This is a genomic window from Pontibacillus litoralis JSM 072002 (assembly GCF_000775615.1).
GTDB classification, from domain to species: domain Bacteria; phylum Bacillota; class Bacilli; order Bacillales; family BH030062; genus Pontibacillus; species Pontibacillus litoralis.
Window position 1 is genome coordinate 1 of the sequence record NZ_AVPG01000004.1, and the last position, 115,343, is coordinate 115,343.

The 115,343-nt window shown below is 38.2% G+C and carries 130 protein-coding genes, 1 other RNA gene and 1 pseudogene (1 of these 132 running past the window's edge); 21 read left to right on the forward strand and 111 right to left on the reverse strand.

Annotated features, from left to right (window positions below; all coding sequences use genetic code 11):
- The first annotated feature begins 174 nt into the window (after window positions 1-174).
- Complete coding sequence (locus N784_RS04335; RefSeq protein WP_269745321.1) at window positions 175-432, forward strand: transcriptional regulator SplA domain-containing protein; 258 nt, start codon at window positions 175-177, stop codon at window positions 430-432.
- 79 nt (window positions 433-511) lie between these two features.
- On the opposite strand, the gene N784_RS04340 is transcribed toward N784_RS04335, so the two are convergent.
- Window positions 512-1,231: a YwiC-like family protein gene (locus N784_RS04340; RefSeq protein WP_036832788.1), complete on the reverse strand. Its 720-nt coding sequence runs from the start codon at window positions 1,229-1,231 to the stop codon at window positions 512-514.
- A gap of 201 nt (window positions 1,232-1,432) precedes the next feature.
- On the opposite strand from N784_RS04340, the gene yfkAB reads away from it, so the two are divergent.
- The gene (gene yfkAB / locus N784_RS04345; protein WP_036832791.1) at window positions 1,433-2,560 is read left to right on the forward strand and encodes a radical SAM/CxCxxxxC motif protein YfkAB; all 1,128 of its coding nucleotides are present in this window, start codon (window positions 1,433-1,435) and stop codon (window positions 2,558-2,560) included.
- 48 nt (window positions 2,561-2,608) lie between these two features.
- On the opposite strand, the gene N784_RS04350 is transcribed toward yfkAB, so the two are convergent.
- From N784_RS04350 to N784_RS04395, 10 genes are all read right to left on the reverse strand, one after another.
- Window positions 2,609-2,818 carry a hypothetical protein gene (locus tag N784_RS04350; protein ID WP_036832794.1) on the reverse strand — a complete coding sequence of 70 codons (210 nt, stop codon included), beginning with the start codon at window positions 2,816-2,818 and terminating at the stop codon, window positions 2,609-2,611.
- A gap of 252 nt (window positions 2,819-3,070) precedes the next feature.
- Window positions 3,071-3,274, reverse strand: a complete 204-nt coding sequence (locus tag N784_RS04355) for a DUF6501 family protein (RefSeq protein WP_036832797.1) — start codon at window positions 3,272-3,274, stop codon at window positions 3,071-3,073.
- A 60-nt stretch (window positions 3,275-3,334) separates the two neighbouring features.
- Window positions 3,335-3,946 (reverse strand): alpha/beta hydrolase, encoded by a 612-nt coding sequence (locus N784_RS04360; protein WP_036832800.1) that lies wholly within the window; start codon window positions 3,944-3,946, stop codon window positions 3,335-3,337.
- A 67-nt stretch (window positions 3,947-4,013) separates the two neighbouring features.
- A complete protein-coding gene (locus tag N784_RS04365; protein WP_052127124.1) occupies window positions 4,014-5,045 on the reverse strand; it encodes an AbrB family transcriptional regulator in 1,032 nt (343 codons plus the stop codon).
- A 357-nt stretch (window positions 5,046-5,402) separates the two neighbouring features.
- On the reverse strand, window positions 5,403-6,365 hold the full coding sequence (gene msrB / locus N784_RS04370; RefSeq protein ID WP_036832803.1) for a peptide-methionine (R)-S-oxide reductase MsrB: 963 nt from the start codon (window positions 6,363-6,365) through the stop codon (window positions 5,403-5,405).
- A 98-nt stretch (window positions 6,366-6,463) separates the two neighbouring features.
- Window positions 6,464-7,063: a VrrA/YqfQ family protein gene (vrrA, locus tag N784_RS15915; protein ID WP_084600130.1), complete on the reverse strand. Its 600-nt coding sequence runs from the start codon at window positions 7,061-7,063 to the stop codon at window positions 6,464-6,466.
- 87 nt (window positions 7,064-7,150) lie between these two features.
- Complete coding sequence (gene ung, locus N784_RS04380) at window positions 7,151-7,822, reverse strand: uracil-DNA glycosylase (RefSeq protein ID WP_036832806.1); 672 nt, start codon at window positions 7,820-7,822, stop codon at window positions 7,151-7,153.
- Window positions 7,823-8,135: 313 nt separating this feature from the next.
- A complete protein-coding gene (locus N784_RS04385; protein WP_036832808.1) occupies window positions 8,136-8,384 on the reverse strand; it encodes a DUF2584 family protein in 249 nt (82 codons plus the stop codon).
- A gap of 84 nt (window positions 8,385-8,468) precedes the next feature.
- Window positions 8,469-11,585, reverse strand: coding sequence for an AAA family ATPase (locus N784_RS04390; protein WP_036832810.1), 3,117 nt, complete (start codon window positions 11,583-11,585; stop codon window positions 8,469-8,471).
- 1 nt (window position 11,586) lies between these two features.
- Complete coding sequence (locus tag N784_RS04395; protein ID WP_036832811.1) at window positions 11,587-12,738, reverse strand: exonuclease SbcCD subunit D; 1,152 nt, start codon at window positions 12,736-12,738, stop codon at window positions 11,587-11,589.
- A gap of 467 nt (window positions 12,739-13,205) precedes the next feature.
- Between N784_RS04395 and N784_RS04400 the strand changes: the two genes are divergently transcribed.
- Window positions 13,206-13,532, forward strand: a complete 327-nt coding sequence (locus tag N784_RS04400) for a YolD-like family protein (protein WP_036832812.1) — start codon at window positions 13,206-13,208, stop codon at window positions 13,530-13,532.
- A gap of 57 nt (window positions 13,533-13,589) precedes the next feature.
- Here N784_RS04400 and N784_RS04405 read toward each other — a convergent pair whose 3' ends face one another.
- The 9 genes from N784_RS04405 to N784_RS04445 all read right to left on the reverse strand — a co-directional run bounded on the left by N784_RS04405 (window position 13,590) and on the right by N784_RS04445 (window position 20,053).
- On the reverse strand, window positions 13,590-13,808 hold the full coding sequence (locus N784_RS04405) for a YozE family protein (protein ID WP_036833009.1): 219 nt from the start codon (window positions 13,806-13,808) through the stop codon (window positions 13,590-13,592).
- Between the two features lie 43 nt (window positions 13,809-13,851).
- Window positions 13,852-14,610 (reverse strand): twin-arginine translocase subunit TatC, encoded by a 759-nt coding sequence (tatC, locus tag N784_RS04410; protein WP_036832814.1) that lies wholly within the window; start codon window positions 14,608-14,610, stop codon window positions 13,852-13,854.
- Between the two features lie 130 nt (window positions 14,611-14,740).
- Window positions 14,741-14,941: a twin-arginine translocase TatA/TatE family subunit gene (locus N784_RS04415; protein WP_036832817.1), complete on the reverse strand. Its 201-nt coding sequence runs from the start codon at window positions 14,939-14,941 to the stop codon at window positions 14,741-14,743.
- Between the two features lie 35 nt (window positions 14,942-14,976).
- Window positions 14,977-15,192, reverse strand: coding sequence for a twin-arginine translocase TatA/TatE family subunit (gene tatA / locus N784_RS04420; RefSeq protein WP_036832820.1), 216 nt, complete (start codon window positions 15,190-15,192; stop codon window positions 14,977-14,979).
- Between the two features lie 106 nt (window positions 15,193-15,298).
- Entirely contained in the window at window positions 15,299-15,877 is a 579-nt protein-coding gene (gene mobA / locus N784_RS04425) for a molybdenum cofactor guanylyltransferase (RefSeq protein WP_036832823.1), read from the reverse strand.
- 15 nt (window positions 15,878-15,892) lie between these two features.
- Window positions 15,893-16,381 (reverse strand): dihydrofolate reductase, encoded by a 489-nt coding sequence (locus N784_RS04430; protein WP_036832825.1) that lies wholly within the window; start codon window positions 16,379-16,381, stop codon window positions 15,893-15,895.
- 11 nt (window positions 16,382-16,392) lie between these two features.
- A complete protein-coding gene (locus N784_RS04435; protein WP_036832828.1) occupies window positions 16,393-17,355 on the reverse strand; it encodes a thymidylate synthase in 963 nt (320 codons plus the stop codon).
- Between the two features lie 47 nt (window positions 17,356-17,402).
- Window positions 17,403-18,266 (reverse strand): DUF72 domain-containing protein, encoded by an 864-nt coding sequence (locus N784_RS04440; RefSeq protein WP_036832831.1) that lies wholly within the window; start codon window positions 18,264-18,266, stop codon window positions 17,403-17,405.
- 116 nt (window positions 18,267-18,382) lie between these two features.
- On the reverse strand, window positions 18,383-20,053 hold the full coding sequence (locus tag N784_RS04445; RefSeq protein ID WP_036832834.1) for a formate--tetrahydrofolate ligase: 1,671 nt from the start codon (window positions 20,051-20,053) through the stop codon (window positions 18,383-18,385).
- Between the two features lie 326 nt (window positions 20,054-20,379).
- Here N784_RS04445 and N784_RS04450 point away from each other — a divergent pair, with 326 nt between their 5' ends.
- The 3 genes from N784_RS04450 (at window position 20,380) to N784_RS04460 (ending at window position 21,871) form a co-directional block, all read left to right on the forward strand.
- Window positions 20,380-20,580: a cold-shock protein gene (locus tag N784_RS04450; protein ID WP_036832837.1), complete on the forward strand. Its 201-nt coding sequence runs from the start codon at window positions 20,380-20,382 to the stop codon at window positions 20,578-20,580.
- A gap of 200 nt (window positions 20,581-20,780) precedes the next feature.
- Entirely contained in the window at window positions 20,781-21,452 is a 672-nt protein-coding gene (locus N784_RS04455) for a queuosine precursor transporter (protein ID WP_036832840.1), read from the forward strand.
- A gap of 23 nt (window positions 21,453-21,475) precedes the next feature.
- Window positions 21,476-21,871 (forward strand): ribonuclease HI family protein, encoded by a 396-nt coding sequence (locus N784_RS04460; RefSeq protein ID WP_036832842.1) that lies wholly within the window; start codon window positions 21,476-21,478, stop codon window positions 21,869-21,871.
- Window positions 21,872-21,888: 17 nt separating this feature from the next.
- On the opposite strand, the gene N784_RS04465 is transcribed toward N784_RS04460, so the two are convergent.
- From N784_RS04465 to N784_RS04485, 5 genes are all read right to left on the reverse strand, one after another.
- Window positions 21,889-22,182, reverse strand: a complete 294-nt coding sequence (locus tag N784_RS04465; RefSeq protein ID WP_036832844.1) for a DUF6123 family protein — start codon at window positions 22,180-22,182, stop codon at window positions 21,889-21,891.
- An 18-nt stretch (window positions 22,183-22,200) separates the two neighbouring features.
- Window positions 22,201-23,043 (reverse strand): sulfurtransferase, encoded by an 843-nt coding sequence (locus N784_RS04470; protein WP_036832846.1) that lies wholly within the window; start codon window positions 23,041-23,043, stop codon window positions 22,201-22,203.
- Window positions 23,044-23,144: 101 nt separating this feature from the next.
- A complete protein-coding gene (locus tag N784_RS04475; RefSeq protein ID WP_036832848.1) occupies window positions 23,145-23,351 on the reverse strand; it encodes a hypothetical protein in 207 nt (68 codons plus the stop codon).
- A gap of 59 nt (window positions 23,352-23,410) precedes the next feature.
- Window positions 23,411-23,923, reverse strand: a complete 513-nt coding sequence (locus tag N784_RS04480) for an isoprenylcysteine carboxyl methyltransferase family protein (RefSeq protein WP_036832849.1) — start codon at window positions 23,921-23,923, stop codon at window positions 23,411-23,413.
- 2 nt (window positions 23,924-23,925) lie between these two features.
- Window positions 23,926-25,008, reverse strand: coding sequence for a type III polyketide synthase (locus N784_RS04485; RefSeq protein ID WP_036832850.1), 1,083 nt, complete (start codon window positions 25,006-25,008; stop codon window positions 23,926-23,928).
- A gap of 293 nt (window positions 25,009-25,301) precedes the next feature.
- Here N784_RS04485 and N784_RS16545 point away from each other — a divergent pair, with 293 nt between their 5' ends.
- From N784_RS16545 to N784_RS04495, 3 genes are read left to right on the forward strand one after another with little or no spacing between them, the layout of a single operon-like run.
- Window positions 25,302-25,451 (forward strand): cytochrome c oxidase subunit 2A, encoded by a 150-nt coding sequence (locus N784_RS16545; RefSeq protein WP_156965170.1) that lies wholly within the window; start codon window positions 25,302-25,304, stop codon window positions 25,449-25,451.
- Window positions 25,452-25,484: 33 nt separating this feature from the next.
- Entirely contained in the window at window positions 25,485-25,994 is a 510-nt protein-coding gene (locus N784_RS04490) for a cytochrome c oxidase subunit II (RefSeq protein WP_036832851.1), read from the forward strand.
- Window positions 25,991-27,646 (forward strand): b(o/a)3-type cytochrome-c oxidase subunit 1, encoded by a 1,656-nt coding sequence (locus N784_RS04495; protein ID WP_036832852.1) that lies wholly within the window; start codon window positions 25,991-25,993, stop codon window positions 27,644-27,646. Before N784_RS04490 ends, N784_RS04495 begins: the two co-directional genes overlap by 4 nt.
- Window positions 27,647-27,690: 44 nt before the next feature.
- Here N784_RS04495 and N784_RS04500 read toward each other — a convergent pair whose 3' ends face one another.
- The 4 genes from N784_RS04500 to N784_RS04515 form a co-directional block, all read right to left on the reverse strand.
- On the reverse strand, window positions 27,691-29,202 hold the full coding sequence (locus N784_RS04500; RefSeq protein ID WP_036832853.1) for a carboxypeptidase M32: 1,512 nt from the start codon (window positions 29,200-29,202) through the stop codon (window positions 27,691-27,693).
- Between the two features lie 90 nt (window positions 29,203-29,292).
- Entirely contained in the window at window positions 29,293-29,727 is a 435-nt protein-coding gene (locus N784_RS04505; protein WP_036832854.1) for a universal stress protein, read from the reverse strand.
- A 115-nt stretch (window positions 29,728-29,842) separates the two neighbouring features.
- Entirely contained in the window at window positions 29,843-31,531 is a 1,689-nt protein-coding gene (locus N784_RS04510; RefSeq protein ID WP_036832855.1) for a M20/M25/M40 family metallo-hydrolase, read from the reverse strand.
- A gap of 24 nt (window positions 31,532-31,555) precedes the next feature.
- Entirely contained in the window at window positions 31,556-32,944 is a 1,389-nt protein-coding gene (locus tag N784_RS04515) for an alanine/glycine:cation symporter family protein (RefSeq protein WP_036832856.1), read from the reverse strand.
- Between the two features lie 298 nt (window positions 32,945-33,242).
- Between N784_RS04515 and N784_RS04520 the strand changes: the two genes are divergently transcribed.
- Complete coding sequence (locus N784_RS04520; RefSeq protein ID WP_036832858.1) at window positions 33,243-34,007, forward strand: IclR family transcriptional regulator; 765 nt, start codon at window positions 33,243-33,245, stop codon at window positions 34,005-34,007.
- 51 nt (window positions 34,008-34,058) lie between these two features.
- On the opposite strand, the gene N784_RS04525 is transcribed toward N784_RS04520, so the two are convergent.
- From N784_RS04525 to N784_RS04545, 6 genes are all read right to left on the reverse strand, one after another.
- The gene (locus tag N784_RS04525) at window positions 34,059-35,192 is read right to left on the reverse strand and encodes a THUMP domain-containing class I SAM-dependent RNA methyltransferase (protein WP_036832859.1); all 1,134 of its coding nucleotides are present in this window, start codon (window positions 35,190-35,192) and stop codon (window positions 34,059-34,061) included.
- A gap of 182 nt (window positions 35,193-35,374) precedes the next feature.
- Window positions 35,375-35,757: RNase P RNA component class B (gene rnpB / locus N784_RS16195), an RNA gene on the reverse strand.
- A gap of 89 nt (window positions 35,758-35,846) precedes the next feature.
- Window positions 35,847-36,149 carry a cell division regulator GpsB gene (gpsB, locus tag N784_RS04530; protein WP_036832861.1) on the reverse strand — a complete coding sequence of 101 codons (303 nt, stop codon included), beginning with the start codon at window positions 36,147-36,149 and terminating at the stop codon, window positions 35,847-35,849.
- Window positions 36,150-36,209: 60 nt separating this feature from the next.
- A complete protein-coding gene (locus tag N784_RS04535; protein WP_036832862.1) occupies window positions 36,210-36,773 on the reverse strand; it encodes an SLOG family protein in 564 nt (187 codons plus the stop codon).
- A 57-nt stretch (window positions 36,774-36,830) separates the two neighbouring features.
- Window positions 36,831-37,199: a CotD family spore coat protein gene (locus N784_RS04540; RefSeq protein ID WP_052127127.1), complete on the reverse strand. Its 369-nt coding sequence runs from the start codon at window positions 37,197-37,199 to the stop codon at window positions 36,831-36,833.
- A 134-nt stretch (window positions 37,200-37,333) separates the two neighbouring features.
- Window positions 37,334-37,735 (reverse strand): cytidine deaminase, encoded by a 402-nt coding sequence (locus tag N784_RS04545; RefSeq protein WP_036832863.1) that lies wholly within the window; start codon window positions 37,733-37,735, stop codon window positions 37,334-37,336.
- Between the two features lie 165 nt (window positions 37,736-37,900).
- Here N784_RS04545 and N784_RS04550 point away from each other — a divergent pair, with 165 nt between their 5' ends.
- Window positions 37,901-40,951 (forward strand): efflux RND transporter permease subunit, encoded by a 3,051-nt coding sequence (locus N784_RS04550; protein ID WP_036832865.1) that lies wholly within the window; start codon window positions 37,901-37,903, stop codon window positions 40,949-40,951.
- A 43-nt stretch (window positions 40,952-40,994) separates the two neighbouring features.
- Here the strand turns inward: N784_RS04550 and N784_RS04555 are convergent, their stop codons facing one another.
- On the reverse strand, window positions 40,995-41,321 hold the full coding sequence (locus N784_RS04555) for a YbjQ family protein (RefSeq protein ID WP_036832866.1): 327 nt from the start codon (window positions 41,319-41,321) through the stop codon (window positions 40,995-40,997).
- On the reverse strand, window positions 41,302-41,496 hold the full coding sequence (locus tag N784_RS04560; protein ID WP_036832868.1) for a hypothetical protein: 195 nt from the start codon (window positions 41,494-41,496) through the stop codon (window positions 41,302-41,304). Before N784_RS04560 ends, N784_RS04555 begins: the two co-directional genes overlap by 20 nt.
- Before the next feature lie 128 nt (window positions 41,497-41,624).
- Here N784_RS04560 and N784_RS16550 point away from each other — a divergent pair, with 128 nt between their 5' ends.
- Window positions 41,625-41,765, forward strand: a complete 141-nt coding sequence (locus N784_RS16550) for a hypothetical protein (RefSeq protein ID WP_156965171.1) — start codon at window positions 41,625-41,627, stop codon at window positions 41,763-41,765.
- A gap of 50 nt (window positions 41,766-41,815) precedes the next feature.
- Here the strand turns inward: N784_RS16550 and N784_RS04565 are convergent, their stop codons facing one another.
- Both N784_RS04565 and N784_RS04570 read right to left on the reverse strand, forming a co-directional pair.
- The gene (locus N784_RS04565; protein ID WP_036832869.1) at window positions 41,816-42,175 is read right to left on the reverse strand and encodes a DUF1798 family protein; all 360 of its coding nucleotides are present in this window, start codon (window positions 42,173-42,175) and stop codon (window positions 41,816-41,818) included.
- 56 nt (window positions 42,176-42,231) lie between these two features.
- Window positions 42,232-42,543 (reverse strand): hypothetical protein, encoded by a 312-nt coding sequence (locus N784_RS04570; RefSeq protein ID WP_036832870.1) that lies wholly within the window; start codon window positions 42,541-42,543, stop codon window positions 42,232-42,234.
- A gap of 180 nt (window positions 42,544-42,723) precedes the next feature.
- Between N784_RS04570 and N784_RS17055 the strand changes: the two genes are divergently transcribed.
- Window positions 42,724-42,849 (forward strand): hypothetical protein, encoded by a 126-nt coding sequence (locus tag N784_RS17055; RefSeq protein ID WP_269745322.1) that lies wholly within the window; start codon window positions 42,724-42,726, stop codon window positions 42,847-42,849.
- Window positions 42,850-42,911: 62 nt separating this feature from the next.
- Here N784_RS17055 and N784_RS04575 read toward each other — a convergent pair whose 3' ends face one another.
- Window positions 42,912-43,871 carry a DUF2515 family protein gene (locus N784_RS04575; protein WP_036832872.1) on the reverse strand — a complete coding sequence of 320 codons (960 nt, stop codon included), beginning with the start codon at window positions 43,869-43,871 and terminating at the stop codon, window positions 42,912-42,914.
- A gap of 119 nt (window positions 43,872-43,990) precedes the next feature.
- Between N784_RS04575 and recU the strand changes: the two genes are divergently transcribed.
- Both recU and N784_RS04585 read left to right on the forward strand, forming a co-directional pair.
- On the forward strand, window positions 43,991-44,581 hold the full coding sequence (recU, locus tag N784_RS04580; RefSeq protein ID WP_036832873.1) for a Holliday junction resolvase RecU: 591 nt from the start codon (window positions 43,991-43,993) through the stop codon (window positions 44,579-44,581).
- Window positions 44,582-44,600: 19 nt separating this feature from the next.
- Window positions 44,601-47,285 (forward strand): penicillin-binding protein 1A, encoded by a 2,685-nt coding sequence (locus N784_RS04585; RefSeq protein ID WP_036832875.1) that lies wholly within the window; start codon window positions 44,601-44,603, stop codon window positions 47,283-47,285.
- Window positions 47,286-47,351: 66 nt separating this feature from the next.
- On the opposite strand, the gene N784_RS04590 is transcribed toward N784_RS04585, so the two are convergent.
- The 17 genes from N784_RS04590 to dapB all read right to left on the reverse strand — a co-directional run bounded on the left by N784_RS04590 (window position 47,352) and on the right by dapB (window position 63,162).
- Window positions 47,352-47,693, reverse strand: a complete 342-nt coding sequence (locus N784_RS04590; RefSeq protein WP_036832877.1) for a YpoC family protein — start codon at window positions 47,691-47,693, stop codon at window positions 47,352-47,354.
- Complete coding sequence (gene nth, locus N784_RS04595; protein WP_036832879.1) at window positions 47,683-48,357, reverse strand: endonuclease III; 675 nt, start codon at window positions 48,355-48,357, stop codon at window positions 47,683-47,685. Before nth ends, N784_RS04590 begins: the two co-directional genes overlap by 11 nt.
- An 18-nt stretch (window positions 48,358-48,375) precedes the next feature.
- Entirely contained in the window at window positions 48,376-49,077 is a 702-nt protein-coding gene (locus N784_RS04600) for a DnaD domain-containing protein (protein WP_036832881.1), read from the reverse strand.
- A gap of 141 nt (window positions 49,078-49,218) precedes the next feature.
- Entirely contained in the window at window positions 49,219-50,511 is a 1,293-nt protein-coding gene (gene asnS / locus N784_RS04605; protein ID WP_036833013.1) for an asparagine--tRNA ligase, read from the reverse strand.
- Between the two features lie 26 nt (window positions 50,512-50,537).
- Window positions 50,538-51,722 carry a pyridoxal phosphate-dependent aminotransferase gene (locus tag N784_RS04610; protein ID WP_036832882.1) on the reverse strand — a complete coding sequence of 395 codons (1,185 nt, stop codon included), beginning with the start codon at window positions 51,720-51,722 and terminating at the stop codon, window positions 50,538-50,540.
- A 130-nt stretch (window positions 51,723-51,852) separates the two neighbouring features.
- A complete protein-coding gene (locus tag N784_RS04615; RefSeq protein ID WP_036832883.1) occupies window positions 51,853-52,377 on the reverse strand; it encodes a cell wall elongation regulator TseB-like domain-containing protein in 525 nt (174 codons plus the stop codon).
- Entirely contained in the window at window positions 52,340-52,510 is a 171-nt protein-coding gene (locus N784_RS16200; protein WP_084600132.1) for a YpmA family protein, read from the reverse strand. The genes N784_RS04615 and N784_RS16200 overlap by 38 nt, the downstream gene beginning before the upstream one ends.
- A gap of 251 nt (window positions 52,511-52,761) precedes the next feature.
- Window positions 52,762-53,586 (reverse strand): ComEC/Rec2 family competence protein, encoded by an 825-nt coding sequence (locus tag N784_RS04620; RefSeq protein ID WP_036832884.1) that lies wholly within the window; start codon window positions 53,584-53,586, stop codon window positions 52,762-52,764.
- Window positions 53,587-53,628: 42 nt separating this feature from the next.
- Window positions 53,629-56,445, reverse strand: a complete 2,817-nt coding sequence (gene dinG, locus N784_RS04625) for an ATP-dependent DNA helicase DinG (protein ID WP_036832885.1) — start codon at window positions 56,443-56,445, stop codon at window positions 53,629-53,631.
- A 67-nt stretch (window positions 56,446-56,512) separates the two neighbouring features.
- Window positions 56,513-56,896 (reverse strand): aspartate 1-decarboxylase, encoded by a 384-nt coding sequence (gene panD, locus N784_RS04630; RefSeq protein ID WP_036832886.1) that lies wholly within the window; start codon window positions 56,894-56,896, stop codon window positions 56,513-56,515.
- A 15-nt stretch (window positions 56,897-56,911) separates the two neighbouring features.
- On the reverse strand, window positions 56,912-57,784 hold the full coding sequence (gene panC / locus N784_RS04635; protein ID WP_036832887.1) for a pantoate--beta-alanine ligase: 873 nt from the start codon (window positions 57,782-57,784) through the stop codon (window positions 56,912-56,914).
- Entirely contained in the window at window positions 57,771-58,622 is an 852-nt protein-coding gene (gene panB, locus N784_RS04640; protein ID WP_036832889.1) for a 3-methyl-2-oxobutanoate hydroxymethyltransferase, read from the reverse strand. The genes panC and panB overlap by 14 nt, the downstream gene beginning before the upstream one ends.
- Window positions 58,622-59,611 (reverse strand): biotin--[acetyl-CoA-carboxylase] ligase, encoded by a 990-nt coding sequence (locus N784_RS04645; protein ID WP_036832891.1) that lies wholly within the window; start codon window positions 59,609-59,611, stop codon window positions 58,622-58,624. The genes panB and N784_RS04645 overlap by 1 nt, the downstream gene beginning before the upstream one ends.
- Complete coding sequence (locus N784_RS04650; protein ID WP_036832893.1) at window positions 59,584-60,786, reverse strand: CCA tRNA nucleotidyltransferase; 1,203 nt, start codon at window positions 60,784-60,786, stop codon at window positions 59,584-59,586. Before N784_RS04650 ends, N784_RS04645 begins: the two co-directional genes overlap by 28 nt.
- Before the next feature lie 5 nt (window positions 60,787-60,791).
- On the reverse strand, window positions 60,792-61,928 hold the full coding sequence (bshA, locus tag N784_RS04655; RefSeq protein WP_036832895.1) for an N-acetyl-alpha-D-glucosaminyl L-malate synthase BshA: 1,137 nt from the start codon (window positions 61,926-61,928) through the stop codon (window positions 60,792-60,794).
- A complete protein-coding gene (locus N784_RS04660; RefSeq protein WP_036832897.1) occupies window positions 61,925-62,347 on the reverse strand; it encodes a methylglyoxal synthase in 423 nt (140 codons plus the stop codon). Before N784_RS04660 ends, bshA begins: the two co-directional genes overlap by 4 nt.
- Window positions 62,348-62,361: 14 nt before the next feature.
- A complete protein-coding gene (dapB, locus tag N784_RS04665; protein WP_036832898.1) occupies window positions 62,362-63,162 on the reverse strand; it encodes a 4-hydroxy-tetrahydrodipicolinate reductase in 801 nt (266 codons plus the stop codon).
- A gap of 351 nt (window positions 63,163-63,513) precedes the next feature.
- On the opposite strand from dapB, the gene N784_RS04670 reads away from it, so the two are divergent.
- Window positions 63,514-64,380, forward strand: coding sequence for a YitT family protein (locus tag N784_RS04670; RefSeq protein ID WP_156965173.1), 867 nt, complete (start codon window positions 63,514-63,516; stop codon window positions 64,378-64,380).
- Between the two features lie 87 nt (window positions 64,381-64,467).
- Here the strand turns inward: N784_RS04670 and N784_RS04675 are convergent, their stop codons facing one another.
- From N784_RS04675 to N784_RS17295, 32 genes are all read right to left on the reverse strand, one after another.
- Window positions 64,468-65,157, reverse strand: coding sequence for a zinc metallopeptidase (locus tag N784_RS04675; RefSeq protein ID WP_036832899.1), 690 nt, complete (start codon window positions 65,155-65,157; stop codon window positions 64,468-64,470).
- Between the two features lie 72 nt (window positions 65,158-65,229).
- On the reverse strand, window positions 65,230-66,015 hold the full coding sequence (locus N784_RS04680) for a sporulation protein YpjB (RefSeq protein ID WP_036832900.1): 786 nt from the start codon (window positions 66,013-66,015) through the stop codon (window positions 65,230-65,232).
- A gap of 70 nt (window positions 66,016-66,085) precedes the next feature.
- On the reverse strand, window positions 66,086-66,673 hold the full coding sequence (gene lhaT, locus N784_RS04685) for a lipoprotein heptaprenylglyceryl N-acetyltransferase LhaT (RefSeq protein WP_036832901.1): 588 nt from the start codon (window positions 66,671-66,673) through the stop codon (window positions 66,086-66,088).
- A 69-nt stretch (window positions 66,674-66,742) separates the two neighbouring features.
- A complete protein-coding gene (locus N784_RS04690) occupies window positions 66,743-67,519 on the reverse strand; it encodes a menaquinol-cytochrome c reductase cytochrome b/c subunit (RefSeq protein ID WP_036832902.1) in 777 nt (258 codons plus the stop codon).
- A gap of 47 nt (window positions 67,520-67,566) precedes the next feature.
- Window positions 67,567-68,241, reverse strand: a complete 675-nt coding sequence (qcrB, locus tag N784_RS04695) for a menaquinol-cytochrome c reductase cytochrome b subunit (RefSeq protein WP_036832904.1) — start codon at window positions 68,239-68,241, stop codon at window positions 67,567-67,569.
- A 3-nt stretch (window positions 68,242-68,244) separates the two neighbouring features.
- Complete coding sequence (locus N784_RS04700; protein WP_036832906.1) at window positions 68,245-68,754, reverse strand: QcrA and Rieske domain-containing protein; 510 nt, start codon at window positions 68,752-68,754, stop codon at window positions 68,245-68,247.
- 139 nt (window positions 68,755-68,893) lie between these two features.
- A complete protein-coding gene (locus tag N784_RS04705) occupies window positions 68,894-69,361 on the reverse strand; it encodes a DUF2487 family protein (RefSeq protein ID WP_036832908.1) in 468 nt (155 codons plus the stop codon).
- 112 nt (window positions 69,362-69,473) lie between these two features.
- Window positions 69,474-70,031, reverse strand: coding sequence for a ReoY family proteolytic degradation factor (locus N784_RS04710; protein ID WP_036832909.1), 558 nt, complete (start codon window positions 70,029-70,031; stop codon window positions 69,474-69,476).
- A 34-nt stretch (window positions 70,032-70,065) separates the two neighbouring features.
- Window positions 70,066-71,328: a tetratricopeptide repeat protein gene (locus N784_RS04715; protein ID WP_036832911.1), complete on the reverse strand. Its 1,263-nt coding sequence runs from the start codon at window positions 71,326-71,328 to the stop codon at window positions 70,066-70,068.
- A 19-nt stretch (window positions 71,329-71,347) separates the two neighbouring features.
- The gene (locus N784_RS04720; RefSeq protein ID WP_036832912.1) at window positions 71,348-72,220 is read right to left on the reverse strand and encodes a hypothetical protein; all 873 of its coding nucleotides are present in this window, start codon (window positions 72,218-72,220) and stop codon (window positions 71,348-71,350) included.
- Between the two features lie 74 nt (window positions 72,221-72,294).
- Window positions 72,295-73,587, reverse strand: a complete 1,293-nt coding sequence (aroA, locus tag N784_RS04725) for a 3-phosphoshikimate 1-carboxyvinyltransferase (RefSeq protein ID WP_156965174.1) — start codon at window positions 73,585-73,587, stop codon at window positions 72,295-72,297.
- A gap of 15 nt (window positions 73,588-73,602) precedes the next feature.
- Window positions 73,603-74,706 carry a prephenate dehydrogenase gene (locus N784_RS04730; protein WP_036832914.1) on the reverse strand — a complete coding sequence of 368 codons (1,104 nt, stop codon included), beginning with the start codon at window positions 74,704-74,706 and terminating at the stop codon, window positions 73,603-73,605.
- On the reverse strand, window positions 74,706-75,803 hold the full coding sequence (gene hisC, locus N784_RS04735; protein WP_036832917.1) for a histidinol-phosphate transaminase: 1,098 nt from the start codon (window positions 75,801-75,803) through the stop codon (window positions 74,706-74,708). Before hisC ends, N784_RS04730 begins: the two co-directional genes overlap by 1 nt.
- A gap of 14 nt (window positions 75,804-75,817) precedes the next feature.
- Window positions 75,818-76,183, reverse strand: a complete 366-nt coding sequence (aroH, locus tag N784_RS04740) for a chorismate mutase (RefSeq protein ID WP_036832919.1) — start codon at window positions 76,181-76,183, stop codon at window positions 75,818-75,820.
- The gene (gene aroB / locus N784_RS04745; protein WP_036832921.1) at window positions 76,180-77,262 is read right to left on the reverse strand and encodes a 3-dehydroquinate synthase; all 1,083 of its coding nucleotides are present in this window, start codon (window positions 77,260-77,262) and stop codon (window positions 76,180-76,182) included. The genes aroH and aroB overlap by 4 nt, the downstream gene beginning before the upstream one ends.
- Window positions 77,262-78,428 carry a chorismate synthase gene (gene aroC, locus N784_RS04750; protein WP_036832923.1) on the reverse strand — a complete coding sequence of 389 codons (1,167 nt, stop codon included), beginning with the start codon at window positions 78,426-78,428 and terminating at the stop codon, window positions 77,262-77,264. Before aroC ends, aroB begins: the two co-directional genes overlap by 1 nt.
- Before the next feature lie 119 nt (window positions 78,429-78,547).
- Window positions 78,548-79,339 carry a CheR family methyltransferase gene (locus N784_RS04755; RefSeq protein WP_036832925.1) on the reverse strand — a complete coding sequence of 264 codons (792 nt, stop codon included), beginning with the start codon at window positions 79,337-79,339 and terminating at the stop codon, window positions 78,548-78,550.
- A gap of 147 nt (window positions 79,340-79,486) precedes the next feature.
- On the reverse strand, window positions 79,487-79,933 hold the full coding sequence (ndk, locus tag N784_RS04760) for a nucleoside-diphosphate kinase (RefSeq protein ID WP_036832927.1): 447 nt from the start codon (window positions 79,931-79,933) through the stop codon (window positions 79,487-79,489).
- Window positions 79,934-80,025: 92 nt separating this feature from the next.
- Complete coding sequence (hepT, locus tag N784_RS04765; protein ID WP_036832929.1) at window positions 80,026-80,997, reverse strand: heptaprenyl diphosphate synthase component II; 972 nt, start codon at window positions 80,995-80,997, stop codon at window positions 80,026-80,028.
- Between the two features lie 33 nt (window positions 80,998-81,030).
- Window positions 81,031-81,744 carry a demethylmenaquinone methyltransferase gene (locus N784_RS04770; protein WP_036832930.1) on the reverse strand — a complete coding sequence of 238 codons (714 nt, stop codon included), beginning with the start codon at window positions 81,742-81,744 and terminating at the stop codon, window positions 81,031-81,033.
- 3 nt (window positions 81,745-81,747) lie between these two features.
- Window positions 81,748-82,551: a heptaprenyl diphosphate synthase component 1 gene (locus N784_RS04775; protein WP_052127129.1), complete on the reverse strand. Its 804-nt coding sequence runs from the start codon at window positions 82,549-82,551 to the stop codon at window positions 81,748-81,750.
- A gap of 161 nt (window positions 82,552-82,712) precedes the next feature.
- Window positions 82,713-82,943, reverse strand: a complete 231-nt coding sequence (gene mtrB / locus N784_RS04780) for a trp RNA-binding attenuation protein MtrB (RefSeq protein ID WP_036832931.1) — start codon at window positions 82,941-82,943, stop codon at window positions 82,713-82,715.
- A 147-nt stretch (window positions 82,944-83,090) separates the two neighbouring features.
- Window positions 83,091-83,363, reverse strand: coding sequence for an HU family DNA-binding protein (locus N784_RS04785; RefSeq protein WP_036832932.1), 273 nt, complete (start codon window positions 83,361-83,363; stop codon window positions 83,091-83,093).
- A 461-nt stretch (window positions 83,364-83,824) separates the two neighbouring features.
- Window positions 83,825-85,303: a stage IV sporulation protein A gene (gene spoIVA / locus N784_RS04790; RefSeq protein WP_036832933.1), complete on the reverse strand. Its 1,479-nt coding sequence runs from the start codon at window positions 85,301-85,303 to the stop codon at window positions 83,825-83,827.
- 170 nt (window positions 85,304-85,473) lie between these two features.
- Window positions 85,474-86,211, reverse strand: coding sequence for a hypothetical protein (locus N784_RS04795; RefSeq protein WP_036832934.1), 738 nt, complete (start codon window positions 86,209-86,211; stop codon window positions 85,474-85,476).
- 21 nt (window positions 86,212-86,232) lie between these two features.
- Window positions 86,233-86,430, reverse strand: coding sequence for a DUF2768 domain-containing protein (locus N784_RS04800; protein WP_036833019.1), 198 nt, complete (start codon window positions 86,428-86,430; stop codon window positions 86,233-86,235).
- 284 nt (window positions 86,431-86,714) lie between these two features.
- Window positions 86,715-86,969: a stage VI sporulation protein F gene (locus tag N784_RS04805; RefSeq protein ID WP_036832935.1), complete on the reverse strand. Its 255-nt coding sequence runs from the start codon at window positions 86,967-86,969 to the stop codon at window positions 86,715-86,717.
- Window positions 86,970-87,056: 87 nt separating this feature from the next.
- Window positions 87,057-88,088 carry an NAD(P)H-dependent glycerol-3-phosphate dehydrogenase gene (locus tag N784_RS04810; RefSeq protein ID WP_036832936.1) on the reverse strand — a complete coding sequence of 344 codons (1,032 nt, stop codon included), beginning with the start codon at window positions 88,086-88,088 and terminating at the stop codon, window positions 87,057-87,059.
- Between the two features lie 12 nt (window positions 88,089-88,100).
- A complete protein-coding gene (gene der, locus N784_RS04815) occupies window positions 88,101-89,411 on the reverse strand; it encodes a ribosome biogenesis GTPase Der (protein WP_036832938.1) in 1,311 nt (436 codons plus the stop codon).
- A 170-nt stretch (window positions 89,412-89,581) separates the two neighbouring features.
- The gene (locus tag N784_RS04820; RefSeq protein ID WP_036832939.1) at window positions 89,582-89,767 is read right to left on the reverse strand and encodes a capping complex subunit for YIEGIA; all 186 of its coding nucleotides are present in this window, start codon (window positions 89,765-89,767) and stop codon (window positions 89,582-89,584) included.
- Window positions 89,764-90,660, reverse strand: a complete 897-nt coding sequence (locus N784_RS04825) for a YIEGIA family protein (RefSeq protein WP_036832941.1) — start codon at window positions 90,658-90,660, stop codon at window positions 89,764-89,766. Before N784_RS04825 ends, N784_RS04820 begins: the two co-directional genes overlap by 4 nt.
- Window positions 90,657-91,259, reverse strand: a complete 603-nt coding sequence (locus N784_RS17295) for a YphA family membrane protein (RefSeq protein ID WP_036832943.1) — start codon at window positions 91,257-91,259, stop codon at window positions 90,657-90,659. Before N784_RS17295 ends, N784_RS04825 begins: the two co-directional genes overlap by 4 nt.
- Before the next feature lie 115 nt (window positions 91,260-91,374).
- Between N784_RS17295 and N784_RS16205 the strand changes: the two genes are divergently transcribed.
- Complete coding sequence (locus N784_RS16205) at window positions 91,375-91,497, forward strand: YpzI family protein (protein ID WP_084600134.1); 123 nt, start codon at window positions 91,375-91,377, stop codon at window positions 91,495-91,497.
- A 56-nt stretch (window positions 91,498-91,553) separates the two neighbouring features.
- Here N784_RS16205 and fni read toward each other — a convergent pair whose 3' ends face one another.
- The 9 genes from fni to prsW form a co-directional block, all read right to left on the reverse strand.
- Window positions 91,554-92,576: a type 2 isopentenyl-diphosphate Delta-isomerase gene (gene fni, locus N784_RS04835; RefSeq protein WP_036832945.1), complete on the reverse strand. Its 1,023-nt coding sequence runs from the start codon at window positions 92,574-92,576 to the stop codon at window positions 91,554-91,556.
- 16 nt (window positions 92,577-92,592) lie between these two features.
- On the reverse strand, window positions 92,593-93,729 hold the full coding sequence (gene rpsA / locus N784_RS04840; RefSeq protein WP_036832947.1) for a 30S ribosomal protein S1: 1,137 nt from the start codon (window positions 93,727-93,729) through the stop codon (window positions 92,593-92,595).
- Between the two features lie 99 nt (window positions 93,730-93,828).
- Entirely contained in the window at window positions 93,829-94,416 is a 588-nt protein-coding gene (locus N784_RS04845; RefSeq protein WP_036832950.1) for a lysophospholipid acyltransferase family protein, read from the reverse strand.
- A gap of 3 nt (window positions 94,417-94,419) precedes the next feature.
- A complete protein-coding gene (gene cmk, locus N784_RS04850) occupies window positions 94,420-95,103 on the reverse strand; it encodes a (d)CMP kinase (RefSeq protein WP_036833020.1) in 684 nt (227 codons plus the stop codon).
- Between the two features lie 170 nt (window positions 95,104-95,273).
- Complete coding sequence (locus N784_RS04855; protein WP_036832951.1) at window positions 95,274-95,474, reverse strand: DUF5359 family protein; 201 nt, start codon at window positions 95,472-95,474, stop codon at window positions 95,274-95,276.
- 57 nt (window positions 95,475-95,531) lie between these two features.
- A complete protein-coding gene (locus N784_RS04860; protein WP_036832953.1) occupies window positions 95,532-96,194 on the reverse strand; it encodes a flagellar brake protein in 663 nt (220 codons plus the stop codon).
- A gap of 85 nt (window positions 96,195-96,279) precedes the next feature.
- The gene (ypeB, locus tag N784_RS04865; RefSeq protein WP_036832955.1) at window positions 96,280-97,620 is read right to left on the reverse strand and encodes a germination protein YpeB; all 1,341 of its coding nucleotides are present in this window, start codon (window positions 97,618-97,620) and stop codon (window positions 96,280-96,282) included.
- Window positions 97,621-97,637: 17 nt separating this feature from the next.
- Window positions 97,638-98,438, reverse strand: a complete 801-nt coding sequence (gene sleB / locus N784_RS04870; RefSeq protein WP_232305974.1) for a spore cortex-lytic enzyme — start codon at window positions 98,436-98,438, stop codon at window positions 97,638-97,640.
- A 157-nt stretch (window positions 98,439-98,595) separates the two neighbouring features.
- Window positions 98,596-99,294 carry a glutamic-type intramembrane protease PrsW gene (gene prsW, locus N784_RS04875; RefSeq protein WP_036832957.1) on the reverse strand — a complete coding sequence of 233 codons (699 nt, stop codon included), beginning with the start codon at window positions 99,292-99,294 and terminating at the stop codon, window positions 98,596-98,598.
- Between the two features lie 89 nt (window positions 99,295-99,383).
- On the opposite strand from prsW, the gene N784_RS04880 reads away from it, so the two are divergent.
- Complete coding sequence (locus N784_RS04880; protein ID WP_036832958.1) at window positions 99,384-100,355, forward strand: asparaginase; 972 nt, start codon at window positions 99,384-99,386, stop codon at window positions 100,353-100,355.
- A 54-nt stretch (window positions 100,356-100,409) separates the two neighbouring features.
- Here the strand turns inward: N784_RS04880 and N784_RS04885 are convergent, their stop codons facing one another.
- From N784_RS04885 to N784_RS04905, 5 genes are all read right to left on the reverse strand, one after another.
- Entirely contained in the window at window positions 100,410-101,384 is a 975-nt protein-coding gene (locus N784_RS04885; RefSeq protein WP_036832959.1) for a YpdA family putative bacillithiol disulfide reductase, read from the reverse strand.
- 111 nt (window positions 101,385-101,495) lie between these two features.
- The gene (locus N784_RS04890) at window positions 101,496-102,767 is read right to left on the reverse strand and encodes a Glu/Leu/Phe/Val family dehydrogenase (RefSeq protein ID WP_036832960.1); all 1,272 of its coding nucleotides are present in this window, start codon (window positions 102,765-102,767) and stop codon (window positions 101,496-101,498) included.
- A 433-nt stretch (window positions 102,768-103,200) separates the two neighbouring features.
- Window positions 103,201-103,785 carry a genetic competence negative regulator gene (locus tag N784_RS04895; protein WP_036832962.1) on the reverse strand — a complete coding sequence of 195 codons (585 nt, stop codon included), beginning with the start codon at window positions 103,783-103,785 and terminating at the stop codon, window positions 103,201-103,203.
- Window positions 103,786-103,899: 114 nt separating this feature from the next.
- Window positions 103,900-104,790 (reverse strand): MerR family transcriptional regulator, encoded by an 891-nt coding sequence (locus tag N784_RS04900; protein WP_052127130.1) that lies wholly within the window; start codon window positions 104,788-104,790, stop codon window positions 103,900-103,902.
- A 142-nt stretch (window positions 104,791-104,932) separates the two neighbouring features.
- Window positions 104,933-105,565, reverse strand: a complete 633-nt coding sequence (locus N784_RS04905) for a CBS domain-containing protein (protein WP_036832965.1) — start codon at window positions 105,563-105,565, stop codon at window positions 104,933-104,935.
- 162 nt (window positions 105,566-105,727) lie between these two features.
- Between N784_RS04905 and N784_RS04910 the strand changes: the two genes are divergently transcribed.
- From N784_RS04910 to N784_RS04920, 3 genes and pseudogenes are all read left to right on the forward strand, one after another.
- Entirely contained in the window at window positions 105,728-105,949 is a 222-nt protein-coding gene (locus N784_RS04910) for a spore coat associated protein CotJA (protein WP_036832966.1), read from the forward strand.
- Window positions 105,942-106,205 (forward strand): spore coat protein CotJB, encoded by a 264-nt coding sequence (locus N784_RS04915; RefSeq protein WP_036832968.1) that lies wholly within the window; start codon window positions 105,942-105,944, stop codon window positions 106,203-106,205. Before N784_RS04910 ends, N784_RS04915 begins: the two co-directional genes overlap by 8 nt.
- A gap of 23 nt (window positions 106,206-106,228) precedes the next feature.
- Window positions 106,229-106,603, forward strand: a pseudogene (locus N784_RS04920) (manganese catalase family protein); the annotation flags it as partial.
- Between the two features lie 92 nt (window positions 106,604-106,695).
- On the opposite strand, the gene N784_RS04925 reads toward N784_RS04920, so the two are convergent.
- The 8 genes from N784_RS04925 to N784_RS15925 form a co-directional block, all read right to left on the reverse strand.
- Window positions 106,696-107,028 (reverse strand): YolD-like family protein, encoded by a 333-nt coding sequence (locus N784_RS04925; protein ID WP_036832969.1) that lies wholly within the window; start codon window positions 107,026-107,028, stop codon window positions 106,696-106,698.
- 163 nt (window positions 107,029-107,191) lie between these two features.
- Window positions 107,192-107,686: a hypothetical protein gene (locus N784_RS04930; RefSeq protein WP_198134396.1), complete on the reverse strand. Its 495-nt coding sequence runs from the start codon at window positions 107,684-107,686 to the stop codon at window positions 107,192-107,194.
- Between the two features lie 204 nt (window positions 107,687-107,890).
- The gene (locus N784_RS04935; protein ID WP_036832973.1) at window positions 107,891-108,919 is read right to left on the reverse strand and encodes a Kiwa anti-phage protein KwaB-like domain-containing protein; all 1,029 of its coding nucleotides are present in this window, start codon (window positions 108,917-108,919) and stop codon (window positions 107,891-107,893) included.
- Window positions 108,920-109,090: 171 nt separating this feature from the next.
- On the reverse strand, window positions 109,091-110,161 hold the full coding sequence (locus tag N784_RS16560) for an N-acetylmuramoyl-L-alanine amidase family protein (RefSeq protein ID WP_052127131.1): 1,071 nt from the start codon (window positions 110,159-110,161) through the stop codon (window positions 109,091-109,093).
- Window positions 110,162-110,443, reverse strand: coding sequence for a phage holin (locus N784_RS04945; protein WP_036832974.1), 282 nt, complete (start codon window positions 110,441-110,443; stop codon window positions 110,162-110,164). It lies immediately after the preceding gene.
- 15 nt (window positions 110,444-110,458) lie between these two features.
- Window positions 110,459-110,734, reverse strand: coding sequence for a hemolysin XhlA family protein (locus tag N784_RS04950; RefSeq protein WP_052127132.1), 276 nt, complete (start codon window positions 110,732-110,734; stop codon window positions 110,459-110,461).
- 49 nt (window positions 110,735-110,783) lie between these two features.
- On the reverse strand, window positions 110,784-111,302 hold the full coding sequence (locus tag N784_RS04955; protein WP_456299395.1) for a DUF4376 domain-containing protein: 519 nt from the start codon (window positions 111,300-111,302) through the stop codon (window positions 110,784-110,786).
- Between the two features lie 19 nt (window positions 111,303-111,321).
- A protein-coding gene (locus N784_RS15925) for a phage tail spike protein (RefSeq protein ID WP_052127133.1) crosses the window boundary here: on the reverse strand, window positions 111,322-115,343 show its 3' portion. Its footprint extends 853 nt past the window's final position; 4,022 of the gene's 4,875 nt are visible here — the last part of the coding sequence; its start codon lies off the right edge, out of view; its stop codon occupies window positions 111,322-111,324.

Below are 115,343 nucleotides of genomic sequence, written 5' to 3' on the forward strand. Positions count from 1 at the left end.
CGTAAAGTATTTCTTCTGTCCTTTTCATCGCATTATTTTTAAATTACATTAACTATATTACATACACCATTTTAATGTCAATACTTGTATAATCAAAATGCTAATCCCTTCATTTTTGTTTAGCATTTCTTATTCAAGACACACTAAGGGAAACATCTACAAGGAGGTAACATAATGGACGATATGATGGATCCAAAAGAAGTGCAGCAAGGGGATGATGTATATATTATATATCGTAATCCCCACACCCCAACAGTTGCCAACATTAAACAAGCGGAAATTGTACAACATCCGCATCAACCAAATGATGTAGCATTATTTTTACATGAAACCTTCCACGTCATCGAAGAAAATGATGCATTATTTACATCTCAAGAAGCAGCTGAACGGGCCTATCAACAGCTGTTTCCCAATCAACCACTAGATGGGTAACTACACATAGGGGCATGGACAATCTATATCCTGTCCCTGTTTATGTTTCTATAAATCGTACTCTTTTCTGTTCGAAGTGTTAAAACAATAGCAAACACAATACGAAAAATACGCACGCATTCACAATTTCAGTTATGCCAATATGAATTGGTTTTAATCTTCTTTTTCTCGTTGTAAACCAATCCTTTAGTACATTAGGAACGTATGCAAGCGACATGGTCATACTAGTAATAAAAATAGGGGGAATAAGTAGCAAACCGTGAAATACATGCGAAAACCACTTAAACTTTTTATTTTTCCATTCTCGGATTAGCGACTTTACATAAAAGGCACTACCCATGAAATAAAGGATAAGATAGAGACTTAAGTTAACCATCTCACTAGTAAAAGATTTGGTTCCGAGAAAATAAGTTGCAGCTCCACCTAAAGAAAAAAGTACGATCCCACTAAAATCATTCCATAAAGAACGTTCGTTTTTCTCCAAAATAAAATAAACATTCACACCTATTAAGGGCGGTAAACACAAACTGAAATAAACGATTCTCGGTTGTATTAAAATAACAGGTATTAAAAAGATAAGACCGAAAGCTAGGTAAGTGATAAACCATTTCATCATTTCCTTACGTTTACGTTCCATCCTGATGGCGTTATACATTGGAGTTGCCGATAAAAATAAAAAGAACCAGCCAACAATAAATAACACATGGACAAACGAAGGAGATGAAAGAAAGGTACCTAACAAAACTGGCAATAAGAACATAGCCCATGTGCCATGTTCTCGAGGTAGTACGAGCTTCATGTGACATTCTCCTCACTAATCATCCTATTTTGCATACATACTCATTATAACTGGATTGTTTCCAAAAAGGGTGTCAACCATCCTACTTTTTAAGACAGTATTCATAAATTATCCTAACTCACCTAGTTCTTTTTTTTCTTCATACGTGATAGAATGGTAGCTGTTGTATCAATAGAATTTCAATTAGAAAGGGAGTTTCATATGTCACAAAACATGAAGCTTCAAGCGATTACGCCAGCAAACGATCCGTGGGAAGCGTACATGGATATCGAAGAGCATGGCTCATTAACACTATCCAACGTCGAATTTACGACGACTCATTTATGTAATATGCGATGTGATCATTGCGCCGTAGGATACACATTAACGAATAAGGACCCTGATGCCCTTCCTTTTTCTTTATTAAAAGAAAGGCTTGATGAAATCCCTCATTTACGTGCTTTGAGTATAACAGGCGGAGAACCGATGATGTCAATGAAATCTGTGAGGGAATATGTCGTTCCGTTACTAAAATACGCGCACGAACGCGGTGTAAAAACACAGATTAACTCGAACTTAACATTGCCGTATGAGCGTTATCTAGACATTATCCCTTACCTTGATGTATTGCACATATCTCATAATTGGGGAACGCTAGATGAATTTATGCATACGGGCTTTGCTCGAATGGAACGAAAGCCACCAGAACAAGTAAGAGCCAAGTACTTTGATCGCATGGTGGAAAACGCACAAAAACTAGCAGCGGAAGGGGTTATGGTATCAGCAGAAACGATGTTAAATCGCCGGACATTACCCTATTTAGAATCCATCCATGATCACATTGTGGAAATGGGCTGTACACGTCACGAAGTACACCCAATGTACCCTGCAGATTTCGCTAGTGACCTTGACATCCTTTCATTAGATGAAATGAAACAAGCGATCACTAGGTTGCTAAACCACAGAAATAAAGAGATGTGGATGTTGTTTGGTACGTTACCATTTTATCCTTGTAGTTCAGATCAAGACTCTTTACATTTACAACAACGATTGTATGCAGAGCCAAATGTATCGGTAAGAAATGACCCTGATGGACGTTCTCGTTTAAATGTTAACATCTTTAGTGGAGAAATTATCGTTACTGATTTCGGTGATGAACCGAATTTAGGCAATATCCAAACCAATTCCTTACAAGAGGCGTATGATCGTTGGCAAGAAACGAATATCGCAAAATCGTTAAATTGTCATTGCCCTGCCGTTCACTGTTTAGGGCCTAACGTACTCGTAAAAAACTCCTATTACAAAGGCGTTGATTTCCAAAGTCGATCAGCCAAGATTAGTAAGTCCTAACCATGAAATCATCCAAGTCTTTCAGTCAGGCTTGGGTGATTTTATGGTTTATTTTTTGCATGTAAACGAATAGGAATTAGTCAAACTATCATGTATTTCTAACATGATTTCTCCGTCATGCTCGTAACATTGCGTAATTAACAAATTAATTTCCTTCGTATGAAAGTAGCTCGTTGTAAGGTAGACGAATTCTATTGCTATGATAAGAACTAAAAAGACAATTAATCCGACAACACCTTCTTTCCTTCTCCATTTCATATCGCGCCTTCTCCCCTCTCAATCGGTTAGTCGTGTTAGGTTAAACATCCGCCCTTTCTACATACGATAGAAAGGGGTTTTTGTTTCACATTTTAGAGAAAAGCACAGTACGCCCTTTAACAACAAGGGCACTATAGGACATAAAGTAACCCGAGAGCATCATTGTCATATCTGAAACAGAAGAACCACAAGTCAAGATTTTATCATTTACTAAACTAAAAAATCTGCCAGCAAGCGCTGACAGACTATCTCTTACACTTCTTTAAAGTATTCCTTTAAAAAGCCACCTATTTGTCCTGTATTATCTATGATGAATATAAACTCATCCGTCTCATTTTTCACATCATATACTTTACCTGGTGTTAATACGTTATGAACAACGAATTTCTTTGCATCCGCATGCACACATTCTACTTGTTTCATTGTCTCTACTTCATGCCAATTTTTATGGATCATTTTGCGGCCTCCTATCGATTGATTACGCGCATTCCATTATAGCATGTCGTAACGATATTATCATATAGCTTTTATATGTTGATTGTACCATTCTTTCGCCGCATCTACTTCTTGATTCGTTAATCGATGACCATTTCGTTCCCAATAGGTTGTAACGTCTGCCCCTTGTGATGTAAGCATGGACGTCAGTTCCTTCGTTTCCGTTGGCAAACAAATCGGATCATTCTCCCCTGCACCTATAAACACTCTTAGTTGAGACATATTTGGCATTTGTAGCCCTCGAATCGGAACCATAGGGTGAAATAATACCGCAGCTTTAAATACAGATTCATAGTGAAATAGTAAACTTCCCGCCATGTTCGCCCCATTGGAATAGCCAACAGCAATCACGTTATTTCGATCAAACGCATACTGCTCAGCTGCTTGATCAAGAAATGCAGCTAATTCTTTCGTACGTAAGTTTAAATCTTCTTCATCAAACACCCCTTCACGAAGTCGCTTAAAAAATCGCGCCATGCCGTTTTCAAGCACATTTCCTCTTACACTTAACACTGAAGCTTGTTCATCTATTGTCTGCGCTATCGGCAGCAAATCTCGCTCATCTCCACCTGTACCGTGTAACAACAACAATATAGGTGCATTCTTATCCCCTTTTATAAACAAATGTTGCACGTACTCACCTCATTCGTAATTATCTTGAATTCAAGATAATTGTAACGTACATAAGTTCACACGTCAATTAATGGATTTTACGAGCTCGATTTAAAAGCATTTTCAATAAAAACGGGACAAGAGTAACGACCAATAATAAACGGATCATTTGCAAAGAACCAACCATAGTCGGATCTGCACCTACACTTTGCGCTACTAAAGCCATCTCTACTAATCCTCCTGGGACGATACTTAAAAAAGAAGTTGGAATGTCTACATCTGTGACGATATGAAATACATAGCTTAACAGAAAAGCAACGAACAGTAACCACATCGTTAAAACGAAATAAACAGCGCATACTTTCATGGAAGTCAAAATGTCTTTCCACATAATAGTATGACCTAAATAAACCCCTAGTATGACTTGCGCTACTATCGTAATGGAAGTAGGAATCGTAAACACTGGCACACCAGCTGTTTTTAACACAGCAACAAAAAGCATTGGTATCATTACATAACTTGCTGGTATGCGTTCACGCAATAATTGAGCCAAGGCGTAAGCAATCAGCAAACAAATGATTGTCCAATCTTCTCCTTGTTCCATTGAAGATTGATACACCTGATCCACAGAAGCTCCATTTAACCAATGTGTAGCGATAAACGGAACAACAAATAGCAAAGTGATCAAACGAATGGTATGTAAAATGGAAACCATGGCCGTATTGCTTTGCAGCGAGTCACTAAGAGCGGTCGCAGCTGATAAACCACCAGGAATGCTGCCAATTAAAGACACATCTGGTGTTAACCCCATTCTTTTTCCAATGATGTAACCGTTCCATAGACTGATAGCAATAAGCAAGATTGTTAAAGCAATATAAGGTAGGACATACGAGGACATATTCGCAAATGTATCCTCTGTGAAGTAGGAACCTATTTGAATACCAAGAAGGGCAAAGCTAATATTTTTCAAACGAGTGGAAGATCTCGTACTCGCATGTGCTAGTGTTTTATAAAGCAATAGAGCGGTAACCGCACCTAAAATCCACGGCAAAGGCAGGTTTAAGGTAGCAAACAACATGCCACCTACAGTCCCAATGCCATACGTTATTATAAGTTTCATTACCTTGTACCTCCTCTTCCAAACAAAAAAAGTTCATTTGGTTCATTTAATTGTCTCATTGCGCTTATATTTCACGATTTGAATAGTAGGAAATTCCAATCATCATGACGTTGTTCTTGGAGGAGGTAAAATGAATGTACTATTGGATAGTAATGATGTGTTAAACCATATTTTATTTCGTACATTTTCCTTGTTATTCATATGTAGTACTTTGAAAAGTTATTTATTATGCTTCAATTAATCCACCTGCGTGGGAACTCCTTCTTCTCATAGTTTATATTGATAAAACACATTACTTTAAGGAGTGGGCTAACTACAAGTATCATAATAGCTTATTAGCCCACCGTTCCTTTTTCATTATTGAAATATATATCGTAAGTAACCATATCCTTCTTCTTCTAATCGATCGATTGGAATAAATCGAAGTGCGGCGGAATTAATGCAATAACGTAATCCCCCCTCCTCTTTAGGTCCATCTTCGAATACATGCCCTAAGTGGGAATCGCCTTCTTTACTACGCACTTCTGTTCGAATCATACCGTGAGAACGATCACTATATTCTTCTACGTAATAATGATCGATAGGACGAGTAAAGCTTGGCCAACCACACCCAGCATCGTATTTATCTTTGGAGCTAAATAGCGGCTCACCTGAAACAATATCGACGTAAATTCCTTCCCCAGTATGATGATAAAATTCGTTTTGAAACGGGGGTTCTGTACCATTTTGTTGCGTTACATGATATTGCATCTTTGTTAACGTACGTTGTAGCTCTTGTTCATTTTGATTTTTCTTCCAATACTTATCGATAAAATCTTTGCGTCCAGATCCTTTTTTATAAAGGTTGTAATGAAATGATTGTTTTCTATAATAATCTTGGTGCTTCTCTTCAGCCTCATAAAACGTTTTCGCTGGGACAATTTTCGTTACAATTGATTTATCAAATCTTCCGCTTTCTTCTAATTGTTGCTTTGATTTTTCTGCCTCGATACGTTGAGACTCATTATGGTAAAAGATTGCTGTTGTATAGGATTCACCTCGGTCAGCAAATTGTCCACCTACATCAGTTGGGTCAATTTGCTGCCAAAAAACGTCTAGCAACCGTTCATATGAAAACACGGTTGGATCGAATGTAATCTGCACCGCTTCTACATGGCCTGTTTGTTTCGACACAACTTCTTCGTAAGTCGGATTTTCTTGATGCCCACCAGTGTAGCCAGCGACAACTTTTTCTATCCCTGGCCTTTGATCAAATGGTTCTACCATACACCAAAAACATCCACCTGCAAATGTTGCCTGTTCTAATTTTTCATTTACCACATTGCATTCCTCCTAAAAACGTGTATGTTTATTGTTTCTTTTTTGCCATTTTAAATCAAGTATATTGCTTTTTCCATTCATAAAAAAACCCCAACCACTTATATATATAAGCGTGGTTGGGATCTTCCAGAGTGTTGTTTCGTTGATGTTGTGTGCGGTTTAGTCACATCACTGGCTTCTATCACTTTAGCCTTACTACTAGAATCCTTCTTTTGCATAGGCGACTTACTTTTTGTTTGCTCTTTTGTACCTTCTTCCTTTTTTGTACCTTCTTCATCAGGTTCATTCATTAGTTTCATTAACTTGAACATCGTTGGAGCATTTTTAATCATTGGGCCGTATTGTTGTACCATTGGGGCTGCTGTTTGAGCTAATTTTAATCCTTGTTGTACGTTGTTTAACATCCCCGTCAGGCCACCTCCAGCACTAGTTGTTCCAGACATCAAACCTGAGGTTGCATTTGCCATTGGACCCATATTCCCTATTGTAGATCCACCACCAAATAAACGGGACAACAAACCGCCAGACCTTGCACCTTGCACGGAAGTTGGCATCGCTTGCTGAAAAGGAAACCCATTGGTCTGGGCAAACGGTGACATTCTCATCGGCTGTTGCATCCCGCTATTAAAACGAAACGGGGCTTCACTTGGCTGAAAACGTTGATTCGAAAACCTTGGCATACCTTTTGGAGGCATCATTACCCCACCTTCCTCTACACATCACTAATAATAATGTACGAATAATGATGCATAGCGGTGTGGGCAAATGACTCAAGCGTTGCACATTTAGTTAGGTAATTGCCAATTAATTGGTGTATAGCCCTGTGCACGCAAGAAATCATTGGCTTTTGAAAAATGCTGACAACCAAAAAAACCACGATAAGCAGATAATGGACTTGGATGCGGCGCGGTTAATACGCAGTGCTTGGATGAATCAATGTCTTTTCCTTTTTGTTGAGCTGGTCGTCCCCACAGTAGAAACACCATTGGCTCCTGCCGTTTATTTAATTGCTCAATAAGATAGTCGGTAAAACGTTCCCACCCTATTCCTTTGTGCGAATGCGCTCGTTTCTCTTGCACCGTCAGTACTGTATTTAATAACAACACGCCTTGCTTTGCCCAAGCATGTAAATGACCATGATTCGGCATTTCAAAACCGACATCTGTTTGCAATTCTTTGTACATATTCTTTAAAGAAGGAGGTATTGGTACCCCTTCTTGGACAGAAAAGCTAAATCCATGAGCTTGATTCGGTCCATGATAAGGATCTTGCCCTAATAAAACTACTTTCGTTTCAGCATACGATGTCGCGTTCAAAGCATTTAATATATCCGACTGAGCTGGATAAATTGTTTGCTCAGCATATTCACGCTCTAACGTTTGTTGTAACTCTTTGAAATAGGCTTTATGAAATTCTGGTTGCACGATTTCCTTCCAATCATTATGTATATGAAACATGCGGATCCCCTTTCTAACAAAAAAACAGATGCAAAATTCACATCTGTTTCATAGTCTAGCAATATATGATAGAACTATCAATCCGTTGTTAAATCTCCCGCAATAATAAGAGCGATTGTCGCACTCATAATAATTCCTAACACCATCATTGATAACATGTTCATCCCTCTTTCTCCATGTGGTATTATTTCTTAATTTCATTATAAAGGAATACCAACATAGACAGAGGAAATAACTATGGCAATTTGATGAAAATAACGCAATCATTTCCCGGGCAACCGCAGTTTTCTACATAAATACAGATAGAATGTCGCTAATTGACGCTATGCAGTGAAATGAGTTCATAAACAATGACAGTTTTTTGGTTCGACCAAGTTAATTCGACGATTTTTGCTATACCTGTTTGTTCGGATTCCTTCATTCGTTTCATCTCTATAGACTGATCAACCGGAAATAACGTGTATCCAGGAAGTTCTAATGTAAATAGATTATCCTTTTCTCCAACACGTTGTTCCTTTCCTTCTGTAATGACTACCCATTGCATAATAAGTGGCATTGACATGTATTCTCCCCTCCATCTCTTTCCTTCATCGTACTGTACAACTAGCTTGTTCGCAACTCTGATGTTGATATTTATTTACAACAATCAACCAAATGTAAATGCACACGTAGATCCTTGTGGAGAAGGGGTTATTTCCAATTTCGCCTGGATTTCCTGTTTTAACTGCGGAACATGGGAAATAATCCCTAGCAAACGATTTCCTTCCTGTAAATCCTTTAAACAGCTGATTGCTTGTTCTAAAGACTTTTCATCTAATGTGCCAAAGCCTTCATCAATAAACAACGTGTCTAATTGAATGCCTCCCGCTTGCGCTTGAACAACATCTGACATACCGAGTGCCAAACTTAAAGATGCTTTAAAGCCTTCCCCACCTGACAATGTTTTGACAGAGCGCTTTTGACCTGTATAATGATCTAACACTTCTAAATCAAGTCCACTCTGCGCTCCTCCTTTTGCACGTTCATGACTACGCTGTAATTGATAGCGATGTTCAGTCATTTGATCTAATCGCATATTCGCTTGAATGATAATTTCATCCAAAAATGCGGACAATACATAGCGTTCAAAGGATAATTTATGGGCATTATCTCCTTTTGCTAATTGAGCTAATTCCCCTACATAATAATACGTTTCCTCTAACGTTTCTCTTTCAGCTATTAAGTCTTGTAAACGCACTAAAATACGTTGATGCTCTTGAATTCGCATGGATAGTTGTTGTTGCTGTTCCGTTATTTGCTCGATTTGTTGTTCTAATTGCTTTAGCCTTGTTTCCTGTTCGGTTACATCAGGGCGTTGTTCGTTACGCAGTTGCTCCGATAATTTCTCATACGTTGTTTTTACTGTTTGTAGATTCGTATAAAAATGCTCGATTTCCTTTTTGAATTGATTGATCGTATCCTCTGGTAATAAAGCTGTTTTGTAGGCTTCAGTCGTTTCAAAACCAGCTTGTTTGCACGCATTGACAAACGCATGAACCGCTTTTGTTTCTTTTTCCTTTGTTTCCTGTACATATGCTGTTTGCTGATTCACTTCTACTTCTAGCTTTTGTGTTTGTTGTCGCTGTTCTTCATACTGTTCGTTTAGCTGCTCCACCCTAGCGATCCACTTTTTATAACGTACTTCCTCTCGTTCAATTTTTTCGGTTAACGTTTCGACATCTTGAGCACTATCTGCTAGCTCTGACTGAATATGGTTACATTTCGTTTCCGTTGCAACATAGTGATGATGCACCTTTTGAAGCTTTTGTTGTTCAAGTGTTGCTTGTTCTTCAATCTTCTTCAACGCTTGTTGCATCTGTTCTACTTGCTTTGCTTGTTGCTCCATTTTCTTTATATCGTTATTCAATTGAATGGTTTGTACACGTAATTGCTCTTTTAATTGTTGAACAGACACTAAATCTTTATTTTCTAAAGAAGTTGTTTCCGTTAACATACTCAGCGATTTATCCAGCCCTTCTTGTAATTGATCCACATATTGGCGCTGGGATTGACCACTAGACTTAACATCGATGAACTTGTTTTCTTGAAGCTTTAATTGTTGTTCAGCTTGGTTTAATTGCTCTTTGGCAGCTTGGATGGCATCTTCTGATACAAATAATTCGGTATGTTTTGCTTTACTAGGATGCTCTAGAGAACCACATACAGGACAGGATTCTCCTGCATGCAGTTGACTAGCTAACTGGACAGCTTGCTGTTGTTTTTGTTCTTGCTCTAATTTGTTAACTTTAAGTTGCGTGCGTTCTACTTGTTGCTTTTGCTGTTCATATGCTTCGGCAACGTGCTGGTAACTCACACGCATACTTGCAAGCTTTTGCTTTTCTTCGTTCCATCTCGACCATTGTTCTATCACTTTTTGAACGTCTTTTTCCTTCGATTCACAATCATAGTATTGCTTATGTAATTGTTGCGAATCCGATGTCGCCTTGGATAATTGTTGGATTTCTTCTTGATAACGGGCACGTTGTTGCACTAACGCATCTACATGTTGTTGTTGCTGTTCTTTCTGCTTTCCGAGTTGTTCCCTATCTCTTTGCAATTGCTGAAAATCGCTAAGCTTCTGTAAATCTTCTTTACTACGAGTAATCCATTGCTTCATCTGTTCGCGCTTTTCTTTCTGTTTCACCTCTTCATCATAGTCTTTTTTTATCGTCGTATACCTATCCGTTGCTTTCGTGTAATCCGTTTGCTTACGTTGAAGCCGCTCGGATTGCATTTGCATTTCTTGCTTCATACGAATAGCGTTTTCTTCATATGGACGTACGTTCCTCGCTTGTTCCGCCAAAAGCAGTACGGATTTCTTCTTTGCCATTTCCTTTTCTTGCTGCTGTAATGAGTGCAGCAATTGCTGTTTTTCGTGTAACTCTTTAAACCGATCTTGCAATTGTTTTTGCTGATACCACTTCTCTAATTCTTTCTTATGAGTTTCACGTTTATGTTGAACAGACTGTTTCACTTCCTTTAAACGATTCTGCTCATTCATAACTTGTTCCTTTAGCTGTTCGAATACCTTTTTACTCGTTGTTACTTGTTCTTTTTGCTCTTCAGACCAGTCTAACTTCTCTATTTCAACCGCTTCGGCATAGTCCAATTGCTTCAACTGCTCTACCAATTGTTTTGCCTTATCATTCAATTTTCCCGTTACATGGTCGTATATGTAGGTACGGAAAATACGCTGTAATATTTGTTCTCTCTCTTTACTATTTTCTGAAATAAGCTTACGAAATTCACCTTGAGGAATCATAATCATCTTGCGAAACTGTTCATAATCCAAATGTAAAATACTTTCAATCGTCTCATTGACATCTTTCACCTTTGAAGCGAGTAATTCTGCATGTTCCCCTGATACTTTGTATAACTCCACTTTAGGTGGTTGTTCTGTAAACCCGTCTCCACGAGCTTTCTTTTTTAATTGCTTTGGGGCACGTATTACTTCATATTGATGTTCTTTTACAGCGAACCGAAAGCGTACTTCTGTTAATTGACCTTCTTCTGCAAAATGACTCCTTAACGTGTCATGCTCTCGATCATTCCCACTCGCTCTACCGTACAAAGCGTACACAATCGCATCAAACACACTCGTTTTTCCTGCTCCAGTTGGTCCGGTAATAAGAAAAATAGTTTCATAGCCTAATTGAGTAAAATCAATGAATTGCTTCTCTTTATATGGGCCAAAAGCTTGCAACGTTAATGAAATAGCGCGCATATTATTGATTCCTTTCTTCTTGAATTAATTCATGAATTACTTGGTCAACGTACGATTTTCGGGTTTCGTCTAATTCCACACCTTTAACAGCTTCATAAAACGATCGAAACAAATCCAAATGAGACATTTGCTTTCGATCTTGTAATTTTTGTAGCTGTTGCTGTTTATACTCTCCTAAAAATCCAACTCGTTCTAAGCTCAACACATTCGGAAATACTTTTCGTAGTTTGCCCATAGGATCCAATAACTGCCCTTCATCTAACAGACGTATATGTAAATAATCCTCCATTCCTTCTTCTTCCGTTTCTAATAATTCCTTTAAATAACCTTCTTTCACTCGCATGTCTCGCTTAGGAATAAGCTGTTTCTTTTCTATGCTTTCTACACCATTCTTATCTAAATGAATCAAACAAACACCTTTATGATGATTAGCCTCCGAAAAGGAATACTTCAGAAGAGAACCCGCATAACGTATGTGATCATGTTTGACTTTCTGTGGTTGATGTAAGTGCCCGAGAGCAACGTAATCAAAACCAGCGAATAACTCCGCATCAATGTATGGAGTTCCACCTATCATTGACAAACGTTCTTCTGAATCACAATCCATTCCACCAGCTAAAAACGCATGCGCTACTAGTATATGTCGGGCGCTTTTATCCATTGTTTGATTAATTCGATGGATGACTGCCTCCATCGCTTCTTGATGCGATTGAATGGATTCATCAGCAAGAGCGATTCTGGCATCCGCAGGTTCCATATAAGGAATTAAATAAAAATGAACGGCTCCAAATTCATCTTGTAATGTTACTGGCTTCCAAGCATCTTGCAAGTGAGTTTGTAAATAAAATTGCTGTCTGCGAAACATTTCACTTCCAAAGTTCAAACGATCAGGGCTATCATGATTCCCACTAATTGCTAATACAGGTATGTTTAAATCATAAATAATACTCGTTAACGTTTGATTGAATAACTCGACAGCTTCTTTCGGTGGCACAGCTCGATCGTATAAGTCACCCGCAATGATGATGGCATCCGGACTTTCTTGCTTGATCAATTGCTTCATTTGCTCTAATATGTATTGCTGATCTTCTGTCATATGTAATTGGTGTACAAGCTTTCCTAAATGCCAATCAGCTGTATGCATGAGCTTCATTTTTTATCGCCTCCATCAAATTTCTTTATAAATACGCACTTATTCACATATGTCGTTCAATATACGTTTGAGCGGGGTGCTGTTACGTGTTTTGATTCTTTACATTTGAATATTTATATAAACTATATCTATACGAATCTTATCAAAAAACGGACATAAGAGCCAATCAATGTGTATTTCAAGACCTCTGCACTGCTAGAATATTGTCTAACGTAAAAGTTCTCTTTTGTTTACGTAAGTAACAATAGGCGTATACGCATAAATTATCCCATGAGTACACTTTAATATTCGCTTCGTAAACGCCCTAGAACCTGCCACATACATGATTTCAATTCGTTGATGTTGTTCTCATGTACTTGTATTCATTCCATATCGCCTCCTAACAACATTATACACGAACATTTGTTCTTTTTCTATTGAATTAAGAACGAATGTTCGTGTATAATAACAAGCAAGGAGGTGTTATCATGTCGCTGAAAGATCGCGGTACTATAAAATGGACATCTTTAATGCTACCAGAGCACGTTTCAATGCTACGAAATATATGGGAAGAAGAACAACAACACCCTCTCCCATCATTTGATGAACAAAAATTAGCAGAAATGAATCACACCATAATGTCAGCGTACCACCAACAGCAGTCCGTTACCTTCATATCGTGCCAAAATGGTAATCCACGCCAATACACTGGAATCATTACACAATTAGACGAGAAACAATCAACGATTCGATTACGCACCATTCATCAGGAATATATAACCATTCCATTGCACACAATTACACAGATCAACTAAATATAAAGAAAGAGCATCGACCTATATAAAATAGATGGATGCTCTTTCTACCCTTCATCATTCTCTTTCCTGTTCATACTGTTCCCATACATAATCGAAAGTCCGAAGAGCGGAAGCAAACGGTGAATGCTCTTCTAAATAACGGCTAATTTCCTCATACGAATCAGAATACTTCGGAAAATCATGCTCTTGGAACATCCATTCAGCAAGTTGGCTTTGCTCATCAGCCTCTATCTTTCCTCTATAGGACATCATAAATTGATAAAATGACTTCACTTTAACGAACCCTCCGGTACACATTGTTTCTTCCAAAGCTCATCTATTTACCTTCTTCCGACTGATAAAATTGTTCCATCTTTTTATCCCTTTTACGTTGCACAATAACAGAACAAGTGATGGCAATTTCGTAAAGAATAATTAAAGGAGCTGCTACAACGAGCTGTAGAATGAAATCTGGTGGAGAAATCATCGTTCCAATAATCACCAAAATGAAGTAGGCATACTTTCTCGATTTCTTAAGAAAATTCGGATGAACGATACCTAAACTCGTTAAAAACATAACGAACACAGGTATTTCAAAAAACACAGCAAATGGTAACGTTACACGGATTAGAAAACGGAAATACTTCTCAACCGTGAACATCGTTTCAAACATACCTTCTCCTAAATTAACGAGAAAATGAAAAATAAGCGGCTCAATTAAAAAATAACCGAAAGCCAATCCCCCAATAAAGAGGAAAAACATAGCTGGTATGTAACTCAATGTAACTTTTTGTTCTTTAGATGAAAGCGCTGGTTTAACAAATAACCATATTTGCAGCGTCATAACAGGAAGTGTTCCAATGATACCGACGAAAGTCGCTAAAGTGATGTAAATCCATAAAATATCAAAAGGTCCTAATACCGTTAATTCATACCCAACGTTACTTACAAAATAATTATAGATTTCTTCTACAAACACAAATCCAAGAATAAAGAAGAGAACAAAAGCAGCAATGGTCCAAATAATTCGGGAACGCAGCTCTTCTAAATGTTCTGTAACTTGCATTTCTTGATCATTGTTCTGCTCTTTGGACATACTCCCACCCCCTCTAACCAAATGAAGATGATATTCAATATGTATGACGACATTCTATGAAGAAACAGCACATAAGTGAAAAGAAAGAAGATGCAAGAATGAATCTCTTACATCTTCCTACCAAATAGGATTATGCGTTTTTGTTCTGTTCTTTCGTATGATCTAGTTTACGGTCATCTGCATTAGAACCATTATCTGTCGTTGCTTTTTTAAACTCTTTTAACGAAGACCCGAAAGCTTTTCCTATTTCCGGCAACTTTGAAGGGCCGAAAATAACAAGCGCGATGACTAAAATAAGAATCAACCCTGGCATGCCAATATTAGGTATCATACGTATCACTCCAATTGTTTCATTCATCTTACATTTTATGATTTAGTTGTATAATTTTGATTTGTAACGATTTCTTTCGCTTCTTTCACTTCATCTGTTACATCACTTGTTAATTCACGAGTTGAACGTTTAAATTCCTTTAATGTTTGACCTGTAGCTTTTCCAAGTTCAGGCAATTTACTCGGCCCAAAAATAATTAGCGCAATAGCAAGGATTAAAATTAATCCTGGAATCCCCATCGTCGATAACATATGTTCACCCACCCTTCGTCCAAGGATTGTGTTTGTACGTAACATTTCAAGCTTTCTTAATTGATTGTAAGCCTTTTATCACTGTTTGTCTATGGGAGAAGCAAAATCAATTCGACGTTTTTTTCCATTTTTCAAATTGCTCTGGCGTATTGAGATTAATGAAATGTTCCTCAACAAATGGTATAGCATGTATGTGATCAACAGGAACATACAACGTCGACACTTTTTGTAATAAATCCTTCATTCTTAACTTTTCACGCTTTAATAGAGCAAGGATTGTTGAATAACAAGAGCAATGATACATTCCGCTTAATGGATGAATCCGTCCTTGAAACGTTGGCACGACAGCTTGAAAGCTACTCGATCTTTTTTGCAATTCATCATATACCTCACGTTTTATAAAAGGAGTATCACAAGCGGAAACGATCATCCATTCCTCCTCAGAATGAAAGAAGCCACTTTCTAATGCTGCCAATGGTCCGAAGCCTAGAAACCGATCCGTAATTATTGGATAGTCTAACCATGAATAGCATTCAGGCTCATTGGTAGCGATACATATATTTTTTGTTACAAGCTCTAGTTCCTTCACAACCCTTTGAATCATCGGAATGCCATCGATAGACAGTAGTGCTTTATTTTCTCCCATCCGCCTTGATGCGCCACCAGCTAACAATAAAGCTTGCATATCATCACGCCTTCTTTACTTTTTATCGTATTGACAAAAGTAATAATCATACGGATTTTTGTCATTTTTTAATCCTTGTTCTTTTTTCGTTAACGTCCATTCTTTCTCATTAAAGGAAGGAAAATACGTATCCCCTGTAAAGCTCTCATCAATAAGCGTAATATACATGCGGTCTGCATAAGGTAACATTTGCTTAAACAAATGACTACCACCAATGACAAACCACTCTATATGAGGTTCCTCCTTATTCCACTTATGAATTTGTTCCACATCATGTATGACCGTACAGCCTTCTGCTTCATAATCTGGATTTGTCGTCACGATTACATTATGTCGATTTGGCAAGGCACCATTCATCGATTCAAACGTTTTACGTCCCATTATAATCGTGTTTCCTGTTGTCTTTTGTTTAAAGAACTTCAGATCTTCTGACAAGCGCCAAGGTAAGTCATTATCTTTACCAATCACGCGATTTTGGTCCATCGCTACAATAAAAGAAATCATCGTCTTCCTCCTTATACAGCAACTGGCGCTTTAATCGCCGGGTGTGGCTCGTAACCTTCTAGTTGAATATCATCCATATTCGCTTCAAAAACGGAGGGAATATTTGTGTTTAATCGCAAGGTCGGTAATTCAGCTGGCGTACGAGATAACTGCGTTTTGATTTGCTCTATATGATTACAATAAATGTGTGCATCTCCGAGCGTATGAATAAACTCCCCTACTTCTAGTCCACATTCTTGCGCAATTAAATGAGTCAACAACGCATAACTTGCAATGTTAAATGGCACACCTAGAAAAATATCACCACTTCGTTGATATAATTGACAGCTTAACTTGCCATCTGCAACATAAAACTGAAAGAAGGCATGACAAGGTGGTAGTGCCGCACGTTCAGGGCTAATATCTTCTGGATTCCAAGCCGATACAATTAACCGTCTTGAATTCGGATGATGTTTAATTTGTTCAATCACAGCTTTCACTTGATCAATCGTTTCACCACGGGAAGTCGTCCAGTGACGCCATTGCTTTCCATACACATTCCCTAAATCACCATATTTACGGGCAAATGCATCATCTTGCAAAATGCGCTCTTTAAACTTACTCATTTCCGATTGATACATTTCTTTAAAATCGGGATCCTGTTCACTACGACGGCCAAAATCTGTCATATCAGGACCTGTGTATTCTTTACTTTGCACCCAGTTACGGAATGGCCATTCATTCCAAATGTTATTGTTATGTTCGAGTAAATAACGAATATTCGTATCTCCTTTTAAGAACCACAACAATTCACTTTTAATTAAGGAAAATGGGACTCTTTTTGTCGTTAATAAAGGAAATCCTTGTTGTAAATCAAACCTCATTTGGTAACCAAACACAGAAATTGTTCCAGTTCCTGTTCGATCTCCTTTTTGCATGCCATTCTCCCATACATGCTTACATAAATTAAGATACGCTTGTTCATTTTGACTCATGTTTTTCACTCCTGCGTTGCATCATTTACTTTGTTTATTATACACGTTTATATTGTATCGAATAAATCCATTTGCTTTGAATTAAGACCTTGATAAGACAAGCCTAACATCTCCATCAACATTTTAGCATTGGGAGCTGCATCGCCGCCAGAATTGTTGTTGAATAAAACCGTAATATGCTTCGTTTCTTCTTTCAGTTTCTCAATGGACCTTTTCCATTCCCGTAATTCTTCTTCATTATACCGGTACAAAAATCGATGTTTACGCCATTCCCAATCCTCTCGACCGTTTTTATTCCAGCCGAACGTGTTACGACCGTGAAAGCGAATTAACGTTTGCTTTTCACTTGTTGGCTCTATAATCGCCGGTACACTACCTTCCCCGGCTTGCGGTTCATCACAAATAGTATGAATCCATTGATTATCTTTCATGAATTGCAACGTTTGTTCCTTGTATGGATCTTCAAACCACGTACGGTTGCGAAATTCTAACGCTAGTGGTAAATCGCCCATTAGTTGACGAATGACTTTAAGCTTTTGCACATTTTCTTTTCGTACGTCAAACCATGGCGGGAACTGAAATAAAATGGCATTTAGTTTACCAGCCTCTAGTACAGGTTGAATCGATTGTATGTATGCGTGAAACATTTGCATTACTTCATCTTTCGTCATTTTATCCCGCGTATGTCCGGTCATCTTTTGGAATGCTTTAATGACAAAAGAAAACTCTTCTGGTGTTTGCTTCACCCATTTAGCAAAATTTCGTTCAGATTGAATTGCATAAAAGCTACTATCAACTTCTACAACAGGGAAATGAGCTGCATATTCCGCGAGTTTGTCTTGCGGGTTGATTCGATCAGGATAAAGACTGGCATGATCGCCCCATCCAGTTACACCTATGAGTACACTCAAACGAATAGCCCTCCTTTCCTTAGTAATCATACAATAGGGACAAACTATTTGTCATGGTTTGTCCCTATACGTCGTTATTCAATTGGAGTTGCTACTAAGTATAAAATAGATTCAATTTAAAACAAACCGACAGCATTTCCGTTTTCATCTACATCCATTTTCAATGCTGCTGGTTGCTTCGGTAAACCTGGCATCGTCATTACATCTCCCGTTAAGGCAACAATGAAACCGGCTCCTATGGAAGGACTAAATTCTCGTATGGTAATCGTAAAGTTCTCTGGTCGACCAAGTAAAGTAGGGTTATCCGATAAGGAGTATTGCGTTTTCGCCATACAAATCGGTAGCTTATCCCATCCATTGGCAGCAAATTGCCTCATCTGCTCTTTTGCTTTCGCAGAGTACTCTACACGTTCAGCGCCATATACGTTCGTGGCAATGGCGGCAATCTTATCTTCCATGGAGTCTTGCAAATCATACATGTGTTTAAAATGCTTCTCTTGAGTTTCAATGGTAGAAACTACTTCCTCGGCAAGCTGGATTCCACCTTCTCCACCTTTTGCAAAGACTTCTGTCAAGGCAACAGTTGCCCCTTGCTGTTGACACCACTTTTCGATCAACGCAATCTCTGCCTCTGTATCGGTTGGGAAACGATTGATTGCAATAACATATGGCAGTCCATAGGCTTCAATCGTTTCCATATGCTTTTGTAAGTTACTCATCCCTGCTTGAAGGGCATCAAGATTTTCGGTTTCAAGCGCTTCTTTCGCCACACCTCCATGCATTTTTAATGCTCGTATCGTTGCAACAAGTACAACTGCATCTGGTTCAAATTCTCCTGCACGCGTTTTAATATCTAAGAATTTCTCCGCTCCAAGATCCGCTCCAAATCCTGCTTCTGTAATGACGTAGTCACCTAGTTTAGCCGCTAGTTTCGTTGCGATTACACTGTTACAGCCGTGCGCAATGTTTGCAAACGGACCGCCATGAATAATAGCAGGGGTATGTTCAATGGTTTGCACAACATTTGGCTTAATTGCTTCTTTTAGTAAAAGCGTTAAAGCACCTTCCATACCTAAATCTTTAACGGTTAACGGTTGGTCATTATATGTATAGCCAAAAACAATTCGACTAAGACGCTTCTTTAAATCATCCATATCTTTCGCTAGACAAAGAATTGCCATAATCTCTGAGGCAACCGTAATCATGAAACCATCTTCCCGAGGTACTCCTTTTTTCGGACCGCCTAAACCGACAATCACTTCACGTAAAGCACGATCATTTAAATCTACAACTCTTTTCCAACCTACTTTTCGTGGATCAATGTGTAGCGCATTCCCTTGGAAAATATGATTATCAATAAACGCAGATAACGCATTGTTAGCTGCAGTAATGGCGTGAATATCCCCTGTGAAGTGCAAATTAATATCTTCCATCGGTAATACTTGAGAATACCCTCCACCTGCCGCGCCGCCTTTAATTCCCATACTCGGCCCTAATGATGGTTCTCTTAATGCAATAACTGTTTTTTTATTCAGCTTATTCATTGCTTGTCCTAATCCAACTGTTACGGTTGATTTACCTTCTCCCGCTGGTGTTGGATTAATCGACGTGACAAGTACAATTTTTCCTGACTTTCGATCGTTAAGCTTCTCTAACAGCTGATCAGACAATTTTGCTTTATAATGACCGTATGGCTCCCAATCTTCTTTCGTAATAGGGAAATCTTCCATAATTTCTGCAATTGGCTTCATAGTCGCTTGCTGAGCAATTTCAATATCACACTTCATATACGAAAACCCCTTCCTTTATTGTAAGATAGCTTTATTTTATCAAATACTGAGGCAAAAATATATTTTACTTCATTATCTCCCCCATACTACCACAAAAAAAGAAGCATATCGCTTGAATTTTCACTAAATGACCATTGACGAAAAAGGAAAAATAAGCTATATTATGTGTAAGCAAAGAGGATGCATGGATTCATGAAAGACAATGTAACTTCTATAGAAGTACAGGATTTTATGTTCCTGCATTTCTATAGAAGTTATTTTTTATGACTTCTTTCTTTGTCATTAACACGTATTGACGTGAAGTTTTAGGAGGATATTTACACATGCAAAACGGTACAGTAAAATGGTTTAACGCAGAAAAAGGTTACGGATTCATTCAAATAGAAGAAGGAAACGATGTATTCGTACACTTCTCTGCTATCCAAGAAGAAGGTTTCAAAACTTTAGAAGAAGGTCAAAGCGTTTCATTTGAAATCGTAGAAGGCGACCGCGGACCACAAGCAGCAAACGTTGTAAAAAACTAATTACACAAATGAATGTACGGGACATATCGTTCCGAACAAACTGAACGTATAGCAAAGCTCAGCACGTGCATCAAATGTGCTGGGCTTTTTTTCGTTTGTATTGGTTGCATCATGAACAAAAACAACGTATAATAGGCAATCGTTATGCTACATCGCAGTTCGTAATATCCTGCGTCATCAAAACTATGGAGGTTATATTTATGACAAATGAAATACTTTGGATCATTTTTGCCATCGTCAACTTTTCGATGGTCACTTTTATTTATCGCACGTTTGGCAAGCAAGGCTTGTTCGTCTGGATTGGTATGTCAACCGTGATTGCCAACATCCAAGTGACGAAAACAATTGAAATGTTTGGCTTAACGGCAACACTCGGCAATATCATTTACGGGACAGCCTTTTTAGCAACGGACATTTTAAATGAAAAATACGGGAAAGAAGATGCGAAACGAGCAGTATGGTTAGGCTTTTTTACGTTAATCAGTATGACAGTAATGATGAAAATAGCCTTACTATTTACACCAGCACCAGATGATTTCGCTCATGACGCACTAGCGACATTATTTGACGTAATGCCTCGAGTAGCACTTGGTAGTTTACTAGCCTATCTTGTAAGTCAATACTTTGATGTATGGATTTATGCGAAATTAAAAGAAAAATTCCCCCAAGACAAATGGCTTTGGGTTCGAAATAACGGGAGTACGATGATTAGTCAACTATTGGATTCACTCGTTTTCTGCTTAGTAGCATTCTACGGTGAGTTCCCAGCCAATGTTTGGTTAGAAGTTTTTATGACGACATATATTATTAAGTTTCTTGTTGCTGCACTCGACACGCCGTTCTTATATGTGGCGAAGAAATTCCATCAATAATAAAACGATAAGGATTGAGGTTCATGATAGAAGTATATGTGGACGGGGCTTCTCAAGGCGATCCAGGCCCAAGTGGTGCGGGCATTTATATTAAACATCCTAATGAGCAAATCGAACAATCCATTATGCTTGAAGAGATGTCCAATCACGAAGCAGAGTTTCACGCATTGATCCATGCCTTACAACTATGTCAACAACGATTTCCAAATGAAATCCTGAGTGTACGTTCTGATTCAAAGCTTGTTGTCGATAGTGTGGAAAAACAGTTCACGAAAAATTCACGCTATCAACATTTATTACGAAAGTCTGAATCATTAATCGCTTCCTTTCCTTACGTATTTATTAAATGGATTCCTAGCAAGCAAAATAAACGGGCAGATCAATTAGCTAGACAAGCCATCCATCCAAAAAATAAGTAGCGATGCGACGATATTTCTTAACGTTGCATCGCTTTTTTTCTAGGTATCCCTTTTTTCTGTAACAATTGATTAGCACTTCGACTAGTACGAGGCCGTTGTTCAGATAAGTATTCCAACACAGCAATAAAGAAACTCCCATCAAAGGTCAATTGAGCTTGCAATGTTGCCCTTACGGCAGAGATAACTAACCAATCCTCACTGTTTGTATAATTTTTGCCGAAATAAATAAAATGAATATCCTTATCACTTAACTTAAATCCTTTTGTCCATAAATCTTCAATGTAATATGCTAATGGTTGATGGCCTTTCATGATGTACACCCTTTATGATCATTTATACTTTGGCAACACAGCGATTGCATTTTGATCATCGGAAATCCAATCACTAAAGCTACCAACATATACTTTCACATACTTAAAACCTAACTCTTTTAAGGCAACAGCAACTGGCATTGCTGTGACACCTGATCCACAGTAAACGATGTGTGTTCCATTTTCATTTAAATGAGTGAAACGTGATCGAAGTTGTTGTATCGACTTCCAATTCCCTTCTTCATTAATTAAAGTATTCCAGGGAATATTAACAGCGGAAGGAATATGCCCGGCTTTCGAATCAACTGGCTCCGACCAACCGGCATATCGTTCATAGCTTCGAGCATCCATTAACGTTACGTTTTCATTTTCGATACTTTGCTTTATCTCCTCTTGACTAGCCACCCACTCTTGTTGCACGTCTTGCTTATAAGTGACGGGCGAACGGGATGCTATTGCTGAAGAAACGGGCAGTTGCTGTTGTCGCCAAGCTTCATAGCCACCGTCTAGTATATATACTTGTTGATGACCTAACACTTTAAGAAGCCAAAAGCACCTTGAAGCAACAGGACATTGAGCATCATCATAGACAACTAAAACACTTTGATCCGACACACCTTTTTGCTCTAACGTATGGACTAGTGAACTAAGATTTGGCATTGGATGTCTGCCTCCGGATTCCTCTACTTCTCCACTTAAGTCTTTTTCTAAATCAAGATATATTGCTCCAGGTAAATGGGCTTCTTTATACTTTTCATAACCTGCATAAGCATCATCCAATTGAAACCGACAATCTACAAAGGTCACGTGTTTCTCTGCTTGTAGTGCCACAACTTCTTCTGCTGATAGAATAAAGCGCATACACATCCTCCTCTATGTACCATTCCCTCTCATTATACGACTAGCATCGCAATGGATTCAATTGAAGGTGCTTATGTTCATAGAAAAAACCAGGCATACAATTACCTGGTTGCGATAAGTTCTTTATATTGTTGTTGCTTTTGCTTAGCTGAATACGCTTTATTCCCACGTAAAAATTGAACGACTTGCATAGCTCGCTTATCTTGTAATTTGGCTAAAATACCGACCATTAACACACTATACAAACTTACAGTAAGTATGATAAGAAAAACCATCCAATCCCTCATTTCATTGATAATGATTTTCATTTTCTTCCTCAAGTATAGCAAATGAATGAGGCAAATGCAATGAGAAATATTATCATCAATTAGGAACGTTCTTCATACACATTCCCTATCGCTTGTTCTTCTATCGGGATACGGATATACATTAATAACAAATGAAGAAATGGAAACAACAAAGCTGTCCAATAAGCTTGAAACAATAAAGGGATTACAACAAACTCCACTGCCACAATGACATAATTCGGATGTTTCATAAAACGATAAGGTCCACGAACAACCCGCTCACCACCTGGCATGACAATGATTTTCGTATTCCAGTACTTCCCTAACGATGCTAAACACCATATTCGAAATGCTTGGGTCATAATGAACAAAACGAATAGCCACTGACTCGAGAAACTCCATTGCAAAGATGCAAAAGGAGCTTCTACTAAAATAGCGAGAAAAAATAACGAATGCACGACAATAAACCAACGATAATGCTCTCTACCTACTTCATATGCCCCTCGATCTTTCATCCACTGTTCATTTCGTCTCGCAACACCTATTTCGACAATGCGTTGGACAATTATTAGCACCCATAAAACGTAAAACATAATTACGCCCACTCCAAATGAAGCAGTTCTGAGCTAAACCCTGGACCTAACGCAGCTAGCATACTTTTCGTTCCAACTGGATGGTTTTCTTCCATGTACTTTTTTAATACATGCAAAACAGTTGCCGACGACATATTTCCATGTTCTCGCAAAACGTCATAGGAGCAGCGTAACGCAGTACTTGAACAATGTAGAGTGGATGCATACGCTTCCAGCACTTTTTTTCCGCCAGGATGCGCAACGAAAAAAGGCATTTCCTTCGTATTTAGTTTGTACTTTTGCTCAAAGCATTGGACATGTTCTTTCCAAAACGTTTCTACTATGTGTGGAATACTTTTAGCAAAAACAACTTGAAAACCTTCATCAATAGTATTCCAGCCCATCACGTCTAAAGAATCTTGTAATAATTTGGAACTTGTTGCTGTTATGGTAGGTGCAGGTTTCTTTACCATAGAGCGTATATTAGAATTACTTCCTATCACAAGTGCTGCTGCAATTCCATCTCCGAACAAGGCTGTGCCGATTATATTGCTCTTGCGATGATCATCCTTTAAAAAAGTTAAACTGCACAACTCCACACATACAATTAGTACATTTTCGTTTGGATAGGATTGTACATAGTCATAAGCTCGTGCGAAGGCTGCACCTCCACCCGCACACCCTAACCCCCACACTGGTAGGCGCTTCACATCATCCCGGAATGGCCGTTCATTCATAAAGCGAGCATCCATTGTTGGAGTGGCGATTCCTGTACTAGAAATGTATATCACCATATCCACCTCATCATACGGAATAGCACTCGCTAACATCGAATCGTTATGCAAACATTGATCGATTGCCTTTAGCCCATGCTCAGCTGCTTTCTGCTCGTAAATCGTATTTCTTTCATGAAACCCATGTGGTTCCGTATACCATTGTATCGGCATGACAAACTGCCTCTTATGAACAGCAGCATGATCAAAAACAGGAAGTAATCTTGATATATCCCTTGATTTTGAAAACAACGATTCAATAAACGGACGGGCCTCGCTTTGTAACAATTCATTTTCCGGCAAGCTATACCCAATGGAAGCAATCATCGACATAACCATACACCCCTTTTTTCATTAGCTTTTGTTTTTTTCAGTCTCATTATGCATCTGTTAAATTGCTATTTATGTAATCAAATATCCTAACGTATGGTTTGTCACAAATCGTTCTTTTTTTTCCCTTTTGAAATTCATTTACAAACGGATGTAAAGCTAGGTTTTATGCGATTTATATCCATTTGTGAAATGTATGTGAAATGTTCGTTAAATGAATATCTATTGGAGAAAATTCATGTATCATATAAATGTAGGAGTAAAAAGGAAATTCAAAAGAAAGGAGTGATGGATAAATGGCTAAACCAACGCTACAAGATCCGAAAGTAGAGACCACTTCAAAAGAAGCTCCTTTTCTAAAAGGAACATTTATCGCGGTACTATTTATTGGGGCATTTCTTATCGTTTCATGGGTTGGAGTTTGGGGACTCTTTTTGAACCGATAAGACTAAATATTGCGAAAAAGGAGCGAGAAGCTAATGCACATGCACAAATATGAAAAAATATGGATGTTCTTCGGTGGAGGTTCGTTACTAGTTTTCCTTATCGTACTCGGAGTAGGAGCCTTTTTGCAAGGAACACAACCTCCTAGCTGCTTAACAACCATTAATCCAGAAAATGTGGAAGCCCATGAATCATTTAAACAAGAAAACTTAGGCGTTCAGCAGATAGATGAGAACAACTACGTCGTCAATGTTGTTGCATCTGCTTTTAATTATGACTTCGGTACAGATGAAGATGGGAATCCACAACGCAACTTAAAAATCCCAGCCGGATCAACAGTTCTCTTTCAAGGGACAACAAAAGATGTTATTCACGGTTTCCAAGTAGCAGGTACGAACGCAAACATGATGTTAGAACCTGGTTACATTAACTCCGTAGAAGTCACCTTAAATAACCCTGGTACGTATACAGTTATTTGTAATGAATATTGTGGTACAGGACATCACTTGATGACTGCTACTGTGGAGGTGTATGAAGAATCATGACCGTAGAAATGAAGTTATCTCGAAAAGAAGCCAAATTATCAATGGCTCACATGTGGGTTGCTTTTATCTCATTACTGATTGGTGGGTTAATGGGATTATTGCAAACATTAGTCCGAACCGGAAAAGTAACATTACCATTTGGCATTGATTATTATCAAGTCTTAACCGTTCATGGTGTTATTCTAGCTTTAGTACTCACAACCTTTTTTATCATTGGATTTCAAACGACACTTATGAGTAAAACGGTAGGCATGACAGATCGCCAACGAAAACTAGGATGGCTAGCATTTTGGGTTATGACCATTGGAACTATTATTACAGCTATCATGATTTTACTAGGAGAAGCAAGTGTATTATACACATTTTACGCACCTTTAGCTGCACATCCTTTGTTTTATATCGGATTAACATTAGTCATTGTCGGTACTTGGATTGTTTGTTTCGTTAACTTTCACCAACTTTATAAATGGAAAAAGCAACATCCAGGGGAAAAATCTCCACTACTTGCATTTATGGTCGTTATCAATATGTTAATATGGTTCGTCGCAACACTTGGTGTAGCGGCAACTGTCCTATTGCAATTTATTCCGTGGTCAATGGGAATAGTGGATGACATTGACATTTTATTAAGTAGAACGTTGTTTTGGTACTTTGGTCACCCGCTTGTTTATTTTTGGTTACTACCTGCTTACATGGCTTGGTATGCAATCATCCCAAAAATTCTCGGGGGCAAATTGTTTAGTGATGGCTTAGCTAGACTTTCGTTTATTTTATTCTTGTTATTCTCTATTCCAGTAGGGTTCCACCACCAATTATTAGAACCAGGAATTGATCCATTATGGAAATACATTCAAGTCGTCTTAACATTTGCTGTTGTTATTCCATCTTTATTAACGGCTTTTTCCATGTTTGCTGTGTTTGAATCAACAGGAAGAGCAAAAGGATTTAATAGTTTGTTCGGTTGGTTTAAAGCGTTGCCATGGAAAGACGTTCGTTTTCTAGCACCTATGGTTGGAATGATTGCCTTTATCCCAGGAGGTGCTGGTGGCTTAATTAACGCATCAAACCAATTAAACCAAGTGGTTCACAATACCATTTGGGTTACAGGACACTTTCATATCACAGTCGCTACAACTGTCATGTTAACGTTCTTCGGTATTTCTTATTGGTTAATTCCTGTATTAACAGGTCGTAAATTAGATGCAAAAACAAACCGATTAGGAATCATTCAAACGATTGTATGGACTGTCGGTATGATCTTTATGTCTGGTTCTATGCACATCGCTGGTTTACTTGGAGCTCCAAGACGTTCCTCCTTCTCAGAATACGGTGGAACAGAACAAGCGACTGAATGGATTGGTTACCAATTTGCCCAAGCAATTGGCGGTACGATTTTATTTATCGGTATTCTGCTCATGATTTACACATTCCTGTATATGACATTCTTCGCTCCTAAAGGGGAAGAAGAATTTCCAATTGCAGAAGAAGAAGAAGAAGCTTCCCCAACACCGGCAATCTTTGAAAACTGGAAACTATGGATCGGTGTCATGGCTGTCCTTATATTATTTGCATACACTATTCCTTTAATCGACATTATTGAGAACGCACCACCGGGATCATCCCCATTCAAATGGCCAATTGGCAGAGGTTAAAATAAAGCAGAACGTAGCAAATGCTCTACGTTCTGCTTTATTTTCTATGAACCTTTTATTTGATACAAATCTTCATACTTACGCTTTAAGTATTGAATTAAGTAATTCGGATTCAATGCTTCTCCTGTCGCATCCATTAACAATTGCAACGGCTTTTTCTTCTTCCCGTGCTGATGTATATGTTCTGTTAACCATTGACGGATAGCCGTAAAGTCACCATTCTGAATCATATCATCAACATCGATTTGACGAGTCATCGCTTCATATAGCTGTGCTGCGTACATATATCCTAACGCATAGGAAGGAAAATAACCAAACGCTCCACCAGCCCAATGTACATCCTGTAATATACCTACCTTGTTTGATGTCGGGCGAATACCTAAATATTGTTCCATTTTATCATTCCAAAGTTGTGGCAAATCTTTCACTTCAATTTCATTATTTATTAACGCCTTCTCTAGTTCATACCGAACCATAATATGCAAACAATACGTTAATTCATCCGCTTCAATTCGAATAAAAGAAGGCTTTACTTCATTTATTGCACTGTAAAAGCTAGTAAAGTCTACATGCTTGAATGTGTCTGGTGCATAAGATTGAAACAATGGATAATGGTGTTTCCAGAACGCTTCACTACGAGCAACAAAGTTTTCCCAAAATAACGATTGTGATTCGTGAATTCCCATAGAAGTACCCCCTGCTAACGGGGTGTAGGCTAAATCCTTGGCAATATTTTGTTCATATAACGCATGTCCACCTTCATGAATTGTCCCAAAAGTAGCAACGCGGAAGTCCTTTTCATTATAATTATTCGTAATACGTACATCCCCACTATTTAGTTCAATCGCAAATGGGTGCACCGTTTCATCTAGTCTTCCCGCGTCAAAATCATAGCCCATTCTCTTTAATATTTCTATGCTAAAAGCTTTTTGTTGTTCATTAGGAAAATCCACTTGTAATAACGAAGCATCAGGCTGTACAGATGATTGTGTCACTTGATGCAACAACTCCGTTAAAGCAATCCGTACTTTCGAAAATACGTCATCTAATACGTTGACAGTCATGCCTGGCTCATATTGGTCCAATAAGGCATTATACGGGTGATCTTCATATCCCCAATAATTAGCAAACTTCTTATTATACGCAACCATTTTCTCTAAATAAGGCAAAAATAATTCAAAATCATTCGTTTCTTTCGCTTTTTCCCATGCCGCTTCTGACTGCGATTGAAGCACAACATACTCTTTGTATTCCTCTGGTGGTATTTTAACAAATTGATTATAATTTTTTTCACATTGTTCGACGCTTTTTTGAATTAGTTCGTTCTTTGATTCATCTTTTAATTGATTAATATACAATTTCATCTGGTCAGATGTATACCATTCATGTACGGTTTGCGACAACGTAGCAATTACTCCCGAACGTCCTTCGACTCCTTTCGAAGGAGCACCTGTCCGTAAATCCCAATACATTAAGTTAATCGCTTCTTCATATTGAGCAATCCGTTTCGTATAGTCCATAAACTGTTGCTCGCATTCATTCCACTGCGTTACCATCAATTGACCCCCATTTCCTTATTCATTATACAAATAATCTGAACTTACAGAAATAATACCGCTCCCTTTTTTATAGGAGAGCGGATTCATTTATTGTTCTTTCACAATCATAACAGGGCAATGAGCCTGGTGGAGAACTCCATTAGATACACTGCCGAGAACTTGACCTTTAATAGGCCCTTGTCCACGTGAACCTACAAAAATATAATGAGCATCTAACTCTTGTGCAACATTACAAATTTCCCGGCTCGCATAACCAATACGAGCAACCGTATCAAATTCTATCCTGTTATCTTTTAAAAGCTCTATCGCTGGTTTTAACGCTTCCATCGCCATCTGTTCCTGATACTCTCGAATATCCTCACGCTTTACAAACAGTTGCATATGTAATGGTTCTATCGACGGCTGCACATGAACGATAACGACTTTCTTGTTACTGCAAGATGCCAAATAAATCGCTTCCTTCAACGCAAGCATAGCGTGTGAAGACCCATCTATTGCAACAATAATCGGTTTCGTCTCCATCTTCGTCCACCTCCTTATTAACGTCTACTTCCAATTCTACTGTATAGAAGTGTATAAAAGATAGACGAAACCAACATTATTTCAAACTTAACTTCTCCTCTCTGTTAAGTGCCCTTTACACGAGAGGCGCGTTATCATACGCGTGTTTATGATATTTAGACAATACATGAGTTGTAGTCTTACGAATTAGTAATGGCAACGTGTTGAAGGAATATGGCTTGTACACTCTTTCTGTCCACTTATGTCCGTCCTTTCCATACACGCCCATATTAACAGATGGAATGTTCAATTCTCTAATTGTTGCAAATGGTAATGGATATAGCTCATCCCACTTAGGGAAGTTATTAATTAGTGCTCCTAGTTCTTCTTCTGTTTCATGAATGGATAGAAAACTACCATCAGCGAGATAAGGAAAGAACTTCTTAAGCGAAAACAGCTCGCCCGTCTCCTCCTGCACTTCACTTAATACATGTTCAATGCTACTTTGCAACTGTTGGTCTCTTTCATTGTCCGTTAAATAATTATGAGGTAAATAAGGAGCTGCAAAAAATAATATTACGCGCGGTTTCTTTTCTGGATCAGCTTGCTGAAGAGCGTCTACAAGCTTAAAGGACAACTCCCGCAACTCTTTCTTGTCCTCTCCGTTCATGACTTGTTGCAAGATCATGTCCGTATTAATACCTTTCTGTTGCAATTGTTCCACGTATTCTTCGTACGTCACAACGTCTACTTCCCATGATAGATCACGGGATGGCAGTCCTGTTACTAACAAGGAATGTTGAAATTGAGCTTGTAAATACTCTGTCACCTCAGAACAAGCTTGTTGCACTTGCTCCTTTAACTGCTTCATCACTTGTTCAGGTGAAGCTTCATAAATGAAATAGTTAAAATACAAGCGGCTGCTCGTAGCTGTTTGTACCGTGTAAGACTGCTTATTATCTCTTTGATACAAACACGTTGGCGGTAACACCATTTCTCCAGGTATAAATTCCGTCAGCTGAAAATTGTTGTGCAGTTTTTCTGTTATTTTGGCCGCCACTAAGTTAGGGTCGATGCCTGAAAGCGTGTCGCCAACATGTACTTCTTTACCATAAATATAAAAGCAAGGTAATAGTTTTCCAGCGGCACCAGTATAAATATAACGGTGCTCATCTCCATCATATAACGGAGTAATAAAATCATCATTAATGGCAAGGACGTAATCTAATCCGTGCTGCTCCTTTAAGCGCTTTAACTCAGAAAGGGCATGAATAATTCCTTTATGCTCTCCTTCTTCGTCTCCATTAAATAGTAATAACACATTTCCTTGTAATTGATCGCGATGTTGAGAAAAATGCAACATATTTGCTAAATGCACCGCAGCTCCACTTTTCATATCAACAGAACCTCTTCCGAACAACCAGTCTCCTGAAAGAGCATCTTGGCGTACATCTTCATTTAATATATAGTCGGCAAAAAAAACTTTTAAATCATCTGGTGAGAACGCTTTCTCTTGCATTAAACCGAAATCCTCAATTCCTACTGTATCTATGTGAGAATGGTAGATAACGGTTTGAGTTGATGCACCATCCCCCTCGATAAAAGCAAATAAATTTTTCCTGCCAATGGCATCATCCTGTATCGATTGAATCCATACATGGTCTGGATTTTGGACGAAATAAGGGAAACTAGACACAATTCGATGTATCTCCTCAATAATTTCCCCTTCCCCTGCTGTACCATTAATACTGTTGATTGAAATGAAATGTCTTGTTAATTGTTCAATTTGCGCTTCCAATGGCAATGATTGTAATTGTTGAAACATTATTTTCACCTCGACTAATAGAAATTATAAAGCTTGATTGGTTTGATGTTGTTTTTGCTTTTTCGACTGATGTACTTGATTAAAATACTCATCGGTCGTCGTTTTCACCTTTTTACTTAAGCATAAAACAGCAATGATATTCGGTATAACAACACAAGCAAGCATCAAGTCTAGGAATATCCAAATAGACTTTAATCCTCCGATTGCGCCAATAAAAATAGCAATAATATATACAATACGCATAACTTTAGAAAACTTAGTTCCAAATAAAAATTCTGCTTGCTTTTCCCCGTAGTACACAATAACGATAACCGTTGTAATAGAAAAGAAAAATAAAATAATTGAAATGATAGAATTAGAAAGCGTAACACCAAATACAGGTGCTAATGACGATGCCACCATAGATGAAGCATCCTCAGCAGAGGTTTGCATCCATTCCCCTGACGTTAACACAACAAGTGCTGTAATTGTACAAACAACAAGTGTATCCACGATGACTTCAAAAATTCCCCAAAACCCTTGTTTAGCTGGATGATCATTTTTTGCTGCTGAATGAGCAATAGGCGCCGTTCCCATCCCTGCTTCATTGGAATAAATACCTCGCGCCAGTCCCCAGCGAATCGCGGCTGCAACACCTGCGCCAGCAAAACCACCGGCAGCTGAAATAGGTTGAAATGCATGGCTAAAAATCATCATAAAGGCAACTGGAATTTCAGAGGCATTGATAAATAACACGGCACATGCTGCAATTAAATAAACAACTACCATAGATGGGATGAGCTTTTCAGAAACTTTTCCTATCGTTTGAATACCTCCTAAGGTTACTAAACCAACCACTAGCATAATTAAAAGGCCAGTACCGGCAACAGGTATCCCGAATGAACTCTCTATCATGGTAGAGATAGAATTAGCTTGCACCATCGTACTTGCAACGATTTCGATCATTAAGGCGAACGCAAAGAAAGAAGCTACCTTTTTCCACCCTAATCCATTTCGTATGTAGTACATTGGACCGCCTACCCAGTCTCCTTCTTCATTTTTTTGGCGGTACTGATTCCCTAATAACACTTCTGCATATTTCGTAGCCATGCCAATAAATGCTACAGCCCACATCCAGAATATCGCACCAGGCCCACCTAAGGCAATGGCAACAGGAACACCTACTATATTCGCGGCTCCCATTGTAGAAGCTAATGCAGATGTCGTTGCTTGAAACGGTGTGACAGTACCTGGAGCATTGCTTTTCTTAAACATTTTTCCTACGGTTTGGCCCATAATATGAGGAAAGTATTTAAACTGAAAAAAGCGTAACCGAATCGTTAAAAATATACCTCCCCCTAGTAATAATACCATCATAGGAATTCCCCAAATAAATGACGTTACATTTGCCACAATAGTTGATATAGTTTCCATATTTCCCCCCATACGCCGTTCTCAAATACACCACATGTAAGCCCTTTCATTTTTTCTTAATGAAGTTTTCGGACCATTAACACATATTTGCGACGTTATCTATTTTTCCGCATTACGGAATTTGTTTCGTAATACGAAATATCTATATCTAAATTAAAAAACATTCTTATTATTGTGTCAATATGTTATTTTCAAAAAAATAAGAATAGAGAATATTTACAAACACTTATTGCAATAGTACAATAGTTTCTAATACTTTATTATATACACATGTCTAGTTCGATAAGGAGAGAATGTTATGGTGCAGTCCATCGACCGTGCAATGCAGATCATTCATATTATTTCTCAAGATGATCATAAAAATGGTTGGCCTATTTCTGACATTGCCAAAGAAGCTGATTTACCTATTAGTACAGTCCATCGATTAATAACTGCTTTAATGAAAAACGGCATGATTATGCGCAGCCCCCATACGAAACGATATAGTCTCGGATACATTTGGATGGAAATAGGCTTATCTCTTTTAGAGAAGATGGATGTACGTGATGTTTCGCGACCAATTATGGAAAAGTTGGCGCAAGATGTTGAAGAAACCGTTTACTTCAACTTACCTAACGGCGGATACTCTATTATTATCGAACGAATGGACAGTCCTCGTAGCGTGAAAGTTATCGATAGTCTTGGCGAACGGATACCATTACATATAGGAGCAGCGAATAAAACGATTTTAGCCAATATCCCCACTAGCGAAGCGCAAAAAGTTATGGAGCAATTCGATTTATCAGCGAATCAGATCCAGCAGTTGCTTACTGACCTTCAAGAGATTAAGCAAACTGGCTACGCTTTAAGTTTTGGCGAGAAAACAGCTGGCACTGCTTCTGTTGGGGCGCCTATATTCGGTTTTCATAACAATATCATTGCTGCTATCAGTATTGAATTATTGAATTATGAACTAACAAATGAACAAATAGCTTATTATATTGAACAAGTTACCGCTGCCGGTAAGCAAATTTCTCAACAGCTAGGAGCTCGATTCGCTCAAAACGTATATAATATTGAATAAAACCAGGATCCCTCTGCTTTTTCTCAGAAAGACCCTGGTCTATGCGTATTGTTATTCAAATTTACCAAAGTATTGATAGTAATCGGTTTTAATAAATCCATTGAATAGTTTGCGACGCTTGCTCGCTTCTTTGCCGTATAATTTCTCGAAGCTCTCATTTGACGTTATAATGTAAACACTCCAGGATGGATGTTCTTTCATAATGGCTCCAAAATCGCGGTACATTTGTTCCACTTGGTCTTTATCTCCTAAACGTTCTCCATACGGCGGATTTCCTACAATATATCCATTAGGCTGCTTGAATGTTAAGTCTCTTACGTTCATTTGTTTCCATTGAATTAACTCACCTAAACCTGCCTCCGTTGCATTTGCTTTGGCCATGTCTACTAGTTTATGGTCGAGATCGGAACCACTAATGTTTAACGGTTGATCATAGTTAGCTAAATCCTCCGCTTCATTAAGGGCATCTTCCCAAAGTTTATAAGGAATAATATCCCACGCTTCAGAAGCGAACTCGCGATTAAAGCCTGGTGCAATATTTTGGCCAATCATTGCCGCTTCAATTGGAATTGTTCCAGAACCACAAAATGGATCTAAAAATGGATAATCTGGTTTCCAGTTCGTTAGCTGCACGAGAGCTGCTGCCATTGTTTCTTTCAACGGTGCTTCCCCTTGATTTAAACGATATCCACGCTTATGCAAACCTACCCCGCTTGTATCGAGTGTTAGCATGGCATGATCTTTATGAATGGCTATTTCTACTCGATGCATTGGACCAGATTCTTCAAGACGCGTTGCAAGTCCATGCTTGTTCTTCATCCGCTCTACAATAGCTTTTTTGACGATGGCTTGGCAATCTGGCACAGAATATAGCGTGGACTTAACGGATTTACCAATAACAGGAATAGCACCATCTTCAGGGATATATTGCTCCCAAGGCAATGCTTTCGTCTGTTCGAATAACGAGTCAAACGTTTTTGCTTCAAATTCTCCTACTAGTACTTTGACACGATCGGCAGTCCTTAACCATAAATTACTTCTCGGAATAGCCGATACTTCCGCTTCATATCGCACTCGACCATTTTCTACTATTACATCTTCATAACCTAACTGCTTTACTTCCTTCGCAACAACAGATTCTAAACCCATAGCACTTGTAGCTATTAATGTCAATGTCTTTGGCATTTCTTTGTACTCCTTTATTGTTTACTTCCTTTACTATGTATAGTTTAACCGATTGAATCATGACGAAACATTTTTGTCGTTCATTTCGGGCCACCTACAATCTATTCATTAAAAAACCCTTTCCTAGCTTAACAAAAAGCTGAAGAAAGGGTCAGATGCTCATAAGTTAGACCAAATAAATGCTTGGTAAGCCATGTTCTGTACCTTTGTACTGCAAATGGTGGTCAACCTCGTACTCCAGTGGTAATCATCTATCTACAAGTAACCTCTTGTCTCTTCCTATTGGTTGAATTCCCTCAGAAAAGTGCCCCTACCTAATTTTGGGTTGCTCGCTCGCGGGGTTTACCTCGTTCCACTTCTACCGTTTCCAGTAGAACTACGTCACTGTGGCACTTTCAAGGTCATTTGATCCTATTCATCAAGAACGTAGATCAATTCCCTGCCGTTAGCCATGTATGCTACCTTGACTTATGGTTTCATCAAGCACGAACACTACAAGCATCTCAGCTTGTGCGAGCATGGACTTTCCTCTGTATGAACATGCATACAGCGATTACCTCAGCATTTATGTTTTCACTTATTTCATGTCGAATCAATGACGTATAATATCATAACATGATTCCATCGTGATTGCACTAAGTAAATATTGGAAAGTTATGAATCGGCATACTTCTTACCAAAAACAGCTTTCTCTAAATTAGAGAGTCGTTGTAACACGTCATAATTCATCGGTCCAGTTGGAGCTGCAGTTCGAGTTCTGCCGTTGTTGCTCGTTTGTTTTTTTACCTTTTCTATTTCTTGATTTAGTCGATCAATTTCTTGATAAAATACTTCGTAATCTTGAATAATCATGTCTAAAAATTGGTCTACTTCTTCTTGATTATAGCCACGAATACCTGTTTTAAATTCTTTATCTAAAATTTCTTGACTTCCAACTTGAATACGGTCTAGTCCCATTTTCTCACCTCAAACAAATACACTTAACTTAATTCTTGCAGAAGATGCTTTGTATGTCAATTAGTTTTCCCAATAAGCTGGATTTTCCATCCTCATTTCCTCCATTGTTTCTTGAATATCAAATGGTGTAATATACACGATTTCGTATGAATGGGATTGCTGGTACGCCTTCGCTTTGTGAACAAAATACTTAGGGCTGCCACCTGTTTCTTCATCGTAAAGGATTATACAGCCGTCACTTTTTTCAATAAGCCATTGATCTTTCCTTTGAAATTGATGTGGTCCTTCATACGCTTTATTATGAAGGACTTGAGCAAAATTAGCACGCTCAAATAAACGGTGGTATTGATGTTGTTGGGGTTCTGGCCATCTTCTTTCTTGATGTAGAAAAGGAGGGATAAATGCAAACTTAATATCATATTCCTCTTGCAATTCAAGTAATATTTCCCCTGTCCACATTTCTACTCCCATTTGCCCTGATAGTAAAATCCACTCTAGCCCTTCTTCTATTAAGGAAATCAGCCGTCGCTTAATCGTTTGCTTTACATATTGTATATTACGATCATCAGCTTTGAAGATCCCTAATTCCATCGGTTTATAACCCGTTACTGTTACTACTTTCATTATTTATCCCTTCCTAGTTATGTATAAAGAGCTGGACAAAACCAGCTCTTTTATGCATCAATCTCGGTAGCAGCCACATCCTGGTTTGTTCATGCCCATTGGACCTGTCATATTACCATAGCCTGGACTCATAGCACCTGCTACTTGATTTCCAGGACCTTGCATCCCAGGACCCATGCCCATCGGATAACCAGGTCCCATGTTTACACTTTGTTGCGTTTGTTGGAATACATTTGATTCAGTGTGAGGAAAATAGTTTTTGTTCACTGTATTTAAGTGATTTACATTTGTCGTATGCGTAGGATATACGTTATTTACCTCTTGTTGATAAAATTGATGCTTTACGCACTGCTTCGTAGGATGAACATGTGTTTGTGCAGGACAAGCCATTGGTTGATGGCAAGGATGACACATTTTTTTATGCATACTTTCGATCTCCTTCCTTATTAAGATAGGTTCATTAATAACCTATGTAAAAAGAGAAGGACATGTACTAGTGCATTAACCTATTTTGTTGTTGTTAACCTTATTCTACAAGCCTAATACGTAACTAGCATTCACTAGTCATTTGTTAAATCTTCTGGTGAAAAGGAGTATGGAAGCAGTTGTTCCAAAGTAAGTGATTTAACTTCTCCTTGTAAATTGGCCACATGAATCTTTGTTTTAGGTGTAAAGAATTCACTCATTACTTGTCGACAAGACCCACAAGGAGGTACAGGCCTTTTTGTGTCAGCCACAACCGCAATGCTAGTAAATGATGTTTCCCCAGCTGATACGGCTTTAAAAATGGCTACTCGTTCTGCGCAACACGTTGTCGGGTATGCGGCATTTTCGATATTACACCCGGTGTAGATGTGGTTCAACTCCGTTAAAACGGCAGCTCCAACAGGAAATTGCGAATAAGGAACATACGCTTTTTCTCTTACGTCCTTTGCATGTTGTATTAATTGTTGTTTATTCACCTTTTCAACACCAGCCTTTATAAATTACATGGAGTATTAATATTAAATTTCCATTCTTCTTTATCATACAACATAGTTGCATGTGTATGAAAGTTAACATAAAGTAAGTTAAGAACAGAATTAAAAGGGTATTATAAATGTATTATTGCAAATAGGAGGGTGAAAATGAATATTATTCTAAAATACCGGAAAATGGTGTGGATATTCATTATTTTACTTGTATTCACGGGAATTTTTACATACTTTCAATTACCAAAACGAGAAATACCCGAAATAAATGTGAATATGGCACAAATATCCACTGTTTATCCAGGTGCAACTCCAAATGAAGTGGAGCGTACTATCACAAATCCATATGAACAACAGCTCATGAATGTGGATGGGATTGCAGATGTAGAGTCGGCGTCTACAACAGGATTTTCCACTATCACCTTAACGTTAGAGGACGATGCTAGCCGAGAAGACGTCTTTGCAAATGTACGACAATCCGTAACAGATGTCGCTCGTCGTTTTCCTAATGGGGTGCAGCAATCAACTGTCCAAACGGATTTCCGAATGTCTGCGGTTGCTTCCTATCATTTTGTTGATCATTCTTATGACCATTTATATGCATTGAGGGATACCATCGACAAGTGGGAACAAACAATGATGGATATTAACGGTGTAAGTGATGTAGTAATCAAAGGGCTCCCAGAAGAAGTATTAACACTTACACTTGACAACGATGCCATATTAGCGCAACAGTTATCTCCATACCAAGTTGTAGATCGAATTAAGCAAGAGCTTTCACCAAGCGCAATCGGTAAAGCTGAAGAAAATGGACAGCAGTATCAGCTTCAAGTCGAAAAAACGTCCGATTGGCGTCAACTCGAAAACATCGCTATTGGTCAAACGAACGATGGGAAATCTATTTACGTAAAAGACATCGGCTCTGTTGAAAAGACGTTCCAAAATACAGAAGACCTGATAACGTATAAAGGAAAACCAGCTCTTTCCTTTACTATTTTTGCCGAAGAAGGCGTAAATATGGCGTCTTTGCAACAGATTATTACGGATAAGGTGGCTAATTTATCTACTGAATTACCGTCACAAACTGAGGTACAACAATTTTATACACAAAATAAAATAATTGAAGAAGTGTTTACGAATCTTTTGATTTCATTCAGCATCTCATTAATTGCTGTATTGGTCATCATGTTAATTGGTTTACCCTTTTCTTCAGCTATTCTCGTCGCTCTTTCCATTCCAATTTCGGTCATTATCGGTTTAATCCCACTCCCCTATGCTGGAGTTGATTTGAATCAAATTTCTATTATCGGCATCATTATTGCGATTGGAATTCTCGTAGATGATGCCATCGTGGTAAACGATAGCATTCAGCGTCGCTTCCAATTAGGAGATCATCCATGGGAAGGTACCGTTAAAGGAGTTATCGATGTCAGGAAGTCGATTATCACTTCCACATTAATGATTATGTTTAGCTTCTTACCTTTAACGTTTTTATCTGGTAGTAACGGCGACTTTATACGCGCCTTGCCTACAACGTTAATTATGACCATTATTGCTTCTACTCTTATAGCATTAACACTCATTCCAACAGTGCAATACGTTCGAAGAAAACGAGTGAACAAGCCAGTCCATCAAGTCGGATTATTAGGAGGTTTGTTTAAACGCATTGAAAATGGTTATGCAGACCACATCCTCCCATTTGTAACTAATAAACCATTTGTTGTTGGATTGACAGGCGTTGTTGCATGTGGGTTGCTAGCAAGCTTAGTCATAAAAATACCATTTGAATTTTTCCCTGAAGCTGACCGCCAAGAGGTTACGATATCGGTGACTTTCCCAGAAGGAACTACAATGGAGGATACGCAAAATTCATTAGAAGAAATGGAAAAAATTATACAAAAAGCAAGTAGGCAAACGATTTCCGAAACAGCCGTATTTGCAGGTTCAGGCTTACCTAATTTATTTAGCTCTAGCCTAAAGCGAAGCGGTGACAATACGGGCCAACTGCTCGTTCGAGTAAATAAAGATGAAATAAGTGCGTCTAGTTTTATTTCCGACTGGGAGCAACCATTAAGAAAACAGTTTAGGGAGGCAGAAATCTTCTTTGATACGATTGTTTCTGGGCCTCCTCCAAGTCCACCTATTGTTGTGAATATACAAGGCCCTGAACAAGAGCAATTGCTAGAGCTAGCTAATGATTTGCAGCAGAGTCTTTATGCACTATCGAGTACAGAAATAGTAACAACAAATGTTTCCAAACAACCTAACGTAACATATGAATTGAATCGAGAGAAGATGGCGCAAAACAATATTGCTCCTGATGATGTTACTTCACTAGTCCGAGTTGCAAATACTGCTATTCCATTTACCACGTTCGATAACGGAGTAGAGCGATATGACATGCAACTGCTATTAGATGATGGTATTGATAACGGGGTGGATTTAAATTCCTTGCAAGTCGTCGCTAACTCCGTAACGAATGACAAGCCTACACTATTTACGTTAGATGAGCTCGTCACACGTAAGGAATCTAAACAAGTTAATGCCATACCGCACTTAAATGGAGAGCGCGCTGTTACGATTGAAGCTTATCCAAACGAAAATGCAACGAACTTCTCCAAAGAAGCAAGCAACGTTGTAAATGAGTTTGAAACACACTTACCAGAAGGATACAGTTTTACAAAAGATGGCGAGTCAAGTGCAGAACAAGAATTTTTTATTGAAGTCTCTAAACTATTCGTTATCGTTTTGTTTTTAATCTATTTAGTAATGGCTATACAATTTAATTCTTTAACATTGCCGATCCTTATTACAAGTACTGTCTTCTTAGCTGTAACTGGTGCCATTGTTGGTTTGTTTATAAGCAATCAACCGTTAAGCTTTTTAGCAGTATTAGGAATTGTTTCTTTATCCGGTATCGTTGTCCGAAACTCAGTATTACTAGTTGAATTTATCGAACAAAATCAAAAGCAATCGCACACGATTCAAGATGCGATTATAGAAGCTGGAAGAGCGAGAATAAGACCAATTATATTAACTACTTTTACATCCATTGCCGCTTTAATACCTATCGCTGTCTCAGGTGATGTGTTGTTTACCCCACTTGCCGTTTCTATTATTGCAGGTTTAGCTTTTTCCACTTTATTAACGCTTATCATGCTACCGGCGATGTATATCCTACTTCATCGTCTTACACACCGCAGCTAATGCGCTGATATAAAAAGGAAGGTCGAATTTACGACCTTCCTTTTTATGATACTTTTGGACGCACTGTGACTGCTGTGCCGTATGCGATAATTTCTGACGCAGCTGTCGTTACATTAGACGTTTCTAACCGAACAGCAATAATGGCATTCGCCCCTTTTTGCTCTGCATGCTCCTTCATTCTTCCAATTGCAAGTTGTCTCGCTTCATTCATCATGTTCGTATAATCCACTATTTCTCCACCAACTATATTTTTTAACCCTGCTAAAATATCTCGCCCAACATTTTTCGATTGAACGGTGCTTCCTCGAACGAAACCATTGACCTCTAGCACTTCATATCCTGGTATATTCTCAGTAGTCACGATAATCATGTTGTTCCTCCTCCTTCTTTTCTTTGCGTCGATCATTCAAAAGTATTACCAATAGTATAGCGGTCATGACATATGATGAAAGTAGTAAAGCAATCCCTAATTTAAAATGAAGAAAGATAACGATATACGCCAGTATTTGAAACATAACAACCATTGCAACAAAAAACAATCTCATAGCAGCTATCTCCCCTCAAGTAGCATTCTCATATCTATTATACAGCAAACGCTACATTTGTTATGACCATTTACACATGAATAAGTGAAGTTATTCGCATACTATGCATGAGAAAGGGGGGATATGAAATGGCTCGTGGGAAAGCATTTCAAAGTAAAAGAAAAAATCATGAGAACGAAAAGCCGTTAGAAGCAAAACGATTTGCGGAAGTTGGGGAAGATAAGGCGGATTCTATGCACACTAAACGTGGTGGCGCTATCAAGGAATGATGGAAAGGTGAAGATCATTCCTTGATAATGGTCTTCACCTACTGTAATTGCTACTGTAAATCGTCTAACTGTTGATTAAGGACGTAATGAATCGAATGATATAATTCCATATACCGTTTTTTAGGAACGTCGATATAATAACTGTGCATGAGGACAAGTTCAAAATTGTCTTTCGTGTTTTGCAATTGTATTGGGAACACGTTAGTATGAGCATTCATTTTGGAATACTGAATGGATTCATCATACCATTGTTGAATTAAAGTAAATAAAGGATCTGTTTCCCGTTTTACTTTTTCAAATAATGCTCGATCTTTTTTATCTGAAGGTTTATCTAAAAGAAGGTATTGTGCTTTTAATTTATCTAACCGTTGCTTTACATCGTAAATCAATTTTTGTAACGTATGATCCACGTGACCTCTCCCCTTTCTTCCCTACTTTAACACGGAGAGACTTTCAAACATACTATTTATCTAAAAAAATGCCACCATTTCGTTTTCTTCCGTTTATTACTTCGTCGTTTTTGCTGCATCTCTTTCCGTTGACTTTGCTGCGTCTCTAGCTGCGTTATGTCTTGTTCTAGTTGGGAGATATGGGTCTGCAATCTTCTTATTTCCTTGCGATGGGTTCTTATTAAAGATAGTACAGCCCCGTCTGCCTTTTTCGAAAGGGTATTCTCAATCAATTGTACATGATTCATAACATCGACCCATGACTTCTCAAATTCATACTTGGAAATTCCTTCTTCATACGCCTTTACTTTTTTAATAGCTACCGCCATGTATGATTCCTCCTTCAATGGGATGTTACTCGTTATACTTCTCTTCTCCCTCTTGAATCCCTTTACAGACGACAAAACTAGAAGAAAAGCTACAAAGAAATTACGCTTTACAAATATAAATAGTTGAATCGTATGAAATGCGTCATCTGAAACAAACTAACACGGAAGGAGGGATAGCTATTGGGAACGAAAAACCGAACTACACAAGCTAAAAAACCGTTAAATGGCGAGCCAAAACAACGAAATCAACATTTTAAAGGGGACGGAAATCCGAAGCTTGAAGGTGAAAACAGACCAGCAACGTAATAACAAATACCAAGCCTTACAGCTCGAGTAGAAACGAGCATGTAAGGCTTTTTTTCGTTTGTCTATTTCCTTTTATATGCTTCTACGACGTTGTGCAACGCATATAATACATGACGCTTTGCATAAAACATATGAGATACGTCTTGTGCAATTGGCGGTTCTTCTGTTTTCCACCACTTTCTTTTGACAGACCGCCCATTACGGTACCAGTCATCTCGAATGCTATACTTGTGCTTTATTATTGGATATATCTGTCGTAATATTGGTGTTTTCGCTTGTGGTTCATAGAAATATTGCTCATACTCATAACGCACACCAATCGGTTCCGTATGCAATACAAAATCCAAAAAATACGGATAGTACTGTTGGTGAAACAACAACGATGCAAGCTGTTTTCCTATTGTTATGCGATTTGTTAAATGTGAAAAATGATGAACATAGTTCCCATACAAAGCACCTGTTCTTGTAGGAAACAAAACAGCACTTAAATGCAGCATATCTTGTAATAAATAATGAACGCTATGGAATACGTTACGTTTATAGTAAGGCATACGTGTTACTGGTTGCTCGATAACATTTTGTTCATTAATAATCAGCGCCGTCATTAAACGCTGCTCCTTTCGTTCATACCAAAACGTTGTCCATTCATTTTGCATAAAACGAGACACAGAAAAATGCTTTAGAAGATGGAATAACGGCACATTTATCGATTTACTTAGTTCATAAACGAGCAATTGTGGATAGGCATCAAGAAAGATTAACCAATTTGCTCGTTCATAAGTAGAAAACAGAGCGTCTTGTTGCTCTGAAGGTATAAATGGAGTCAATGGGGATAATTTCAGATCTGTCATATTCCAACCGGCATTTCGTGATACAATACTAGCCAATAATGCCCATTTGATTTCTGGATGGCGCAAATAATACGTTTGATATGCCTTCGTTCGGGATATATTATCAACGTTACACGCATTGATTGTCGCTTGTATATAATCTGTAATGAAATGTTTTGGGTATGCATTCATAGGAAACCTCCTCTATACTATCATGCACGAAATGATGACAATTACATGTTAAATAAATGATTTCCTTATCATTTTGTGCCATTATTTGATATGATACAAACATGATAGGAGGACAAAATATGAATTATCCAAATGGACAGAAGCGTAAACCTTCTCCTATACAAAGAAAAAGCAACAAACAGACGGATTTTTCTAATCGAGGGATGACGCTTGAAGAAGATATTAATCAATCGAATAAAGCATACTTACAATCTGGTAGAGCTGTTATTCACAAAAAGCCAACACCTGTTCAGATTGTACATGTTGATTTCCCAAAGCGAAGTGCTGCTGTTATTAAAGAAGCATACTTCAAACAAGCTTCTACTACGGATTACAACGGCATTTATAAAGGAAAATATATCGATTTTGAAGCGAAAGAAACGAGAAATAAAACTTCATTTCCGTTATCGAACGTTCATGAACACCAAATCAAGCATATGCAACAAGTTATCGAGCATGGGGGAATATGTTTCGTTATTATACGTTTTACTCACCATGGGGAAACTTATTTATATCCAGCAAAGAAACTTTTACCTTGGTGGGAACGTCAAACAAATGGCGGAAGAAAATCGATACCTTATCACATTATTCAACAAGAAGGACATTTCATCCCATTAGCCTTTCATATTCGGGTAGATTATTTATCTATTATTGATGAAATGAACCTATAGAAACGGAGGAAGATGAGAAATGGCCGATAATAGCCAATCTCGTACTGCACGACGAAAACAAAAAGAACAAGCAAAGAAAACCAATAAAACAAAAAAGAAAACCATTTTCAAACGTATATTCATGGCAATTTTAATTATAGGCATTGTTTGCGCGGTCGCAATTGGGGTCTTATTTGCATACTACATTTCTAAGGCACCTACGTTAGACGAAGCGAAATTATCAGATCCGTTACCCTTAGAGATTTACGACATCAATGACGAACTATTTGCCGAATTAGGAGCCGAGAAGCGAACGAAAATCACGTATGATGAAATACCACAAGTATTAGAAGATGCCGTTATCGCAACGGAAGATGCACGTTTTCGAAAACATATGGGAATCGACTTCCAACGTATTATGGCTGCCGTATATGCAAACGTCACAGAAGGATTTGGTTCTCAAGGGGCTAGTACCATTACACAACAAGTAGTGAAAAATGCATTTCTAAGCCCAGAGAAGTCGCTTGAACGTAAAGTCCAAGAACAATGGCTTGCTTTACGTTTGGAACAAAAATTTTCTAAAGATGAAATACTGACGATGTACTTAAATAAAATTTATTATGGCAACGGAGCTTACGGCGCTGCCAAAGCTGCGGAAGTCTATTTTAACAAAGAACTTAAAGAATTAACGTTACCAGAAGCCGCACTATTAGCGGGACTACCGCAACGTCCTTCTGCATATGACCCGTTTGAAAATCCAGATTTAGCTGAAGAACGACGAAATACCGTTTTAGATTTAATGGTACAGCATGAGAAAATTACTCAACAAAAAGCAGAAGAAGCGAAGCAAGTTAGCGTCCCATCGATGATGGAAGAAGGAGATCAAAATTCAGACATACCATATGACTTCTTAGACCTAGTCACGAAGGAAGTAGAACAGAAATTAGATGGTGCGAATCTGTATGAAGATGGGTTAAGGGTTTATACTACTTTAGACCCTAACGCGCAGCAAAAAACAGAAGAATTGTTATCAGAGGATAGCCCTATTACGTTCCCAAATGATCAATTCCAAGCTGGCATAACAGTGATGGATACTCAAACTGGTGCCATTCGTGCTATTGGTGGCGGTCGCAATAAAGAAAAAATTAGCGGTTCCTATAACTATGCGATTCAAGCAACTGAGCCACCAGGTTCTACGTTTAAACCGATTATAGACTACGGACCAGCTATAGAATATAACAATTGGTCCACATATCATCAAATCAATGATGAGGCATATAGTTATGAAGATGCACCTGAGATAACCATCTCGAACGCTGGACGCGGCTATAGAGGCTGGGTATCGATGCGAGAAGCACTCGTTGACTCTTTAAATGTTCCTGCAGTTAAAACGATGAATGAAATTGGCAGAGAGCAATCCAAATCATTTGCAGAAGGATTAGGAATTAAGTTTGATGACGATAAAGTCGTAGAATCAGATGCTATTGGTGGAGGGACAGAGGTTTCCACGTTAGATCTTGCAGGTGCGTTTGCGGCCTTTGGTAACGAAGGGGTATACAACGAGCCTTACACCGTACGACGCGTTGAATTTCAAGGTGGACGTACTCCAGTGGAATTTGAACCACAATCACATGTAGCAATGAAAGACTCCACTGCTTATATGGTGACAGATATGTTAAAAGATGTTGTCCAATCTGGAACTGGTACGAAAGCGAACGTTCCAGGTGTTCCCGTAGCAGGCAAAACCGGTACTACAAACCGTGAAGACGGAACAACACCGGACTCTTGGTTCGCTGGTTATTCTACCAATTACACCATTTCCATATGGACAGGATATCCAAAGCATGAAGGAGATTTAAGTAGTACCGATGATGATATAGCGATGTATCTATTCAGAGACATCATGACCCATATTTCACAAGGAATAGATACGAGAGACTTTGAAAAGCCAGATTCTGTCGTTGAAGTTGCAATTGAAAAAGGTACAAATCCAGCTAAATTACCAAGTCCTTATACGCCATCTGACATGATTACAACAGAATTATTCGTTAAAGGGGCTGAACCATCGAACACGTCCAACTCCTATGAAAAATTAGACCCTGTTAAAAATGTTAACGGAAGATTTGACCCAGAAACAGAGTCGCTACAATTATCATGGGACTATAACCAGGACGAAAATAATCCTGTTGTCTTTACTGTTACGGGCGGAGTTAAAGGAGAAAGCAAACAAACCGTTCTATCCGAGTCATCCGATACATCAGTACAAATTAGCGATGCGAAGCGAGATAGCACGTATGTGTACGATATTGTAGCTATCCGAAAAGGAGATTCTTCGTTAAAAAGTGATCCAATAAGTGTTCAGGTAAAAATACCCGCAGAAGAAGAGAAAAAGGAAGAAGAAACAGACGAAGAAGGAAATAATGAAGAAAACCAAGAATTAAATGAAGAAGAAACAGATGGAGAAGAACCTGAGCAAGAAACAGATGAGGGAACGGAAGAAAACAACCAGAATGATGATTCCACTGAAAATGGAAACACAGAAACAGAAGAAGGAAATAACAACAACGACAATGGCAATAGTCAAAACCAAGGTGATAACAAGGAAGACACCGATGAAGATGAAACAGAAGAGAACAATGATAACAATAACGAGAATACGGAAACAGAAGACAACGTAGAAACAGAAGAGAATACGGAACAGTCAAGCGAACAAGAAGCCGCTTAGCAATATTAAAAAGGATCAACCCCTCCCAGAGTTGATCCTTTTTTGTTATATCTCCTTAGTTATGTCCTAGCCTCTTTTTTTTATAATAGAAACTTTCGCATGTAGCTTCGCACTTTCTCTGAATAACTCCTTTAATTGAATAAATGAATGATAATGACTAGGAGCATGAGTAATGAATGCTAATCGCTCCTCTACGTTAAACGGTTTATATGCGAAATGTGGAAGCATTTGTTGAAAGTTCGCCTCCGTTTCATATTCGAAATCATTGATCAAACAAATCGCTTGCTTACATTTTTTCGTATAGTGTTCCATTAGAGGAAGTGCTTTGTAATTTTCACGTTGCTTAAACAAGTGAGCTAACGTTTCTTCTTCCTTCATCCATTGATCAATGAGCGATTTAACTTCCATGTTTTAACCCTTCTCTTTCTTTTTTCCTCATCCGCTTTTGCCCTTCTCTACATAAATGCAATAAAGGACACTGTACACAATTAGGAACGCGAGCTTTACAATGATATCGTCCAAAGAAAATCATTCGGTGGTGGGTTTGGCTCCATTGCTCTTTTGGTACTTTACGCATTAACGTCTGTTCCACTTCTAATACTGTATCTTTCCAACGGCATATACCTAGACGTTTCGAGACACGCTCGACATGCGTATCTACCGCAATAGCAGGTTCTCCAAATGCTACTGCACTGACGACGTTCGCAGTTTTACGACCAACTCCGGCTAATTTTTCTAATTCTTGTTTACTTGCCGGTACTTCGCCATTATAATCATCGATTAGCATTTGGCTCAACTTTCGGATGTTCTTCGCTTTATTCTTATACAACCCAATTGATTTTATATCTTGCTGTAATTCTTCTAACGATACATGGATATAGTCCTCTGGTGCTTGATATTTCTCAAAGAGTGCCGGGGTTACTTTATTAACTAATGCATCTGTACATTGTGCTGAGAGTACGACTGCAATAAGTAATTCAAATGGGTTGCTATGAGTCAACTCACAATCAGCATCTGGATACATATTTTCTAATGTCGTTAACACTTCATTTATTTGCGTTTTATTTAACATCCGCACATCCCTTTCTTTTTAAGCATCATCATCAAGCCAATTATAGTAAATTGATGACGGGTTAGGAATCGATGGTTGGCTCTCCTTGTTATTCGTTGCTTGTTGATTACGAAACGATTGACTCGCTTCTCTAGCATCTTGCACGGAACGTATGCCTTTCTTTTTCCATTCTCGTAAAATGCGATCAATGTATTTAAAGTTTAATTTCCCCATTAATACAGATTCGCGTAAAGCTGCCTTAATAAGTGCCGGTTGTTGCTCATCTTCATCAAGCCATAAGTTAATCGTTTCAATTTCAAACGGAGACAATGGTCGCCCAAACTCTTGCTCAAACAAGAGAAAAAGATTGGGCTGCTCTTCAACTTTGCTATGCTCTTTATCAACGACGTACCTATCTTCCTCAGATTGAATTAGCTGCTCCCATAATCCATCTAAAACATACGCTTCATTAATCACATTATGATTGCTTGTTTGTTGTTCTATCGATAAATACCCTTTCTGAATGAGCTTTCGTAACACTTGTGAGCATTGCTGTTCTGTTATCGTTGCATACTGCAGCAATTCTTTAGGGGTTGGAAAATCATTACCTTCTGATTGAAAGCGATGAATGTGCAACACGATCATCACATCTATTTCCGTTAAGCCTAATTGTTTATATCGCATTAATAAATGTTCCGGAAACGTCATTTGATTCTTCATTAATAAACTAATTTTACTCATGAAGCCACCTGCCTTTTTTAAAAAACAATCGCATCCCCTAGTATAGCATCTATGCCAATTGCTAAGGGTATCTATAACTACTCTAGTCTATATAATCTTCTATCATAAAAAAACCCCCAAAATATGGGGGGGAGATTCGAATTAAGGATATAAACGATTCAAAAGGCGTGGGAATGGAATGGTTTCTCTTACGTGTTCAATTCCGCAAATCCATGCAACAGTACGCTCTAAACCTAGTCCGAATCCAGAGTGTGGCACACTACCGTATTTACGTAATTCTAAATACCACTGGTAAGCATCTCCTGTTAAATCATGCTCTTCATAACGTTGCTCCATTAATTGTAAGTCGTCGATACGTTGGGAGCCACCGATAATTTCTCCATACCCTTCTGGAGCAATTAAATCAGCACATAACGCAACGTCAGGACGCTCCGGATCTGGTTTCATATAAAAAGCTTTAATTTCTAACGGATAATGCGTAATAAATACTGGTTTATTAAAGCTTTCTGCAATAGCTGTTTCATGAGGAGCTCCAAAGTCTTCCCCCCACTCAATATCGTCAAACCCTTTCTCTTTTAAAATTTGAATCGCATCATCATACGTGATACGTGGGAAAGGTGCTTGAATCGCTTCTAATTTCGATACATCTCGACCAAGTGTTTGTAGTTCAATTTTGCAATTTTGTAAAACAGATTGGACAACGTGTGATACGTATTGTTCTTGAACTTGTAAGCTATCATCATGATCCATAAATGCCATTTCTGGTTCAATCATCCAAAATTCAATTAAATGACGGCGCGTTTTCGACTTTTCTGCACGGAATGTAGGGCCAAATGAGAATACTTTCCCAAAAGCCATCGCTGCCGCTTCCATATATAACTGTCCACTTTGAGATAAGTACGCATCTTCTTCAAAATATTTCGTATGAAACAATTCTGTCGTTCCTTCGGCAGAAGATCCAGTTAAAATTGGCGGATCAACCTTTGTGTATCCATTCGAATTGAAGAACTCATACGTAGCTCGAATAATCTCATTACGTACTTTCATAATGGCATGCTGCTTCTTAGATCTCAGCCATAAATGACGGTGATCTAATAAAAATTCTGGTCCGTGTTCTTTCGGTGTAATCGGATAGTCAACTGATTCATGAATGACTTCTAACGAGCTTACTTGCATTTCATATCCTAATGGAGAACGAGTATCCTCTACAATCGTACCTGTTACATATAAAGACGATTCTTGCGTCATATTCTTTGCTAATGCAAATACGTCTTCTGATACATTCGACTTCACTACGACCCCCTGCATAAAGCCTGTACCATCTCGCAATTGTAAAAAGGCGATTTTTCCACTAGATCGTTTATTAGCTAACCATGCTCCAATTGTAACTTCTTCTCCTACGTGCTTGTGTACTTGTTCTATTGTCGTTTTCAACATATTTTCCTCCAACCTTAACCTTACTATGATTGATGCTTCTCAACAAAACGTTTTATACGTTTGGCTGCTTCTTCTAATTGCTCTAATGATGTTGCATATGAAAGACGAACGTTGTCTTCAGCTCCAAATCCTGAACCTGGAACTAATGCTACTTTTTCTTCTTCAAGTAATGCTTTTACCCATTCATCTACTGTATGAAAGCCACAAGCTACTACTGCTTCCTTTACGTTCGGAAACAAATAAAAGGCTCCTTGCGGTTTCATACAATAAACACCTGGAATTTGTGTGATCCAATCATATAGCTTCTCTAGGCGATAACTAAATGCTTGCCTCATTTCTTCTACTTTCTCTTGAGAAGACTGATACGCAGCAAGTGCGCCATATTGAGATAACGTCGTTGGATTAGAAGTAGAATGCGATGCTAAGTTCGTCATTGCTTTAATGAGTTTGGCATCACCAAGAGCATATCCTATTCTCCATCCTGTCATAGAATGGGATTTGGATACTCCATTAATGACAACAGTTTGTTTCTTTAACGCTTCTGATAGAGATGCTATCGAAACGAATGTCCCATCTCCATAAATCAATTTCTCATAAATTTCATCAGAAACAATCAGGATATCATGACGTAAGCAAATTGCACCGATAGCTTCTAACTCCTCTTTCGTATATAATGCGCCTGTTGGATTAGAAGGTGAATTCAGAATAATGGCTTTCGTATTCGGTGTAATACCTGCTTCTAATTGTTCAGGTATTAATTTGAAATCGTTTGATTCCTTTGCTTTTATAAATACAGGCAACCCGCCAGCTAATTTAACTTGTTCTGGATAGCTCACCCAATAAGGCGCAGGGATAATAACTTCATCGCCTTCATTTAATAACGCTTGAAACAACGTATACAATGCATGCTTTGCTCCTGATGTCACAATTACTTGGTTCGTTTCATATGTAAGGGCGTTGTCACGTTCATATTTCTCTACAATGGCTTGTTTTAAAGCGGGTACTCCACCTGAAGGCGTATATTTCGTAAACCCTTTTTCCATTGCTTTCTGTGCTGCATCAATTATATGTTGTGGCGTATTAAAGTCTGGCTCTCCCGCACCAAGTCCAATCACATCATGACCTGCGGCTTTTAGCTCATTTGCCTTCGCCGTTATCGCAAGAGTCGATGAGGGGGTTAGTGTTTGTACCCTTTTTGCTAAATCCATAAATATAACCTCCTATAAAGTATAATAAAACTTCATCACCCATTTATTCCTATAAAGCATTTGTACATGGAATAAAACAACTAGTCACACTTCGTAACGCTTCCCACGAAGTTTCCATCCAGCCATTCCATTATTGATTGAAATAAAGGGTATCATAGAGATTTCCATCTTTCATTTGATATGTTTTGATGACGTAGCGATTGTCCTCATCTGTATACGTTATTTCCCACAAAGGGCCTTGCTTCTCATAAGCAGGTTGAATCGTTTCTAACCTGCAAGAGGTACAATCTTGCTTCCAAGCATTAAGCATTTGTTCTTCTGAAATGACATCTAGAGAGGATACGAAAATAGGCTTAGTCTTTTTATCCTTTATCGGGATAAATACAAAGGCTTTTTCCTCATTTTCGGCTATGCCTGTTACTATATCATATCGAGAAGAGCCATGATAGCGTAAAACGTCATCAGCTCGAGTTAATTGTGTTTGATTTATAGCAATTTCCTTGGATTCAGTAAACGTCGCTGTTTTATCTTGCATAATTTGAATATACATATACAAAAAGTAAACAACAACTATGATGGCTATAATGGCTATACCCCAAACAATATATGCGAGATAACTACGTTCGGTAGATGGTGAAAACTGCTGTCTTTTCATCATTCTCATCCAATGCTAGACCAAACATTAGGTCCTGTTGTTTTAGTGTGCGATTTAACGTATCGACAATTTTATATAAATCATGGGAGTTCTCCACTCGAACAGTCGATAATACTTCCACTTTACTTTCCATTATTCCCCTCCTAATAACGAAGCATCCTTTCCATTATCAAATATTACCTAACATATTTAGCTGTTTGTTACACAACATAAACATACATCAAAGAGAAATACCTCTTTATTATAACAGTTCTTATCGTTCAATTTGATGAATAATCATCAAATTTCAAAAAATCTTCCTAACCCATCCTTAACCTGCGCGATATATTTCGTGCAGGTTTTTTTTAGACAAGCTACCATGCATATGTAGCTTGTCTTAGCTATTTACTTAGGAAATAATTCATAGTCCTCCATTGTACAATGAATCGTCATCGTACCAATTTTATCGAGTTGATACACATCTACCCATGACTCTTCTAACCGTTCTAGCAATGTTTCATTTGGTGTTTTTCCTTTTAACGGATAAATCATAGCCATGTGAGGATCGATACGGTTCAACAACTCCATGGAAGGTAAAGATGTCACAGCATAATCAGCTAATTTGACGATGTCCGCTTGAATAGGACTTGCTTCGCGCAATTTGTCTTCTAATGCTTCATCCCCATTCGCTAAAAATAATAAAGACGTTTGACCATATTGCATATAAAGCGACATACTACCATTTGTTGATGATGTAATCACTTTAATGAACAGTTGCGGAGATAATTCATAAATGTGATTCTTTTTCCAATTCTTCAACTGTTCCCTATTCATTTGTTCCATACACCTAGAGGAAATATGTCCCGTATAATATACATTAGACACCTCATATTGCTCCATGACATCCTGTACATTTCCACATTCCTTATCAGAAGAACTAGTAATAATTAAACCATTAAGCTTCTGAACGCCTAACTGATTTAATTGTTGAGTTAACTGCTGTTTGCTCTGTTTCGCACCAGTATTTACGAGTATGCTCTGATTAAATCCCGTTTGTATTAACATTGCTTCCCCGTCTGGCATTTCCAAAAAAGTAAATAATACCTCCTCCTCCCCAATAGATAGAGAAGGCGGAGCAGCAATGGTCTGTTTAATAAATAGTCCATGCATTAAAATAGCCAAGCTAATCGCATATAAGAAATAACGCTTCACAACACACCCTACTTTCATGTAAGCCTTCTTTATTAGAATGTGTTGTTTCACATCAACTTATCATAACCATTGTTCAGCTTTTTGAAGAATGTCGTGCGTAGATGCGTAATGAACAGGCACCTTAGGTATAGATTGGATAAAGTACTTGCCGTATTTAGCCTTCATAAGACGATCGTCACACACAAATACAAGCCCCCGATCCGTACTGGAACGAATTAATCTGCCAAACCCTTGTTTGAAACGTATAACAGCATTGGGTAAGGATAACGCCATAAACGGATTCTTTTCTTGTCCTTTTATTTTTTCAGCCTTTGCTTGATAAACAGGATGGTTAGGAGGCTGAAATGGTAAACGAACAATAACAAGCGACGTTAAATCATCTCCTGGAATATCTACTCCTTCCCAGAAGGAAGAAGTACCAAATAAAATGGCATGATCAAACGCCTGGAAGTTTTTGATCAACCTTGTTCGACTGCCACTCGAGACACCTTGAGCAATAAGCATGAATTCATCTATATCCATAAATTCTTTCATAACATAATACGTTTTCTTTAACATTTCATACGACGTAAATAAAACGAGCATTCTTCCTTTCGTTAAAGTCGCTAAAGAATAAATGGCCTCACATGTTGCATGAATGAAATCTTCTTGATTGTGTCCCTTAATACTTGGAAAATCATTAGGTACAAGCAGTTGAACCTGTTCATTATAGTTAAATGGAGAAGCGATTTTTCGTTGAATCGTTTCTTCTTTCGACAAACCAAGTCGTTCAAGCATAAACGCAAAGGACTCGTTCATCGTAAGCGTTGCACTTGTCAGAACTACGGATTCTTTATGCTCAAAAAATGCTTCTTTTAGCAGTGGTCCTACTTCAATAGGCTCGCTATATAAAAAGACAGCATTTTTTGCTCCTTGTGCTTCGAGTTCAATCCATTTTACTAATGGTTCTCCTTCATCCACTAACAAATAATACATCGCATCTATCGTATCTCGGATTCGATCTACGTACATTTGAATATCTTCTAACCATTTAGAAGTCTCTTCTGAATCTTCTTGGGTATGAATCCCTTGTTTACATTGCTCTAACATCGTGATGGCGTCTTTTAATTGGAAGGTAAGTCGTCCTGCCATCTCTTTTACAGTACTCCATACTCTAGAGGATTCTTTTGCTGGTTCATAACGATATTGGTAACGTCCTACATCATTAAAACTTATATTGGCATCTCTTTGCTTTGATACATACGTAAAAAGATAGCGGAATAAATCATCTGCCTCTTCTTTTATAGATTGAATACATCCATCCCATTTTCGAATACTGACTTTTAAAGCAATGTGAGTATTTGCTGTTAATAAGCTATGCATCCATTCACCAGGATTATTGCCTCCCATGCCATTTAATAAATATTGCAAAGAGACGTAGTCTAATTTGAGGCCGAAATGCTTCGCAGCCACCTTCTCTAAATGATGGGCTTCATCAATGATGACTTTTGGATAAGATTGAACCAATCCATATTGGTGAATAATATCCGTACACAGTAAGGAATGGTTCGTAATGACGATATGCGCCTTTTCTGCTTGCTTTTTTGCTCTTTGATAAAAAGATTTCATAAACCATGGTGATTTTGGATTTGGATATCCCTCAGCCTCTGCTGATATTTTTCTCCAAAATATTGCACCGCTTGACGGGAGCTGTATTTCATCTACATCCCCTGTTGTCGTTTCCGTCAACCATACTAGTATCATACACTTCGTCAATACAATATCATAATTATCCAAATAGGTGGAGAATAATTCATATTCGAATTTTTGCAATGATAAATAATGCTGCTTTCCTTTTAATAAAGCTGAACGAAATGAGCATGGTAACGCTTGTTGAAGCATTGGTATTTCCTTATCAAGTAATTGCGTTTGTAATTGCGTTGTGTACGTACTAATCATAACGCTTGATTTTGTCGTAATCGCTTCATAGATAGACGGTAGTAAATATGCTAATGATTTCCCTGTCCCTGTTTCCGCTTCAACTAAACCATGTTGCTGTGATTGATAGGCATCATAAATTGTCGTCGCCATTTCTCTTTGGCCAGGTCTTTCTTCAAACGTATGTAATGTTTGTTCTAATTGCCCGCCAGGACGAAGCACTTCTTCTAAAAATGGTGCAAATCCTTCAGTTGATAATTCCATTGAATCCTCATTAACTTCTGCATCATCTTCAACTCGTTTTAGTGCCAATCCTCGCACAATTTCCAAATCAGAACGCTCTTCTATTGCAAATGCTTTTTCGTTCAGCCAAGACTGAAAGATATCACCCATGTCACTTTTCAACTTTCCTTGTAAACGCATTAACTGATCAATGGTTTCATAAGGAAGTTGTTTCCCTTTATGCAGTAATTGAATAAATATTTCTCCTGTTACAGTTGCATCAGACAGAGCACGATGTGGATTCGAATGCTTCATATGTAAATAGTCACTTAGTTGGGAAAGCTTATATCCTGGAGCTTGGGGCATGAATATGCGAGCTAACTCTACCGTATCAATGACAGGCATTTGTAACGTAAAGCCTCTCGCATCTTGAACAGCATGATTTAAAAATCCTAAATCAAATTCTGCATGGTGAGCTACAAAATACGCCCCTTCACACATCGAAATGATCGTATCGGCAATTTCAGTAAAAAGAGGAGCACCTTTCACATCATCATCCGTGATACTCGTAAGTTGGGTTATAAAAGCGGGAATTGGTTGTTCTGGATTAACAAAGGACTTAAATTGGTCTACTATTTGTCCTCCTTGAATTAAAACGATACCAACCTCAATAATTTTATCCCCTTTTTTAGGTGCATGGCCTGTCGTCTCTAAATCCACTACGACAAATTTATCCATTGATTCCACCTCTTTTCTTTCATCGTATTTTCTCGAAAGGAAAGCTCCCAAATATACCTATTGGGAGCTACAGTTCTACAAATGGTGGTTCCTCATTTATTAATTCAACCACTTCATTTTTATCATTCATTAAAGCAACTTTCGGCTGAAAATGCTGCAATTCTGATTGTTCCACCATAGCATATGAAACGATTATAATAACATCATCTGGTTGGACTAAGCGAGCAGCCGCTCCATTTAAACAGATAACACCACTATGCCGTTCTCCAGCAATCACATATGTTTCTAAACGGGCACCATTATGATTATTCACAATTTGTACTTTTTCATGTGGCAAAATATCTACCTGTTCTAATATATAGGAATCGATCGTTATACTGCCCACATAATTTAAATTCGCTTCTGTTACTCTTGCTCGATGGATTTTCCCTTTCATCATTGCCCGCATCATGATGTGCTTCTCCCCTTATCGTCCATCTGTCATCGTTATACCATGTTCGTTTATCACAACATTATCAATTAATCTTGCTTGCTGAAATTGAACCGCTACCGCAATAATTATCTTCCTGTCGATAGTATCAATCGTCTCTAGTTGAGGATACGATAATATATCAACATAATCTATTTTACCACGGGTATGCCCTTTAATAAAACGGGTAACTTCTTCTACTATTTGCTTAACATGCTTGTTTCCTGATTGAATCAGTTGTTGTCCATGTTGTAAAGCTTGATAGATAGATGGTGCTTCTGCCCGCTCTTCCTGTGATAAATAAACATTTCGACTACTTTTGGCGAGGCCATCTTCTTCTCTTACGGTTGGTACCGCACATAAGGAAATTGGAAAATGATAGTCCGTTAGCAATGCATCGACAACTGCTACTTGTTGCGCATCTTTCATTCCAAAATACACGCGAGTTGGTGCGACTAAATGAAATAGTTTTGTTAATACCGTCACTACTCCATCAAAATGACCTTCTCTTTTCGCTCCGCACAACACTTGAACGCGGCGCTGTACTTGCATAATAACCGAGTGCTCCTCTTGGTACATCTCTTCCACTTGCGGAAAAAATGCTACATCTACTCCTGCCGCTTTTGCACATTGTATATCTCTTTGTTCATCACGTGGATAACGTTCAAAATCTTCGTTAGGACCAAATTGCAACGGATTTACGAAAATACTAACAACAACTAGGTCATTCTCTTGCTTCGCTTGTTTCATTAATTGTACATGACCTTCATGTAAATACCCCATTGTCGGAACGAAGCCAATCGACTGCTGACTGCTAGTATATTGTTTTCTTAACTGGTGCATTTCTGATAATGATTTAATAATTTTCATCGTTAGTATTCCCTCCATAAAGCTCCGAGATAACCTCTTCCTTCATGGTAAAACTGTGGGATGGAGTTGGAAACTGTTTTGTTTTCACTTCAGCAACAAATTGCTGCAAAGCACTGTGTACCACATCATTCATATTTGTGTAGATCTTCGCAAATTTAGGAACACGCTCTACTCCATATTGGAGAACATCATGATAGACGAGTACCTGACCATCACAATGTTCTCCTGCCCCAATACCTATTACCGGAATGTCAAGTCTAGATGCAATTAATTTAGCTAAAGGAGCCGGGACACATTCAAGTACGAGTGAGATCGCCCCTGATGCTTGAACAGCTAATGCTTCATCTATTAGTTGCTGAGCAGCTTCTTTATCTTTTCCTTGCACCCGATACCCGCCTAATACTTGTACGGACTGAGGGGTTAAACCGAGATGAGCTACAACTGGGATGCCGGCATTTGTTAACTTCCCTATCGTCGTTATAACTTCTTTCGCCCCCTCTACTTTAATAGCTTGTGCTCCTGTTTCTTGAATCATTCGCTTCGCTTGCTTCATCGTCTCTTCGGGTGAAATGTGGTAAGACATAAAAGGCATATCGATTACGACAAACGTTTGCTTCGCCCCTCTTACGACTGCTTTTCCGTGATGAATCATATCATCTACTGTAACAGGGACAGTAGAATCATATCCTAATACGACCATACCTAAAGAATCCCCAACCAAAATCATATCAACACCCGCATTTTCAGCCTGTTTAGCGGATGGATAATCATACGCCGTAATCATCGTTATAGCCTCATGACGTTGCTTCATTTCTTTCAAGCTGGTACTTGTCTTCATTACACGTAGTCCTTTCCCCACTCAATTTCAGCAGAATACAATATATGCCCTTGACCATTCTCGTCCAATACATACAAGGCCCCATCCTCTTCAATCCCCATCAAACGACCATACCATTTATTTTGGTGGGTATGAATAGGAACAATTTCCCCTAACTTATAACCAAATGCTTCCCAGCGTAACTTCACATGAGCAAACCCATTTTCCATATATTCATCATATCTCTTTTCAAACGTTTGTAAGATGTCTTGTACGAGTGCGGAGATATCCCATGTTTGATTTGTTTGCAAGTGTAACGATGTTGCTTTACGTTGCAGCTCTCCTATAAAAGCGGTATTAGGTTGGTTCACATTCATACCAATTCCTAGCACGATATAATTCACTTGATCCTGTTCCGCTTGTAATTCCGTTAAAATCCCAGCTACTTTTTTATCGTGAATAAGAATATCATTCGGCCATTTGATTTGCGGCTTTACTCCACAATGTCGTTTTAAAGTCTCGGCTAGCACAGTAGCTGCGAGTAAAGTTAATTGTGGTGATAAATGTGGCTCCATAGTTGGTCGAAGAATCATGCTCATCCATATGCCTTCCCCTTTGTGAGAATACCATTGTCGATGTAAACGCCCCCGCCCATTCGTTTGTTCATCAGCAATAATAACTGTCCCGTGAGCAGATCCATTTTGCGCCTGATTGTGTGCAAGCATTTGCGTAGATGGTGTAGACGTTTTATGCAGCATATGTTGTCCGAGCCACTTCGTCTTTAGTCCCCATTGAATCGTGTTTTGGCTTACTTTATTAGGGAAAGACAAGATGCGATATCCTTTTCGTGGTACTGCTTCCATAACGTAACCATCTTTCTCTAATTCTTTCATGTGCTTCCACACCGCTGGCCTACTTATATTTAATTGATCCGATAACATTTGGCCTGATACGTATTCTTCATTATGTTTCGCTAAAATGTCTAATAATCTTCCTCTTGTTGATTCCATTGCAAAGCCCTCTCTTTCAAATACTCCTTTTCATTTCGTATACGACAAGTAACAACTTCCTTTTCAATTGTTCGTAATAGTTGCTGCATCCAAGGACCAGGATGTCGATTCGGAAACAAGGCTCGCACGTCATTACCATTTAATGCAAGCTGCTTAATAGAATGAATGGGCAATTGTTCATATGTTCGCTTCAAGTTCTTGAACGAAGGAGCATCTCGATTTAATATTTGTAATATTTTACAAAAAGAAGAGAGCAACGACTCTCCTACGCCGTAAAGGACATAGCAATCTTCCTCGCTACCCCATTGCTGTACAGCTTCAGTTAGTCTAAGGGATTGTCGTTTAACATCGTTCGATAACTTCCAATCTTTAACCATTTGTGTAACTGAAAGAGATGTAGCAAGTTGATGAAATATCGTAATAGCTTCAGCCATGTCTTCCAAAGGTATCCATTCTAGTTGGGCACACTTTTGAATTAAGGAAGGCTCTTTTTCAAAAGACGGTAAATATTGATCAACTCCAGATTGTATGAAAAGCTGCCATGCTCGATTAGCAAATCGACCTTGTATGAGCTTCTCCATCTCAACAGTCTTACGTTCAATTGAAATGCGCTCTAATAAATAAGCGTTGTGCCGAATTGTATCGTATGTAGTTGCCGCTAATGAAAATCCGAGTTGACTAACAAAACGTAACGCGCGCATCATTCGTAGTGGATCTTCTTGTAAACGTTCTTCTGCAACACCGACAGTTTCGATACGTTTCTCTTTTATGGCCCCCCTACCATTAAACGGATCTACAATCGTTCCATCTAATTTCATTGCTACTGCATTCATTGTAAAGTCTCTCCGCGCTAAATCTTCTTCAATTTTTTGAACATAATGCACACGATCAGGATGACGGTAATCTTCATAACTTTCTTCTACACGAAAAGTGGTTACTTCATATGATTCGCCTTCATACCGAACCATAACTGTACCGTGATCTATGCCGACTGGGATGACCTTTTCAAATAATGCCTGGACTTGGTTAGGTAAAGCAGATGTAGCAATATCTATATCTCCTATCTCTCTATTTAATAAATAATCGCGAACAGAACCACCAACATAGTACGCATCAAAGCCATGTTCTATTAGCTTCACGAGGATTGGCTTTGCCTTTATAAATGATTTATCCATCCATATCATCCTTTATCTTCTAACAAATCAGCATATATGCGCTCATATTGCTTTACAATGTGAGCAGAGTGGAAATTTTGCGCAACGCGAGCTAAGCTGTTACGGGAAAATCGTTCCCACTTCGCTCGATTCATTAATAGCTCCACACCTAAGGATGCAACGGACTCCACATCTCCCACTTCACTAATGTAACCTGTTTCTCCATCTATAATAACTTCTGGTATGCCTCCTGTATTCGTACCAATGCAAGGTACTCCACACGCCATTGCCTCTAGTAACACTAATCCAAAACTCTCTTTCTCGGAAAGAAGTAACTTCAAATCAGCTATAGATAGTAGTTCTGCAACGTTTTCTTGCTTTCCTAAAAAGAGTACACGTTCCCGAATATCTAATTGCGTTACAAGTTGGCAAGCTTGCGAATACTCAGGACCATCACCGACGAGAAGTAGTTTCGCATTCGTAAAAGGAAGCATTTTCGCAAAAGATGTCACTATATCAGAAATACGCTTCACTTTACGAAAATTAGAAATATGGATAACGACTTTCTCCTCATCCTTAATACCGTATTGTGCCTTTAAGCTTGTTTTTTCCTTTGGTTTATATTCTCTCTCATCGACAAAATTATAAATTACTTCAATGTCCTTGTCGGTATGAAGCATTTCTTTCGTTTGCTTCACTAAACTTCTTGATACAGCTGTCACTTTATCCGATTGTTCAATTCCAAATCGAATCATATCTGTAAAGCTTGCATCTTCTGCTAATACAGTAATATCTGTTCCGTGAAGCGTGGTAACGATTTTCACATCATGTTTCACCATTTGTTTGGCTAAAATGGCACAAATTGCGTGAGGCATCGCATAATGTACGTGTAAAATATCAATTTTCTCTCGATTAATAACTTCAGCCATCTTATTAGCGAGCGCTAAATCGTAAGGAGGATATTGGAAGACAGCATAATGACTCATTTCTACTTCATGGTAGTATATATTCGGATAGATACGTTTTAAGCGAAAAGGCACACTAGAAGTAATAAAATGAATTTCATACCCTTTTTCCGCGAGTAACTTAGCTAGTTCTGTCGCAACTACACCTGAACCTCCGACAGTTGGATAACAAGTAATTCCTATCTTTGTAGGTTTCATTTGGCATTCTCCTGTTGCGCATTGTTTTGTACGATTTCTCTCCACTTTAAGTCCCCTCGTTCTAAAGCATGCATCATAATTTCTGCGCTAGCTAAATTAGTTGCTAACGGTATTTGATACACATCACACAATCGCAGTAAAGCACTTATGTCAGGTTCATGAGGCTGAGCGGTTAATGGGTCACGGAAAAAAATGACAATGTCCATTTCATTTTGAGCAATACGGGCACCAATCTGCTGGTCACCACCTAATGGGCCTGATTGGAAGCGATAGACAGGTAAATCAGTTGCTTCAGCAATTCGTTTTCCAGTCGTACCAGTAGCATATAAGCTATGGTTATGTAAAACATATTTATACGCAGTAGCAAACTGCACCATATCCTCTTTCTTTTTGTCATGTGCAATTAACGCAATATTCATCTTGTTCGCTCCCTTTATTCCATAATGTTTTCAAGTCCGTAAACAAGCACATTGAGTTGTTGTACCTTCTCAACGGATAATTTCACTCCGGTCATAAACGATTCGCGATTAATGGAATCATGTTTAATCGTTAACGTTTCACCATTTGAACCGAACATCACTTCTTGGTGAGCTACTAATCCAGGCAAACGCATGCTGTGTATTTTCATCCCATCTATATCAGCACCTCTAGCTCCACTGATTGTTTCCGTTTCATTGGGATGGCCTTGTGTTTTACTTGTGCGAACTTCTTGTATTAATTGCGCTGTTTTGACAGCAGTACCACTTGGAGCATCTAGTTTCTGATCATGATGACGCTCTATAATTTCTACATCAGGAAAGTACTTCGCTGCCCACTTAGAAAATTGCATCATCAATACTGCACCGATTGCAAAATTAGGGGCAATAATGACACCAATTCCTTTTTCATCCGCTATGCTTTCAAGTTCAGCGAGTTGGTCGTTGGTAAAGCCTGTCGTACCCACAACAGGGCGAACGTTATACTGTAACGCTAGTTTCGTATGTTTATAGCCGACTTCTGGAGTAGTTAAGTCAATTAATACATCTGGTGATACGTTTTGAAAACACTGTTCCATATCCTCATATATAGGAGCGTCTATTGCAGGTAGAGATGGGATATCTTTCACTTTCATTCCATCGTATTTCCTATCCACGCACGCTACTAAATCGAAACGCTCTTCCTTTTCAATCATTCGTAACGCTTCACTTCCCATTTTTCCTCTCGGTCCTGCAACAACGATTTTAGTTTTCGTCATATTAATCCTCCTTTTGTACTGTCCATTTATTATAAGTTCTCGTTTGGAATATACTCATTCAGCTTTTCCACAAAATAAGGGTACTCATGTTGCTCACCCCTTTACCATGCGAGCTAAGTTAGCGATAAAAGGATGCATTACTACTGTAATAAGGGATTCCTTTTGTTGTTTCATTGTTTTTCTCTTTGTTACGTGGTAAGCGTCGTGGTTTACAATGATACAATCTCTTATCATGTTAGCGAATAGCCGTCCATTTGACAAATTTTTTTGTTCTTTATTATGTATTGCTGTTTTTGAAATATTTTGTCTATAATAAGGGATGGGAATGCGTTCATCAAAGGAGGTAATTTATTGAATAAAGTTAAAGTAAACAATATCCTATTTATTTTACTAGGTGCTGCTATATTTAGTTTTGGAATTGTTCATTTCAATATTCAGAACAACTTAGCAGAAGGTGGTTTTACTGGAATCATTTTAATATTGGATCAATTTGGGCTAAATATTTCGATTATGAATTTAGCGTTAAACATTCCTGTATTTCTAGTCGGATGGAAACTACTTGGACGATCAACACTCATTTACTCCATCATCGGAACCCTTGCTGTTTCATTCTTTTTAGGGGTATTCCAAGTATATATGATAGAAATTGATTTAAAAAATGATATGACTTTGGCCGCTTTATTTGCCGGTGTATTTATCGGCGTTGGGTTAGGTATTATCTTTAGAAGTGGAGGCACTACAGGTGGTGTCGATATTCTCGCTCGACTGGTACATAAATATTGGGGCATTAGCATGGGACGTACTATGTTTCTATTTGATGCTCTTGTAATTACAGCAGCTGTCATCATGTATCTAGATCACATAGAAGGAATGTACACATTAGTGGCGGTTTTCATAGGAGCTCGCGTAATCGATTTTATTCAAGAAGGCGCTTATGCTGCTAAAGGAGCCATTATTATTTCCAATCAAAGTACAACCATTTCTACGAAGATTATGAATGAAATGGACCGTGGCGTTACGATTTTACATGGAAGAGGGAGTTATACGGGAGAAAATCGGGATGTCCTTTACTGTGTAGTCGCACGCAATGAAATAATCCGGATGAAGAATATTATTGAATCCATTGATCCACACGCATTTGTAAGCGTTTCAACGGTTCATGATGTTGTTGGGGAAGGATTTACATTAGATGAACAAAAAAATCCAATTGAGAAATAAAGAACAAGTTCGTATTTGAATGGAACATAAAACGAAGTTAACCAAATAAAGAAGAGCTTCCCAAGTGTGGTAGCTCTTCTTTCGTTATTAATCGTCGTTATTCATATTTAAAAATATAAGGACGAAACGTAGTAGTTCTAACAACGCAACAAGTGCTGCTGCTACATACGTAAGTGCCGCCGCATCTAACACTTTCTTTGTTTGTTTTTCCTCGTCATTACGTATAATCCCAGTGGAAATAAGCTGATCCATTGCTCGATTAGAAGCATCAAACTCTACAGGAAGTGTCACAAACTGGAACAAAACAGCAAACGACATGAAAATGATACCAGCTAACACTAACCCTGATGCTTGAAAAAGAAACCCACCTAAAATCAAGAAGATGGACATGTTGGAACCTAAACTAGCCGCTGGTACTAATGAAGAGCGAAATTTTAAAAACGCATATTCTTGTTCATCTTGAATAGCATGTCCTACTTCATGTGCTGCAACAGCTTGAGCAGCAGCAGAAGGCTCATGGTAGTTACTTGAAGATAATCGCACTACTTTACTTCGAGGGTCATAGTGGTCAGATAACACGCCACGTACTTCTTCTACTCGTACATCATATAAACCATTATCATCTAATATTTTTCGTGCAACTTGAGCACCAGACATGCCTGATTGATTGTATACATTAGAATACTTCTTATACGTACCTTTAACTTTCATTTGAGCCCAAATCGGGATAATTAAAATTAACGCTAAATAAATTAAATATCCTGAACTTATAAACATTGTTTTGCATTCCTCCATTAATAGTCGCAAACTTTGCTACAACGTTAATTTTAGTCATAAATCGATGGTACGTCAACTATCACGTTCTTTCGATTTAGTTAATTGTCGTTTTTCTGCTCGATATTTTCTCCATCCTACGTATGTTAACGTAATTGAAATAAAACTACCTATAGTCCAAATCAACCAAATGAACTCTGGACCTTCTGTTAAACTATATTTCGTTACAGGAATTTCTTCTAGATCTCTTGCTATGGAACGCATTAATAGCATTCTATCTTCTGTGGATTGCTCCGATAACACGTCAACTAAAGCTTGCTGATGGAGAGACATTTGTTGTGCTACATCCCAATCTAAGTCGACATACATGGCCGGTAACATCCGTTCATATAGCTCATATACGTGCTTAATTGAGCGATTGGAAATCTTCTCATCTCCCTCTATTAGCTGATTAATTTCTTGTATCGTGTAGGATTTCCAAACTTCCCATAAAGGGTCAACATTCGTCTCCATCGCATCCACGTACAACACAACCGCTAATGAACGATGATAAGCCTCTTGTTTACTACTTTCTTGGTCCATTAACGTCAAACGAGCGTCTTTCATTAACTGATGTAATGAGTATGGACCAACTTCCGTCATCGTGCTATCTATTCCATCTACAACCCTTTCCATTTTCGCCAACGTAGCTTCTGCCGCTTCATTTTTACCTTCTTCTACATATTTTAAAAACGTATAGGCATCTGATTGTAACGATTGGAATGACTCCTTTGCATACACATTACTAACCGTCATAACGATCATAACGAAAACGATGAAAAGCGCCAATTTGCTTTCTACTTGTTTTAATGCACCTATCATAAGTGGTCCCCTCTCCCACAAAGCTTGTATTTATAGTGTATGAAGAGAGGTATGTAATTAGTACAAGGGATTAGTTTGCATGTAACGATTGACGTTTCCCGTGAATCGTTAACCGATAGGCTATGAGTATGGACAGAACACTTAACCAGAACGTAAAATAACCAATTTCATTCATATACACATTTAAAGAACCATAGGATGGCATCATTTCAAAGACGTAATCAATAACGTCATTATGCAACGTCCATATGGCTGCTACTACTAAATGGCGTAATTGAATTTTATAATAGGGTGCATACAATAACCCTTGAACTGCCATAGCTCCATGAGACGCGATAAGCATGTATCCTTGCCAAGATAAAGAGCCATCGACAATAAGCGTTAATATATTCATCATAACTGCCCAAACACCATATTTAAACAAAGTAACGATAGCTAAAGCCTCTATATATGGAACATTTCGATTGAATAAGAAGAATGCTAGAAATATACAAAAGAATAAACTTGCTGTCGGGCTATCAGGAACGAAGAGTAAAAAGTGAGAAGGAGTAGCAGCTAATTGGTATTTGTACCACCAATATCCGTATATGGTACCAACGATATTAACTACCAATAATAAAGATAGAAAACTTTTGTGTCTTAATACGTACGCTATCATTTCATCACCCTTAACATTTCTTGAAAAATAGTAAAAAGAAGCTGGACAATTAATCCAGCTTCCTGCCTCTTACTCGCTTCCTTCTTCTCCACCAGATGGATTTTTAACGAATTCAGCTAGTTGTTGTATTTCTTCTTCAGGTTTACCTTTCATTACTGCCGGCATACTTCCTAGTCCATTAACTGTTATGTCTTTAATTTCATCAACAGACAATTCTGTACCTACTAGTGCAGGTCCTGCTCCTCCACCAAGTTCTGCACCGTGACAAGATGCACAATTTTGCTTGTAGATTTCATAACCAGCAGCAGAAGTATCAATTTCAACTTCTTCAACGATTTGTCCAGATTTAGCGCGCGCTTCCCAGTCAACGTGACTGCCTGCTTCCCAAGTTAAGAATATAGTACACGCTACACCAATTAACATAAACGCATTTGCGATTGGACGTTGATGTGGACGACGACCTGGCCCTTTATCCAAGAATGGTGCTAGTAATAAACCACCAAACGCTAATCCTGGAATAATAAATGCTCCTAACACACTATATGGACCACTTGCAAATTCATACTTCAAGAACTGATACAGAAATAAGAAATACCAGTCTGGAAGTGGAATATAACTTGCATCAGTCGGATCTGCCATTTTTTCAAGTGGAGATGGGGCCACTACTGTTAATGTTAAAAAGCCGATTAGGAAAACAGCACCTACTAACCATTCTTTCAATAGAAAGTTTGGCCAGAACGCTTCCGTTTTACCTGGATACTCGGAATAATCTTTTGGAATATTAGACATCTTCTTAGCCGGGATACGTGAATCACCGACGAACTTCATACCTTTTCCCCTATGCACAGCGTTCCCTCCTTTGCATCTATGAATATAAGTGCTGAAATGCTAGCCTACAATGGACCTGAAATACCTTGTTTACGAATCATTACAAAGTGAGCACCCATTAAAGCAAACAATGCTGCTGGTAAGAAGAATACGTGTATAGCGAAGAATCGCGTCAATGTTTGCGCTCCTACGATATCTGGATCTCCGGCAAGCAATGTTTTCACTTCTTCTCCGATAAACGGTGTTTGCTGAGCTATTTCTAAGCCTACTTGTGTAGCAAAAAATGCTTTGTTATCCCAAGGTAATAAATAACCAGTAAATCCTAAACCTAGCATAACGAATAGAATTAATACTCCTACTACCCAGTTAAGCTCTCTAGGCTTTTTATAAGCACCTTGGAAAAACACACGTAACGTATGTAAGAAAATCATAACGATTACGAGACTCGCACCCCAGTGGTGCATTCCGCGTACAATTTGACCATACGCTACTTCTTGTTGTAAATAATAAACAGAATTCCACGCATTTTCGATATCTGGAACATAATACATCGTTAAGAACATTCCAGAAAGAACTTGAATAACTGTAATGAAGAATGTTAATCCTCCAAAGCAGTATACAAATGCCGAAAAGTGATGAGCTGGGTTAACGTGTTCTGGAACCTCGTGATCAGCGATATCACGCCACATTGGTGTAATATCTACACGCTCATCCACCCAATCATATAGCTTTTGAAGCATGTACTACACCTCCGTATTTGGAACTGCTTCACCTAAGTAAAGCTTTCCGTCTTTAATTTTTGTCTTAAATTGATCAAGCGGTGCTAATGGTGGCGTGCCAGGAACATTGGCTCCGTTTTTCTCATATAGTCCGTCATGACACGGGCAATAGAAACGGTTCTCATGGCCTTCTCCACCTTCCCAGTTCACCACACAACCTAAGTGTTTACAAATCGGAGATAAGGCTACAATATCACCATTCTCATTTTTGTACACCCAAGCAGACTTTGGTACTTCTGATGTGTACCATGCATCAACTTGTTCGATTTTGTAGTTTACACGAACTGGTTCAGTTGTGATTTCACTAACATCTGCTACTTGAATAAATTCTCCCTCACCTTTTGGTTGTAGCACAGGATCTACAGCCATACGAACCATTGGTGCTAACATACCTGCAGCCATAAATCCGCCTACACCTGTTAATGTGTAGTTCAAAAATTGACGTCGGGATACTTGCTGTTTTCTTTCGCTCATTGTTTTCCCCCCTCTATCCATATGATACAACGTTTACATCAAACGTTTATGGAAATATATCACACAGTTTACTAGGACATTACTATGATAGCGCAAACTACTTGTCTGGTCAATAAAGACCGTGAAATCGCTTTAAGAATTATTGTTTCCAGTAAGAAGTGATTAATTCTGTAACTTGACCAATTTGCGACTGGACAAAATGAACTCCTTCTTGTGTATGTATGCTGTCAACGCCCCCTGTAGGAATCCACATAAGAGATCCGTTAAGTTCACGCTCTTTTACCTTCCATTTGGAATCAAGTGTGAACAAGAAGACATGTTGAAAGCCATCAGCTATAGCCCTTTCACACCAGCTGTTCAATCTTTTGATTTCTTCTTCCATCATACTAGTAGTTGAATACGTGTAAGAAGGTGAAAGAAACACTCTACCTTTGAAACTCTTTTCTAATTCACTTAAGAATACAGATAGAAATTCTGATTGAAAGGCTAAAGATTTGAGTTCATCTTGTTCTCCACCATAGCTAATAGGTGTCATGGGAATAAGTAAAGTGTCTACATATTCTCTAGCTTTTACATACATATGAACGTCTTCCACTTTCCATTGCATATGGACAATCTCCTAACATAGTATAAAATTAAACCGTATAATTCCTATTCTACTACAAACTGTTACAAACTACAGTAGGAATTTATATTTTCTCCTAAAAAAATCACCCCTACTATTGAGGAGTGAACAGTTGCTTAACTTTTTGTAATTTAGCAGACAATCGTTGAAACGCCTCTTTGTCTCCAGCATCCAATGCTTCATCAATTTTCTTCATAAGCTGTTCTGTTTGATAACTTGTTATGGAATGTTGCAACACTTTATCTGCAACTTCTTGATCATGATCTGTTATAAAGAAATCCTTTGGTAAAAATGGATTCTCCTCTAACACTGCTACGTAATGCGCTGTTTGTAATCCTTCTTTAAAGTTCAGTTGAATATAAACGGCCTCAGATCGATTCAAACGAATGTCATGAAAAGACTTCTCTGCATCTGTCGTCATCACTTGATTCTTATAAAAACGAAAGGGCACTTCTTCCACACAGTGCGTTGAGATGACGATTCCTCTCGGACAAAATCTCGCCTCTTCTACAAAATGAACCTGTTCCATAATCGAGTCGTGATTAATTAAATAATTCAATATCCATACACTTTCTCGGCGCTTCAGTTGATAATGATTTAAAAACCAACGAACAAATTCTTTCTTATCTTCTACCGATACAGGTGTTTGCAATTCCAGGACCTCCCTTTCTGGAAAAGAACTAAATTCAGTCTTCCTCATTGATGTGTAGACGAGCCATAAAGACTTGAACTTCTTCATCTGTCGGTTCAATTTCAACATAGCGATTCAACATTTCATATGCCTTTTGAGGGTTTCCTTCTTCTACTAGGAAATAACCAAATTCCTTCAAGAACTCACTATCTTCTTTAAAGGAATTATATGCAACTTCATAACCATTTAATGCTTCTTTATAGTATTCTAACTCATTATTAGCTCGAGCCAACTCCCAAACGTATAATGGATCTTCTTCATCCATTTCTCGAACGTGTTCAAGTAGGTCCTTAATTGCTTCGTAATCTCCATCTTCTTTCAATCGCTCTACTATGAATATAATGGCTTCTTTATATCCAGGGTCTAATGATATGGCCTGTCTTATTAATTTGTATCCTTCTCTTTTATCTTGTAGGCGAAAGGCCAATTTTCCTGCTTGTACATATAAATCTTTATTAAATTCATCTTTACGAATTCCTTTAATAGCCGTTTGATAGGCTTCTTCAATCTGTCCATCTAATTCGAGCGCTTCTGCTAAAACGCCATATACAGATTGATAAAAAGGATCTTCTTCCATAAGTTTTTTCCATACACGAATCGCAATATCATTTCTCTCTGCTCTATACGCGGTAAAACCGTATCGGAATAAAACGTCTGGAGTATAGTCACTTGTCGCTTGAAAATAGTCTAACGATTGCTCATATTCACCTAACATAGCATGGGCTTCTGCCAATCGAAGTGGAATTTCTGCTTCTCCCACACTCGAGTGTCGTCGTAATGCACGCTCATAATACGGAATACACGTTTTATATTCACCATTAGAAAAGGATAATTCCGCCAACGCGAAGTCAATAACTGGTTCTTCAGGAGCAATATTTTTGGCAAGGAACAACTTCTGTTCTGCCACTTCATGCAACCCTTGTGCTTGATATAAGTCAGCTAATTGAACAAGTGCACTTAAATATTCTTCTTGATCAGGTGGAATCTCATTTAGTAAATCAATCGCAAGCTCATCCTGCTCTTTGTCAATGTAGATGTCTGCTAATAATAAAGTTAGTTCATATTCTTCTGGATACGTTTGTTTTAAATCGTACAATATTTCTTCTGCATCATCGGTCATCCCCCATTGAAGGAACAATTGTGCTATTGTAAATTTTTCTTCCTCGTTTGCTCGGGGTTGTTCCGCCCGCAACCGTTCAATTGCTTGTTGCGCCTTTCCGTCATTCATAAGTTGTATTGCTTGCTCTAGGCCTTGCATGTTTCCACCCTTTCCGGTATTACATAAAATGGTTTGGTATTGATATAGATCGATTCTGTCCTAAACCATCTTCATTACTTATTGTTGTTGCGCGAATAACGTTACCTCGTAACACTGTAACATAAGGTATAGCATTATGATAAAACATTTGCCCCTCTGCTTCAATTGGTTCTTGCTCTAAAGGAGGATACAAATTATAATCTGCATCACCATTATATATAAATTCGCCTTTATAAGGGTAAATTCCTGTTACTTTTAACGTTTCGAATGATAACGGGTTTTCACCTAATGGCGTAGGCAACGTGCGAATCCCATACATATCAGCTATTTTTTTCCACTCCTGAAAGGCACCATTAGCATCTGGGAACGTAAAGACTGGAGTTATTGGTATATATGATGGGTGTTGCGCTTGAGCAATCCATTCCCAGGCTTTTTTGTACATTGCCGATTTGTTAGCAATCGTAACTACAATGAATGGAACCTTTTTACGTCCATAGAATAGAATAACATTCGGGTTTAGTTTGGTAAGAGAAATGCGAGGTACGAACATATAATCAATCGGTAAGCGATCCCATTTCGTTTTTGTCGCTCTACTAAACGTTTCTTCCAAGTCGCAATTATGAGTTACAGGGACTTGAATAAGAAGGCATGTACACCCTTTATACATATACCTTCGGGCAAGCGGGTCTATATAATGGGTTTGATATAAAGGAAATTGTACATCTACATACACTTTCCCAGGACCAATCCAAAATGTAGATGTATTCAATTCCATAGTCGAACGAACTAGTTTTTTTGGATCACACCATTTACCATCGTGAACCCCCATATGAAAGGAGGACCATGTTCCTTTTGCATAACTAGATGCACGATTAATAACATAAGCCTTCATACTTTTCCCGCCTTTACGGAAATCATTTGTACAACGTATGAAGGCTTTTAATCAGTTATGAATATAAATGAAACTTATTGGGCCAACTCGTTAAAATCCGTAAAAAATGTAGGATATGATATGTTGATACATTCATGGTTCGTTAACGTAATCGCCTCATTTGTACATAATGAGGCGATGGCAATCATCATTCCTATTCTATGGTCTTTATACGAATCGTATTCCCCACCGCGCAATAGCGTAGTTTGACCAGTAATCACCATTCCATCCTTCGTTCCTTTTATAGTTACGCCCATATTGGATAACGTATCCACGACGGCTTGAATGCGATCTGTTTCTTTATATCGAAGTTCTTCTGCATCTTTAATAACTGTAGTTCCTTCAGCTTGTGAAGCAACTAAGGCTATAATGGGTAATTCATCAATCAATCTCGGAATATCCTCGCCATCAATTGTTATTCCATGTAATCGACTTCCTTGAACATGTATATCACCTACTGGTTCATCACCGATATACCTCGTTACATGAACTTCAATCGTGGCGCCCATTCGTTGCAGGACATCGATTACTCCTGTGCGAGTAGGGTTCAAGCCTATATCTTTCATCGTGATATTACTATCTTGCTTCATCGCGGCAGCACATAAAAAGAATGCGGCTGACGATAGGTCACCTGGCACTTCTATGTGGATGCCGTGTAACGTTTGATTCCCTTCAATCGCAATCGTATCACCAGTTTTATTTACCGTTGCACCAAAAGCTTTTAGTAACCGTTCTGTATGATCTCGCGTTTGCACAGGCTCTATCACTTTCGTTGTCCCCTTAGCGAATAGTCCAGCTAGTAATATCGCAGACTTCACTTGAGCACTATTCACTGGTAACGTATATTCAATTGCTTGTAACTTCCTACCTCGAACACTTAACGGCAATAATCGTCCTTGGTCATTGCCATCAAAGGTTGCTCCCATTTCTGTTAATGGAATCGTAACTCGATCCATCGGCCGCACGGATAAGGATTCATCCCCATACAAACAGTAATGGTGAGGCGTTCCAGCGAGTATGCCCAGCAAAAGTCTCGTTGTTGTGCCAGAATTGCCGAGATTAATTGGTTCAATTGCTTGCTGTAAACCATACATCCCTTTACCATGAACCGTTACACAAGTCCCACTTTGATTGATTTGTATACCCATTTTACGAAAGGCATCAATGGTTGATAAACAATCCTCTCCGGTTAAAAAACCTTCAATTGTAGTCGTTCCGTTCGCTAACGCCGCTAACATAACAGAACGGTGAGAAATAGACTTATCTCCTGGTACTGTCATGCTTCCAACTAGAGGATTCTTTTTTTCGCTAATGACTATAGCTTCCACTTACTGTCCCACCTTCTATTCTTGAATCATTACATCGTATCCACTACGTTTCAACACATATTGACATTGATTTTTGTCCGCTTCTGTTTGAAAGCTTAACCGTAGTGCTCCTGTAATCCCTTCACGAACTTCTAATATTCGTATGTTGACGATACTTATGTTCGCCATTGCAAGTATATGTGTTACTTCTGAGAGCGCACCAGGCTGGTCTTTGATATCGACAAATACATCGTAAAATGCCGGGATAGCTCCTTTATTTTTTGTAGGTAAATCATCACGAAACACTTTTGCTTCCTTTAAATATTGATGCAATTGTTCATGATTGTTTCCTTCCACAAATTGTTTCAATTCGTTCATCTCTTGTATCCAATCATTTAACAACGGTATAATCGATTCTTTGTTTTGAATTAATATATCGTTCCACATTTTCGGATGGCTTGAAGCGATTCTCGTTATATCGCGGAAGCCACCTGCAGCAAGTTCATGCGTGAAAGGATAAACTCGCTGCCACTTTTTTGCTTGGTGGACGAGGGAAGATGCGATTAAATGGGGGAAATGGGAAATAACCCCCGTCATCTGATCATGTTCGCGTTTATCAACCGTAACATAATGACTCTTCGTTTCCCGCAAAAGATGCTGTAATTGGGAAACATCTTGCTCCGTGCTTCGTATACCCGGGACGAATAAGTAGTAGGCATTTTCAAATAAATGCGCTTTAGCAGCGATAATACCTTGTTTATGTGAGCCAGCCATCGGGTGACCTCCCACAAAACGTAACTGCTCGTTCGTCCATTGAGCTGCAGCATCAAGTATTGGTTTTTTGACAGATGCTACATCCGTAACGAGTTTCGCTCTATCCAATTGCATCTCATTCATCTCTTGAATCGCTTGAATACATCCTTGTACAGGCATGGCTAGCATGACAATATCAGCAAGCTGAACCCCTTTATTGAAGCTATCCACCGCTTGATGAATAAATCGATTATGGTATGCATAGTTTCTTGTATCCTGATTTTGATCATATCCGATGACGTGTACGTTAGGATGCTTCATCAAATTCAAGGCAATCGATCCGCCAATAAGACCTAAGCCGCTTACTAATATTGTTGTGTTCATCATTATACGTGACTATCCTCCAATAATTTTTGCTCCATGACTTGCATGAATTCCTCCATATCCTGTTTGTTACCAATAGTTAGTCGAATGGAGTTCGGAATTCCAATTGCTTCACCAGAACGAACAATAAAGCCATTTCTTAATAAGTATTCGGCCATCTCATCTCCTGTTATCGGCAAATGAATGAGGATGAAATTTGTCTGTGTTGGGAAATAACGCAAGCCCTGTCGCTCACAGAACGCGATGACCGCCTGCTTTATTTGCTCTGTTTGCTTAGAAGTTTCTTTTATAAATGCCTCATCATCTAACGCTAGCATGGCCGCACGATGCGCTATCACTGATGTATTAAAAGGCTCTCGACAAGGTTCTAAACTTTTAATAATCGATTCATGTGCAATTGCATACCCTATTCTTAATGCCGCTAATCCATACGCTTTAGAAAACGTTCTCGTAATAATCATGTTTCGGTATGAAGGAAGTGCTTTTAAACTATCCGGAAACTCCATGTCGGTCACATATTCATAATACGCCTCATCCATGACGACCAACACATCTTCTGGGCATTGCTGCATGAAATGATCCAATTGCTGTTGAGTAATAATCGTTCCAGTTGGATTATTCGGATTACATATCCAAACAACTCTCGTATTCTCATCTATTTGATTTAGCATAGCTTGCAAATCATGCGTACCATCAACAAGTGGAACTTCCCTCACTTCAGCACCTTCAATTAATGCGTTATGCTTATACTGCGGAAACGTTGGAGTAGCCATTACAGTATTCGTACCTTGTTCGAGAAATGCTCGACATATAATAAGCATAATTTCATCTGATCCATTCCCAAACATTAGCTGTTCTTCTTTCACTTGCAGTCGCTTTGAAAGCTTCTGTCTTATTTCCCGTGCGTATCCATCTGGGTACAGTTCTAAGTTGTCCAAGGCATCTTGTAAGCCTTTTTTCACATAGGAAGAACAACCAAACGGATTCTCATTCGAAGCCAACTTCACGATACGCTCTAAACCAAATGCCTCTTTTACTTCCTCAATCGTTTTACCAGGAACATATGGAGATAAATTAGTTACGATTTGTTTCGTTTTCATTGTATTTCCTCCTCTTATGATTTCGTTAAATCAGGACGAAGCTTAACTGCTTGATGATGATAAATATGATGCATATCACGTTGGTCGCGGTTCGTATTCACATGAATCATCACGCGGATACACATCGGCAAACTGCCAGGAACAGCGATTTCGTTCATACACATTACAGGAACATAAGTCCAACCTTCTAACTTCCTTAAAGCGCGAGCAGGAAATGTATTATTTACATCTTCCGTAGTGGAAATGAATACAGAAGCTACATCGCTTGCTTTAATTTCATTTTGTTGCACCATTTCTACTAACAATTCATACGTATGGTGAAGAATTTCCTCTTCTGTATTCCTAGGTACAGTCGTTGCACCTCGCACACCCCTAATCATACTCTGCTCACCTCTTTCTTATATACCAGCAGTTGCTCTTTGATTTCGTTTACTTTATAGGCAACTGTTGTCGGATCTCCTACTTCGTTTAACGTGACCATCCGAATATCGTGTTGGTCGTTCTTTTTATCACTCTTCATCCGTTCTACAAGATTGGTTATCTCATAATCATGCAATATGGAAGTCGGATATTGATGCTGTTGAAGCCACTTGCGATAACGTTCGATAGGAAACGTTAAAGACGGATGGTGCTGCTGGCTTAAAAATAGGGCAAAGTCAATTCCAATTGCGACTGCTTCTCCGTGACTTAATACATATTTCGCTTCTGCTTCTAACGCATGTCCGAGCGTATGACCTAAGTTCAAATAACGCCGAATACCTGCTTCTCGTTCGTCTTGCGCAACAATATTTGCTTTAATCTCTATTCCTCGCATGAGCAAGTATTCCAACACGTCGCGTTCCATCGATGGAAAAGCCGGTAACGTAAAGCACCGCTCTAATAACACTTCATCAGCTAGAAAAGCGTGTTTCACTACTTCAGCCATTCCTGATCGCCATTCTTGATTTGATAATGTCGATAAAGTGTCCGTATCGTAAATGACAGCTTGTGGTTGATGGAAACACCCTATCATATTTTTTCCGATATGGTGGTTGATAGCTACTTTTCCGCCTACACTGCTATCATGGGCGAGTAACGTTGTTGGTACTTGAATGTAATCAATGCCCCGCATATACGTAGCAGCAACAAACCCCGCTAAATCCCCTATAACACCTCCACCTAATGCAACGATTAACGACTGTCGGTTTAGACCATTTTCCATCGCATAGGTATGACATTGATAAAATACATCAATGTGTTTCGACGATTCACTAGCAGGGACGGTGAATGAACTTACTTGTGATGAGGACGGAAACGATTGTAACACCTCTTGTAAGTATAATGGCTCGACGTTCTTGTCCGTAATGATTAAGACACGATCATACTGTTTGTTTAACATAGAACCAACATCAAATCGAAGCTTGGAACCGATGTAAACAGGGTATTGATGATGTTCCGTTTGTATTCGCAACTCTTTCATCAAAAGCACCTAATTTCTTCTCGATATGCTGCTATACTTTCTTGTAGCTTCGTGTATTGATCATGAGGGAATTGCTCCAATAGTGCATTGGCTAACTCCCAAGCAACTACGTGCTCCATTACGACAGCTGCTGCAGGAACAGCACAAGCATCTGATCGTTCAATACTTGCTGCGAACGGTTCTTTCGTTTCAATATCCACACTTTGAAGTGGCTTGTATAATGTAGGAATTGGTTTCATAACACCTTTGACTATAATCGGCATTCCTGTTGTCATACCACCTTCAAATCCACCTAAATTATTGGACTTACGGTAATATCCTTTTTCTTCTTCCCAAGCAATTTCATCATGAACGTGACTTCCCTTTAAATGAGCCGCTTCAAAGCCAACACCAAACTCCGCACCCTTAAAGGCATTAATACTCATGATGCTACCGCCAATTCTAGCATCTAGCTTCCGGTCGTAATGAACGTAAGAGCCAATCCCGGCAGGCATCCCCTCTACCATTACTTCTACTACTCCACCGATCGAATCTCCTTCTTTTTTAGCAGAATCGATTGCATCCATCATTTCTTTCTCCGCTATCTTATCCAATGTACGTACAGGTGATTGATTCGATTTCTCGATACGCTCTACCATTGATAAAGAAGAGTCATACTGGGCTGTAATTCCTCCTATGGTATGAACGTAGCCAATGATTTCTATTCCTAATCCTTGAAGCAGTTGTTTCGCTACTGCTCCTGCCGCAACACGGGCCGCTGTTTCACGCGCGGAAGATCGTTCTAATACATTTCGCATATCTCGATGGCCATATTTCAATGCACCATTTAAATCAGCGTGCCCAGGACGTGGACGACTAATAGTACGTCGCACTTTCTCATCCTCTGCAATCGGATCTTCTCCCATAATATTTGTCCAATGCTTAAAATCGTCATTTTGAATAATAAGAGAGACTGGAGAACCGAGCGTGTACCCGTGACGTACGCCTCCTGCAATATCGACTAAATCCTTCTCGATTTGCATGCGACGTCCTCTTCCATGTCCACCTTGCCTACGAATTAAAGAATCGTTTATTTTCTCTTTATCAAATGGCATTTGTGCCGGCAATCCTTCTACAATGGTCGTCAGTTGTTTCCCATGTGACTCCCCAGCTGTTAAGTAACGCATGTGTACAATCCTCCCAAATATGTATCGTTGTTTAGTATTACCTTATCATACCGTTCACGAGCTTTTCCTTTCAAGTTAAAAAAAAGAGAAGAAAGAAAATAAACAAAAAAGAGAACCACCTAGGCTCTCTTCCCATTGTCAACTTTCTGATAAAAGAATGTATCAGCTACTTGAAATTGATAGTTTTGTGGGTTAAATATTTGTTCTGTACTACCGACAAATAATATTCCATTTGGCTTTAATGAATCACTAAAGCGCCTGTATACCTCTGCTTTTGCGTCTTCTGTAAAATAAATTAAAACGTTTCGACAAATAATTAAATCAAAATCTTTTTCATATGTATCTGCTAATAGATTGTGCTTTTTAAACGTTACAGTGTTTTTTATGTCAGGGGAAACCTTGTAATGAGAACCTTCCAAACGGAAAAACTTCTCTTTCACAGGTTGCGGCACTTCTTTTAATGAACGTTCTGGATACATACCTTCTTGCGCACGTTTAATTGCGTTTTCATCTAAATCCGTCGCTAATACTCTTATTTTATGTAGTGGGAAATAATTACTCAACACCATCGCTAAAGTGTAGGGTTCTTCTCCTGTTGAGCAAGCAGCACTCCATACTTTTAAAGTGCTTTTTCCCTCCATTAAAGAAGGTAATATCTTCTTCTCTAACACTTCCCACCGTTTATAATTGCGGTAAAACTCCGACACATTAATCGTCATTCGATCTAAAAACTCGAAATATAAATCTCGATCGGCTACAATAGCTTGATAATAATCGTCAAACGAATGAAACCCTCGCTTCTCCCTTAACGACGTTAGCCTTCTCTTCATTTGACCCTCTTTATATAGCGCTAAATTAATTCCTGTCTTTCGTTTTATTTGTTGGACAAACGTTTCATAATCCATCGACATACTGTTACCTCGCTCTCCTTTACAACTGCAAACACCTTAACTTATCGTAATCAAACTATTCCTCAATGTAAAGATAAAGAGGTAAAATGACACGAAACCGTACGATAAAAAAAACTAGCCCGTGGACTAGTTTTCTAATATATCTACTTAGTAGATCCAAGTATTGTTTGTTTTTTCATACTCAACTTGTTCTTCTTGATTAAAAAATAATTGAATCTCACGTTCTGCGCTTTCAGGAGCATCTGAACCGTGGACAACATTTTTTCCTACTGTAAGACCGAAGTCGCCACGAATTGTTCCAGGCATCGCTTCTGCTGGGTTTGTTTTCCCCATCATTTGTCTAGCGGTAGCAATAACATTTTCCCCTTCCCAAACCATCGCAAATACAGGACCAGAAGTGATAAAATCAACTAATTCACCGAAAAATGGCTTCTCTTTATGCTCGCCATAATGTTTTTCCGCTAATTCGGTTGGAATCATCATAAGCTTTGCTCCAGCTAGTTTAAAGCCTTTGTTCTCAAAACGAGAAACAATATCGCCTACTAAATTACGTTGTACCCCATCTGGTTTTACCATAATAAATGTCTTTTCCATAATCTCCACCCCTAAAGTATGTCGTTTGTGAAAGCGTTTAAATATGTTGCCAAAGTTGATTTTATCAAATAGTAAAAAAATTAGCAAACGGTTTATGATTTCCGTTTGCCAATATATTTCGCAATATTGATTAATGTTTGTCTTTCTTTTTGAGATGGTAAAGACTTTGCTGCTATTAATGCTTTATCTAAATACTTATCGCTTATCGTTAAAGAATAATCAATAGCTCCTGTAGCTTTAATACGCTGAATGATTCGATCCATCTCTTGTTTCGTTGGTGTATGTGTTTCCAACTTGTATAATTCTTCTCGATACAAGGAAGGGTCATGATCCATAGCGTACAATACAGGTAACGTAATGTTTCCTTGCATTAAGTCACTACCAGCGGGTTTGCCTAGCTTCGCTTCTGTAGATGTAAAATCTAACACATCGTCTATAATTTGATAAGACATTCCTACATAATAGCCATACCAATATAGGGCTCTTTCTACTTCGGGAGTTGCATCTGCAGCCACCGCTCCTAATCTACAGCTCGCTGCAATTAACAAGGCAGTCTTTCGTTGTATTCTTCGTAAATATGTACGTAACTGTTGTTGAAACTCGTATTTGTCTTTGATTTGTTCAATTTCTCCCACACATAATTCTACAATAGTCTCTGATAAAATTTGATGTGCTTTAGGGTTTGCTAAATTAGATAAGTATTCTAAAGCTCTTGCAAATATATAGTCTCCTGTATACATTGCAATCCGGTTGTCCCATTTTGCTTTTATAGTCGGCTGCCCTCTTCGTAATTCTGCATCATCTATAACATCATCATGAACTAATGAAGCTGTGTGAATTAATTCTAATGCTACTGCAACATATTTCATTCGCTCTATATCATAGTGGCCAAATTTCCCAGCTAACAACACAAATATAGGACGAATTCGCTTACCTCCAGCCTGAAGTAGTTGTGTAGAAGCTTCCCTTAAAACAGGGTGATCGGCTTGGATCGTATCGTTTAAGGATTGTTCTATCATTAATATATCGTTTTTTAAAAATGGATACATCTTCGCTAATTTCATTCCGTGTCACCTTTAGGTTCAATTTGTTTCACGCTATTGTTGAGGCTTTTCCCCCATATGCATGGCTGCTACGCCACCTGTATAGCTTTTCACTTGTACATTCGTTAAATTCGCTTGTTCAAACAGTGCTTTTAGCTGTTTTTGGTCCGGAAAGTCTTTTGCTGATTCGTAAAGCCACGTGTATTCTTTGTAACTTTTAGCAAACAATTTTCCAAACAACGGCATTATATAACGGAAATAAAAATAATAAGCTTGTCGATAACCAAAAGTAGTTGGTTGAGACGTCTCTAAGCAAACTACTTTCCCTCCTGGTTTTACAACGCGCGCCATTTCTGTTAATACTTTTAAATAATCTGTCACATTTCGAAGCCCAAATCCAATTGTAACAAAGTCAAAGCTGTTATCTTCAAATGGTAATTCCATCGCATCACCATGTATAAATTCTGTATTTCGCAAATGCAGATCTTCTTTCTTCTTCCTACCGATAGATAACATATTTTGACTAAAATCAAGTCCAACAATATGCCCTTTACTTCCAACTTCATTCGATAACGCAATCGTCCAATCACCTGTACCACAGCATACATCCAAGGCAGTATCCCCTTGTTGTACGTTCATCCGCTTCATAACATCTTTACGCCATTTTTTATGACGTTGAAACGAAATGATGGAGTTCATCTTATCGTATCGTTGATATACCTTTTCAAAAACGTGATGTACTTTCTCCGATTTTGATTGTTGTGCCATATGTTAACCCTCTTCCAAAGCTTGTTGTTTAAAATGAAACGTTTGATGTAACTGCTCTTGTATATATCTTTGTATAGGAGCAAAGTTGTATGGAAGTTCTATTATAGAAGCAGATACTTTCTCAAGTTGTTTAATAATGTGGCTTTCAATCATACGTAGTGACTGAACACCGTTCGCTTTTAGAAAAGTACTGCTATTCAATAACTCCATAAATGGCGCAACTTCTCTCGTTTGATACTTTCGCTGCTCTTGACTTAGTCGCATCGCTAACAACCAATCTCCCGCGACTTCATTAACGTTTGTCCGTTGTATAAAAGAAGCTACGCGTTGAATAAGCAAGGATTCCACTTTTTTTAACGCTTCCATAACTTCTGCAAACGTAGCAAAATCTTGATTATAAATTTTCATTTTCAATTCATTGATTTCTTTAATCGCTGATGCAAGCGTTTGTATCATTGGTATATCTTCAAGCTTTGATAATACAAGATAGTACAATCCACTAAAATAATCACCAGCTAAAACAGTTAATTGACGCTTTTTTTCTATTTCATTACTATCACTCGCAGATGAAATACTTACACGTTCATGAGTATCTAGTGCGATCTGAACAAGCATTGTCGTTATAATATACTGCTTTTGTTTTTCACGTGGAATGTCTGATTGTGTAACAAGTGTGGTGAGGAACATAATTTTGTCCTCGCTTATGACAGGGTTTTGAATGAATTTGGCTAAATAAGGATGTCGAATTTGATGCTCAATCGATGCTTTTATTTCCTTCACTTGAATGTCATTATCTTCCAAAATCATCACCTTACGCCTTTCTATGCCGTTAACCAGCAAACTCTTTTCCCATTATAGCACATATCTATATGTTGAGATAATAATATGACGTTAGCATGCCCAATCTGTACTAGATAAATCGGTGACGAGTGCAATAGCTAAAACGAATTGAAAAGAAAAAGCAGAGATTACTCTGCCTCATTCGTGTACAGTTCACCGTGACTTGTCTGAATAACCGCCTTACCTCTCACCTTTACAGCAGAAGTATGCTCGGTAAATTGGGCAATCATTACTTCACCTTTATCTAGCTTCTCAGAATGATGGAATCTAGTATCTGACCCTCTCGTTAACCCAATAACGTTGACACCATCCTGTAGAGCTTTAATTACAAAAAAGTCACCACTTTTAGTATTTGACATCGTGGGCCTCCTATTATAATACCTTATTTAACTATCTCGTATATACATGCACATGTCAATGTAGAACGCTTGTTATGTAAGCATAATGTTGCAAATAAGGCTGACTCACGAATTGGAGTCAGCCTTATAAATAGCCCTATATGTAAATTACTTTACAGCATCTTTAAGGGCTTTACCAGGTTTGAATGCTGGAACTTTACTAGCAGCAATTTCAATCTCTGCGCCAGTTTGTGGGTTACGTCCTTTACGAGCTGCACGTTCGCGTACCTCGAAGTTACCGAAACCGATTAGCTGTACTTTATCTCCTTGTTGTAAAGACTCAGAGATAGATTCAAATACGGCATCAACTGCTTGTGTAGCATCTTTTTTAGAAAGATCACTTTTCTCTGCAACTGCATTGATTAGATCTGTCTTGTTCATGCTATTCACCTCCTCCCAGGGACGGTTGTTCATGTAAGAACAAATATCATTTAATTCATTTGTTCACATATTTCACACTTCTTATACGTGTAATCACCAATAAAACTTGATGACAAGCCTTATATTAAACGATGATGGACTGAAATTCAATAAAAAACGTGAAGAAATATCATGATAAATGCGATAACACCGGCTTTATCTCGTATATATCGAGATAAAGCCATCTACTATCAAACCTTTGTAAACGTTGATATAACTGGATTTAAGGCTACTTTGTATGGTTTATTACATCCTTTAAATCCAAAGTATAAAAAAAGTTATATTTTTTATATGAAAATGATAAAAAAACCCTTATTTACCGCTCATTCAAGCGGAAATAAGAGCAATAAAATAATTAGTCACTATAACTTAATTACATAAAATGATGGGGGATGAACAAAAAAAAGCGGCATAATGTCCGCTTATAAAATAATCGCAATCATTCCCCCACTACCTTCGTTGATAATACGTTCTAGTGTATCTTTTAATTTATAACGTGCATTTTCTGGCATTAAAGATAACTTCGCACTAATACCTTCACGTACGATAGAGCTTAAAGAACGACCGAATATATCTGAATTCCAAATAGAAAGTGGATCTTCTTCAAAATCTTGCATTAAATAGCGCACAAGCTCTTCACTTTGTTTCTCTGTACCAATAATAGGGGCGAATTCCGACTCTACATCCACTTTCACCATATGAATGGATGGGGCTACCGCTTTTAAACGGACACCAAACCTTGAACCTTGCCGAATAATTTCTGGCTCATCTAAGAACATGTCTTCTAAAGCAGGTGCAGCTACACCATAACCTGTTTGTTTCACCATACGTAGCGCTTCAGACACTTGGTCGTATTCCCGCTTGGCATGAGCAAAGTCTTGCATCAATTGAAGGAGATGGTCCTTCCCTCTTATTTCTTCTCCAACGATTTCTTTTAACACTTGATCATATAAATAATCTGGAGCGTGTAAATCAATCTCGGCAATCCCTTCCCCCATCTCCATACCTGCTAATTGAGCACGATCAATATAATCGTATTCAGCAAATTGTCCAACGACGCGGTCTACATCTCTTAACCTCTTAATATCCTTTACTGTGTCTCCGATGGCATCTTGGAAATTTTTGCGTAACCAATGACCATCGTTTAGTACCATTACCCAACTTGGTAAATTTACATTGACTTCTAAAACAGGGAATTCATATAGCGCTTCTCGAAGCACTTTGTACACATCTTGCTCTCTCATTCCTTCCACGCTCATCGCAATAACTGGAATATCGTATTTCTCTTGTAGCTGCCTTTGCAATGCTTCTGTCTCTTGGCTATGCGGACGAACGCTGTTAATAATCATAATATACGGCTTACCTACTTCTTTAAGCTCTTCTACAACTCTTTCTTCCGCTTCTACATAATTCGTGCGTGGAATTTCTCCAATCGTTCCGTCCGTCGTCACAATGACACCAATAGTTGAATGCTCCGTAATAACTTTTCTTGTACCAATTTCCGCTGCATCATGAAATGGGATTGGCTCTTCATACCAAGGTGTATTGATCATCCTTGGCCCATTCTCATCTTCATAACCTTTCGCACCACTTACTGTATATCCAACGCAATCAACAACACGAAAGTTAACATCTAACCCCTCATCTACATGTACTTGCACTGCTTGATTAGGGACGAATTTCGGTTCGGTCGTCATGATTGTTTTTCCAGCAGCACTTTGCGGGAGTTCATCTTGGGCTCGCGCTTTTTCCCCTTCATCTTGAATATTAGGAAGCACAACAAGCTCCATGAACTTTTTGATAAAGGTTGATTTTCCTGTTCTAACCGCTCCTACCACACCTAAATAAATATCTCCATCAGTTCGTTTTGAGATATCTTTGAAAATATCTACTCTTTCCAAGTGATCCCCTCCCGATCTATACTTCGCCTGGACATGCAAGCTCTCATCGCATACGATTGTTTAACAATACAAGTTTATGATGTTGTCCTAGTGAAATATGACTTGTTTTTCACAAAATCAATAGAAGGTGTCATTCTACATGTTCTATGTATATAAAAAAAGACACCCCATTATGAGGCATCTTCTTGATTCATTTCATTCATAAATACTGGCTCTCCATCAACTACAGTATAGGGGAGGGTGTGAGCAGGTACAAATGGTGAGTGATCGGACAATAAATAACGAATGTCATCCCCCGTCTCGTAATCATGCTCATATTGTTGTAAAAATTGGTTCAAGTCCGAACGATAATCAACGTATATCTCCCCTTCTAAATCTACTACAATGGGTAATTGATTTTGCGTGTATGGACTTTTCACTTGAAGAGGGTTCTCATATCCTAGCTCTTCATAATTTAACGTATATACCTGGTCGTTGATCTTCTCCCCAAATGGTACATACAAATGTTCCGAACGATACGTATTTAATCGGAAATTGATTTCTCTTAGCTCTTGTGTCACACGTAAATCCATGACTTTCACTTGCAACTCATTTTCTGGATCAACGATGACGTATTGATAAACTCCACCCTGTTCGAATGAATTACCCGGTGCTTCGGATAATAGATTTTGCTGTTTTAGCCGGTTAAAATCAATAGGATACTTCTGAAAAACCGGTGTGTCTTGATCCCTATTTTGAATAGGTAATTGATACGTATTTTGTTCTTGATATTGCTCTACAGCCGTTTGAACGGATTGAAGCTGAATATCATTTGGTACTTGATTTTTAGATAAATTCTTATCGGGGTACAAACAGCCCGATAAGAAAACAGAAATCAAAACGAGCATAACAAGCGACTTACGCGACATCTATATTCCTCCGTTTTCCTCTTATCCTGTTGGTCCACTAAATACAATATAGAAAATAATAATTCCGCCAAGTATCAAGAATATGTATGCTAACACTGCTGTAATTGCTGCAAAGAAACCTTTCATCTTATATCGACTTAAATAGATGAGAACAGCAGCAAGAAACATAAAAATGATACCCGCAAAGGAAATGTACATTTTTAACATTCCTAGGGACATTCCTAATACCATTATGCCAACTCCTTTTGCTTCCTACAATTTCAGACGTATGTATTATATCATACGTTGCGTTATCCGTTCACTATCGGATTCATTCATAACCTTCCGTGTGTTAAATTGAGCCTCACTTTTGCGCTTTTCCCCATACAAAAACCGAGGTGGTTAGTTCTATCACCTCGGTTTGACTAAATCGTACCCTTCTATACAGCTCTTACGTGTTGTGTTGCTACATGATATCGTATGCAACCTCCCTTCAACACGTATCATCAATCGCCTATATATGGCTATTTTTTAAACATATTATTTAGTTGATTCATATCCATATTATTTTCGGTAATTGCTTTAACAATTTTATCCTCTTTTTGTTTAGAAACTGGCTTTCCTGCTAGCTTGGATAAACGACGAACTAAATCACGGACTGTTTGTTCATCTTTAAAATTAGCATTTTTCACCGAATCAGCTATTTTAAATACTTCTTCCGGAGAAATATTCGCACTTTTTTCTAGGTGTTCAAAAGCCTTTTTTTGAAATCCACTCACCGTTGTTCCTCCTCCATATATATATACTTTCAACTTAGTATATGCGAGGAGTACATTCATGTGAGCGATTCTTCTGACGGCTTTCTATTACTGTTTTCCTAATAGGTCGTATAAATCTTCCATTTCATGACGCCGTCCCCTAGTCATCAATTGATCGACAACTTCTTTCGGTTTAGCATCATGATAAAGCAATTGTTCGATTCCCGCTGTAATCGGCATTTCTATACATTGGCGTTGTGAAAGCTTATGCGCAGCATTCGTTGTGCGCACGCCTTCAACAACCATGCCCATTCGCTCCAATACTTCTTCTAATCTATATCCCTCTCCAAGCATATAGCCCGCACGATAGTTCCGGCTATGCTGACTTGTGCACGTTACAATCAGGTCGCCGACGCCAGTTAGACCAGTAAAAGTAAGCGGACTGGCTCCCATAGATGTACCAAGACGGGCAATTTCCGCTAAACCACGTGTCATCAATGCAGCTTTTGCATTGTCACCATAACCTAACCCATCAGAAATACCTGCACCTAAAGCAATAATGTTCTTTAATGCTCCACCTAATTCAACACCAATGATATCCGGATTGGTATACACACGAAAATGTTCATTCATAAACATTTGCTGTGCATATTCTGCTTCCTTTATCGTTTTGGAAGATACCGTAACCGTAGTGGGCTGGCGTAATGCTACTTCTTCGGCATGGCTCGGACCACTTAGAACGACCACATCTTCATACATAGCAGTTGGTAATTCTTCTTCCATCACTTCAGATACACGCTTTAAAGAATCAGGGTCAATTCCTTTAGAGGCATGGACGATTGTCGTTTTGTGTTGTAGCAATTTCGCTACTTGTTGACTTACATCTCGAACCACTTTCGTCGGAACTACAAACACAATCGCTGCGCTGTCTTGAATGGCTTCTTGCAAATCAGCCAGCGCATAAATACTTGAAGGAATCGTAACATCCGGTAAATATTTATGGTTCTTTCGGGATGTATTGATTTCTTCTGCCTGTTCTTTACGGTGCGTCCATAACTTTACGTTGTGACCATTATCGGCTAATACAATAGCTAGAGCAGTACCCCAGCTACCCGCACCTAATACAGCTATTTTCGCCATCAAATATCCCCCTTACTTACGTTGTCGAGCATAAATTTTGATCGGTGTTCCTTCAAAACCAAACGCTTCTCTTATTCTGTTTTCTAGAAAACGTTCATAAGAAAAGTGTAATAGTTCTGGTTCATTTACAAATACAACAAATGTTGGTGGAGCAACTCCGATTTGTGTCATATAGAAAATTCTTAGCTTTTTGCCTTTTAAAGATGGTACAGGTTTCATTGCTAACGCATCCATTAACACTTCATTAAGAATGCTAGATTGCACACGTTTTGTATGGTTCTCACTAGCTTGTAATACTTGTGGTAACAAGGTATGAATTCTTTTTTTCGTTTTTGCTGATAAAAATACGATTGGAGCATAGTCAAGAAATTGGAATTGCTGACGAACGTCTTCCTCAAACTCTTTCATCGTTTTCTCATCACGTTCGATTGCATCCCATTTATTCACAACAATGACGATTGCCCTTCCTGCATCATGGGCATAGCCTGCAATTTTCTTATCTTGTTCTCGTATTCCTGTATCGGCATCAAGTACAACTAAAACGACATCTGAACGCTCCATTGCTTTTAATGCACGCAATACACTATATTTCTCAAGTGACTCGTACACCTTTCCTTTTTTACGCATACCAGCCGTATCAATAATAACGAAATCACGACCATCTTTCGTAAAGGACGTATCAATGGCGTCACGCGTCGTTCCTTCTATCGAACTTACAATGACTCTTTCTTCTCCTAGAATTGCGTTAACTAAAGATGATTTCCCGACATTCGGTCTTCCAATCAAACTGAAATGAATGGTTTCTTCATCTTCAACAGCATCTGGACGTTCTGGAAAATGCTTAACTACTTCATCTAACATATCCCCTAATCCAAGACCATGTGTTCCTGATATCGGAAAAGGTTCTCCAAATCCAAGTGCATAAAATTCATAAATCTGGTCTCTCATTTCCAAGTTATCCACTTTGTTTACAGCTAATACAACAGGTTTATTCGACTTATATAACAGCTTAGCGACTTCTTCATCAGCACCTGTAATCCCTTCACGACCATTCACCATGAAGATAATGACATCTGCCTCATCAATAGCCACATCCGCTTGCGCTCTCATTTGAACTAATAAAGGCTCATCACCTATTTCAATACCACCTGTATCAATGATATTGAAATGCATATTTAACCATTCTGCTTCTGCGTAGATTCGATCTCTTGTTACTCCAGGGGTATCTTCGACAATCGAAATTCGTTCGCCTACAAGCCGGTTAAAAATGGTCGATTTTCCCACATTTGGACGCCCGACTACAGCTACTATAGATTTACGCATTTTACGTTCCCCCAATCTCTTTCTTCATGCTTTGTAATGTATGTTTCGTTTGTTTACACATTTTTAAACCTTTCATGTCAAGCAAGAAAGGTTTACTCTTAACTGTTTCATTTTAGCAAAACTGATAGGAACAAACAACGTTTTTATCGTTATTAGGCGTTTCTCAAGCTTTAATGCTTCACAATTATATACAATTCATCACTTAGTGCGTGGCTAATACCGTCCAGGATTGCTTCTAAATTAGCAGCTAATTGATCCATCTCCTCTTTATTATCACAAACGTAAATCGGAGAACCTCCCGTAACATTGTCTCTATTCATCGTGACAGAAGCAAGGATTGTTTTTTCTAACTTCACACATCTTCTTCCTTTCTTAGATTGGCGTTTGATTCACTAGGCATCCTAATCGCATTCTCTAATACAGGAACAGCTCCAATAATTTCGATTGCTCTTTTTACATTTCGTTCTTGAGGTAAAATAAATACACCAATTCTTCCATTGTCTAAGTCACGTTTAATTAACGGAACTAAGGCTGGTGTACCACTATCTCGGAACACACCTAAAGAAACAGAAACGTCATGTAGAATGGCTTGTCTTTGTCCGAGATTTGCAATAGTAGTTTTAGCATTGACATTTTTCGGCGTTATGACAAACCCCATTCCGTATTCTAATATTTCTTTTTGTCGTTGCGGTAAACCAATGTTCATAATATAAATGTTATCGACGTATAAACCAGCCCCTTCGAAGTGAGGCTCCATATGTTGAATATGAACAATATCCTTTAATGTGTTCCCACTCATCAACTTCTTAACTGCTAGAAAGGAAACGAGCGAAATAGCTAAAGCAGCCCATATATTCCAGGCGAGATATACCATCGTCGCTAGAAATGCAGAGAAGATGACTAAATAATTACGACCTTCGAATGCAATTGCTATGCCTTCAATATATGTATTTCCCCTCGGTACAAGCTCATATCCATCTAGTTCTGTTAACGTATTCCGCTCCATGTTACGTACTTCACGAAACTGAGAAGCAGCAATTGTTAAAAACGTAACAGCAGTGAATTCTTTTTCCATAATGGCTGGAGAAACGATAGCCCCTAAAAATGCCGCAATAAAACCTAACGACAAATGGATAACTTTACCATGCAAATAAGTTGGGTACTGGCGATAGTCCGTCCGCAGCATCACTACTCTAGCAATCACCCCAACTGCAACACCGAATAAAATCGGTAACGTATATTCATTCATTGCTTCATTCCCACTTTCCGTTTCATTCTTCGATTCAATTCCTTCTCTATTGTGTCCACGAAGTGCATGAATAATTCTGTTGAGAGAAGAAGAAACACAACAATGCTATACATATCCAAAAAAGCCGGTTCTCCTACCGGTTCGTTAAATCCAAGTTGATGGATATACAAAGTGAAAATCACTTCCCCTAAGAAGGTACTAATACCGAACAACACCATTCTCGTTAATATGTCGCTAGCTACTAATACTAGTAATAACGCAGCTGGTATCGCAATCATCCATTCACTAGAGAAATGAAACCATACGGGACGTGCCATTTCCCAAAATAAACCCCCTGCATAAGCAACACTTAATGAAAAAACAATTATCGTATGTTTCACATTGGGTGTTAAATGAAAAAAAAGTAGAAATGAGAAAATAAACAAAAGCAAAGACGTATAGGAAATACGATAGGAAAACACCATTACATCTAAAGAAATTGTATTCAAACAAACCAGAATGATAAAAGCGGCATGAAATCGAGTAGCAGATTTTCGATACATAAATGTAAACCAAGCCCATAATATCCAACTAACATAAATAAAATAGAGGCCGTCCATTCTATCCCTACTTTCTATCTACATTATGGGCAATGCCATACAAATTTAACCACGAATAAAAGTGATTAAATGCAGGAACACTATACAGGAAACATTTATATCTAGGAGGTCCAACATGGGCAAAGACCGACAACAGAAAAAGCTCCGGCAACAAAAACGAGTTGAAAGTGATCGAGATACGAAAACACACCCAAAAGGAAGTACCTTTATCGAAAATGAACGTAACAATCAGCAATAAACAACACGCAAAAAAAATCCTGATTTGAACGATTCAAATCAGGATTTGCAATATAGTCATAGCCTTTGATCTAACCAAGCTTTCATTCTTCCTGCATAAATATGGGGTTTCCCTTTTAATGAAACCGGTTCAGTAACCCCTAACAACATCATCGCAATCTTAAATTCATGATGAATATGGTTAATTTCGTCAATTAACGTTTCGACATCTTCTTTCATTAACGTTCGGAGTAAATGACCAGCCATCCCGAATGCTTCTGCTCCTAACACAAAAGCTTTCGCACCATCTAAGCCGTTACGCATTCCTCCTGAGGCAATGACGTGGCACTCTGGTACTGATGCTTTTACTTCCGCAATAGAAATAGCGGTTGGTATCCCCCATTGATCAAACGCACGAAACGGTTGCTTTCTCCGCTTATTTTCTACTTTGGAAAAATTCGTACCACCATAGCCTGCTACATCGAAATACGATATACCGACTTCTCGTAACTGGCGAGCAGTTTCCATTGACATTCCATAACCAACTTCTTTTACAATTACAGGAACATCTATATGCTTGACGATCGATTCAATTCGTTGCAGTCGATCTGAGAAATCTCTATCTCCTTCAGGCATAATTAATTCTTGAAGCACATTTAAGTGAATTTGTAAGGCATTTGCCTCTATCATATGCACAGCTTGTAACGCTTGATCAACCGTTGCCTCGCTACCGATATTAGCAAAAATAACACCATTTGGATTTTCTTCCCGAACGATTTGATAACTTCTCTTTTCTTGCGCATCGTTAATGGCAGACATTTGAGATCCTACCGCCAAAGCAATCCCTGTTTCTTTTGCCGCTATCGCTAAATCACGATTAATTACTTCTGTTTTCTCCCCGCCACCACCGGTCATTGCATTGACAAAAAGAGGCGAACTTAAAGAAAGTTCGCCTAATTGAGTCTGCAAGGAAATATAATCCCAATGAATATCGGTTAAACTTTGGTGAACAATCTCCATTTCATCAAAGCTATTAACCGCTATTTCATCACGATTTAACGCATGTCTAATATGATCTAACTTTCGTTTTGAACGACTCAATGTATATCACCAAATATTATTTTAATTTATTTAACTTATCGCCAATAAAGTCTCCGAGCTGAAAGCCACTATCATCATCTTTTCGATACTGTTCCACTTCTTGACGACTCTGATCTTCTTCCAATTCCTTAATACTCAAAGAAATACGTTTCTCACTTTCATTTACCTCTAGCACTTTCACTTGAACAAGTTGATTTTCCTCTAACACTTCGTTAGGTGTACCAATATGACGACGAGCTATTTGAGAAATGTGTACAAGACCTTCTACACCAGGCATTAATTCAACAAATGCACCAAAGTGAACGAGACGACGTACTTTCCCTTCTAACACTTCGCCAGGTTTAATTTTATCCTCAATTTGTTCCCATGGTCCAGGTAGCGTATCTTTTAATGATAGTGAAATGCGTTCGTTGTCACGATCCACTGACAAAATTTTCACTTTAATTTGTTGCCCTTCTTCAACTACATCAGAAGCTTTATTGACATGTTCATGTGCTAATTGCGATATGTGAACAAGACCATCGATACCACCAATATCGACAAATGCCCCAAAATCGGTAATTCGTTGGACAGTACCATCGATCACTTGCCCAGGTTCAAGGCTTTGCATTAGTGATTGCTTCTGTTGTTCATTTTCTTGTTCTACTACTGCACTATGAGATAGAATAACGCGATTTTGTTCACGGTCAAGCTCGATTACTTTCAACGTTAAAGATGTACCTTTATAATCATTAAAATCTTCTACGTAATAAGTTTCAACGAGCGATGCTGGAATAAAACCACGTAAACCTACATCTACAACAAGTCCACCTTTTACGATGTCTTTTACCATTGCTTCAAACACTTCGCCAGTTGCTAATTTTTGCTCTAGGTCGTTCCATGCAGCTTCCGCATCCACTGCACGCTTAGATAAAACAATCTCATCATCATCTGCTTTTTTTACTTTTAACGTAAGTTCGTCACCTTCCGCAACTGCATCAGAAGCAGTTTCTACATGTAAATTGGAAAGTTCACTAATCGGCACAATTCCTTCTACTTTATAACCGATATCAACAAGCACCTGCTTGTCTTCTACTTTAACAACCTTACCCGTAATAACGTCACCTATAGAAACGTTCGGCATTTCTGACATCTCTTGATTCATTTCATCCATTTTACAAGACCTCCTTCAATTCCAACACAACAGCTAAAATATAAATAAGTTCTTTATTCTAACTTCTAATATTTATAGCTTTTTGTCAAGCAACAAATGTTAATTATGCTCATTTTTATCTAAAATATGACGAATCCCTTCCATGATTTCATCTGTTACTTCTTGGGAAGACGCTTTCCGCTCTCTTAATTGTGCCATCGGAATGGGTTTTCCGTATACGACACGTAGTGGGTCTTTTGATTTATACGTACCTACAATCGCACAGGGAATTACTGTCGCTTGTGAACGTAATGCAAAGAAACCCGCGCCAGCAAGCCCTTTACCGAGTGTACCGTCTTTGCTTCTCGTACCTTCTGGAAACAAGCCGAGCGTGTGATTTTCATCAAGTACTTCTAACGCTCGCCGAAGAGCTTGACGATCTCTCATGCCTCGCTTAACAGGGAAAGCATGTAGTTTACGGAGAAAACTTCCAATCACTTTTTTTTCAAATAATTCCTCTTTCGCCATAAAGTAAATTTCCCTCGGCACCGTGATTCCAAGTACGATAGGGTCGTAATTAGAAATATGATTTGAACAAATTAAAACAGGTCCTTCTTTAGGGATATTTTCCACCCCTTCCACTTGAATGCGGTATTTTGGGTAAAAAACTACTTTACACAATGATTTGATTATTTTATACATCTCCATTGTTTATTCTTCCTTCCCCTGTATATCATATACAACTTGTAAAATTTCATTAGCTACTTCTTCTATGGATAAAGATGTTGTATCAATTTCGATCGCATCTGTTGCTTTTACGAGAGGAGATACTTCTCGTTCAGAATCAATCTTGTCTCTTTTTCGAATGTCTTCTTTTAATTTCTCCAAATTAGAAGGAAAACCTTTAACTGTGTTTTCTTTATGTCGACGTTCTGCTCGTTCTTGTACAGAAGCAATGAGAAATATTTTCACTTCCGCATCAGGTATAACGTGGGTTCCAATATCACGGCCGTCCATGACAACTCGCCTTTGCTTCGCTAACTGTCGTTGACGATTCACCATTTCTTCACGCACGTTTCTATGCTTCGCTACTATAGAAACATGATTCGTTACTTGTTCCCCTCTTATTTCCATTGAAACATCTCGTCCGTCTAATAAGATTTTTTGGTCCTGATCTCCATGAACTAATTCGATAGACGTATTGTGTAGTACATGGCCAACTGCACATTCATCTTCAAGGGTTACGTCTTCTTGCAATACTTTGTATGTTAATGCTCGATACATCGCACCCGTATCAATATAAATATACGATAATTTATGCGCTACAATTTTTGCTACTGTACTTTTGCCTGCAGCAGCTGGTCCGTCAATGGCAATAGCAATATGATTATTCATTATATTCATCCCTCTTTTACGTTTCATTATTTCCATTTCCATCATACACGATTAAGCTTCTTTGTCGAGCAGCGGATTTTGAAATACTTCACGCTAAACGTTGAAAATATTATGTATAGACAAAACGAAACAAGCAGTAATATCTGCTTGTTTCTAGGTTATTGTATGCTTCAAAATGATAACACATTTTGAAAGAGTCGGTCTATTGTTTCTACTACATTTCCCTCGGTTAGTTGCCAGACACCAATGTATTTATACACGGGTTGCATGTAGTATAAATGGTCTACGCGAGTGAGCATCCATTGAAAAGCAACTAATAAAAATGCGTGAATACATGTAACTAGCACAATCCATCTTTCTATCCGCTTCATTTTAAGTCACCCTATCTAACTTCCATATTGCCCCACACAACATAGTCTAGGCATTCTTTACAGTAGTCCGCGTTTTTTGTTTGCTAATTGGCGCTCGAAGCAGTATCGAATAACGCACTGTTGATCGTTTTCACTTATCGTTTCAAATTCAACAGATACTTGATCTCTCTTCTTTCCTTCGCTTTCCCATATACGTATGACGCGAGCGGCGGCCTTAACATAAGTAACATCCCCTGATTTGAACGGTAACACAAACCATATTTCTAACATGTTGTTCTCTTCCATTTCATGTTGAAGTGGCGCAATGAAGGACAATCCTCCCCCACTAATATCAACGGTTATGGTTGTAAATGGTGAAAATTCTTGAATGATATTGTGAACACTAACATCTAATGCCGCCTCTACCCGAACATATTTCCTGCGTTGAATTCGATACATTTCTTCTTTATTAGGGAAAGGTACGACAATTACGGGTATGTTTAACTTTCGTCTTTCACATATTTCCGTTTGAAATGTATATAGCGATTCATCCTCACCAATGAACGTAACTTTAAATTGCGTACCATCTAAGAAAAAACCAACTTTTCCAGACTCCTCATGAATAGGATAATCAAGAAATAATGAATGATCATTATATTCTACCAATGTCGAACGGTAAGTCGATTGCAGATTATCATCATCTATTAATTGTAATGTTAATGTTGTTCCAATTTTAAACAATACTCCCCATCCTCCTGTTAATCGCATTCGCCTATCAATATTATGGCAAAGACGAAAGAGAAAGGAAAGGGATTTTACAATTTATCTAGGTATTTTGGCCGAATTTCATTTCGGATTGCTTAAGTCTTTCTACCTTCTCCTCTATACCATCTTCTGCATTAATGAAAATTCGATACGTATTGTCACCCATTGTCCCAACAAATTCATATACAAGTACCTCTTCCTTTAAGTCATTTTCTATTATTGCTAAATGATGTTCTTGTAAATGCACCTTTGGACTTACAAACTCTCTAGCTTCTTCTTCAGATAAAGCTGGTTTCGGAATGTCTCGTTCTTGATGGTTCATAAAATAATTTTTTGCAGACAAACCAATAATATCCCCATTGTCTAATGCAACTTTCACTTGGACAGAGTCAGGATACACTCTAACGTCATCTTGCACGTATAAGAAGCTATATACACCTACTTGATCATATTGTGTCGTTTGGTATGCCTCCATATTGTCATATTGATGTTTTTGCAAAAATTTCTCCGCTTCTTTCATTCCATCATACAAACTGAATTGTGCATCCTTTACATCCCGGCTTACTAAAATGCTTAATGGATGACCACCTTGTACAGTCATATCCATATATCCTCGTTTATTTTTCCCTTCATACGATAAACTATATGTCGGTACGTCCGCTCCATCTCCACTTTTCGTCACATTCATCTTTGCTTTTTCAGGGATAGAAAAAACGTCCTTTGCCTTTTGAATGACTTGCTCTTTTGACAATTTCTCACCTGTAACGTTTTGATAGGGCTTTTCCTTTGAGGATACACCTGTAAACGTTGGCCCTAAATTCGCTTCCTCATATCCTTCCACTTGTTTTTCAACTGTTTTAAAGCCGTCAATGATTTTATTATCCGATTTATCCTCTGTCGCAAGGGCCAGTTGAACGTCCATCCAGCGCAACTGATCATTTAACACCATATATTGCACTTTACGTAACTCTTTTTTTATTTCACCTGATTGTTCATACAGTTTGTTCAACGTTTGCTCCTCTTCTTTGGACAATGGCTTCTTTGTTAAATCTCTAACAGCCGTACGATAACTAAAGGTTCCAATATTCGAGAGAAATTCCTCTGTTTTGTTAAATGGCATTAACGTTAACGGTAATTGGCCAACATCGTTATGAGCCTCCGAAGTTAACCGCCAGATTTCTGCTAATTGAGGGGAAAGCTGTTTTTGGGAGTTCATCGCAAGTACGGTGCCGATTTTATCGTGGAGAAGATCCATTTGATACGATAAGTCATGGAACGCTCTTTGATAATTATTCTCCGCTTGAATCAGAATTGCATTTTTTTCTTGATGTTCTTGATATCCCCATACTGCTGTACCAATTACCCCTAATGAAAGCACACTAATGAATATCCACCGAATCATACCTCCACTTCCTTTCTTTATTTTGCAAATATATGTTTACCAATTTTCTTAATTTGGGGTCTACTCCAAATCCAACTTGATGTAGCTGTTTCCGGATTAAAATAATAAATAGCCTGCCCAGAAGGGTCCCAACCATTTAAAGCATCCACAACTGCTTTCTTCGACGTTTCATTTGGGGTAAGCCAAATTTGACCATCCGCAACCGCTGTAAATGCTCGAGGTTCAAAGATAACCCCTGAAACAGTATTCGGGAAACTAGCGCTCTCCACCCTGTTAAGTATGACAGCCGCGACAGCAACTTGTCCTTCATATGGTTCCCCTCTTGCTTCCCCATGGACAGCGTTAGCCATTAGCTGAATGTCATTTTGTGAATATCCAGCCGGCACGTTAACCGCAGTAGCTCCGGATTGTTCTGCTTGCTTATTATTTTGCTTGTTTTGTTGCTCCGTTTCTTTTGGTTGATTTTGCTTTTTCCATGTTCCTCCATAGTACTTAAAATCTTTCCCCGATTGGATTTGTTGTTTTACATATTGTTCATCGTATTGTGTCGCTTTGACGAGCTTTTTCTTTGCTTCTCTCCCTAACAAACCATCCACCTCAAGCCCATATTCATATTGGAAATTACGTAATGCCCAATATGTCCCCCACCCAAACACACCATCAATTTTTCCGTTGTAATAACCAATATATTGAAGTCTTGCTTGTAATTCGATTACGTCATCCCCTGTAGCACCTTGCTGGACAACTTGCTGGCTAAAGGCTTGTGTTAGCTGTGGATGCGTAGATGTAACAGAAACACTTATGACGAAGACCATCATAAGTAAATGAATTATACGTATAGATTTCATTTCAGCTCCTCCTGCAACATGTAATAAGTCATTCGTTCTTTCTAGTTTCTGAAACTAATATACTTTTATACATGAAAGCTAAATGAGCGCAACAAAAAAACAGCCTACATAAGTAGACTGCTTGCAACTACACACTCGTTTTTTTATGATGAATTGGTATAACATTCCGTTGTACTTTTGATTCTATATGATTCGCTAATTTTATTTTACGAAGGGCTAAGTACCATAATACGAGCATGAAAGGAATCATAATAAACACCCACGTTCCTTCCCAAACTTCAAGCACAAAATCATAACTACCGTGAACGATTATCGGAATACATAATGCCACAGCAATCATTTTGTTCTTGCTCGTATTAGTACCATATTTCGCCCTTCCCATATAGTAGCCCATTAATACACCGATTAAAGCATGGGATGATACAGGAAACAACGCTCGAATAAAAGCGAAAGAAATACCTTTAGCAAACAAGTAAAGAATGTTTTCTAATGTAGCAAACCCTAAACTAATGGAAACTCCATACACGATACCATCGTAATGACCGTTAAACTCTGTATGTTTATATACGAAAAACAAAAAAATAAACCATTTAAAAAATTCTTCAAGTCCAGCAGACAATACAAAAGAATGCAAAAAAGGAGATTGCAGCAAGCCTTCCTCACCAAAAGCATACTGAATAAACATGAGAGGAAATACTAATAATGCACCTAATATAAACGTTTTAAATACGAGTGAAAAAGGTTCAGGATCGAAACGGTCTTTTAAATAAATAAATGCTAACAACGCAAATCCTGGTGCTACCGCTGCAGATAAAATTGAAAACATGACCGCTCCTCCTCTTCAATAAACATCTACTTTATCGTATCATGAATATATTGGGAAGTTAATAATATTTTAATTGGTTGGTGATAAAAATGAAAAAAATTCTAATTATACATACTGGTGGAACCATTTCCATGAAGGAAAATAAAGAAACGGGAGAAGTAGCCCCAGAAAAAGAACATCCACTTTATGATCTACTCCCATCTCTAGCATCATTAGCAAAAATAGAAGATGAGGTGTTGTTTCATTTACCATCCCCTCATATTACGCCGGCGCACATGCTTTCACTAGGTCAGCGTATTCACGAGCAGCTATCTAAGAAGGACATCGATGGCATTGTCATTACTCACGGTACCGATACGTTAGAAGAAACAGCCTATTTTTTAGATTTGTATGTCCAAACACGAAAACCTGTCGTCGTTACAGGTGCGATGCGATCCATTAATGAAATAGGCTCAGATGGATTATATAACTTGATGACCTCTGTCCGTGTCGCATGTTCTGACGAAGCACAAGATAAAGGGGTTCTCGTCGTTATGAATGACGAAATACATACAGCGAAAAACGTAACCAAAACATCAACGAGTAACGTCGCTACATTTCAAAGCCCGCAATATGGACCTATCGGGATTGCAACGAAACGAGGAATTTATTTTCATCACACATTGACGAAGCACAAATCTTATCCCATACAAGTCGTTTCTAGTAACGTTGCTTTACTGAAAGTGTATGCTGGGATGGATGGAAGCATTCTAGAAGCTATTCAACAAACGCAATTAGATGGATTAGTGCTTGAAGGATTAGGACAAGGTAACATTCCTCCATCACTTGTTGCCCCGTTACAATCCATTCTAGATAATAATATCCCTGTTGTTCTTGTCTCCCGTTGTTATCAAGGCATCGTCCAAGATGTGTATAGCTATGAAGGCGGAGGTAAACAGTTAAAAGAGATGGGCGTTATTTTTTCGAACGGCTTAACTGGTCCTAAAGCTCGAATTAAATTGCTTGTCGCTTTAGAATTAACAAAAAACAAACATGATTTAATTGCCATGTTTGCCTCCTAAATCACAAAGAACCTAGCTCTCGTTTTTGAACTAGGTTCTTTGCCTAAAATTGTACTAATTCCCACCTATTGCTTTGGCAATAAGCCCCCCATGATGACGACCATTTTCAATAAAAATTTCATTATTGTTATATCCGGCAGCAATGACGCCTGCTATATAAATTCCACTAACGTTCGTTTCCATCGTACACTCGCTAAAAGAAGGACGTCCTGTTTGCTCATCAATCTCTATTCCCATATTCTTAAGGAAATGATGATCTGGATGATACCCAGTCATGGCAAAGACAAAATCATTTACTACTTCATGCTCTGCACCGTTTACGGAATAATACACTTTATCTTCAGTAATACGGGTAATATTCGCTTGAAACTCCATCTTAATTAAACCGTTACGTACAAGTGACTCAAACTCAGGTAAAATCCACGGTTTCACACTTTTAGAATATTCCGCCCCCCGGTACAACACTGTTACATGTGCGCCCGCCTTAACAAGTTCTAAAGTAGCATCGACTGCCGAGTTTTTTCCACCGATGACAACGACTTGCTTGTTAAAGTATGGATGTGCTTCTTTAAAATAATGCATCACTTTATTTAAGTGCTCCCCTGGGACCCCTATGTGATTCGGATTGTCGTAATACCCTGTTGCAACAACGATATGCTTTGCTTCATACTGTCGTTTTTCTCCATTTTGTAACGTACTTTCTATATGAAAAACCTCTAGATCTTTCGTTACTTTATTCACTCTTTCGTAAGCATGTACACGTAATTGTTTACGTTCTGCAACTGCTCGATAATAGGCAAGTGCTTGGTTTCTTACTGGTTTTTTTCGCTCTGTAATAAACGGCATGTCCCCTATTTCCAATTTCTCACTTGAACTAAAGAACGTCTGATGTGTCGGGTAATGGTATATGGAATTAACAACGTTTCCTTTTTCAATCAGAAGCGGCTGTATACCGCGTTTCTGTAATTCTATAGCAGCAGACATACCGCATGGGCCTGCACCAATGATAATAACTTCTTCCTTTTGCACTTCATGTTCACTCCTCAAAAAAAACATATAAAGATGTCGTTCTATAGAACAACCACAAAAAAACATCTCCTACCACTCTTAATGATAGGAGATGTGATAAAAAGTTTCAACCTAAATCCATCCACGGAAACGGGAAGCTTCTGCCATCTTTCTTACACCAACCATGTAAGCAGATAAACGCATATCAATTCTTCTCGTTTCAGCTGTTTGATAAACATTGTCAAAAGCTTTCACCATTACTTTATGAAGTTTCTCTTCTACTTCTTCCTCAGACCAATAATACCCTTGATTATTCTGCACCCATTCAAAATAAGAAACCGTAACGCCACCAGCCGAAGCTAATACGTCAGGCACAAGTAAAATACCGCGGTCTGTTAAAATCTTCGTAGCACCTAGTGTTGTAGGGCCATTTGCTGCCTCTACTAAGATAGAAGCTTTAATATTATGTGCATTTTCTTCCGTAATTTGATTCTCAATAGCTGCTGGAACTAAAATGTCACAATCTAATTCTAACAACTCTTTATTTGTAATCGTATTCTCGAACAAATTCGTTACAGTTCCAAAACTATCTCGACGATCCAATAAATAATCAATATCTAAACCTTCTGGATCGTGTAGCGCACCATAAGCATCTGATATACCAATAATTTTAGCGCCTTTATCATGTAAGAATTTTGATAAGAAGCTTCCTGCATTACCAAAGCCTTGAATAACGATACGAGCACCTTTTAGATTGATATTACGTTTCTTAGCCGCTTCTTCAATACACATCGTAACACCATTCGCTGTAGCTGATTCACGTCCGTGAGAACCACCTAATACAATTGGTTTACCTGTAATGAATCCAGGATTATTAAATTCATCAATTCTACTATACTCATCCATCATCCATGCCATAATTTGAGAATTCGTAAATACATCTGGAGCTGGAATATCTTTCGTTGGACCAACAATTTGACTAATGGCACGAACATAACCACGACTCAGTCCTTCTAATTCTCTAAAGGACATTTCACGAGGATCGCATAGAATACCACCTTTTCCTCCACCGTATGGTAAATCAACGATACCCGCTTTTAAACTCATCCAAATCGATAAAGCTTTCACTTCTTTCTCCGATACATTCGGATGGAAGCGAACGCCTCCCTTTGTTGGACCGACAGCATCATTATGTTGAGCTCTGTATCCTGTAAATATTTTGATAGAACCATCATCCATCCGCACAGGAATACGAACCGTCATCATTCGAACCGGTTCCTTCATTAAATCAAATACTTCATCCGGATAACCTAGCTTCTCTAACGCTGTACGTATAATTGTTTGAGTAGATTTAAGTATATCCATTTGTTCGTTTGCAGTATTTTCTGCATTATCGGCTACCATTCTTCATTTACCCCCTATGTATAATCGGTGTCATCAATTAATTATGTTTACAGGAAATATTATACATGTTCTTTTTATTTATGCAACACTATATAACGAAATATATAAATGTTTTTTATAAAACCTGTAAGCGATTTCATTATAAATCTGTTTCCTCTTTCTTTCAATGAAAATTTCACATAATATTAAAACATTTCGTCATATTGCATTGCACTCCTTATGTGTAAGAAAATTAACAACCGATACTTCCAGAAAAAGCTTGATCAACAGGCGTTTTAATAAAATATGTCTCTTCGTCTTAAGCACCTATAGCTATCGTAACATGTTCAAGTTGTTTCTTCTATGTATTTGACCGAATAAATCGCTTTATCTTTCTTTTTTTCAATTAAAGCTACATGGCATAAGAAAAAGACCGCGTCATTACACGATCTCCTTAATGAATGAAATATTTCACAATGTTTTTTACAGCATGGTGTGGCATGATTACTTTGCCATATTCGGTCAAACGATGGGATGTTACTGTAGTTGGAGATGAGAATTCTGACATAATTGCGATGATGCTATCGTGATTGTACTCTAGTAAGTCATGTTCATCTAATTGCATGTAATACGTATCATCCATATAATATACTGCTCCCGTAACAAGGTGAATATCATGCAAATGTTGACTAACTAAAATAATATCTTCAAAGCTCGAAAAAGCAAACATCATTTCTTTACATTCATCTAACGTCACGTTCATTTCCACATAATCTTCCTCTATATGATGATCTGCAACGTCACTTTGGGTAACAACAATTAGCATTCCTTGTGCATGCATAAGGTGTACTTGTACTTGAAGCACCCCTTCTAGTTCAATACCCAATTCATCTGTTGCTTCAAACATCATATCGTGAAACAATTGATGAACACTAGGTAAGTCATACCACAAGTCTTCTTTTGTTAGGCCACGTTCTAACAAATCATCAAAGGTGAGAAAAATTTTAAATTTATTGTAAGACATTCTTTCAAGACGCATTCACTCGGCCCCCTTGAATGCATATAATAATGCTTTTCTTACTATATGTTAGCTATTTCATATTTGCTACCATTTTATCAAGTATAAGCGCTAAAAGGGCACGGGACAAGTATTTTAACTATTATTTAAAAGCCATTTTTCCCAATACAGCTTTCTACTCCCAATGTAGTATGGCGCTAAGTCGCATTTCTCTTTTTTTGAAAGGTGGGTAAAGGCTGCTCCCATTACCCCAATAGAGATAGAGGTATACCACTGCTCTAATTCGTGAACTAGCATCATAGTCGCTTCTCTATTCTCCGCTTCATTACAAGACAGAATGAAGTGCGTTGGTTGTATGTGTTCGATTGCCACGTGTAAATCGGATGCAGTGACTCCAGAACCTAAAAAAAGAACGTCATTGCTTTTCATCTGCAAATAAATTGAAAAAAGAAATAAAGGTAATTCATCTGTTTCATTTGGACCACATACACTGATAGCCGGCGTTGATTGTATATGCGATGACGGCGCACTAAACATCATACCCAATCGATTTCTTAGCCAATTTGCAGTAAATTGATACGGACCAGATGTTACACAACCCGATTTCTCTTTCACATTTACCAGCAACGGCCCAGCGACATCAGATATAATAAACTCAGCTGAAAATAAACGAAAAGCTTCATCCATTTTAGCATTTAATGTATGCTTATCAAACTTTAATGCAGCTATCAATAAAGCGTCTATCATTTGCTGAACATAATCTCCTGTGGTCGATACACCTATCCCTTCATTCGTATTATGTTTAAGCAAGGAAGCTGCTTGTGAGATCGTAAACCCGTTATGTACTTTATCCACAAGCCATTTAATTGTCTGCACGTGCTTATCTGAATATAAACGGTGACTGGCTTCATTTCGAATGGGTTTTACAATTTGATACCGCCTTTCCCAAGCTCGTAACGTACCAGGCGGAACCCCTACCATTTGAGAAACTGCTTTCACATTATATTTTCCTTGTTCTTGATCCACGAGACTTCTCCTCATCTTTTTTTATCATCAGTATAATAGAAATACAATCTTTGTGTAAATATTGTTGATGTTTCGTTTAACCATAACCCTTTAAAAAAGCCTTGAAGAACGAATCTCCAAGACCAATATACGTATAGGTTTTTTAATCTTCTTTTACATCCAATACTCGAAAACCTGATTGCTCTAATTTTTTTACAAATCGATCAATATTCGGGGATTTCTCTATTTTTAATACAATTCTTCTTGCCAACTTATCTGTTTCATCGAACGTCGTTAAGGATATAACCGTTTCATGGTACTGTTTTACAATATCAGACATGCGAGCGATTCTACCTTCTGATTCTTCAGAAGTAAATGCTATACGAACTCCTTTACGCTTCATACCGAAAGCACTTTCGAATTGTTCAATAACATCGAACCTAGTTACGATTCCAGCAAATGTATGGTCAGTCCCCACCACTGCCACAATTGGAAAACCTTTAAACGTCGTTAACGTATGTTCAAACACATCATCTTCTGTAACAAAATACGTTTGATAAGAAACAACATCTCCTGCAACTGTTTCATCGAGAAAGATATCCTTGCTTTGATTCCCTTCAAAGTACGATTGGTAAATTACTTGTCGGGAAATCATGCCTTTAAATATCCCTTCCTCCAAAACTGGCATCCCTTCTATGTCATGCTGATTAAGGGTGTTTAAAGCATCTCTTAATGGCGTATTCATTTCGACCGTCCAGCATTGATGATTTGGTTTCATAATTCCTCGTACAAACATCACCTTCACCTCTTTGTTGTAATATTAGCGTTCTTCTATTTATTTCGACATTTCAAAGTAGATTTCCTTTCATTCTACAAAATAATTATGCTTCTAATTGTTCAGCTACAGCCATATAATAAACCGTATGCTATCATATAGCACTTCAAAGGAGGCGTTATATTGTTTACACAAATAAAGTACTACTACCCTTATATAAGCCCATTAGATCCATGCCCTCCGATTCGTGTAAAAAGTTACCAAACTCCACCGCAATTGTACATTGGCTTTCAACCACCTAACTTACAACAATACACCCCTAGGCAAGCATTAAAGTGTGGAACATTATGGCCAGCTTTTTATAGTCCTTATCCTAATCAAAATAGGAGAGATGAGCATGGATAAAGAAATGTCACAAGAATATTATGCTTTATTAGAAGAAATTCAAGCAGTTGATTTTGTCCTTGTTGAATTAACTTTATATTTAGACACTCACCCTCAAGATTATCAAGCCATTCAACAATTCAATCAATACGCAAAACAGAGTAAACACTTAAAAAAACAGTATGAAAGTTTGTATGGTCCCTTACGGCAATACGGTGAAAGTTATTCTAGTTACCCTTGGAATTGGGCCGATGCACCTTGGCCGTGGCAAGTATAACATGGATAAAGGAGGATATACGCTTGTGGTATTATGAGAAGAAATTACAATATCCGGTACGCGTCAGCACGTGCAATCCCCAACTTGCTAAATACTTAATGGAGCAGTACGGGGGCGCAGATGGGGAATTATCAGCAGCATTACGTTATTTAAACCAACGTTATACCATCCCAGACAATGTTGTCGGGCTGTTAACAGACATTGGCACAGAAGAGTTTGCTCATTTAGAAATGATTGCAACGATGATTTATAAACTTACAAAAGATGCTACACCAGACCAATTAGAACAAGCTGGCCTAGGAGCCCATTTTTCCGTTCACGACAGTGCCTTATTTTATCAAAATGCAGGAGGGTCACCTTGGACAGCAACGTATATTCAAGCTAAAGGTGACCCGATTGTTTTAGTAAACATAATAAGTGTATTAATTTCGCTTGCACTATTTTCTTCATTATTATTTATTAACCCTTCAAGTACTTGAAGGGTTTCTTTTTACATTATTTGAACATTAAATACATCATCTAATTTTATTGTTATACTTTCTTTTGATTGATGATCAATACCTTTTAATGTACGATGGTTCCGATCTACACTCAATAACTTCATATCTGTATAACTGTAATCAAATCCGTTATGATATTTAACTTGAACTGTTAAATCATCATTAAAAGCCCTTTTTAACTTAAAGTCAATTTCCATAGCCTCGTCTTCTGCAAGTACACCCTTTGTAACTCTTTCATCTTCTTTCCAAACTTTTTTTAGCTGCTCTACGTGTTCTGGAAGCATTAAGCTAGTCCATTTGATATTACCTCTATCTTTTAGCATTTCAACACCTCATTAACGAACGTTTGTTCTTATGATATTGGATATTAGGTGGTTTGTAAAGAGATATTCGCAATTGGAATTAATAAACAAGCAAAAAGAAAAAATCCCCTACCGAATTTATAAACGATAGGGGTTTTTTCATTTTTTATATCCATTAAGGTTATTAATTATAGCCATCTTTTTTTTCTATTTTACTTAAATAAAAAACATTCCCTACTAACTCTTCTCCTCTCATTTTCCTGCTAAGTGTTAAATTTTTTTCCTTCATGATAATAATAACTTCTTTTCTTAACAAAGGGTCTTTGGCTTCCTGTTCTTTAGTTCCTGTAGAAATTATTCCTTTATAGACTTTTCTACCAGAAAAGAAAAATAGAGGACAAACACTTATTGCATCAGTCTTAACGTATATAGAAATTACATAAAAAATTATTAATAAAGAAACTGATAAGTTTATAAAAGATGAATGATCTAATGAAACTAGAGGTAAAAGTAAAGTTAACAGAAAAAATGAATAATCATTAGCACTTAGTACTTTAATATCTCTTATAAAAAAATCTTCACCTTTTCCACCTTGCACTAATAAACGTTCATACCCGGAAAGAAGGTATTTAATCGTAATTTTGTATAAAACAAGAGAAATTACTAACGTAATAATCACAAAAAAAACTTCCAATATAACTTTGTTTATATCAATATCTTTATCAAATATCGTGATTGTGCAGCTATCTAGATTAATAAAACCATTACTAACAATAAAACGAAAGATCATGATTAAAATTAGTGGAATATAGGTTATTATCCAAAGTACTATTTGTTCAGATTTCCCCCACATAAATATCTAACCTTTCATTAAAATCCCTCCCTAAAAAGCTTCTCTTAGTTCTTTTGTTAGAAAGGATTCTACTATTTTATCCGAAAAGAAATATAATAGTGGTTCTATAGATTTTTCAGAATCTATTCTTACCTTATTTTCGATTACATCGATGTGATCAAACAAAGGCCACAACACCTCGTATTTTTTCACATAACTTTCCTTTTCTTTTTTATCCGATGGCATGTCCTCTTTAATTTTTTTTAATTCTTCACATCTCTCTTTAAAAGAACTTTCTAGCGCTTTTAAAGTAGGTTCTTTTATTCCTGCTAGCCTTCTAGAAACCATATAGTGAGATGATTTTTCAACAAACACACTGATGTTTGATTCTTCATCGAAAAAGTTCATATTTGTTATAGCTTGAAGATTTTCTTCTTTCCTTCTTGAAATATTATCATCGAAATCGAATGTAAACTCCAAAGTTCTTGGACTGGCTACAAATAAAAGGTCGCCTAAGATAATCAGTTCTATTTTCCCACCAAATTCTATTACATCATCTTCCTGAATCGTCAAGTGTTTTCTATGCCTAACAGTTGGCATTTTTTTAACACTCTTTTTGTTCATTGCTGACAATTTCACTCCTCTGTAATATATAAAATAAGCACTCTCACTATGTAAAGTCAATTTAATTACTTGAAATTTCACATTGTTATCCTCAACTGTAGAACATCGATTTAAGGACTGCACTAATTTATTTTTTTTATTTTTTAATGCTTCATCGCTATTAAGGTCTAATTTCGCAATATAATCTTTTTTAGTTAGCTCATCGTTATATTCTGATACAAAAAACTTTTGTTTCCCGTTTTCATCCTTATATTTTAAATTGTTTAATTCTTTTTTTATATTTTTTTTAACCCACTGCATAAGATTTAAATCCAACTGCTCTCTTTTAACATTGTATAAAGCATCAGTCTCGCTAACTTTTGAGACTAAGAACACGCTCAAATCAACTTTTTCGAGTTCTTCCACTTCAATTTCACTAAGCTTATTAACAAAATTGTCTTTATTATTCAAAACCATAATATAAACTCCCCCTCTTTAGTCTAAACTCCCCAGTTCGACAAAAAGGGCCTATTGTCCTTCTTTTAATAATAAATATCTTCTTTTCATGGTTTAATTATAACAGAACATACGTTCTTAACCAAGAAAAATAACTTAAGCCCCCATCCAACTAAGGACGGGGCTTATTTATTACTTAATTAAAGCGCCAGTCGAAGGATGTACATAAATATTACCCTTACCAAAATCGCTCGTTTGAATAGTAACAACATGTGCTTGTGGTTTGCCTAACACCTTGTATTTCAATCCACCAAATTTTCTAGGGTTAAGAAATGCTTTTTCGTTACCTTTGGTAGGAGCTACATTAGTCGGATAAAAGCGCCAACTAGATGCACCGGAAGGTAGATAAACATACTCAGCATTGCTACTGGATCCACCAGATGACATGCTACCTAAATCAGACTTATACACCCATGAGTAGATTTCTTTAAGCAGGACTTTATTACCTTTCACTTGCTGTACCGTGTAGGTTTTGCCTTTGACATAGCTCGGTATATTTTGGCCAGTAACGTATTTAGATGCTGATTTACTTAAATAAACCTTGTCGCCTACTTTTATGTTGTCGCTTGGTTTAGATGGTTTATCAGCTACGGTTGTGCCATCCAAATCCTTAAATCTAACTCCATAATAACGACAAATAGCCTTAGCATGTACTCTAGCCATACCTTTTACATAGTGCTTTTGTTTACTACCGAAAATTAATTCAAAGTCCTTGTCACCAGACATAAAGCCATTTTCAACCAAAACAGCAGTCATATGCGTTTCACGGCATATGTGCAGATTTGTCCAGCTATTAGGTTTAGATGCATGTAAGCCGTTACCATGCGTAGAATAACCAGCCTTTTTAATCTCGTCAACAATAATATTAGCTAACTCTTTAGCATCATTTGCTGTATGCCAATAAAACACACAACGCCCGTTAACATCGGAGTTTACGTTGTAATTAGCATGTAGAGAGTAAACTAGATCAACGCCTTTTGCATTATAGTAATTGGTTCGTGTGGTTAAACCTACGTCAGGGCTAAAAGGCTTTTGTTTCATCAACATCTTAAATCCGTTATGCTTTAGTAGTTTGTCTAACTCTACCCCAAGCTTAGAATTAAAATCATGCTCTGCATATTCTTTTCCGTTTTTATACACTCCCTTACTAGGCGGAAATGTATTAGATCCGTGTCCAATGTCTATTGCTACTACTTTTGTCATTTACGCCACATCCTTTTTAGGTTTTTTATATGTCTGGGCTTGCAAACTGTCTTTATGACCTTTTGTAGTTGGATCTACCACAGCGTTATATAAACTAATAACAACTAAACTCAACACGTAAGGATTACTTACAGCTTGCTTTAACACATCAAATAACGCTCCCCATGTAGTTAAATCTGCATAGGATAAGCCTGCATAAGCTAAAATTGGCGCTAATATAGATAGCACCAATTGAGCGTAAAATATAGGGTTGGTAAAACGTACTTTCCAGTTGATTTTCATAAAAAATCCTCCCAATTATAATTTGGCAAAAAACAAAGCAATCACACCGCCAATAACCCCTGTTATCGTGGCAGTAATAATTGCTTTTGTAATCATGCGTCTAATCCACTTTGTATCATCTTGTATGGATGTTAGTGTAGTTTGTAATGATGTGATTTTTTCATCTTGTTTAATGTCGTTGCTTTTCAATATCCCCACATCTTTTTCAAGATTAGATACTCTTTTTTCAATGTGATCCACGTCGTTTCTGGTTGTAGCTTTCCAAATGTCTATGTTATCTTGTCCATTCATAACCAATCCTCCTGGTTTTTAACATAAAAAATAACGCCTATTCAGCGTTTTAATAGGTATCCCATGTAACTGCTTGTACTTCTTCTACCGTCTCTAAGTTATCTACATATCTCTTCATCTCCCTATACTTTGTTAACTGATTATCTTTGTGTTTCTTTGCTTCTTCGTATACTTGTATAAATTCTTCTCTTGTGTGCTTTATGGTTCCGTTATTTTCGGTATCAACATAAACATGATCTATCGTACTATCCATCATTAATTCTTGGTACTGCATAAGCATATTCATTTGATCATAGCTGTTATATCTGTAATGATTGCCGTTTAGTGAAACAAAACCGTGCAATATACTTGATTCACATTCATATTTTAATTCTTCCTTTTTCATATCTTTTTGTTCCTCTAAATGCTTCTCATCATCACGAACAAGACCGCCATTCACCAAACGGTATATATACGGATTTATTAGCACCTCATGATCTTCATGTACATCAACCTTAATAGACTGTTCCCCAAGAGAAGATGAGGAAATGCCATGAAGCCTGCTTTCCTGGTCTAAAACGGTGTACATAATCACGACATTCACCTCCTTAAAATTCATATACCGCTCTTAATTGAATACTATTAGAGTTATTTCCACCGTTGTCGTTCATCGCATTACCTGTTAACTTATTATAGCTAGCGTTTATGATTTTACCTGTAACATTAACATTAGAACCAGAGAAAGATGAAGTAAATATATCATGAATACTATCCATCCCTCGCTGAATTGCCATTTTTGGTATAATTGTATGCTGAACTGCTACATTCCTTCCTGTTCTAGCCCATTCTAGTATCCACCCGTTTTCGCAATCATGTATATTTTTATCTGGTTTTATATTTGCTACATCTGTCAAATAAACAGAACCAGACCATAATATTTGTTTTTTGCTTCTTATAGGATAGTCACCTTTAAGAGTATCCCAAATAGAATCTTCATGCGAGTACGCAGAAGGATATCTACCCTCTACTAGTTGAACCCCATCACATTGTACCCAACGATCTGTATCCGCCCACACAACAACCATTAGTGTATCATCAGTAGCAAAATTACTAGGAGTTTTAAACGTCATAGAATGTCTAACGACAGAGTAATCATTTGGTACTTTGCTAAACTTTCCTACCTTTATTCTCGTCATTTTAGCTCCGAAAGCATTAGCATGCCAAACTGTAAAAGAAGGTATTCCACCAGACATAACCTTCCATTGACGTTTAAAAAAACCTGAAAGGGTATAAGTTGTACTAGGTGATATTCCAGTAACGAGCTGCTGAACAAAATTGCCACTCTTAACGACAATAGACTGTGCTCCTAACATAGGATGAGCATCCGCCACGTCTGGTGCGAGCACTGCCGCTACTCTAGGATCTCCTCCACCTATTCTCCAACCCACTAAAGGTTGCCTAGAATTTGGAGCCATATCTAACCAGTTATATGTTGCTGAAACACCTCCACCAGTTTTAACCATTTCGAACGAATGGTCTTTTATCTTATTTTGTTTAGGCGATATTATATATTTTGTAGATGTAAATTCATCTTGTAAAAAGAAATCGCCATCTACAGCTGTAACATTACCGAATACACCATTGGATCCTTGGATATCGCCAGCGTATTTTGCATTTCCTTGTGTATCAAAATACAATACGTTTTGCCATGGGGAAGCTTTACTGGATCTACGTTGTATAACGTATCCAAGCGTACTGTTCATTACAGTGCGTACCAAACCATCGCCTCTTGCTGTTACAAATCCATCAGCATTCGTAATACTTACACCGTTATATTTTGCCCCCTGCATTACTCCGTTGGATTCCATATATTCTTCTGCGTCATTAATTGCGTCTAAATATGCAGCTTCTGAAACTGCATTAGCATGGCCTTTAGCATTGCTTTCAGCTTCATCAGCTTGCGTATTGGCATACTCTTTTGCTAAGCGTAATTTTTCTTCAGCATCTGCAATTGCTCGCTTTTCTTCTTCTGTTACCCTGCCATCCGCATAAGCCTTCGCTTGCGTTTTTGCAAGTTCTGCCTTCGCTTTCGCTACTGCATCGGCGTGGTCTTTAGCGTTATTTTCCGCTTGATTTGACACGTCGTTAGCGTGCTGTTTCGCTTGCTTAAGCTTAGCCTGTACATCATCGATACGTGCTTTTTCTTCCGCCGTTACTATTCCGTCTGCGTATGCTTCGGCTTTAATGCGCTCAGCTTCCGCCTTTAGATTGGCGATATATTCGGCGTATGCTCGTTCATCCTCGGGTGCTGGCGTCCAGTCGGTGGCGATGTTGCCTTTTTCGATTTTAATTGAATGAAAATGAATTTCATCGCCCATATTAAAATCGGAAATCCAAAAGTGCATATTATAGTTCGGTGCGTTTTCGTCAGTTATCTCATATACACATTCAAATTTAAACCAGTTTGTTGTTATTTTACTAATATTTCTAGATATCATTTTAGAACTATTCCCTAAAACTCTCACATTAAATTCTCTGTTCCCTTTGATATAACCAGAAAACATATATCTTTCTCCAAATGATGTTGCCTTAGGAGCTTTAGATTTAATAGGTAAAAAGAAAGCACCTTCATTCGTTTCACTATCATTATCTCTAGCAGCTTTAAATGTAGCTATATATCCCGATGGTACTGTTGCATCTTCTGTAATGGTTTTTGTTGTGGAGATTTTATAAGGAGACAACGGATAATTAACACTGTCTAAGATGTAGTTTCTCACACCCGGTCGGACATTATCATACAAAGGACTCCAATTATAATCAGATGGATTGCTGCTCTCATTAGCTGTTGTCTTGTTATAAGCAAGCCCTAAGTATCGCTTACCCTCCGAATCATCCGACATGCCGTTGCCGTCTTTATCATCTGCGTACTTTACCCATGTATAAGTAGTTTGACCGTCTTTACCTGGTGCTCCAGGTACACCTTTGTCACCTTTTACAAGCGACCATTTATAATCACTGTATCTACTGCTCTCGCTGGGAGACGTATTATTGTACGCTAATCCGATATACTCTTTACCGGTTGGGCTGTCAGACATACCAGACGTTGGAGTGTCGGCATATTTTACCCACGTATATAGCGTTTGACCGTCCTTGCCTCGCGGACCTTGTACACCTTGCGGACCTTTATCGCCCTTATCCCCTTTAGCCCGTTGCCATTTGTAATCGTTAGGGTTGTTGCTATCAGCTTGCTTAAAATCGGTATACGTACCAATGTACTCTTTACCTGTCGGGTCTTGGCTAAATCCTCCGCCTGTGCTTGTATCCGCATAAGCTATATGCAAGTACGGGGTACGACCATCCGCACCAGGTTTACCCGGGATGCCGTCCTCGCCATCAGCACCTTTGATCAGTGACCATTTATAGTCGCTAGGATTGCTACTATCTTGAGACTTATCATCTACATATACACCCATGTATAGTTTACCGGCAGGAGATTGACTGAAACCGCCACCACTTGCGGTGTCCGCATAAGCAATATGAGTATATGACGGCTTACCATCGACACCTTTAGGCCCTTGTATACCTTGATTACCTCGTGGACCTTGCAATCCCTGTAAGCCTTGGGGGCCTTGTTCGCCTTTTGTCTTTTGCCAAGTATAATCACCGGGATTGCTTGATTCTTGCTCGGTCAATTTATTTGTAGCAATACCGATATAACTCTTACCAATTGGAAAATTAGACATACCATTACCCTTTTCATCATCGGCATATCTTATCCATGTATATCGAGGCATTCCATCTTGGCCATCTTCTCCGCGAATGCCTTGTGGACCTTCTTTGCCTTGTTCACCTTTTGGGCCAAGCACCTTTGACCATTTATAGTCACTAGGATTATCACTCTCATTTGATGTTGACTTATTCTCAGCAATACCGATATAAGGCTTGTTTTCAGGATAGTTAGACATCCCCCCACCCTTCTCGTCATCGGCATACTTAATCCATGTGTATAAACTTTGACCATCTTTTCCAGGTGAACCTGGTATACCCTGAGGGCCACGTTCTCCATCAAATATATTTGTAACGGTGATTCTGCCAATTGAAGCTACTTGCTCTAAAACAATTTCACAAGCAAATACTGCTTTTTCATCTATTTCCTCAGCTGTTGCTGTGATTGTTTTTCCGCTTTTGTTCCAATTAGAAACTGGTAGGCCATGCTTATCATATTTGCGCCAAACATAGCCGTACAGCTCACCTTCTTCATCAACTTCCTCTCCATTAAGAAATACCTGGGCAGTTAAATCTGTAGTACCTAGTCCATTTTTGAAAGTCTCCCCAGCGCTAGAAGCAATTGTAGTGATAAGCATTCTTGCAAGCCTTTTTCGTATTTCGTCGCGTAATGATTCCCATACAGATTGAACTTCTTCCTCGCTAAATTCAATATAATCACCGAGTTTTATTTTTTTGCACTTTCTTCTCTTAATGCTTCCAGACATCTCAAAAACACGTGCCTCCAAAAATAAAGGAGGGTGAAATTTAGTATCTTTAATTCTTAATGTGTCTCCGAAACGAGTTTTCTGATTTTGCATATTTGGTACATTTTCCAAATCAGCAATGGTCGTTTCATATTCTA

Excerpts from the sequence above, each read along its gene's own strand:
- N784_RS04705 (WP_036832908.1), bottom strand. The coding sequence starts at position 69,361 with ATGCAATGGAAAGTGGAAGACGTTCATATGTATGTAAAAGCTAGAGAA.
- N784_RS04535 (WP_036832862.1), bottom strand. The coding sequence starts at position 36,773 with ATGAAAGTAGTAACAGTAACGGGTTATAAACCGATGGAATTAGGGATC.
- dinG (WP_036832885.1), bottom strand. The coding sequence starts at position 56,445 with ATGGATAAATTTGTCGTAGTGGATTTAGAGACGACAGGCCATGCACCT.
- N784_RS04385 (WP_036832808.1), bottom strand. The coding sequence starts at position 8,384 with ATGTCAATGCCACTTATTATGCAATGGGTAGTCATTACAGAAGGAAAG.
- N784_RS04880 (WP_036832958.1), top strand. The coding sequence starts at position 99,384 with ATGAAAAAAATTCTAATTATACATACTGGTGGAACCATTTCCATGAAG.
- N784_RS04600 (WP_036832881.1), bottom strand. The coding sequence starts at position 49,077 with ATGAGTAAAATTAGTTTATTAATGAAGAATCAAATGACGTTTCCGGAA.
- aroH (WP_036832919.1), bottom strand. The coding sequence starts at position 76,183 with ATGATTAGGGGTGTGCGAGGTGCAACGACTGTACCTAGGAATACAGAA.
- gpsB (WP_036832861.1), bottom strand. The coding sequence starts at position 36,149 with ATGGGACTAGACCGTATTCAAGTTGGAAGTCAAGAAATTTTAGATAAA.
- dapB (WP_036832898.1), bottom strand. The coding sequence starts at position 63,162 with ATGACGAAAACTAAAATCGTTGTTGCAGGACCGAGAGGAAAAATGGGA.
- N784_RS04395 (WP_036832811.1), bottom strand. The coding sequence starts at position 12,738 with ATGAAGCTCATGCATACAGCTGATTGGCATTTAGGAAAGCTTGTACAC.
- N784_RS16545 (WP_156965170.1), top strand. The coding sequence starts at position 25,302 with ATGGCTAAACCAACGCTACAAGATCCGAAAGTAGAGACCACTTCAAAA.
- N784_RS04500 (WP_036832853.1), bottom strand. The coding sequence starts at position 29,202 with ATGGTAACGCAGTGGAATGAATGCGAGCAACAGTTTATGGACTATACG.
- N784_RS04950 (WP_052127132.1), bottom strand. The coding sequence starts at position 110,734 with ATGAATGGACAAGATAACATAGACATTTGGAAAGCTACAACCAGAAAC.
- N784_RS04505 (WP_036832854.1), bottom strand. The coding sequence starts at position 29,727 with ATGGAGACGAAACCGATTATTGTTGCAATAGATGGGTCTTCACACGCT.
- N784_RS16200 (WP_084600132.1), bottom strand. The coding sequence starts at position 52,510 with ATGGAAAGTAAAGTGGAAGTATTATCGACTGTTCGAGTGGAGAACTCC.
- N784_RS04810 (WP_036832936.1), bottom strand. The coding sequence starts at position 88,088 with ATGGCGAAAATAGCTGTATTAGGTGCGGGTAGCTGGGGTACTGCTCTA.
- N784_RS04465 (WP_036832844.1), bottom strand. The coding sequence starts at position 22,182 with ATGAAAGGCCATCAACCATTAGCATATTACATTGAAGATTTATGGACA.
- der (WP_036832938.1), bottom strand. The coding sequence starts at position 89,411 with ATGCGTAAATCTATAGTAGCTGTAGTCGGGCGTCCAAATGTGGGAAAA.
- N784_RS04825 (WP_036832941.1), bottom strand. The coding sequence starts at position 90,660 with ATGAATGAATATACGTTACCGATTTTATTCGGTGTTGCAGTTGGGGTG.
- N784_RS04915 (WP_036832968.1), top strand. The coding sequence starts at position 105,942 with ATGGATAAAGAAATGTCACAAGAATATTATGCTTTATTAGAAGAAATT.
- N784_RS04460 (WP_036832842.1), top strand. The coding sequence starts at position 21,476 with ATGATAGAAGTATATGTGGACGGGGCTTCTCAAGGCGATCCAGGCCCA.
- rpsA (WP_036832947.1), bottom strand. The coding sequence starts at position 93,729 with ATGGATGAAATGAATCAAGAGATGTCAGAAATGCCGAACGTTTCTATA.
- N784_RS04615 (WP_036832883.1), bottom strand. The coding sequence starts at position 52,377 with ATGAAAAGACAGCAGTTTTCACCATCTACCGAACGTAGTTATCTCGCA.
- N784_RS04770 (WP_036832930.1), bottom strand. The coding sequence starts at position 81,744 with ATGGCACAACAATCAAAATCGGAGAAAGTACATCACGTTTTTGAAAAG.
- N784_RS04570 (WP_036832870.1), bottom strand. The coding sequence starts at position 42,543 with ATGGCGGTAGCTATTAAAAAAGTAAAGGCGTATGAAGAAGGAATTTCC.
- N784_RS04720 (WP_036832912.1), bottom strand. The coding sequence starts at position 72,220 with ATGAAGGCTTATGTTATTAATCGTGCATCTAGTTATGCAAAAGGAACA.
- N784_RS04795 (WP_036832934.1), bottom strand. The coding sequence starts at position 86,211 with ATGTCGCGTAAGTCGCTTGTTATGCTCGTTTTGATTTCTGTTTTCTTA.
- N784_RS04560 (WP_036832868.1), bottom strand. The coding sequence starts at position 41,496 with ATGAGATTGTTTTTTGTTGCAATGGTTGTTATGTTTCAAATACTGGCG.
- nth (WP_036832879.1), bottom strand. The coding sequence starts at position 48,357 with ATGTTAAATAAAACGCAAATAAATGAAGTGTTAACGACATTAGAAAAT.
- N784_RS04480 (WP_036832849.1), bottom strand. The coding sequence starts at position 23,923 with ATGTTTTACGTTTTATGGGTGCTAATAATTGTCCAACGCATTGTCGAA.
- cmk (WP_036833020.1), bottom strand. The coding sequence starts at position 95,103 with ATGAATAATCATATTGCTATTGCCATTGACGGACCAGCTGCTGCAGGC.
- ndk (WP_036832927.1), bottom strand. The coding sequence starts at position 79,933 with ATGGAAAAGACATTTATTATGGTAAAACCAGATGGGGTACAACGTAAT.
- N784_RS04400 (WP_036832812.1), top strand. The coding sequence starts at position 13,206 with ATGTCGCTGAAAGATCGCGGTACTATAAAATGGACATCTTTAATGCTA.
- N784_RS04475 (WP_036832848.1), bottom strand. The coding sequence starts at position 23,351 with ATGAAAATCATTATCAATGAAATGAGGGATTGGATGGTTTTTCTTATC.
- N784_RS04355 (WP_036832797.1), bottom strand. The coding sequence starts at position 3,274 with ATGATCCATAAAAATTGGCATGAAGTAGAGACAATGAAACAAGTAGAA.
- bshA (WP_036832895.1), bottom strand. The coding sequence starts at position 61,928 with ATGAAACCTACAAAGATAGGAATTACTTGTTATCCAACTGTCGGAGGT.
- N784_RS04510 (WP_036832855.1), bottom strand. The coding sequence starts at position 31,531 with ATGTTTCAACAATTACAATCATTGCCATTGGAAGCGCAAATTGAACAA.
- N784_RS04585 (WP_036832875.1), top strand. The coding sequence starts at position 44,601 with ATGGCCGATAATAGCCAATCTCGTACTGCACGACGAAAACAAAAAGAA.
- N784_RS04520 (WP_036832858.1), top strand. The coding sequence starts at position 33,243 with ATGGTGCAGTCCATCGACCGTGCAATGCAGATCATTCATATTATTTCT.
- N784_RS04645 (WP_036832891.1), bottom strand. The coding sequence starts at position 59,611 with ATGGAATCAACAAGAGGAAGATTATTAGACATTTTAGCGAAACATAAT.
- N784_RS04430 (WP_036832825.1), bottom strand. The coding sequence starts at position 16,381 with ATGATTTCTTTTATTGTAGCGATGGACCAAAATCGCGTGATTGGTAAA.
- N784_RS04775 (WP_052127129.1), bottom strand. The coding sequence starts at position 82,551 with ATGATTTTGGAAGATAATGACATTCAAGTGAAGGAAATAAAAGCATCG.
- tatC (WP_036832814.1), bottom strand. The coding sequence starts at position 14,610 with ATGTCCAAAGAGCAGAACAATGATCAAGAAATGCAAGTTACAGAACAT.
- N784_RS04890 (WP_036832960.1), bottom strand. The coding sequence starts at position 102,767 with ATGGTAGCCGATAATGCAGAAAATACTGCAAACGAACAAATGGATATA.
- N784_RS04620 (WP_036832884.1), bottom strand. The coding sequence starts at position 53,586 with ATGAAAGTAGGGTGTGTTGTGAAGCGTTATTTCTTATATGCGATTAGC.
- ung (WP_036832806.1), bottom strand. The coding sequence starts at position 7,822 with ATGTTTCATATACATAATGATTGGAAGGAAATCGTGCAACCAGAATTT.
- N784_RS04490 (WP_036832851.1), top strand. The coding sequence starts at position 25,485 with ATGCACATGCACAAATATGAAAAAATATGGATGTTCTTCGGTGGAGGT.
- N784_RS04895 (WP_036832962.1), bottom strand. The coding sequence starts at position 103,785 with ATGCGTCTTGAAAGAATGTCTTACAATAAATTTAAAATTTTTCTCACC.
- N784_RS04515 (WP_036832856.1), bottom strand. The coding sequence starts at position 32,944 with ATGGAAACTATATCAACTATTGTGGCAAATGTAACGTCATTTATTTGG.
- N784_RS16205 (WP_084600134.1), top strand. The coding sequence starts at position 91,375 with ATGGGCAAAGACCGACAACAGAAAAAGCTCCGGCAACAAAAACGAGTT.
- N784_RS04730 (WP_036832914.1), bottom strand. The coding sequence starts at position 74,706 with ATGATGAACACAACAATATTAGTAAGCGGCTTAGGTCTTATTGGCGGA.
- N784_RS04470 (WP_036832846.1), bottom strand. The coding sequence starts at position 23,043 with ATGCGCTTTATTCTATCAGCAGAAGAAGTTGTGGCACTACAAGCAGAG.
- N784_RS04715 (WP_036832911.1), bottom strand. The coding sequence starts at position 71,328 with ATGCAAGGCCTAGAGCAAGCAATACAACTTATGAATGACGGAAAGGCG.
- N784_RS04540 (WP_052127127.1), bottom strand. The coding sequence starts at position 37,199 with ATGCATAAAAAAATGTGTCATCCTTGCCATCAACCAATGGCTTGTCCT.
- tatA (WP_036832820.1), bottom strand. The coding sequence starts at position 15,192 with ATGTTATCGACGATGGGGATTCCAGGATTAATTTTAATCCTTGCTATT.
- aroB (WP_036832921.1), bottom strand. The coding sequence starts at position 77,262 with ATGAAAGAGTTGCGAATACAAACGGAACATCATCAATACCCTGTTTAC.
- N784_RS04945 (WP_036832974.1), bottom strand. The coding sequence starts at position 110,443 with ATGAAAATCAACTGGAAAGTACGTTTTACCAACCCTATATTTTACGCT.
- N784_RS04905 (WP_036832965.1), bottom strand. The coding sequence starts at position 105,565 with ATGTTTGTACGAGGAATTATGAAACCAAATCATCAATGCTGGACGGTC.
- N784_RS04660 (WP_036832897.1), bottom strand. The coding sequence starts at position 62,347 with ATGAATATTGCGTTAATTGCACATGACAAAAAGAAAGAGGATATGGTG.
- N784_RS04525 (WP_036832859.1), bottom strand. The coding sequence starts at position 35,192 with ATGCCAAAGACATTGACATTAATAGCTACAAGTGCTATGGGTTTAGAA.
- N784_RS04845 (WP_036832950.1), bottom strand. The coding sequence starts at position 94,416 with ATGGAGATGTATAAAATAATCAAATCATTGTGTAAAGTAGTTTTTTAC.
- N784_RS04575 (WP_036832872.1), bottom strand. The coding sequence starts at position 43,871 with ATGAATGCATACCCAAAACATTTCATTACAGATTATATACAAGCGACA.
- panC (WP_036832887.1), bottom strand. The coding sequence starts at position 57,784 with ATGAAAATTATTAAATCATTATCAGAAATGCACCAGTTAAGAAAACAA.
- panB (WP_036832889.1), bottom strand. The coding sequence starts at position 58,622 with ATGAAGACAAGTACCAGCTTGAAAGAAATGAAGCAACGTCATGAGGCT.
- ypeB (WP_036832955.1), bottom strand. The coding sequence starts at position 97,620 with ATGATTCGGTGGATATTCATTAGTGTGCTTTCATTAGGGGTAATTGGT.
- N784_RS04350 (WP_036832794.1), bottom strand. The coding sequence starts at position 2,818 with ATGAAATGGAGAAGGAAAGAAGGTGTTGTCGGATTAATTGTCTTTTTA.
- hisC (WP_036832917.1), bottom strand. The coding sequence starts at position 75,803 with ATGAAAACGAAACAAATCGTAACTAATTTATCTCCATATGTTCCTGGT.
- N784_RS04675 (WP_036832899.1), bottom strand. The coding sequence starts at position 65,157 with ATGTTTATAAGTTCAGGATATTTAATTTATTTAGCGTTAATTTTAATT.
- N784_RS04445 (WP_036832834.1), bottom strand. The coding sequence starts at position 20,053 with ATGAAGTGTGATATTGAAATTGCTCAGCAAGCGACTATGAAGCCAATT.
- N784_RS16550 (WP_156965171.1), top strand. The coding sequence starts at position 41,625 with ATGGCTCGTGGGAAAGCATTTCAAAGTAAAAGAAAAAATCATGAGAAC.
- N784_RS04855 (WP_036832951.1), bottom strand. The coding sequence starts at position 95,474 with ATGAAGCGGATAGAAAGATGGATTGTGCTAGTTACATGTATTCACGCA.
- N784_RS16560 (WP_052127131.1), bottom strand. The coding sequence starts at position 110,161 with ATGACAAAAGTAGTAGCAATAGACATTGGACACGGATCTAATACATTT.
- N784_RS04495 (WP_036832852.1), top strand. The coding sequence starts at position 25,991 with ATGACCGTAGAAATGAAGTTATCTCGAAAAGAAGCCAAATTATCAATG.
- N784_RS04935 (WP_036832973.1), bottom strand. The coding sequence starts at position 108,919 with ATGGTTTTGAATAATAAAGACAATTTTGTTAATAAGCTTAGTGAAATT.
- N784_RS04365 (WP_052127124.1), bottom strand. The coding sequence starts at position 5,045 with ATGAAACTTATAATAACGTATGGCATTGGGACTGTAGGTGGCATGTTG.
- sleB (WP_232305974.1), bottom strand. The coding sequence starts at position 98,438 with ATGATGGTCTTCGTCATAAGTGTTTCTGTTACATCTACGCATCCACAG.
- mtrB (WP_036832931.1), bottom strand. The coding sequence starts at position 82,943 with ATGTCAAATACTAAAAGTGGTGACTTTTTTGTAATTAAAGCTCTACAG.
- N784_RS04700 (WP_036832906.1), bottom strand. The coding sequence starts at position 68,754 with ATGAGCGAAAGAAAACAGCAAGTATCCCGACGTCAATTTTTGAACTAC.
- vrrA (WP_084600130.1), bottom strand. The coding sequence starts at position 7,063 with ATGATGCCTCCAAAAGGTATGCCAAGGTTTTCGAATCAACGTTTTCAG.
- N784_RS04800 (WP_036833019.1), bottom strand. The coding sequence starts at position 86,430 with ATGTCCCTAGGAATGTTAAAAATGTACATTTCCTTTGCGGGTATCATT.
- panD (WP_036832886.1), bottom strand. The coding sequence starts at position 56,896 with ATGATGCGGGCAATGATGAAAGGGAAAATCCATCGAGCAAGAGTAACA.
- hepT (WP_036832929.1), bottom strand. The coding sequence starts at position 80,997 with ATGAAATTAGCGAAGATGTATCCATTTTTAAAAAACGATATATTAATG.
- N784_RS04390 (WP_036832810.1), bottom strand. The coding sequence starts at position 11,585 with ATGCGCGCTATTTCATTAACGTTGCAAGCTTTTGGCCCATATAAAGAG.
- lhaT (WP_036832901.1), bottom strand. The coding sequence starts at position 66,673 with ATGATAGCGTACGTATTAAGACACAAAAGTTTTCTATCTTTATTATTG.
- N784_RS04415 (WP_036832817.1), bottom strand. The coding sequence starts at position 14,941 with ATGATACCTAATATTGGCATGCCAGGGTTGATTCTTATTTTAGTCATC.
- N784_RS04590 (WP_036832877.1), bottom strand. The coding sequence starts at position 47,693 with ATGGAAGTTAAATCGCTCATTGATCAATGGATGAAGGAAGAAGAAACG.
- N784_RS04340 (WP_036832788.1), bottom strand. The coding sequence starts at position 1,231 with ATGAAGCTCGTACTACCTCGAGAACATGGCACATGGGCTATGTTCTTA.
- N784_RS04450 (WP_036832837.1), top strand. The coding sequence starts at position 20,380 with ATGCAAAACGGTACAGTAAAATGGTTTAACGCAGAAAAAGGTTACGGA.
- aroC (WP_036832923.1), bottom strand. The coding sequence starts at position 78,428 with ATGCGTTACTTAACAGCTGGGGAGTCACATGGGAAACAACTGACGACC.
- N784_RS04455 (WP_036832840.1), top strand. The coding sequence starts at position 20,781 with ATGACAAATGAAATACTTTGGATCATTTTTGCCATCGTCAACTTTTCG.
- N784_RS17295 (WP_036832943.1), bottom strand. The coding sequence starts at position 91,259 with ATGGACGGCCTCTATTTTATTTATGTTAGTTGGATATTATGGGCTTGG.
- N784_RS04335 (WP_269745321.1), top strand. The coding sequence starts at position 175 with ATGGACGATATGATGGATCCAAAAGAAGTGCAGCAAGGGGATGATGTA.
- N784_RS04485 (WP_036832850.1), bottom strand. The coding sequence starts at position 25,008 with ATGTCGATGATTGCTTCCATTGGGTATAGCTTGCCGGAAAATGAATTG.
- N784_RS04785 (WP_036832932.1), bottom strand. The coding sequence starts at position 83,363 with ATGAACAAGACAGATCTAATCAATGCAGTTGCAGAGAAAAGTGATCTT.
- recU (WP_036832873.1), top strand. The coding sequence starts at position 43,991 with ATGAATTATCCAAATGGACAGAAGCGTAAACCTTCTCCTATACAAAGA.
- N784_RS04435 (WP_036832828.1), bottom strand. The coding sequence starts at position 17,355 with ATGAGTCAAAATGAACAAGCGTATCTTAATTTATGTAAGCATGTATGG.
- N784_RS04925 (WP_036832969.1), bottom strand. The coding sequence starts at position 107,028 with ATGCTAAAAGATAGAGGTAATATCAAATGGACTAGCTTAATGCTTCCA.
- N784_RS04555 (WP_036832866.1), bottom strand. The coding sequence starts at position 41,321 with ATGATTATCGTGACTACTGAGAATATACCAGGATATGAAGTGCTAGAG.
- yfkAB (WP_036832791.1), top strand. The coding sequence starts at position 1,433 with ATGTCACAAAACATGAAGCTTCAAGCGATTACGCCAGCAAACGATCCG.
- prsW (WP_036832957.1), bottom strand. The coding sequence starts at position 99,294 with ATGTTTTCAATTTTATCTGCAGCGGTAGCACCAGGATTTGCGTTGTTA.
- N784_RS04650 (WP_036832893.1), bottom strand. The coding sequence starts at position 60,786 with ATGGATAAATCATTTATAAAGGCAAAGCCAATCCTCGTGAAGCTAATA.
- N784_RS04755 (WP_036832925.1), bottom strand. The coding sequence starts at position 79,339 with ATGTCGATGGATTATGAAACGTTTGTCCAACAAATAAAACGAAAGACA.
- N784_RS04610 (WP_036832882.1), bottom strand. The coding sequence starts at position 51,722 with ATGGATTTAGCAAAAAGGGTACAAACACTAACCCCCTCATCGACTCTT.
- mobA (WP_036832823.1), bottom strand. The coding sequence starts at position 15,877 with ATGCAAGCTTTATTGTTAGCTGGTGGCGCATCAAGGCGGATGGGAGAA.
- qcrB (WP_036832904.1), bottom strand. The coding sequence starts at position 68,241 with ATGCTTCAAAAGCTATATGATTGGGTGGATGAGCGTGTAGATATTACA.
- N784_RS04680 (WP_036832900.1), bottom strand. The coding sequence starts at position 66,015 with ATGATAGGTGCATTAAAACAAGTAGAAAGCAAATTGGCGCTTTTCATC.
- N784_RS04955 (WP_456299395.1), bottom strand. The coding sequence starts at position 111,302 with ATGTACACCGTTTTAGACCAGGAAAGCAGGCTTCATGGCATTTCCTCA.
- N784_RS04550 (WP_036832865.1), top strand. The coding sequence starts at position 37,901 with ATGAATATTATTCTAAAATACCGGAAAATGGTGTGGATATTCATTATT.